An 86,230-nucleotide genomic window follows, 5' to 3' on the forward strand; every position below is an offset into this window, starting at 1 on the left:
CGTTGCTCATGCTCGCCTCGTTCACGATGAGCGCTTATTCTGCATCAAAAACCGTACTCGTGCTTGGTGACAGCCTGTCTGCAGAGTATGGTCTGGCGCGTGGCGAAGGCTGGGTCAGCCTTTTGCAGAAGAAACTGGAGGCAGAAAAAATCACGGCTCCTATCGTCAATGCCAGTATCAGCGGAGAAACTACCAGCGGTGGCGCAGCGCGCCTGCAAACCTTGCTCGACAAGCATCAGCCTGCAGTCGTCGTGATAGAACTCGGCGCGAATGACGCGCTGCGCGGCCTGTCCTTGATTGCTACCCAGCAGAACCTGCGCAATATGGTCGCCGCGGCAAAAAAAGCCAAAGCCAAAGTACTACTGATAGGTATGCAGATTCCACCCAATTACGGCACCGATTACACCCGTCAATTCGCTGACCTGTTTCCCAAGATTGCCAAAGAAAGCAAATCGGCACTGGTTCCGTTCATGCTGAAAGACGTCGCGGACAAAGCCAATCCCAGCCTGTTTCAGGCTGATCGCATCCACCCGGCAGCAATAGCGCATCCGATCATACTCAACAACATCTGGCCGCAACTCAAACCTTTGCTCCCCGGGTAAATATGAAAAAGTATCCTGCCCTGCTCCGCTTTGCCGATCTCCTGCCAGGGCTGGAGCAGTTCGATACGATCATCGATGTGCGCAGCCCTGCCGAATTTGCCCTTGATCATATTCCCGGCGCAATCAATTGTCCGGTGCTGGATGATAAAGAACGGCATCGCATCGGTACCTTGTACAAGCAAACCGGTGCGTTTGAAGCGAAGAAACTGGGCTCAGCGCTCGTCGCACGTAATATTGCACACCACATAGAAACCGCATTCATCGACAAACCTCAGGGCTGGAAGCCGCTGATTTATTGCTGGCGCGGTGGTAATCGCAGTGGTGCAATGACATTAATACTGGCACGCATAGGCTGGCCTGCCGTGCAACTGGACGGCGGTTACAAAGAGTACCGTCGTCATGTCAATGCAGACCTGACTGAACTACCCTCACACTTTCAATTCCATGTGATCTGCGGCCCTACCGGCAGCGGTAAAAGCCGTTTGCTGCAAACGCTGGCGACTGCAGGTGAGCAGGTACTTGATCTGGAAAAACTCGCGGCACACAGAGGCTCGGTGCTGGGACATCTGCCGACAGAACAGCAACCGTCGCAAAAGAAATTTGAGACCGACATCTGGCAAACACTGCGCCGCTTCGACCGGCAAAAAGTCATCTACATAGAATCGGAAAGCAAGAAAATTGGTAACTTGCGTGTACCCGACAGCTTGATAGAAAACATGCGTAAATCAGCATGCATCTCGCTGGAACTGAAGCATGACAAACGCATTCAGCTTCTCATGCAGGATTACCAGCATTTCCTGAATGATCCTGATCTGCTGAGTAGCCAGCTTAGCTGTCTATTGCAACTGCATGGCAGAGAAAAAATCGCGCGCTGGCACAAGCTTGCCGCGGATGGAGAAATGGAAGTGTTGGTCGGAGAGTTACTGGAAGAGCATTACGATCCGGCTTATGGCCGCTCGATAGAGCGTAACTTCAGGCGGGTCAAGGATGCGAGGATTGTACGCCTGGCGGATTTGTCGATGGAGGCGTTTCGGGCAGCTGCTGGAGATGTGGTTGGGTTTGTTCGGATTTAGGTGATGTAAGTCATTGGATTAAAAGGTCCGCTTATGTGGGCCTTTTTATTGTCTGTCTGGTTTCGTTTAGTGTTGTTGGCGCTGTTCTTTCTTCGATCAGCCTTGGCTTGCCGGGCCACTCCCGGCAAACCAACTCTCCACGGAGAACAAACAGCATCAGCACCACAAAACTGAAAACAAACCCACCAATAAAAAAGCCGCTAAAAGCGGCTTTTTTAAATACCAAATTCACCCAACAATTACTCGGCCCCATCAGCCTTGGCAACCGCCGGCTTCAATATCTTAACCTTGGCTTTCTCTTTCAACACATCCAGATAAGCCTGCATTTCTTCCTGTGCCAAAGCAGCAGTGATCTGTTGTTGCTCAGCCTGACGCTTGGCCTTGTCTACAGTAGTTGGCTGCACCACGCGTATCACACGCAATACGCCATAACCCTGACCCGGCACTTCAACACCGACATACGATGGCAGCTTGCTGGTATCTGCTTTCATCACTGCCAGGAACAGAGCTGGATTCACACCCTGGCTCTTCGCACGTGAAACAGTTTGCGTAGCCGAGAAGCCAGTCGCATCGTCTTTAGCTTTCAGAGCCGCCAGTTTTTCTTCACCCGCTTTTTTCGCCAGCGCCAGCGCTTCTACCTGTACTACGCGATCACGTACCTGTGCTTTAACTTCATCAAAAGGACGTTTGCTCGCTGGTTTGTAATCAACGACACGACCTGCGATCAGCGTATTCGGTGCAACTTCTACCGCTTCCGTATTACGTTTGTTTTTCAGCGAATCATCCGAGAACAAAGCGCTCAGGAATTTAGGGCTATTGAAAGGAGCCGTTGCTGCCACCGCCGGGTTAGGCTGACGCGACAGATTGTTGACCGTTTCAATTTTCAGTTTCAACTTGTCAGCAACCGATTTCAGACTGTCCGATTGCTCGTAGACTGTGTTGCTGAAGACGTCTGCTGTTTCTGCATACTTCTTGCTCACCAGTTGCTTACGGATGTCGTTCGCAATCTCGCCTTTGACTTGTTCCAAAGGTTTCAGTGTCGCTGGTTTAATGGCGGTCACTTTGATGATGTGGAAACCGAAATCCGATTCAACCAGATCGCTCAATTCGCCCTGCTTCAGTTTGAATGCAGCATCCTCGAAAGGTTTGACCATCATGCCTTTGCTGAAGAAGTCGAGATCACCACCACGTTCAGCTGAACCTGGATCGTTCGAATTTTCTTTCGCCAGCTTGGCAAAATCCTGTGGCGACTTGCGCAAGGTTTCCAGCAATTTTTCAGCCTTCGCTTTAGCTGCCGCTTTTTCTGCAGCAGGCGCATCTTTGTTGGCAGCGATCAGAATGTGGCTGGCACGACGTTGTTCATCCACGCCATACTGCTTCGCATTTTGCTCGTAATAGGATTTGACATCAGCATCGCTGACGCTGATTTGCGCCGTCAGCGCATCAGCGGTCAATACAACGTACTCCGCTTTTACCTGTTCCGGTACCGAGAACTCATTGCTCTTGTCGTAGTAAGCCTTGAGCATGTCATCCGTTACCTTGACTTGCGCTGCGTAATCCGCCGCCTTGAAAGTCAGGTACTGAACTTCGCGCTCTTGCTCGCCCAGCTCGGACAAACGTTTGGCCAGTGAATCAGGGGCAAATGCGGTCGACTGAATCGCGGCATTGACTTGCTGCACGACCAGGTCCTGACGCAGGCTGGCTTCGTACCCGGCAGGTGTCATGCCTTGCGCTGCCAGCAGCGATTTGTAACGCTCTACATCGAACTTGCCATCAGCAGTGGTCAGGCCTGCGATGCCCATGATGGTTTGTTGCAGGGTCTGGTCAGAGACCGATAATTTATTGCGTTTTGCTTCAGCTGCCAGTACACGCTCAGCGATCAGACCATCCAATACATCTTGCTTGGCTTCCGGCGTATCGAACATTTTCGGATCGAACTGACCGCCGAACATTTGACGGAAACGCTCCATCTGTTCGCGCTGTGCCGCATCCCATTCCGGTTGTGTAATCGCCTGGCCGTCTACCTTGGCCACGGTGGTCGACGAATCGCCCATGCTGGTATAGCTTTCCAGACCGAACAAGGCGAACGATGGGAAGATGACCAGCAGCAGCAGGAACTGCATCAGACGTTGGTGTGTGCGGATAAAATCAAACATGGCTAACCAATCACAGGCAAAACGCGATCAATACGTCGCATATATGAAAAAAGGCGAACTCTCGTTCGCCTTTTATTTTTTGGCGGAGTGGACGGGACTCGAACCCGCGACCCCCGGCGTGACAGGCCGGTATTCTAACCAGCTGAACTACCACTCCTAAACTACTTGATGATTATTTGCGAGTTTGACTGATGGTGGGTGCTGACGGGGTCGAACCGCCGACCTACGCCTTGTAAGGGCGCCGCTCTACCAACTGAGCTAAGCACCCTAATCTTGCTTAACCAGCCAAACATACAGCGTTGTCACCACGCCGCAAAAGAAAATATTTTACAGCATGTTGAATCAATTTGCTACTAGTTAACCGCGTCTTTCAATGCTTTGCCTGGTTTAAATTTAGGCACTTTAGCTGCTTTGATTTTGATCGCTTCACCGGTACGTGGGTTTCTGCCTGTGCGTGCTGCACGTTTTCCTACGGAAAATGTACCGAAACCAACCAGGGTTACGGAACCATTTTTCTTCAATGTGGTTTTGACTGCGCCAATCACTGAGTCGAGCGCGCGTGCTGCAGCTGCTTTGGAAATATCGGCGGAACCAGCAATGTGGTCAATCAATTCAGTTTTATTCACTTACGTCCCCTCACAAAGGTTGAATGCCGCATCTCGTGCTTTACGCAGTATTGCTAAAACGATGATGCGGACGCAGAAAAAATCTGCAGCAAGTATTAAACAAGCCGCAAAGCCTTGTGTCAAGCGCTTTGCAAGCTTTTCCCCTCTGAAAATTAACATTTTTTATGTTTAGGATTCCTCCTTCGCACTTCTAAGAATATTTTTTTTGATGCGCATGTGAAAAAAAAAGCGCTCCGAAGAGCGCTTTTTTAAACTGCAAAATTACTTCTGCGTTACATCTGCCAGTGCATCAAATCATCAATGCTTGACGACAGTCGGATCGTTCGACTCAGCAGGTTTCGCAACGGCAGTATCAACCACTGCGACCTCTTCATCCGTCAATGGTACTGGCGCGCGTTCCAATGCGATCTCAAGCACTTTATCGATCCAGCGCACTGGTACGATTTCAAGCTTGTTCTTCACATTGTCCGGAATCTCAGCCAGATCCTTCACGTTTTGTTCAGGTATCAAAACAGTTTTGATACCACCGCGATGCGCTGCCAGCAGTTTCTCTTTCAAGCCACCGATAGGCAACACTTCACCACGCAAAGTAATCTCACCAGTCATCGCCACATCAGCACGCACCGGAATACCGGTGAACACCGAGACCATCGCCAGCGTCATCGCTACACCAGCCGATGGACCATCCTTCGGTGTTGCGCCTTCAGGAACGTGAATATGAATATCGCTCTTCTCGAAAACATCGGCTTTGATACCGAGTTTCTTCGCGCGGCTGCGCACAACAGTGCGTGCAGCCTCGATCGATTCCTTCATCACATCGCCCAAGGTACCGGTACGGATGATGCCGCCCTTGCCTGGCACTGCAACCGATTCGATGGTGAGCAAATCGCCACCGACTTCGGTCCATGCCAGACCGACCACCTGACCAACCTGGTTTTCTTTTTCGGCTACACCGAAATCGAATTGACGTACGCCCAGGAATTTGTCGAGGTTCTTGGTCGAGACCGTGACTTTTCTGTCCTGCTTTTTCAGCAGCAGCATTTTTACGACCTTGCGGCAGATCTTCGAAATTTCCCGTTCCAGCGAACGCACACCGGCTTCACGCGTGTAGTAACGAATGATGTCGCGGATTGCGGATTCAGCCACGCTGATCTCGTCTTCCTTCAGACCATTGTTCTTGATCTGTTTCGGCAAGAGGTAACGTTGCGCAATGCTGGTTTTTTCATCTTCGGTATAACCCGACAGACGAATAACTTCCATACGATCGAGCAAGGCTGGCGGAATGTTGTACGAGTTTGAAGTCGCAACAAACATCACGTCAGACAAATCGAAATCAACTTCGACGTAGTGATCCGAGAACGTATGGTTTTGCTCAGGGTCCAGCACTTCGAGCAAAGCCGACGACGGATCGCCACGGAAGTCCATGCCGAGTTTGTCGATCTCATCCAGCAGGAACAATGGATTGCGCACACCGGTTTTTGCCAGGCTTTGCAAAATCTTGCCAGGCATGGAGCCGATGTATGTACGACGATGGCCACGGATCTCGGCTTCATCACGTACGCCGCCCAAAGCCATACGCACAAACTTGCGGTTCGTGGCGCGTGCGATCGACTGGCCGAGCGAGGTTTTACCCACGCCTGGAGGACCGACGAAGCACAGGATAGGCGCTTTCAGTTTGTCGACGCGCTGTTGCACGGCAAGATATTCCAGGATGCGTTCTTTAACCTTCTCAAGACCGTAGTGATCGTCTTCCAATACTTTTTCAGCATTGGACAGATCGTTGTTCACTTTCGATTTTTTCTTCCAAGGCAAACCGAGCAAGGTGTCGATGTAGTTACGCACGACAGTTGCTTCAGCCGACATCGGCGACATCAGTTTAAGTTTTTTCAACTCATTCTGAGCCTTGGCCAATGCTTCCTTAGGCATCTTGGCAGCAATGATTTTCTTCTCGAGGTCTTCGAGATCTGCGCCCTCTTCGCCTTCGCCCAATTCTTTTTGAATCGCTTTGACCTGCTCGTTCAAATAGTATTCGCGTTGCGATTTTTCCATCTGGCGTTTAACGCGACCACGGATGCGCTTCTCGACTTGCAGAATATCGAGTTCGCCTTCGAGCTGGCCGAGCAAATGCTCATAGCGTTTCGCTACGTTGAAAATTTCGAGGATAACTTGCTTCTGCTCAAGTTTGAGCGGCAAGTGCGCAGCGATGGTGTCAGCCAGGCGGCCGGCATCATCGATACCTGCCAGCGAAGTCAGGATCTCTGGCGGGATTTTTTTGTTCAGTTTTACGTATTGATCGAACTGTTGCACGATCGCGCGGCGCATTGCTTCCACTTCGGACTCGTCGCCCGCTTCAGATTCAATCGGCGTCAGATCCGCGACGAAATGCGTATCCAGCTCACTGATGTGATGGATACGTGCACGTTGTGCGCCTTCGACCAGTACTTTGACCGTACCGTCAGGCAGCTTCAACATTTGCAGGATGTTCGCGACACAGCCGATTTCGTAGATATCGTCAGCTGATGGTTCGTCTTTGGCGGCGGCCTTTTGCGCAGCAAGCATGATGCTCTTGCCTTGCTCCATCGCAGCTTCTAAGGCTTTGATTGATTTAGGACGACCGACGAACAGAGGGATCACCATATGCGGGAAGACAACAACATCACGCAACGGTAACAGCGGCAGTTGGGTTTGTTCAGTGGAAATAGTAGTCGTCATGGCGAGCCTTATCTATAAACGTGTTAATGATGTTGGCGCTAACGGCCAAAACACAAGCCCGGACAGCAACAAAAATCATCCAGAAAAATAAAAAAGCCACCCGCGAAGTTGTCTTCGAAGTGGCTCTACTATGGAAGCCTGAATGATCCCTGCTGGTTTTAATTGTACTGCGTTTTAAATGAAAAACGGGCTAAAAAAGCCCGTTTTTGATAATTTCCGCCTATTTTTACAAAACTTTACTGTTTTCCGGCGGCATCCCGATTATTTCGCACCGGAAACTTTAGGTTGCTCGTGATAGATCAGCAATGGTTTGGCGCCATGGTTAATGGTGCCTTCGTCAATGACGACTTTTTCCACGTTTTGCTCATTCGGCAATTCAAACATAACGTCCAGCAATGCATGCTCCAGAATCGAGCGTAAACCACGTGCACCAGTTTTGCGTGCAATCGCCTTTTTCGCAATCGCCTGCAAGGCAGCCGGACGAATTTCCAGTTCCGCGCCTTCCATTTGCAAGAGTTTCGAATATTGCTTGATCAGCGCATTCTTAGGCTCGAGCAAGATCTGGATCAGCGCTTCTTCATCCAGTTCACGCAAGGTTGCCACTACCGGCAAACGACCAACCAGTTCAGGAATCAGGCCGAACTTGATCAAATCTTCAGGCTCGGTGTCCATCATGACCTGACTCGCGGTACGTTCTTCGCGGCTCTTCACGCTGGCGGAGAAACCGATACCACTCTTCTCCGAACGCTCGGAAATAATCTTCGCCAGACCATCAAACGCACCACCGCAAATGAACATGATGTTGGTAGTATCGATTTGCACGAAATCCTGATTCGGATGCTTGCGGCCACCTTGTGGCGGCACCGATGCCATCGTGCCTTCGATCAGTTTCAGCAAAGCCTGTTGTACACCTTCACCCGATACGTCGCGGGTAATCGATGGATTGTCCGACTTGCGTGAAATCTTGTCGATTTCATCGATGTAAACAATACCTTTTTGCGCGCGCTCGACTTCGTAGTTACAGTTCTGCAAGAGCTTCTGGATGATGTTTTCCACATCCTCGCCCACATAACCGGCTTCGGTGAGCGTGGTTGCATCTGCAATCACGAACGGCACGTCCAGCGTGCGCGCCAGGGTTTGCGCCAGCAAGGTTTTACCGGAACCGGTAGGACCGACCAGCAGAATATTACTCTTGGCCAGCTCGACGTCGTCTTTCTTGCCGAGATGCTTGAGGCGTTTGTAGTGGTTGTAGACCGCGACCGACAAAATACGCTTGGCGGGATTTTGTCCGATCACATATTGATCCAGCAACTCGCACAATTCCTGCGGCGTAGGCAGATCGGTACGTGGACCGGCTACGGTTTCCACGCTCGATGCTTCATCGCGAATGATGTCATTGCACAGGTCTATACACTCATCGCAGATAAAGACGGATGGCCCAGCGATGAGCTTTTTTACCTCGTGTTGGCTCTTGCCGCAGAACGAGCAATAGAGCAGTTTTTCGCCGCTTGAGGATTTTTTCTCTGACATGGTGCGCGTTATCTATGGTTAGCTATGGATTGATATTACCTGCGAATTACAAATTCGTCACGCCGTTCAAAAAAACCGACTTGCACACACAGAGCCTATAAAGCAAAACGCCCGAACGTTGTTGCGCCCGGGCGTCCAATAATACCTACGAACTGGCTTAAGCGCGCGTTGCCAAAACTTTATCGATCATGCCGTATGTCACTGCAGCATCTGCTGACATAAAGTTATCACGATCAGTATCTTTAGCGATTTCTTCGACAGATTTGCCGGTTCTTTCAGCAAGAATGGCATTCAATCTTTCGCGCAAATACAGGATCTCGCGTGCCTGGATTTCGATATCCGAAGCCTGGCCCTGAGCACCACCCAATGGCTGGTGAATCATGATGCGGGAGTTAGGCAGGGAAAAACGTTTGCCCTTCTCGCCCGCTGCCAGCAGGAAAGCACCCATCGACGCCGCCAGGCCAGTACACAAAGTCGAAACATTCGGCTTGATGAACTGCATGGTGTCGTAAATCGCCATGCCAGCCGAAACCGAACCGCCAGGCGAATTAATGTAGAGGGAGATATCCTTGTCCGGGTTTTCGCTTTCCAGGAACAGCAATTGCGCAACGATCAGGTTGGCCATTTGGTCATTGACCGGACCAACCAGAAAAATAATGCGCTCTTTCAGCAAACGCGAATAAATATCATACGCGCGCTCACCGCGACCACTCTGTTCAATCACCATCGGAACCATACCGAGCATGTCGGTATCGAGAGCGGAAGTACGAGTCATGCTTGTGGTGATCATCTGCTTTCCTTATGGAGAGCGCACAAGTTATTACGCTTGTGCGTTATTGCTCATCAATTCATCGAACGCAACCGGTTTCTCGGTTACTTTGGCTTTGCCTAGCACGTAATTGACGACGTTTTCTTCCAATACAAGGGCTTCAACTTCAGCCAAACGGCTACGGTCGCTGAAATAATACTTCAGAACTTGTTGCGGGTCTTCGTAGCTCTGTGCGAACTCTTCAACTTGCGCTTTAACCTGTTCTGGTTTTGCTTGCAGATCGTTGGCTTTTACTACTTCAGCCAGGATCAGGCCGAGGCGTACGCGACGTTCAGCTTGCTCTGTGAACAATTCCGGTGGGAATGGCAGGTCGCTGACTTTCATGCCGCGCTGGGTCATATCCTGGCGGGTCATTTCCATCAGGCGTTCTACGTCCTGGTCAATCAGTGCTTTAGGCACGTCGAGGTCGCTGATTTTGATCAGTGCATCCATCACGCTGTCTTTGGTGCGTGCCTTGATGCGGCTGCTGACTTCACGTTGCAGGTTGACTTTGATGTCTTCGCGCATTTTTTGCAGGTCGCCGTCAGGGATACCCAGCGATTTTGCGAATTCAGTATCAACTTCCGGCAGGTGCGCCCATTCGATTTGCTTCAGGGTAATGGTGAACTCAGCAGTTTTGCCTGCGACGTCTTTACCGTGGTAATCAGCAGGGAAAGCCAATGGGAAAGTTTTGGACTCGCCTACTTTCAAGCCGATGGTACCGGCTTCGAATTCAGCCAGCATGCGGCCTTCGCCCAGTACGAAAGCGTAGTCTTCCGCTTTGCCGCCCTGGAATTCAACGCCGTCGATGGTGCCGACGAAGTCGATGGTAACGCGATCACCATTTTTAGCCGACAGATCAGAGCCGCCGTCGCCGTGCGCGCTTTGCTCGCCTTTGACGTGGTAGTGCACGCGTTGTTTGCGCAGGATATCGATAGTTTTATCGATTTCTGCATCGCTGACGTCAACCGTGGTTTTTTCCACGTCGGCTGCAGCCAGGTCACCCAATTTAACTTCCGGGTAAACTTCAAACGTTGCGTTGAAAACGATGGTGCCTTCAGCAGCAGCGTCATCAGTCTTCGGTTCGATTTTCGGGAAACCGGCAACGCGCAGATTGTTTTCTGTAGCCGCGTCGTTGAATGCACGACCGACTTTGTCGTTCAGTACTTCGTTTTCGACTTGATAGCCGTATTGTTGCGCGACCATCTTCATCGGCACTTTGCCAGTGCGGAAGCCAGGCGCCTTCACCGTACGAGCACGGACTTTCAGGCGTTTTTCAACTTCCGCTTGTACATCGGCGAGTGGCACCGTAATCGTGATACGGCGCTCAAGTTTGTCCAGAGTTTCGACTGCAGTTGCCATGTGAATCGTCCAAAAAATAAAAAATTCTGTGGTGCGAGGAGGGGGACTCGAACCCCCACACCATTGCTGGCGTCAGGACCTAAACCTGGTGCGTCTACCAATTTCGCCATCCTCGCGGGAATGAGTGCGCTAGCGAATACAAAAGCGCAAAAGCAAAGGGCGACCACGAAGTGAATATAGGGTCGCCCTGCACTGCCTTTTGTATCGGCTGTTCAACTTCAACCCGGGATTTTACTGGATTTTGCGCAAGCTGCGCTGATTTTTGACACTTTGCCTACTTGCACCCAATAAACGCCCGGCCACTAGCGGAATTTTCCGCAGTTTGCGGCCCTGGAACGAGGAAGACAGAACAATCAATTTGGCTGTCTTTTCGACATTTTCAATTACTATGCGGGCTGTATCCGATATTCGCGCAGGAAACTTTCATCACCAGCGATATTGTCCCTGCGCCATTGCCCTACCTTCACCCTAGCCTTCATGCCTGTAGAACATTACGAAAATTTCCCGGTTGCATCCATCCTCCTGCCGGCGCGCCTGCGCCCTGCGGTCGAAGTCATCTATGCGTTTGCGCGCAGTGCCGATGACCTGGCCGATGAAGGCGATGCCAGCGACGAAGAAAGACTGGCGGCACTGACAGAATATGAATACGGGCTGGATCAGATCGCGGCAGGCACATATCCGGACAGCGCGCTGTTCCAGAAGCTGGCTGTTGTCATCGCCGCCTATAAGCTGCCACTGCAACCCTTTCGCGACCTTTTGTCCGCCTTCAAACAGGATGTTGTCACCAAGCGTTATGCCAGCTTTACCGACTTGCTCGATTATTGCCGGCGCTCGGCCAATCCGGTAGGCACGCTGATGCTGCATCTGTATGGCGCAGCCGATGTCGATAATCTGCGTGCGTCCGATGACATTTGCTCAGCGCTGCAACTGATCAATTTCTGGCAAGACGTGGCGATAGACTGGCAAAAAGAACGCATTTACCTGCCGCTGGCCGATTTGCAGACGTTCAATATTGCGGAACAACAGATCGCCCGCCAGAAGGTCGATGCGGCCTGGCGCCTGCTCATGAAATTTGAAGTGGAACGTGCACGCGCCCTGTTGCTGGCCGGCGCACCCTTGGCCTTGCGCCTGCCTGGCCGTATAGGTTGGGAGCTTCGCCTGGTGGTGCAAGGCGGCTTGCGCATACTCGAGTGCATAGAAGCTTCCGGCTATGACATGTTCCGCCACCGGCCCAAGCTCGGCAAAAGCGACTGGCTGCTCCTGTTGCTGCGCGCACTCCGCATGAAAGCAAAATAAGTAGTCAAGCGCAATCTGCACCAAGAACTGCAGAAGGCATTTTGATACGACAGATTTATGCGTATCGATAAAGATACGCAGACATTATTTGTTCCTACAGCCTTAGTCGGCTAGCATAGCGGCTTAATTCAGCGTCCAGCGCCTTATTTTTATGTCCCCCGACGAATACTGCCAACAAAAAGCCGCACAAAGCGGCTCCAGCTTTTACTACAGCTTCCTGTTCCTGACACCGGATCGTCGCCGTGCGATTACTGCGCTCTACGCCTTTTGCCGTGAAGTCGACGACACCGTTGATGAATGCACCGACATCACCATAGCCCGTACCAAGCTGGTGTGGTGGCGTAAGGAAGTCGGCGCGATGATGTCAGGCGAGCCGACGCATCCTGTGACCAAGGCCTTGCAGCCGCATATGGCGATCTATGCACTCGACAGCGAACATCTGATGGCTATCATCGATGGCATGGAGATGGATCTCGACCAGAATCGCTATCTCGACTTTATTGGTTTGCAAAAGTATTGCTGGCATGTCGCCAGCGTGGTCGGCATTCTGTCGGCCAAAATCTTTGGCGCCAGCAGCCCGCAGACTTTGCAATACGCAGAAAAACTGGGACTTGCCTTCCAGCTCACTAACATCATTCGTGATGTCGGCGAAGACGCCCGTAAAGGCCGCATCTATCTGCCGGTGAATGAGTTACAGCAATTCAACGTCACCGCTGCAGATATCCTGAACGCGCGTCATGGCGAGAACTTTGAAAAGCTGATGCAATTCCAGGCAGCGCGTGCACAAAAATTGTACGACGAAGCGTTTGCCTTGCTGCCGAAAGAAGATCGCCGTGCGCAACGTCCCGGCCTGATCATGGCGGCTATCTATCGTGCGGTATTGAATGAAGTTGAGCGGGACGGCTTCCACGTGCTGAACCAGCGCATCTCGCTCACGCCTATACGCAAGCTTTGGCTGGCGTGGATTACCTACGTGCGCGGCTGACGAAGTCGCTTATGCACGTACTCATGTCAGACGCGAAAAAAATTGCCGTCGTCGGCGCCGGCTGGGCCGGATGCGCAACGGCAGTTGAACTGGCGAGCGCAGGACATGCAGTCACTCTCTTCGAATCATCCCGCACCTTAGGCGGCCGTGCGCGCGCCGTCGAGATACAGGGACAGGTGCTCGATAATGGTCAGCACATATTGCTCGGCGCCTACAGCGCGACTTTAAGCCTCTTGAAAACAATAGGCGTCGCGGCGGATCAGGCATTGCTGCGCCTGCCACTGCAAATGCGCTATCCGTCAGGCTGCGACGGTATGGATTTTATCGCCCCTCGCCTGCCTGCGCCGTTACACATGTTAACCGCACTGTTACGCGCGAGTGGATTGAGCGGCGCAGATAAAATGGCGCTGGCGCGTTTCTCCACTACGGCACGCTGGATGGAATGGCGCTTGCACACCGATTGCAGCGTCAGTGAACTGCTGGAGCGTTACGACCAGACTGAACGCCTGATTAAACTAATGTGGCAACCGTTGTGTATCGCCGCCCTCAATACGCCGCCAGAGCGTGCGTCGGCCCAGGTCTTCCTGAACGTATTGCGCGACAGCCTGGGAGCCAAGCGTGCGGCATCCGACATGCTGCTGCCGCGCACAGATCTGACCTCATTGCTACCGCAACAAGCCGCCGCTTTCGTCACAGCACGCAAAGGCAACGTGCGGACTGGCTGCACCGTACAAGCGATTACTGCAAGCGACCAGAAATGGGCACTCGGCTTAAGCAATGCGGAAGCGGCAGAAGAATTATTTGATGGCGTCGTCATCGCCACACCTGCGATCACAGCTGCTAACTTGTTGGCTGGTTCTGTAGCCGAAGCGCATATCCCTGCCTTCAACTACGAACCGATCACGACTTGCTATTTACAATATCCGGCAGGCACACGATTAAGCGCTCCGTTCTTTGCATTGACTGATGATGAAGATAAAGGACACTGGGGACAGTTTGTCTTTGATCGCGGCCAACTGGATAGCAGGCAGGATGGTTTGTTCGCTGTAGTGGTCAGCGTCTCGAGCGCCGCGACGGAGCTGGGACAGGAAGCCTTGTCTGCCGCAATTGCACAGCAGTTGGTGCAAGCGCTGCAGATGCCGCAACTGACAGCGCCGCTATGGAGCAAGGTCATCACAGACAAGCGCGCAACATTTTCCTGCACGCCCGGCCTGCAACGCCCGACCGAACAAACCGCATTGCCGCATCTGGTAATCGCCGGTGATTACGTTGCCAGCGATTACCCGGCGACGCTGGAATCAGCTGTGCGCAGCGGCGTTAAAGCTGCGGACTTGCTGAACCAGCATTTCCACGGCTAGCGCATTCGCGTACGGGCTTACTTACGCATTACTCACGCATCTACTCATGTTCGCGCACGCGATTCAACGCTTCATCTATCCGCTCTACGCCGATGATGGTCAGGCCTTCTATCTTTTGCTTGGGCGCATTCGATTTCGGAATCAACGCAAGTGAGAAGCCCAGCTTCGCAGCTTCACGCAAACGTTCCTGACCGCGTGGTGCAGGACGTATTTCACCCGCCAGCCCCACTTCACCAAACACGACCAGACCTCGCGGCAAAGGGCGGCTGCGCATGGAGGAATGTATCGCCAGCAGCACGGCCAGATCAGCCGCCGGCTCCGTGATCTTCACGCCACCTACTGCATTGATGAATACATCCTGATCGAAGGCTGCAATACCTGCGTGTCTATGTAGCACCGCCAGCAACATCGCCAGGCGATTTTGTTCCAGTCCGACTGAAAGGCGGCGTGCATTCGGCAAATGTGAAGTGTCGACCAAAGCCTGGATCTCGACCAGCAAGGGACGTGTGCCTTCCTGCGTCACCATCACGCAGGCTCCAGGCACGGGATTATCGTGTTGCGACAGGAATAGCGCGGAAGGATTCGATACGCCCTTCAAGCCTTTCTCCGTCATGGCAAACACACCCAGTTCATTGACTGCGCCGAAACGGTTCTTGATCGCCCGCACCAGACGGAAGCTGGAATGCGTATCGCCTTCGAAATAGAGCACGGTATCGACGATGTGTTCAAGTACACGCGGGCCGGCCAGTGCGCCTTCTTTGGTGACATGCCCAACCATGATGATGGTGATACCGGTTTGCTTGGCGATGCGCGTCAACTGCGCCGCGCATTCGCGCACCTGTGCAACCGAACCGGGGGCCGAACTCAATGCATCTGAATAGACGGTCTGGATGGAATCGATGACAGCAACATCAGGTTTGTGTTCAGCCAAAGTCGTCAGAATTTTTTCCAGCTGGATCTCGGCCTGCAGTTTCAAATCCTTGGCATCCACCGCCAGCCGCTTGGCCCGCAACGCGATTTGCGCGCCTGATTCTTCGCCACTGACATACAAAACTTTTTTGATACGCGAAAGATTCGCCAGCGCCTGCAACAACAGCGTTGATTTACCGATACCAGGATCACCACCGATCAGCACGACACCGCCGGCCACCAGGCCGCCGCCCAGCACGCGATCGAATTCCTCTATGCCGGTACCAAAGCGCGGCACATCAATCGCTTCAATATCAGCCAGGCTCAGTACGGGCGCAGTTTGCGCCAGCCCCTGATGTTGCACGGAAAAGCGGTTAGAGCCCGATTCGACGATGGTTTCGACCAGCGTATTCCAGGCGCCGCAGGCCGGGCATTGTCCGCCCCACTTACTGGTAATGCCGCCGCAGTCGCTACAGGTGTAATTGGTTTTGGCTTTTGCCATCTGGATAAATTTCGCTTTATTAGAACTCATTTCACAAATATCCGCGAGTGCGAACGCGGCTATTTGGGAGGTAGTGCAAGGCGTGTCGCGCGGCCAAGGGTGGTCCCCTTGGCAAGCGGCGCAACGCAGCAATACGCCCAAATAGCCCGTTCCCTTCGGGTTCTTACCAAAAGCGGCGCTGGCCGCGTTGTGCTCCTTGCGCATAGACCACTATGCGACGCGTCGCACGCCTTACCAGCACCGCTTTTGGTAAGAACGCATCTCACGGATATTTGTGAAATGAGTTCTAGTTAACTTCGACTACCTTCACGCGCGACGCCAGGCCGCACATCAACTCATAGCCTACGGTACCGGCTGCATTTGCCACTTCGTCTATCGGCAAGCCTGCGCCCCACAAGGTGACTTTGCTGCCTACACGCGGCTTCGCCACCGGCGTCAGATCTACCGTGATCATATCCATGGATACACGTCCAACCATACGCGTCTTCATACCATCGACAATCACTGGTGTGCCGCTAGGCGCATGACGGGGATAGCCATCAGCATAACCACATGCAACCACACCTATGGTCATAGGACCAGTCGCGACGAAAGCACTGCCATAACCGACCGCGTCGCCGGCTACGATATGCTGCACACCGATGATTTCGCTGCTCAGACTCATCGCTGGCCGCAAGCCGAACTGCTCTGCGCTTTGCCCGCCTGGTGTCGCGCCATACAGCATGATGCCGGGACGTATCCAGTCCGCCGCCGAACCTGGGTGTAATAAATCAGTCGCCGAATTGGCCATGCTTTGTTCGCCCGGCAAATCGCGGGTCGCTTCCCTGAAGCGGCGCAACTGCTCCTGCACCGGCAATACCGGGTTGTCCGGATCTTCCGCGTTGGCGAAGTGCGTGACAAAAGAAATATGGTCTACTGCCGGAATAGCGCGCAGGCGCTCGTAAGCCGCCCGATATTTCGCTGGCGTAAAGCCGAGTCTATTCATCCCGCTATTCAGTTTCAGATGAACGTCGATTTTCGTCTGTAAACGTGCCTGCTCCAGCATCGTCAACTGTTCTTCGCAGTGTATGACGGTATCCAGCTGATACTCAGCCAGCAGTTGCGGATCGGAAGCATCAAAGAATCCTTCCAGCAACAGGATGCGTTTGTTCCAGCCGAGTTCACGCAAGCGCGCCGCTGCATCCAGTTCTATCAATCCCAGTCCGTCCGCTGCGGCAAAGCCACGCATGCCGCGCTCCAGCCCGTGCCCGTAAGCATTAGCTTTCACTACCGCCCATGCCCTGGAATGTGGCGCACGTGCTTTGGCCAGCGCAAGATTACTGCGCAATGCGGCGATATCTATGGTAGCAATAAGGGGTCTGGGCATACGACAATGTAAAGAAAGTTAAATCGTGACATTCGATCAAGGCGATTTTTTGACGAATCTATTTGCGAATTTATTTATTTTACCGGACGCATTGCATTAACGATGCGCAAATCAATTGAAGCCGCCGAGATTCATGGTATAAAGTCAGCCAGAGACACACTGCAAAAATAGATTAATGCGAATGAATCGCGGTTTTTATACCATCATGGCGGCGCAGTTTTTTTCCTCGCTCGCCGACAACGCCCTCCTGATAGCGGCCATAGCCTTATTAACGGTAATGAAGTCACCCGAATGGATGACTCCATTGCTGAAGCTATTCTTTGTCCTGTCTTATGTATTACTCGCCGCTTTTGTCGGTGCTTTCGCGGATGCGCTGCCCAAGGGACGCGTCATGTTTATCACCAACCTGATCAAAATTTTCGGTTGCGGCATGATGTTCTTCGATGTCCATCCGCTGATTGCCTATGCCGTGGTCGGTTTTGGTGCAGCAGCTTATTCACCGGCCAAGTACGGCATCCTCACAGAATTACTACCGGCGGAGAAACTGGTCGCCGCCAATGGCTGGATAGAAGGCTTGACCGTTTCCTCCATTATCCTCGGCACCGTAATGGGAGGTGCACTCATCAATCCCAACGTTGCCGCCAAACTACTCGCCTTCGATTTCCCCATCATTAACTTTGGCATAGATACACCAGCCGAAGCAGCACTCTGCATTATCACCGTCTCTTACCTGCTCGCCGCACTCTTCAATCTCCGCATCCCTGACACCGGCGCCCGCTACCAGCATCAGGAACGCAACCCCATCAAACTCATCGGCGACTTTGCCAACTGTTTCACCACTTTGTGGCGTGATCGCCTCGGGCAGATCTCGCTGGCTGTGACCACGCTGTTCTGGGGTGCCGGTGCAACCTTACAGTTCATCGTTTTGAAATGGGCTGAGAAATCACTGAATATGCCGCTCGACAAGGCTGCGATCCTGCAAGGTATCGTGGCTGTCGGCGTCGCACTCGGTGCAGTTGCTGCCGCACGCTTTGTACCGTTGAAGAAATCGCTGACGGTGATGCCGCTCGGCGTCATCATGGGTGTGGTCGTCATCATCATGACCATGGTGCACACAGTGTGGCTGGCGTATCCGCTGCTGGTATTGGTGGGCGCCTTGTCAGGTTACTTCGTAGTGCCTATGAATGCACTGCTGCAGCATCGCGGCCACGTCCTGATGAGTGCGGGTCACTCGATTGCGGTGCAGAACTTCAATGAGAATTTGTCAGTACTGACCATGTTGCTGCTGTATGCGCTGATGGTCAAACTGGATCTGAACATCAATATCGTCATCATCATGTTTGGCCTGTCGGTCTCCGGCATCATGTACCTGATCATGCGCAAGCATGCCGCCAACCAGCGTGAACATGATTCGCTGTCACTGATAGGCGAACCGAAACACTAAGTTGAAACACGCAGTTACTGCGGCAGCGGGTGAACCAGCTTCACTCGCTGACCAGCCCGGGTGCGCCAGTCATCCGGCACGATAAAGCCCCGACTGCTTTCCAGCGCCACATCTCCCCTCACATCCAGCAAGACTACCAATACCGGCATCGTGTCATCCACGAAATGCGCCGCCAGCATTTCTTGTAATGCCTGCTTGTCCATGGTCTTTGATAAATCCAGCTTGGCCGGTGCCAGCCAGTGCAAACGCGGCACCACGGCATAACGTTCGGCCGTCATCTGCTCGGTCTCGGCCAATGCACACCAAAAGCCACGACAATGATCGACGGAAATACCGCATATCGCCGCATTTGCCCTATCGTCCTGGTGATAAAACAACCAACCCTTGACCAGCGCCTGTGCCTGCTTCACGGGTGCTGACAAATGCACCTGCGCCGCCGGATGCTGCGACAACATCAGTTGACGCTCAAGTATTTTGTGCATTTTTGCACCCAGCGTATCTGCCAGGTTAGGCCCGACAAAGTAATCAGCGTCTTCACCGGCACCGCTGGATTCCAGCAAATAAAACTTGGTGGCAAACTCCCAGTGCAACAAACCCTCACCATCACGCAGCAGGAAATCGAACTCGCCTATCGTGCTGTTCTTGCCCGCTCTTACCTGCACGCCATGCGCGGCAAGTAAGCCGCGTGCCTCGAAATAATAAGCCAGCAGCTTTTCCGCATAGCGTCCGAGGCGGGTAAACACTTGTACATTGAGGTAACGATGCAAGGCATCCGGATCCCTGTCCAGCGCTTGCAGCCAGTCATTGATATCGTGCGGCAGAGCCCCCTGCAGAGTGGCAATTTTTCCCTGCCATTGCGGCGCCTGCGGATCAAGCAGATCGGGAGCATCGAGCAGCCATGCCAGGGAACGGACATGGATATCGTTGAGATGCCCCCAACGCTGCTCGAATTGAGTTTGGAATGTATCTGTCAAATTGGCAGCCAAATTCGCGGCCTGGTTAACCGTTAGCCTTGTCGGCATAAGTTTGCATCGCCAGGCATAAATCCGCCCAGGCTTTGCTCTTGTCTTTCAGCGTGCGTAGCAAATACGCCGGGTGATAGGTAACGACGACCGGGATATCCGCGTAGCGATGTACGGTACCGCGTAATCTGGCGACAGGCGTGGCCGGATCCAGCTTCAGCAGAGATAGCGCGGCGGTCTTGCCCAATGCCACAATCACGGTCGGATTGATTAACTCTATCTGCCGTTGCAGGTAGGGCAGGCAGGCGTCACTCTCCGCCGCAACCGGTGCACGGTCACGTTTGTTTTCATCGGTAGGACGGCATTTGACGATATTCGCGATATAGGTATTCTCGCCGCGCTTCAGCCCCATCGCCACGAACATATTGTCGAGCAGCTTGCCAGCCGGCCCGACGAAAGGCTCGCCCTGGAAATCCTCATTGCGCCCCGGGCCTTCACCGACGAATAACCATTTGGCTTTTTGATCGCCAACGCCGAAAACAGTTTGCGTACGCCCCTTGCATAAACCACATTCGGTGCAACTGCTGACTACCGCCTTCAACTGGTCCCAGTTCATGCTGCCAATATTGGTAGCCGGCTGCACCAGCGCAGTAGGCGCTGCAGGAACAGCTGCCGGAGTAATGGCAACATCATCGTCGCCCCAGGCCGATGCGCTCTGCTCAGCAACTCGCAACGGCGTAGCAACTGCCACGCTGTCCTCAATAAATTCAGTTACTTCCTCCGGGGCAGCAGCCTCAGGCTCCAGGGTCTGCAGCACGGCTGTGCGTTGCGACCACACAGGTCCCAGCCCCATCTCCTGCAGGAATGCGATACGACGATCCTGATTACTCATAGCGCAAGCTTCATGACTAGCGCATCTTCACGCTGATTATTCGGTGCCGGATAGTAGCCTTTGCGCACGCCTATGCGACTAAAACCATAATGGCGATAAATTTTTTCTGCACGCGTGTTGGACGGACGCACTTCCAGCAAAATCGCTTCCAGTTTTCTTTCCTGCGCAATTGCTTTGGCTTTATTCAGCAACAGGATACCGATACCCTGCCCCTGCAAATCACGATGCACGGTGATGTTCAGCAAGTGCGCATCATCAACTGAGGGCATCAGCAGGAAATAACCGCTCAGGGCGCCGGAAGCGTCGCGCAGTATCCAGGTTTCGTAACCGCTATTAATGGAGTCGAGGAAATTTCCACGCGTCCAGGGGAAAGGATAAACATCATTTTCGATAGCCAGTACGTCGCTGATATCGGTCGGCTGCATCCGATAAAAATAAAACTTGTTCGCTGGCGGTGGCGGCGCCTTGAACTGCGGGATAGGACTGGGCACGGAACTCATGCGGCCTCCCTTGCAGCCTTTTCCAGACGTTCCATCGTTGTCAATGCCACCTTGTTACGCAAGTACAGGGGCTCGGCGGCACTCGCTACCACCGCCAGACCCTGCGCATAAGCGAGCGCGCCCAGCGTCGCAATCTGTTCCGCCTGCGGCAGCATATCTTTCAATGCATTTGCAAAAAACGGCTGTGCAGCAAAATCCGCCGCATACGCTTGCAAGCCATTCCCGCATGCGCTCACCTCGCCTTGCGGCTGAACCTCACGCGCAGATGACAAACTCGGTGCAATCACAGTCTGCCAGCCATCGGCGTAGCGATACTGCGCCCAATATACTTCGCCCATGCGTGCGTCGAGTACGGCCAGCACATCGGTCGCGCCGGTCTGTTCACGGCAAGCCTGTGCCAGTGCCAGCAAGGTTACGGTAGGCAATAAAAGTTTATCCGCGCCGTAGGCCAGGCCTTGTGCAATACCGCAAGCAGTACGTACACCGGTAAACGAACCAGGCCCGGCGCCGAAAGCAATCGCATCGCAATCGCGCAAGGCAATACCGGCATCCTGCAACAAAGCCTGCACCATGGGCAGGATGCTTTGCGAATGCGTGCTGATACCTGCCGCCTGGCGGCTGCTATGCACACCGTTGTGTAATAGCGCCGCGGAAGCCAGTTCAGAAGATGTTTCTATAGCGAGTATCGTAGACATGGGGCTATTTTACCGTGCGTATCGCCATCGGTGCTGGGAAGCGATGCATTTGTCGTTGCGGCGCATTTCCTGCGCGTGCAGGCGCTCCCGATGCGATAGAAAACGGTAGAATACCGCCATGGCAAGTATCACTCTAGAACCACATAATCAGCAGCAGCTCACGCAACGCATGCAAGACGACGTTTGGGTCGTGGCCTGTTTGTGCGCGGCCTGGTGCGACGTCTGCACCAATTACCGACCCGGCTTTGACGAGCTGGCGGCGCAGCATCCCGACAAACTATTTGTCTGGATAGATATAGAAGACCGGGCAGACCTGATCGGCGACTTCGATGTCGAGAACTTCCCTACCCTGCTCATCCAGCGCGGCGACGATGTGATGTTTTACGGCACCACCATGCCGGATCATCGCATCGCGCATCGCCTGCTCACTTCACACGAAGGAAAAAGCGCAGCCGAACTCAAGGCATATACACAAAGCAGCGCCGAGTACCGCGAGTGGCAGGATGAACGCAATCTGCGACAGGCGCTGACTCAAAACTGAACACCCCGTTCCTGCAGCGCTTCTGAAAGTGACAGGCGAAAAAAAATCCTCAGCATGCTGAGGATTTTTCTATTTCGTTTGATCCAGCTCTTAGATAGGCTGAATGTTCGAAGCTTGCTTGCCTTTAGGACCAGCTGTCACTTCAAAAGAAACGCGTTGGTTCTCTTGCAGCGATTTGAAGCCGCTCGACTGAATAGCCGAGAAGTGCGCGAACAAATCTTCGCCGCCTTCGTCAGGGGTAATAAAGCCGAAGCCTTTCGAGTCATTGAACCATTTTACGATACCAGTTGCCATTACAATTCCTAATTTCAGTTAAGTTGGGCAGTTGCCCGTTGGATCGTTTCAACCAAGACAGGAATGACAGACTAACTGCACCACTAACTCGAATCTCAACGATGGCTGATTATACCGGGATTAAAATAAAAAAAGTTAAATTTTAATAATCTCTCAATATTGTTTAGAGATAAGTCCAGCACTTTATCGAATAAGCGCACAACTCGTACGGTTAAGTTGCCAAATTCAACAGCAAACTGACCTTATATATCAGTTCACCCATGCCATCTGACCCGGCTTGACGGTTGAACAAGCTGCTGTTTTCAGTTGACGATTGCTTGCATGCATCAAGGCTTGGCCGCCGGCACATTCGCCTTTTCCGCTTTCTTTCTGGCAATCTCTTTTTGCTTTTCTTCGGCTGCACGCACTTTTTCCTCGTAGCGTTGCACGTTCTCTGCACGCTTTTGTGCATCTGCCGCTTCGTTCTCTTTCAGCAAGCGCTGTTTCTCGGCAAACTCTGCATTGCGTTTTGCATAGGCCTCAGCACGTGCCTTGCGCTGCGCTTCTTCTGTGGCGCCAGGACCATCCTTCGGCGTACGTTCGTCTGCAGGCTTGTCCGTGTTCGCAGCAGCTTTATCTGCGCTCTGCGCGTTCTTCTCTGCCAGGCGGCGATCACGCTCGTCAACTTTGGCATGGCGGATATACGAGTTGGCTTCGATTTCTATCGGCTTGATCGCAACCATATCCAGGCGTCGTTGTTCCTTGATCTTGTCGAGGCAGGAAGTGGTAAAGAACACTTTGTAGCAAGCCTTTTGTTCGTCAGCAAAGCGCTTCTCGATATCCGCCCGCGTCTTCGTCACTTCTGCCACTGCACGTTCGGCCACTTCGTTCGATTTGATCGTATCGGCCGGATAACGCTCCACCAGCTCCTTGGGTAAATACGCCCGAGCTGATGTGTCAGCCTCGACTGAAGCTGGCTGCGCCAACGCAACATTGCCGACCAACAAGAAGGCCGCGCTAAGGCAAGTAGAAAATATATATTTCATCTATCGTTAATTCAAATTAAGGCAAGTACTGCTCTGCAGCAGTGACTCATAAAATCGCGTTAGCCTGGAGTCGACGCTCTGCTTCCATGTATTCGCTCGATTGCATCTCGATCAAACGCGACACTGTACGTTGAAATTCAGCAATCTGCGCACCGTCAGTATACAACTCATCCATCGCCACCTCGGCCGAGATGACCAGTTTAATCTTGTGATCATACAAGACGTCTATCAGCCAGATGAAGCGTCGGACTGCGGAAGCCATACCGGCCGACATCACCGGCACATCCGATAAAAACACGGTATGAAAGCGGCTGGCCAGCTCCAGATAATCGTTTTGCGAGCGCGGGCCGCCACACAAGGTGGCAAAGTCGAACCAAATGACGCCACCAGCCCGACGCAATGCGCGCACATCACGCCCTTCAATTTTCAGGTTTGGATTTTCATCCGTGGTTTCAGCAATGCGTGCAAACGCCACCCGCATCGCTTCGCTGGCCTTTTCATTCAGCGGCCAGTAGTAAGCATCCACCTGCTCCAGTGCGCGCTTGCGATAATCGTTGCCACTATCGACATTCACGATATCCAGCTTCTCTTTCAACAAGGCGATGGTTGGCAACATGCGATCCCTGTGCAAACCATCCGGGTACAAGGTGTCTGGATGGAAGTTAGAGGTAATGATGAAAGACACGCCATTCTCAAACAATGCCTTGAACAAATTGTAGAGAATCATTGCATCGGCAATATCGATGACATGGAATTCATCAAAGCAAATCAGGCGATATTTCTTCGCAATACGCTTCGCCACTTCATCCAGCGGATTGACCACCATCTTCAACTCATCCAGCTCGCGATGTACGCTGCGCATGAATTCATGGAAGTGCACGCGCGTCTTGCGCACCAGCGGCACCACCGAATAAAAACTATCCATCAGGAATGATTTACCACGGCCTACCCCGCCCCACATGTAAATGCCACGCGGAATTTCAGGCGGCCGCAAGAAGCGCAGAAATGCATTGGCGCGCTGTGCTTTGTACTCTACCCATTCATCATAGGCTTGCTGCAAACGATTGACGGCATTGAGCTGCGATTCATCGGCAACGAATCCGCGTTGCGATAATGCATGCTCATAAAATTCACGTACATTCATGCGGCTAAGATCCAGTTTATAGTTTCGCTATCAAGCGGATATGTACTTTCAGAAAAAAATGGGCGAGTCATTGCTCGCCCATATGTGTCTGCACCATGCGACCTGCAGAATACTTTTTACTGCGGCGCCATATTGACCACGACGCGAGGAGGATAATAGCCACCGCCACCTGAGCTGATAGGCAAACTAAAGCCCAGCCCCATACCCACTGCGCCGCTGCCGCCACCCAGACCCAGGCCTACCCGCGAGCCAGATGAAGCTGGTGCGTACGGAGGCAAACGCAATTCCGTCGTGCGATAGCCCGCCTTATTGCAGATAATCCGCAACTCGCCGTTGGCACCGCCCAATTGCACGGTGGCGGGTGTCAACACACTCCAGCTGCCGGAATTGGTCGTCACCGAACAATTGGCACCGCCAAACTCCTGCCCGTTGGATGCCGTCGCAACGGACACGCGACCATCTCCATTACCGCTGGTTGCACAAGCGGTCAGTAGTAAAGGCAAAAGCAAGGCGGCATATCGCATTAAAAATTACTCCTAAAAGTTCAGGGCCCGGCCATCGACCGCCAGCGCTGCCTCTTTGACAGCTTCCGACAACGATGGATGTGCATGACAGATCCGCGCGATATCTTCAGAAGAGGCACGGAACTCCATTGCGACCACAGCTTCTGAAATCAATTCCGAAGCCATCGCACCAATGATGTGTACACCGAGGATTTCATCTGTCTTGGCATCCGCCAGGAATTTCACGAAGCCGGTGGTATCACCGAGGGCACGGGCACGACCATTGGCGAGGAAAGGGAAGGAGCCGGCTTTATAAGCGATTTTCTCTGCTTTTAGCTGTTGTTCGGTCTTGCCTACCCACGCAATCTCAGGTGAAGTATAAATCACCCACGGAATCGTGTTGAAATTGACATGACCGTGCTGACCCGCGATACGCTCAGCGACTGCCACGCCCTCTTCTTCCGATTTGTGCGCCAGCATAGGTCCGCGCACCACGTCACCAACCGCCCATACATTCGGCAAACTGGTTTTGCAATCTGCATCGACCGCGATAAAACCGCGCTCATCCAGCTTCAGGCCGACAGCTTCGGCATTCAAACCGATGGTATTAGGTACACGTCCGATCGATACGATCAGTTTGTCAAACACCGCTTTCTGCGCTGCGCCTTTGTCGTCCACGTAGTTGACGGTGACGTCATTTTTGCCCGCAGTAATGGCGCCGATCTGCACACCAAGACTGATCGCCAGGCCTTGCTTGGTGAATTGCTTGAACGCTTCTTTTGCCACCGCATCATCGACTGCGCCGAGGAAGGCCGGCAATGCTTCCAGCACCGTTACTTCGGAACCCAGGCGACGCCAGACGCTACCCATTTCAAGTCCGATGACGCCTGCGCCGATCACACCCAAACGCTTAGGCACATCGGTGATCGCCAGCGCACCGGTATTCGACAAGATCAGTTTTTCATCGAATGCAGCACCCGGCAACGCACGCGGATTGGAACCGGTTGCGATCACGACGTGCTTGGCGAAAATATTTTCTTCAGTCGCACCGGCGATCTTGATTTCATGAGCGCCATCAACGGCTTGCACGAAAGAACCACGACCGTGGAAAAAGGTGACTTTGTTTTTCTTGAACAGGTACAGGATACCGTCATTGTTTTGCTTAACAACGCTATCCTTGCGCGCCACCATCTTCTTGACGTTCAGCGACAAACCTTTGACTTCGATCCCGTGATCAGCAAACGCGTGACCGGCGTGATCGTAATTTTCCGACGATTGCAGCATCGCCTTCGATGGGATGCAACCTACATTGGTACAGGTGCCGCCGGGTGCCGGGCCGCCCTTTTCGTTTTTCCATTCATCGATACAGGCGACTGTGAAACCCAGCTGCGCTGCACGTATCGCAGCCACATAACCGCCAGGACCGGCGCCGATCACTACCACATCAAAATTCTTCGACATATCTTTACCCCGTTAAAGAAAAAGACACAAAGGCATCCATGTAATTGGGCCCTTGTGTCTTTTCATTTGGTCAAATATCAGAGGTCCAGCAGCAGGCGCGCAGGATCTTCCAATGCTTCCTTCATCGCTACCAGGCCCAGCACCGCTTCACGGCCATCGATGATGCGATGGTCGTAAGACATCGCCAGATAGTTCATCGGGCGTATCACGATCTGGCCGTTCTCGACCACTGCACGTTCTTTCGTTGCGTGGATGCCGAGGATCGCAGATTGCGGTGGGTTGATGATAGGAGTCGACAGCATGGAGCCGAAGATACCGCCGTTCGAAATCGAGAAAGTACCGCCGGTCAGGTCGTCCAGCGTCAGCTTGCCGTCCTTCGCCTTGTTACCAAATTCTCCGATTTTCTTTTCAATCTCAGCGATCGACATTTGATCTGCATCGCGCAGGATAGGCACTACCAGACCGCGTGGCGAACCGACCGCGATACCGATATCGAAATAGCCGTGATAGACGATGTCATTGCCATCGACCGACGCATTGATGATCGGATATTTTTTCAATGCCGCTACTGCAGCCTTGACGAAGAAAGACATGAAGCCGAGTTTGACGCCATGTTCTTTTTCGAACTTGTCTTTGTACTTGGTACGCAGATCGATCACTGGCTGCATATTGACTTCATTGAAAGTCGTCAAGATGGCATTGCTCGATTGCGATTGCAGCAGGCGCTCAGCGATACGTGCACGCAGGCGGCTCATAGGCACGCGTTCTTCCGGACGATTCGCCAGTGCTGCCGATGTTGCGGCAGGTGCAGCGACTTGTTGCAGAGCCGGTTTGGCCGCAACGGCCGGCGCGGCAGGTGCGGCTGCTGGCTTGGCGAGCTGATTGATCACATCACCCTTGGTGACACGACCATCCTTGCCGCTGCCTGCGACGTCACCAGCGGACAGATTGTTTTCTGCCAGCATCTTGGCAGCTGCCGGCATCGCAATACCGGCCGCGCTGCTGGACACGGCAGCAGGCGCACTCGCCGCCGGTGCCGGTGCGCTGGCTGGTGTGGTCGCTGCCAGTGGCGCGACTGCAGCAGGAATCGCCACTGCCGACAAATCGGTATCGATCAGCGCAATGACTTCACCCGCTACCACGGTACTGTTATCAGCACGCACGATTTGCGTGATCACGCCCGCTTCCGGCGCTGGCAGTTCCAGCACGACTTTATCGGTCTCGACGTCGATCAGGTTTTCGTCACGGGCGACAGTGTCACCCACCTTTTTATGCCATTGCAGCAGGGTAGCCTCTGCAACTGATTCCGACAATTGCGGAACTTTCACCTCAAGAATTGCCATTTAACTCTCCGTTTCGGGTTGTTCGTACGGCACCCCAGTATTTGGGATGCCGCAGGGTCTTTATTTCGTTTGTACGAAACCTTTTAATTTGGCAAAAGCCGCATCTATCAATGCTTTTTGCTGTGCATAGTGTTTGTCGTAGTAACCAACCGCAGGCGATGCGCTGGCTGGACGACCGGCATATGCCAGCTTCTGTCCGTCTGCCATGTTTTCCAGAATATTGTGTTGAATCTGGAACCATGCGCCCTGGTTCTGCGGTTCATCCTGCGTCCACACCAACTCTGTGAAATTCGGGAATTTCTTGAGTTCGGCCGCGAATGCCTTGTGCGGGAACGGATACAGTTGTTCGATACGAATAATCGCGACATCGCTCTGACCACGTTCTTTACGCGCTGCGACCAGGTCGTAGTACACACGGCCGGAGCAGGCAATCACGCGTTTCACTTTTTTCGCATCGATCTTGTCATCCACTTCACCGATCACGGTCTGGAACGAACCTTTTACCAGTTCAGTCAGCGGTGATCCGGCATCCTTGTTGCGCAACAACGATTTCGGCGTGAGGATGACCAACGGCTTGCGGAACAAGCGGATCATCTGACGACGCAAGAGATGGAAGATCTGCGCTGCGGTTGTCGGCTGCACCACTTGCATATTGTTGTCTGCGCACAGTTGCAGGAAGCGTTCAGGGCGTGCGGACGAGTGCTCCGGTCCCTGCCCTTCGTAACCGTGCGGCAGCATCATGACCAGGCCGGAAGCGCGGCCCCATTTCACTTCGCCGGAGCTGATGAATTGGTCGATCACGACTTGTGCGCCGTTGACGAAGTCACCGAATTGCGCTTCCCAGATCACCAGGGTATTCGGCTCTGCAGTCGAGTAACCGTATTCGTAGGCCAGTACCGCTTCTTCCGACAATACGGAGTCGATGACACGGAACCAGGCTTGCTGATCGGAGATGTTTTGCAGTGGTACATAAGTACCCGCATCCCAGCGTTCACGGTTTTGATCATGCAACACTGCGTGACGATGCACGAAGGTGCCGCGACCAGAATCCTGACCAGTCAGGCGCACCGCATAACCGGAGCTGACCAGCGATGCGTAAGCCAGATGTTCACCCATACCCCAGTCGAGATTCAGTTCGCCACGACCCATCGCTGCGCGGTCGTTGAGTACTTTTTCAACCAGTGGATGGACCTTGAAGTTTTCCGGCAGGGTCGTAATACGTTCAGCCAGACGCTTGAGTTCCGCCATCGGTACTGCGGTATCGGCAGCATCGGTCCATTTGCGGTTGAGGAAAGGCATCCAGTCAACTGCGTACTTGCTCTTGAAGTTGGAAATGACAGGATCGATGGTGTGTTTACCTGCATCCATCGCATCACGGTATTCCTTGACCATCGCATCGCCTTCGTCGGCACCGATAGTGCCCTGAGTCAGCAATTTGTCGGCGTACAGCTTGCGTGTGCCTGGATGAGCAGCAATCTTTTTGTACATCAAAGGTTGCGTCAATGCCGGCGTATCCTGTTCGTTGTGACCCAGTTTGCGGTAGCAGACGATATCAACCACGATGTCCTTGCGGAATTCGAGGCGGTAGTCGAGCGCCAGTTGCGCAGCAAATACGACTGCTTCCGGATCGTCGCCGTTGACGTGGATCACCGGTGCTTCAATCATTTTGGACACGTCTGTGCAATACAGCGTGGAACGCGAATCGCGCGGGTCCGAAGTGGTGAAGCCAATCTGGTTGTTAATGATGATGTGCACGGTACCGCCAGTACCGTAGCCACGGGTCTGCGCCAGATTCAGCGTTTCCATGATGACGCCCTGCCCGGCAAATGCGGCATCGCCGTGGATCAGAATAGGCAGTACTTGTTGCGACGGATCATTTTGGCCGCGACGTTCGATACGTGCGCGCACCGAACCCTCAACCACCGGATTAACGATTTCCAGATGTGACGGATTAAATGCCAGCGACAGGTGGATAGGACCGCCCGGTGTGCTGATATCGGAAGAGAAGCCCTGATGATATTTGACGTCGCCGGATGGCAAGTCATCGCCATGGCGACCTTCGAATTCAGCGAATAATTCCTGCGGCATTTTGCCGAGGGTGTTGACCAGGACGTTCAGACGGCCACGATGCGCCATGCCGATCACGATTTCCTGTACGCCTTTTTCGCCACCGCGCTGGATGACTTCATCCAGTGCTGCGATAAAGCTTTCGCTGCCTTCCAGCGAGAAGCGTTTCTGACCAACGTATTTGGTGTGCAGATAACGTTCCAGGCCTTCAGCTGCGGTCAGGCGCTCAAGGATGTGTTTTTTCTTTTCGCTGGAAAAAGTCGGGGTCGAACGTACCGTTTCAAAACGTTCCTGCAGCCACAGCTTTTGCACCGGGTCACTGATGTACATGAACTCAGGACCGATGGAACGGCAATAGGTGTCGCGCAAGGCATTGAGCAAATCGCGCAACGACGATGTTTCGCTACCGAAATGGGTATTGCTGATATTGAACACGATGTCCATATCCGCGTCGGTAAAGCCATAGAAGCTAGGCTCCAGTTGCGGGATAGGCGGACGTTCCTGGCGCTGCAGCGGATCCAGATTGGCCCAGTTATTACCGAGCACGCGATAAGCGGCAATCAGCTGTGTAACGGCGACGCGTTTGCGTCCCATTTCAACATCTTCGGAAGCGGTAACTGTGCGGATCGGGCCATGTTTGGCACGCTCCGCGAAAGAAGCGATGACGGACGCATGTGCGACGTCAGGTTTGGCTGAACCATCGACCGCAGGCACATGCTGCATGGCGTCGAAATACGCGCGCCAGTTATCTGGTACGGAGCCTGGATTGTCGAGGTAAGCCTCGTACAGTTCTTCAACGTACGGTGCGTTCCCTCCAAATAAATAAGAATTGGACTGGGACTGTTGCATCATCTTGCTCACCTTTCTTCGCGTTTCGCGAGATTAGCGGGTTAATTTAACCTTCCGCGACACGGCCTGACCGATTAGCGGATTGCACATCAAGTTGTGGGGAAGGACTCTTTAATCTATAGCTGTAACTTAACTCAATTATGTGACATCAGAATAACATAAAACAATTTGGCAAAAAGTGAATCTCCTGACTCACTTTTTGCCTTTTTCGATGATTATGGACGCTTTGCCAAGTCTGGCACGTCGCGTTGTTTTTCACCGATAAACAATTGGCGTGGACGGCCGATTTTTTGTTCCGGATCCGAGATCATTTCGTTCCACTGAGCAACCCAGCCGACGGTACGCGCCATCGCGAAGATACCGGTGAACAGCGAGACCGGAATACCCAGTGCGGATTGCACGATGCCCGAGTAGAAATCGACGTTCGGATACAGCTTGCGCGATACGAAGTATTCGTCTTCCAGCGCCACTTTTTCCAGAGCCATTGCCAGTTTGAACAATGGGTCGTCGTGCAGGCCCAATTCTTCCAGCACTTCGTGACAGGTTTCGCGCATCAGTTTGGCGCGTGGATCGAAGTTTTTGTAAACACGGTGACCAAAGCCCATCAGTTTGACGCCGGAATTCTTGTCTTTCACCTTGGCGATGAATTCAGGAATCTTGTCGACCGTACCAATTTCTTTCAGCATGTTCAATGCAGCTTCGTTCGCACCGCCGTGAGCAGGACCCCAAAGACATGCGATACCGGCAGCGATACAGGCAAACGGATTGGCGCCGCTGGAACCCGACAGACGCACGGTCGAAGTCGAAGCATTTTGCTCGTGATCGGCGTGCAGGATCAGGATACGATCCAGCGCGCGTACCAGTACGTCGCTGATTTTGTATTCTTCGCTAGGCGTCGAGAACATCATGTGCATGAAATTCGCGCTGTACGACAAATCATTGCGTGGATAGACGAAAGGCTGGCCTACCGAGTATTTGTACGACATCGCGACCAGCGTAGGCATCTTCGCGATCAGGCGGATCGCCGATACTTCACGGTGGTGCGCGTCAGAGATATCCAGCGAGTCATGGTAGAACGAAGCCAGCGCGCCGACCGTACCAACCAGTACCGACATCGGATGCGCGTCACGACGGAAGCCGCGGAAGAAGAATTGCATTTGTTCGTGCAACATCGTGTGTTTGGTCACGGTGCCGACGAAGGTTTTCTTTTGCTCTGCATTCGGCAATTCGCCTTTGAGCAACAGGTAGCAGGTTTCAAGGAAGTCGCACTTCACCGCCAACTGCTCAATCGGGTAACCGCGATACAGCAGTTCGCCTTTGTCGCCATCGATGTAAGTAATGGTCGAATCACACGCTGCGGTAGACATAAAGCCTGGATCGTAGGTGAATTTACCGCTGGCACCGTAGAGTTTACGGATGTCGATTACGTCAGGGCCTATGGAACCCTTGTAAATCGGCAACTCCACTGATGGCGAACCGTCAGAAAACGACAGTGTGGCTTTGGTGTCAGATTGGGAGTGGGGCATGGCTCTTCCTTCTAGTAACGAGGTGAGTCGATTTAAGAATAAATCGCAAAATTAAAAAACCGGTCATACAGCACGCTTTAAATCGCGCGCAATCTAGTCAGCAACGCATGGACATGGGGCACATCGGCCTCACCTTCCGGTTCATTGCGTGCCAATAGCAAATTCAGCAATTCATTGTCGGGCAATTCCAGCAATATCGAAAAAGCCTCGACTTCTTCATCCGTCAGCGTTTCTTCGTGTTGATCGAGGAAGCGCGTCAGCAACAAATCATTTTCCAGCAGACCGCGTCGACCGCGCCACCTGAGGCGCGCTCGTTTTACCGGATCAGCTTGATGGGTTATCGACATGGATACACATTTAACCTGTTCAATACTACTTCCACGTCAACTGCTGGCGTAAGAAACACAGCGACTAACGCGCTGCGTTTCGTCGAATTGCGCACTATACAGCCCTGCGCACCATCAGTTCCTTGATTTTGCCGATTGCGCGGGTCGGGTTCAAACCCTTGGGACAAACATCCACGCAATTCATAATTGTATGACATCTGAACAATCTGTATGGATCTTCCAGATTATCCAGGCGTGCACCAGTGGCCTCATCGCGGCTATCCGCTATGAAGCGGTAGGCCTGCAACAAGCCGGCCGGACCGACGAATTTATCAGGATTCCACCAGAATGACGGGCACGACGTCGAGCAACAGGCGCACAGGATACACTCATACAGGCCATCGAGCTCTTCGCGTTCAGCAGGAGTCTGCAAACGTTCTTTCTCAGGCGGGATTGTATCGTTAATCAGGAACGGTTTGATCGAATCGTACTGTTTAAAGAATTGCGTCATGTCCACAATCAGGTCGCGGATCACCGGCAAACCAGGTAAAGGACGCAATACGATAGGTTCGGTCAGCTCATTCAAATTGGTAGTGCAAGCCAGGCCGTTCTTGCCATTGATATTCATCGCGTCCGAGCCGCACACGCCTTCACGGCAGGAGCGACGCAAGGCCAGCGAATCATCGACGGTCGCCTTGATGCGCTGCAAGGCATCCAGCAGCATCTTGTCATGATCATGCAATTCTACCGTCACATCCTGCATGTACGGTTTTGCATCCTTGTCAGGATCATAGCGGTAAATCTGTAATCTGAGAGTCCGTGCCATGTTCTGACCTTTTAGAAAGTACGTGGTTTAGGCTTGAAGGTGTCTACCGTCAGCGGCTTGGTCACCACCGGCTTGTAGTCCAGTCGATTGCCTTCGGAATAAAACAGCGAGTGCTTCATCCAGTTTTCATCATCACGCTTCTCAAAATCACGATGCGCGTGCGCACCACGTGATTCCTTGCGCGCCGCTGCCGAGGTGATGGTCGCCTTGGCAGTTTCAATCAGGTTGTCCAGCTCCAGTGCTTCGATACGCGCGGTATTGAAGACACGTGACTTATCCTTGAACGAGACGTGCTTGCGACGCTCATCCAGTTCCATGATTTTCTTATAGCCGGTTTGCAGCAATTCGTCGGTACGGAACACGCCGCAATATTGCTGCATGGTCGAGCGGATATCGTTCGCCACGTCTTGTACACGCTCGCCGCCGGTGTTGTTCTCCAGGCGCGACAAACGCGACAGCGCCTGGTCAGCAGCATCAGCCGGCAACGGCTTGTGCGAACGGCTCTTCAAATTGCTCTGCACGATGTGGTTACCCGCAGCGCGACCGAATACCACCAGGTCGAGCAAGGAGTTGGTACCCAGGCGGTTCGCGCCGTGCACCGAGACGCAAGCACACTCACCGATCGCATACAGGCCATTGACCACGTGGTTAGGGTTGCCGTCTTTCGGCACCACGACCTGGCCATGAATATTGGTTGGAATACCGCCCATTTGATAATGGATGGTAGGCACCACAGGAATCGGCTCACGCGTCGCGTCAACGTTCGCAAACTTGTGCGCGATTTCCAGAATGGATGGCAGGCGTTTCTGAATGGTTTCGGCGCCGATGTGGCGCAAGTCCAGCATCACGTGATCCTTCAGCGGGCCACAGCCACGGCCTTCCTTGATTTCCTGATCCATAGAGCGCGACACGAAGTCACGTGGCGCCAGATCCTTCAGCGTAGGTGCGTAACGTTCCATGAAGCGCTCGCCCTGGCTATTCACCAGAATACCGCCTTCACCGCGCACGCCTTCGGTAATCAATACACCGGCACCAGCGACGCCGGTCGGGTGGAACTGCCAGAATTCCATATCTTCCAGCGGCAGGCCGGCGCGTGCTGCCATGCCCATGCCGTCGCCGGTATTGATGAAGGCATTGGTCGAAGCTGCCCAGATGCGCCCTGCACCACCGGTCGCAAACAAAGTTGTTTTGGCTTCCAGCATCATCACATCGCCGGTTTCCATTTCCAGCGCAACGACGCCGATCACATCACCGTCAGCGTCACGCATCAGGTCGATCGCCATCCACTCAACAAAGAAGTGGGTACGGGCGCGCACATTGCGCTGGTACAGCGTGTGCAGCAAGGCGTGACCTGTACGATCCGCCGCAGCACATGCACGTTGCACCGGCTTCTCGCCGAAATTTGCGGTGTGGCCGCCAAACGGACGCTGGTAAATCGTGCCGTCTGAATTGCGGTCGAACGGCATGCCGAAATGTTCCAGCTCGTAGACGACTTTCGGCGCTTCACGACACATGAATTCGATCGCATCCTGGTCGCCCAGATAATCCGAACCTTTGACGGTATCGAACATATGCCAGTACCAATTGTCTTCCGCCATATTGCCGAGCGAGGCGCCGATACCGCCTTGAGCGGCTACCGTATGCGAGCGGGTCGGGAATACCTTGGACAAGACCGCAACGTTCAGACCTGCTTCTGCAAGTTGCAACGATGCGCGCATGCCGGAACCGCCCGCACCAACGATGATGGCGTCAAAATGACGTGACGGAATGCTGGTTTTGATTGCTGCCACGTTACGCTCTCCAGAGAATTTGTGCCGTCCATCCGGCGCAAGCGACGAGCCACAAAATCGTGGCAACCTGCAATGCGAGGCGTATAGAAACCGGTTTGATGTAATCCATCCAGATGTTCCGCATGCCTACCCAGGCGTGATAGAACAAAGCCAGGAAGGTGACAAACGTAAACATCTTGACCCACTGCTGCGCGAACAAGCCCGCCCAGCCTTCATAGCTAAAATCCGATGCGGTCAGGAAGGTGACCAGCAGCACCAGTGTGTACAACACCATCACGATGGCCGTGATGCGCTGCGCCAGCCAGTCCCTTACGCCATAGTGCGCACCGACAACCAGGCGGTGCCGTCCGATATTATCGATAGGCATCAGAATGCTCCAAACAGTTTGAGGGCGACCAGTGCGGTCAAAGGCAGGCTGACGGCAAATACGATCAGGGCTGATTTCTTGCCGGTGACTTTATCCACGCCGACATGCACATCCATCAGCAAATGGCGGATGCCTGCGCAGAAATGATGCAGATAGGCCCAGACCAGCCCGAGGATAATCAGTTTGACGAACCAGTGCGATGCTATGCCCTTGAAATGCTCAAAAGAGATTTCGGACAGCAGGCTCTTGTCCAGCAGGAAGAGAATGAACGGCAACAGCAAAAAGATGATGGCACCACTACCACGGTGCAATATCGACTGAATCGCCGCGAGCGGAAAGCGATATCGGAGCAGATCAGTAACGTTGATATTACGGAACTCTCTCTTGCCGGTTTTGAGTGAATCAGACATGGCAGGACTTTCCAAAACGAGATAAACCACTAATTTTCACCGATATTGGTGCGCCACAGCAATACAAATTATTTTTCATCGCTTTTCTTCATCAACTGGCTTGCTTATTTAATAATACGGGCTTGCTGGTTTCTTGAATTTGCTGCAACTTTAGTTCAACTCGTTACGATAATGATGATTATTTGTCACGTAGTAAGAACGCCTTACTTCGACCGGTTTATCGCCATATGTAAAGGATACGCGGGTCACGCTCAACAGCGGCGTATTGAGTGGCAACTGCAATAAATCCGCCGTCACCTGATCCGCCACCACTGCCTTGATATTCTCGACCGCACGTATCATCTGGGTACCGAACTCAGTCTCCAGCAGCGCGTACATCGGACCTTTGTACTGCAGCACACGCTCTACCGACAAACCCTTAAAAATCGTGCCGGGCAACCACAATTCTTCCAGGATAGTCGGCGCGCCATCGAATGACTGCATGCGCTTGAGGAAGACCACGGAATCGCCGGTTTTAATATCCAGCTGACGTGCAATATCAGCCGGCGCACGCAGGCGCTTGGCATCAATAATGGTGTTATCAGGATAAAGCGGCTCGCCGACGTCCGGCTTCAGACGCAGAAAACGGAATTGCGCACGCGCCTCATGATGCGTCGCAACAAAAGTACCCTTCCCTTGACGCCGAACCACGAGATTTTCGGCGGAAAGCTCATCGATGGCCTTGCGCACCGTGCCCTGGCTCACCTTGAAGCGGTTCGCCAGCTCAACTTCACTCGGGATCAATTCGCCGGGACGCCATTCACCGGATTGCAGACTGCGGGTAATAAGAGCCTTGATTTGCTGATACAGCGGACTAAAGGTGGGCGAAGGTGTCGCACCACCGACAGTAGCGGCTGGATTATTGTTAGGCAAGGTAGTTGGCGCTGAACTCATAGGACGGATTTCACCATAAAGCAGCCCTGTCGTCCAGCAAAACTTGAAAATAACATGTCTTATATAAGACATAAGATATATATTGACAGCCAAACTTGCCGCGCCTAAACTCGTGGGCAATACAGCTAGGCGCAATTTTTGCCAACAGAAACTTAAGGTAAATATTGAGTTTAAGTTGAGCTTATGTTGATCATAAGCGCTTTGACCCCGCTGACTTATCGGGTATTCAACTGTATCATTGCGCCACGCGGAATAAATTCCCAATACCTGACCTCACTCATCACTACCTTGGAGATTCAACATGGCTAAAGCCCCAATGCGTGTCGCCGTTACCGGCGCTGCCGGCCAGATCGGCTATTCCCTTCTGTTCCGCATCGCTAACGGCGATTTGCTGGGTAAAGACCAGCCAGTTATTTTGCAATTGCTGGAAATCGCTGATGAAAAAGCACAAAAAGCGCTGAAAGGCGTGATCATGGAAATCGACGATTGCGCGTTTCCACTGTTGGCAGGTGTCACCGCACACAGCGACCCTATGACTGCATTCAAAGACGCTGATGTTGCGTTGCTGGTTGGTGCACGTCCACGCGGCCCGGGCATGGAGCGTAAAGACCTGCTGGAAGCCAATGCACAGATTTTCACGGTACAAGGCAAGGCGCTGGATGCAGTTGCTTCGCGCAACGTCAAAGTACTGGTCGTTGGCAATCCAGCCAACACCAATGCGTACATCGCAATGAAATCGGCACCTAACCTGCCAGCTAAAAACTTCACCGCCATGCTGCGCCTGGATCACAACCGTGCCCTGTCGCAAATCGCAGCGAAGATCAGCAAACCAGTTACCTCTATCGAAAAACTGACAGTCTGGGGCAATCACTCCCCTACCATGTACCCTGACTATCGTTTCGCCACAGCCGATGGCAAATCGGTTAAAGAAGCGATCAACGACGAAGTCTGGAACAAAGACGTCTTCCTGCCTACAGTCGGCAAACGCGGTGCAGCCATCATTGATGCACGCGGCGTATCGTCGGCGGCTTCGGCAGCCAACGCAGCGATCGATCACGTACGTGACTGGGTACTCGGCACCAACGGTAAATGGGTCACCATGGGCATTCCTTCGGATGGTTCGTACGGCATTCCGAAAGACACCATTTTCGGCTTCCCTGTCACCGTAGAAAACGGCGAATACAAAATCGTCCAGGGTCTGGAAATCGATGCATTCTCACAAGAACGCATCAACCTGACCCTGAAAGAATTGCTCGAAGAACGTGAAGGCGTGAAGCATCTCCTAGGCTAATGCGCGCATTGATGGGCAGGCTCGCCTGCCCATCTCCTTCGTAGCAAGTCCACCAAGCTCTACAATTACGCACCACACATGCATCCTTCAGAAGTCCTATTTCAAGGCAAATGCCCACCGGTTTCCATACCGGCATGCGATCACTATGCCGGTTCCGAGAAATTGATGCGTAAATCACTGGCGCTGCAGCAAGAGCTCGGCCCGGTTTTTGATATTACGTTTGACTGTGAAGATGGTGCCGCGCGTGGCAATGAAACCGCCCATGCGCACCTGCTCGGCACACTCGTCGCCGGCGAAGAAAATCTGTTTGCCCGCATTGGTGCCCGCGTGCACGATGTCAGCAGCGAATTCTTTGAACAGGATATAGAAATCATCCTGCAACACGCCGCGCAAAAGCTGGCTTACCTGGTCGTTCCCAAAGTGGAAAGCGTCGCCGATGTCGAGAGCGCCATCGCACTCATCAATCGTCACGCCCACCAGCAAGGCCGCGAACAATTGCCGGTACACGTATTAATAGAAACACATGGCGCGTTGAAGGACGCATTTGCCATCGCGGCCCTGCCCCAGGTCGAATGCCTGTCGTTCGGTGTGATGGATTTTGTTTCTGATCATTACGGCGCGATCCCCGGCAATGCCATGCGTTCCCCGGGACAATTCACGCATCCTTTGCTAGTGCGCGCCAAGCTGGAAATCGCAGCCGCCTGCCACGCCCACGGCAAGGTGCCTTCGCATAACGTCACGACTGAAATCAATGACACCTCAGTCGTCGCCAGCGATGCACATCGTGCTGCGGCGGAATTTGGTTATACACGGATGTGGAGTATCCATCCGAACCAGATCAAACCGATACTGAAATCATTTGCGCCACGTCTGTCCGAAGTCAATGAAGCGGCAGAAATTCTGGCGCAAGCCCATGCCATCCAATGGGGCCCGATACAACATAACGGCAAGTTGCATGATCGCGCCAGCTATCGCTATTACTGGACCATCTTGCAGCGCGCCCAGGCCAGCGGCTTAACGCTGCCGGCAGTCGCACATACCATTTTATGAATACCCGTTTGCCCATATCAAAACTGATGCGGGCGAGTTAAAAATTTTTGGAGATTATCGAATGAAAAAATTGCTCTGCGCATTCCTTCTGATCGGCATGTCTTCTGCAATCGCTCCGGCGTTTGCGCAATCGGCTGCCAGCAACAAGGAAGCGGCAAAAAAACCTGTCGCCAAAACAGTCAAGAAAGCACCAGCCAAAGCAGCGGCTGCGGCCACACCTGCAGCCGCCGCTGCAGCCGGTGAGGACGACCAGGAAGATCTGGGCGAAGCCAACATCGAAGGCTCGACCGTGACCCATTACAACTGTGAACTGGGCAACAAAATCACGACTTACAACAACGCCGGTGACGACAAGTACATGGCAATCCGCTGGCAAAACAAAGTGCATCGCCTGGGCCGCATCGGTACCAGCACCGGTGCCAACCGTTTTGAAAACCGTAAAGCCGGTCTGGTCTGGATCAACATCCCATCGAAAGCGATGTTGCTCGATTCCCGCAAAGGCCAACAGCTGGCAAATGAATGCCGTAATCCTGATCAAGCCAAGGCACTCGCTGCTAAAGGTTAAGGGACAAGAATTAAAGGAAGTAAAAACGATGCCGCAAGCCGCCGCCGAAATCTGACGGCATCGGGCAGTAAATATCGTATCGGTTATTTGTATTAAGGAGAAATCATGTCGCGTAATACATTGAATACGCTCAAGGAATTCAATATCACAGCTTCCAGGAAAGGCGAGTTCTATTCCTTGCCGGCCCTGGGCAAAAAACTCGGCGTGAACGTTTCCCGTTTGCCGGTTTCCATCCGTATCGTGCTGGAATCGGTGCTGCGCAATTGCGACGGCAAAAAAGTAACTGAAGAACACATTCGTCAACTGGCCAACTGGTCGCCGAACGCCAGCCGCACCGATGAAATTCCTTTCGTCGTGGCACGCGTTGTACTGCAAGACTTCACCGGCGTTCCTTTGCTGGCTGATCTGGCCGCCATGCGTGGCGTCGCTGAAAAAATGGGCAAAAACCCAAAGAACATCGAGCCGCTGGTCCCGGTTGATCTGGTCGTCGATCACTCGATCCAGATCGATCACTTCCGTCAAAAAAATGCGCTCGACCTCAACATGAAACTGGAATTCCAGCGCAACAACGAGCGCTATCAGTTCATGAAATGGGGCATGCAGGCATTCGACACCTTTGGCGTCGTGCCACCAGGCTTCGGTATCGTTCACCAGGTCAATCTGGAATACCTGGCACGTGGCGTACATCAAAAAGATTCGGTCTACTACCCTGACACTTTGGTCGGCACCGATTCGCACACCACCATGATTAACGGTATCGGCGTAGTCGGCTGGGGCGTCGGTGGTATTGAAGCGGAAGCCGGTATGCTGGGTCAGCCAGTCTACTTCCTGACACCAGACGTGGTCGGTGTAAACCTGACTGGTCAATTGCGTGAAGGCGTCACGGCTACCGATCTGGTACTGACCATCACCGAAATGCTGCGCAAGGAAAAAGTCGTCGGCAAGTTTGTCGAATTCTTCGGCGAAGGTACAGCCTCGCTGTCGCTGACCGATCGCGCGACCATCGCCAACATGGCACCGGAATACGGCGCGACCATGGGCTTCTTCCCGGTCGACGACGCAACCATCGATTACTTCAAAGGTACCGGCCGTACCAAGGCAGAAATCGATGCGTTCGAAAACTACTTCAAGGCACAAGGCCTGTACGGCATTCCTAAGTCCGGCGAAATCGACTACACCCACGTCGTCGCGCTGGATCTCGGTTCGGTTGCACCTTCGCTGGCGGGTCCTAAGCGTCCGCAAGACCGTATCGAAATCGGTAACGTCAAACACAACTTCGCAGAACTTTTTGCCAAGCCTGTTGCGGAAAACGGCTTCAACAAAAAGATCGAAGATCTGGATGCAACCTACACCAACAGCGACGGCGTCAAAGTCAAAAACGGCGACGTCCTGATCGCTGCGATTACTTCGTGCACCAACACTTCCAACCCTAGCGTCTTGCTGACCGCCGGCTTGCTGGCGAAGAAAGCGGTAGAAGCTGGTCTGAAAGTATCGCCACACATCAAAACTTCGCTGGCGCCAGGCTCGCGCGTTGTCACCGAATACCTGGAAGCAGCAGGCTTGCTGCCTTACCTGGAAAAACTCGGCTTTGGCGTCACTGCATACGGCTGCACCACCTGTATCGGCAATGCCGGCGACCTGACACCTGCGATGAATGAAGCGATCGTGCAGCACGATATCGTCGCCTCGGCCGTCCTGTCCGGCAACCGTAACTTTGAAGCGCGTATCCACCCGAACATTCGCTCCAACTTCCTCGCCTCGCCACCACTGGTCGTCGCTTACGCGATTGCCGGCAACATGACACGCGACCTGATGACCGAGCCAGTCGGCCGCGGCAAAGGCGCTGATGGCAAGACCCGCGACGTCTACCTGGGTGACATCTGGCCAAGCAGCCAGGAAGTTGCCAAGCTGATGAAGTTTGCGATGAATGCGAAGACCTTCAAGGACAACTACGCACAAGTCAAAACCGCACCAGGCAAGCTGTGGGAGCAAATCAAGGGCGTGGCTGAAGGCCAGGTCTACGATTGGCCAACCTCGACCTATATCGCTGAACCACCGTTCTTCAACGACTTCGCAATGGAGCCGAAAGCAGCCGCGACCGGCATCACCGCAGCACGTGCACTCGGCGTCTTTGGTGATTCGATCACGACCGATCACATCTCGCCTGCAGGCGCGATCAAGGACAGCAGCCCGGCTGGTAAATACCTGAGCGAAAAAGGCGTGATGAAAGCCGATTTCAACTCCTACGGTTCACGTCGCGGTAATCACGAAATCATGATGCGCGGCACCTTTGCCAACGTGCGCATCAAGAACCTGATGATCCCGGCCAAACCAGACGGTGCGCGCGTCGAAGGCGGCGTTACCCTGTTCCAGCCTAGCGGTGAACAAATGTCGATCTACGACGCAGCAATGCGCTACGTCGCGGAAGGCACACCAACCATGGTCTTCGCAGGTGAAGAGTACGGTACCGGTTCGTCGCGTGACTGGGCTGCCAAAGGTACGCAATTGCTGGGCGTCAAGGCAGTGATTGCACGTTCGTACGAACGTATCCACCGCTCCAACCTGGTCGGCATGGGCGTCTTGCCGCTGCAATTCCTCGGCGACGACAGCGTCACCACGCTCGGCATCACCGGCGATGAAACTTTCGACCTGAAAGGTCTGGAAGGCAATCTGCGTCCGCAACAGGAAGTGACCCTGGTCATCCACCGTGCAAATGGTGAAAGCCGTGACGTGAAAGTGCTGCTGCGTATCGATACGCCGATCGAAGTCGATTACTACAAGCATGGTGGCATCCTGCCATTCGTCTTGCGTCAATTGCTGGCAGCCTGATGACTGTCGTTTCTATCCAGTGATGGATGGAAACAAGCGCGTTATACAAAAAAGCCGCATGCTTGCATGCGGCTTTTTTTATGCTGTCTGGCGGTTCGAAGCCGCCAGGTACAGACTGCCAAATAAGAATCTGCATACTTTCCCGGGACAAACGTGCGGTGTCGGCGTAATCCACTACAATACATTCACTACCCTTCTTCAGATTGTCCTGACATGCGTCGTCCGAGTAAAAATACCAGCCTCAAACTATCCGCCGACAGCCAGCGCCTGGCGACGCTCGCCCAGGCGCTTATACAGGCTGCCAGCCGTCTGGAAGAACGCAACTGGGAGCGCCAGCTGGATGTACTGTTGCGCAAACTTTTGAAGAACGATCATCAGGACACCATCGATACGGCACTGGATCATTTATTCAAACAGGAATCGGATGCTTACGATGGCTTGATGGAGTGCGTCGAAGCCGCCAGCGAATCCTGCCAGATCGAGCATGAAGGCGTACTCTATGATGCCTTGCTGGTCGCAGTACCCATACTTGCATGGACGCGCTTCTCGATAGCGTCAGGAGCGATACCGGCCGACATGACGGCGACCCTGTCTGCACACTTCCAGGCGCATATCCTGGCCCCGGATACGAAGATGGTGATGGCATCGGCCCTGTTTTCAATAGATCAGCTGCCGCGCACGCATGCAGAAACCTTTGCCTTCACACATCGCATGGCGCAGTCCGCCTTGAAAGGCATCGCGCTCAAGCCGCCAGGCCAGGCGCCAGAGACCGCTCCTTTCCTCGCTGATACGCGTTATCTGCTGACCGTGGTAACCGCCGTCGCAGGCGAACCGCTGTTCCGCTGGCAGGTATCGGCCAGCCCGAATGAACGCGATAACGCATTGACGCAATGGAATGCACAGGCGCTGCCGAACATCGCACGCCTGCTGCCAGGTTGCGGCATCGAATTGCTGTTGCCGGAAGCCTACTTTGTCGCCTGCCGTGAAGGCGATAAACAAATCCGTCCGGCCTCGATACGAGCAGCCGTGCATTACCTGACACATACACTGGCTGTAGAACCCACTGAATTACAAGCCATCATCGGTAGCTTCGGCGAAGAGTCTACCGATGGCCGCGTCGATGAATATCGCATCAGCTTTACGCGCCTCAACGATACCGATGTAGTGTATGGCACTGTATGGCCGCTGTATGGGGAAGAAGATGATGCGGAGCTGCAATACCGCAGCGTCGAAGTACCGAGCGATCCTGTGATCTCTGCCGACGTCGAGCGCAAGTCACCGATAGAAGAAATCCTCGCCTTGCTGGAAGAATGCGGCATCGTGAATGTGAAACGCCATCTCGAATGCTTTCCTATGGAATTCTGCGATGACTGCGGCAGCCCACTGTATCCGGACATGAACGCCGAACTGGTCCATGCAGAAATGCCGGAAGACGCGCCGGTGGGATCGACCCACCTGCACTAACCTCTACCTCACCAGGCGGTAAAAGGATGACGTAGCAAATTGGCGTTGAAGTAACGCGCATCATCTGTCACTTCGACGCCGACCCAATCCGGTTTGGCAAAAACCTGGTTTTCGCTTTCCAGTTCGATCTCTGCCACCACCAGGCCCTGATTCTCGCCAAAGAACTCATCCACCTCCCACACCATGCCTTCATGCACGATGCGGGTACGGTTTTTTTCTATCAATGGTCGTTCACACAAACCATTCAATAATTCATCCGCTTCAGCCAGCGGAATTTCATATTCCCACTCACCGCGCGTAATGCCGGTCACACGCCCCTTGATGGTCAGCGTCGCCGTCTGATCTTCTATCCGCACGCGCACTACCCGATCACGCTGCGATGACAGATAACCCTGGCGTATCGCCTGCGCTTGTCCGAGCTTCTTCCACGCGTCACCCAGCACCAGGAATTTACGTTCTATCTCCAGACTCATCGTGCGCTCCGCTCCAGGTGATGCAAAATCGGCTGCAGCATCTCCTGCCCCAGCTTTGCACTACGGGCGCCATTCCAGCCCAGCTTGGGTTCAGGGCTATGCGCGTTATCCTTGAACGGCATTTCCAGTGTCAGCGATACGCATTTGAAAGTGTGGCCGATGTACTTCGATGCCAGCTTCAGCATATCGGCACGATACTTCCCGGCGCTATAACCGAACTCAGTCTGGAAGTCCTCGCTGGCACGCAGGAACTGTTCGATGAAACGTTGCTGTTCATCTGCCTGTTGCTGAGAGAATCCTTCCAGCATTTCGCTACCTGCAACGAAGACATAGGGTAGCCCTTCATCGCCATGTATATCGAGGAAGAGATCGCAACCGGTCTCGTGTATCTTGTTTTTGACGTGCCAGACTTCGGGGCTGCTTTCCGGCGACGGTGTCATCCATTCACGATTCAGGTTCGCACCTGCTGCATTGGTGCGCAAATTGCCCAGGTAAGCACCATCCGGATTCATATTCGGTACGATGTAAAAGACTGCATGCCTGAGCAACTTCTGCACTAAAGGATTTGTTGGCTCCAGCAAGGCATCTATCATGCCTTCGGCGAACCATTCCGCCATGCTCTCGCCGGGATGCTGGCGCGCAATCACCCATACTTTTTTCTGCGCCGCCGGATCGCCGATGACTACAACATTCAAATCGCGCCCTTGTACGGTATTACCCAGGTCCTGCACATGCGCGTAGTCAGACATTTGTGCACGCGCCAGCAGATCCAGATGACGTTCCCACGAGTAAGGTTCAAAGTATGCGTAATACACACTGTCATACTGGGGCGTATGCGCTATCGTCATCACCTTGCCATCATACGAAGTCGGTACGCGAAACCAGTGTTTTCTGTCGTAACTGGCGACCGCCTGATAGTTTTGCCAGCCGTCCGGATAGGTTGCATCTGATGCATTCAGGATGCGCATGCTGCAGCGCTCGCCGCGGACGCCTTGCAACCGGAAATAAAACCATTGCGCGATGTCGGCATGGCTATCCTTGCGCAAGTTCAGTTCTATCGCCGATGCATGGTCCGCACGGACTACCTCTATCGCACCGGCATCGAAGTTGGTACTAATTTTGATCGTCATCACACTATCCTATTTCATGACTACTGATGCCAACTCACACCAGGCCGAATTCCTTCAGTGCCGGCAGCAAATTGGCATTCTTATGTCCCGAGCGCGTCAACTTAGTCAAGGCAAAGCGCTGTAAATTATTTAAACCTATCCATTGCGCATGCGTAGGAGCAGGCAATGCCAGTTCAGCCAATCCCTGCGCCACTACATCCGGGACTGCGCGCAGATCAGCCCATGCGGGTGACGGATCTATTTCGACTATTTCGATGGTCGCATCGGGATTATCGGCATGCGGCGCCAGCAAGGCAGCCAGGCGTTCGCGATAAACCTGCTGCTCTGCATCCGAAACACATGGCAAAGCCACCAGTTCTTCGCGCTCATCGCGGCTGAGTGTAATCCACGCGGTAAGGGAAATTCTGATACCGCAGGTATCCAGATTAAAACGCATGACCATAGGAATGCGACGCAAAGGATAACGCCCATCCTGCTCAAATTCGAAAAGCCCCTGCATGATTAAACGACGTCATTCATAACAAATTTATCTGCCCGCTACCGAGCGGGTCGTATCCTGCATATTCCATTATCTGGCGCACTGCCGTCCGCATGAGCCGAAACCATGCTTCTTCAGTATCGCTTGCCCCGCTGCCGCCAGTACAAATTGCACCAAGCGCTGACCGTGCTCTGATTGCCTGCCTGCCGCTATGCCATACGCACTGCGTACATTCAGCTCATCCGGAATAGCGATCACCTGCAACTGCGGCAACACTTTCCGTGTCGATATCGCATTCGTGCAGTACATGATATATGCATCTGCCCTATCTTCTTCAAATGCGGTGATATAAGGCAGACGCTCATCTGCTGCCGGTATATGCGCACCTGACAGCCTGATGGCCTTCGCATTCATCACATCATAAATACCCGGCTGCCGTTTGTCGGCATTGCGAAAAAACTGCCAGGTATAGTCGCCCATAGGATCGCTCACCGGCGTTGAAGTCGCGACACGCACCGCCGGATCAGCCAATAGCGCCAGCAAATCGTCACCATGCAAATCCAGATCCGGCCGTGCCAGCACGCACAAATCATTATGCGTGAACAAAACGGATGGCCCGAGCAGCTTCTGCTGCGCCAGTGCTTCCGTATGCCCGACCGAAGCCGAAGCAAACACGTCTACTTGCACGCCTGCCTCTATCTCCTGCCTGAGCTTGCCCGATGGTCCGTACTGCGCATGAAATGTCACGCCCCCCTGCTGCTGGTAAGCCGCCATGATTTCATCCATCGCACTGCGCAGGCTGCCGGCCGCCAATAATTGCGGTACCTGGGTCGCAGCAGAAAGAAGTCGGGTCGCCGGAAAAGTCATGATTTACGGGCAATCACAGAAAGACAGACATAGTACGCAGCATTGCCGACATTACCAATATGAGCGCTGCTGCATATACCTGCAGCGCGACTGCCCTGCTCACATCCCCTTGTAATTAACGCGTGTGTACTTCCCGCTAGACGGGCGCCTGCTTTCAATTTAGTCATATGGATACCATCCAGTGTGTAGTCATGTTTCCATTTTCACATCAAGCGAGAAATTGAATTGTGACTTTTCGTGTCTTCTGCGGATTCTGGTTCCCGCATAAGCTGCGCGTAAGCAAGCGTGAGTAAGATCAAATCACACAAATAAAACACTACGCATGCTCCGCCCACCCGGCGGTAGCATAGCGATGTCAACACTTGTTGTTTTCTTATGTTCTGTCTGCACGTGCCACCTTCAAATAAATCAAGGCACGGCGGATTATCTGCGTGGAGACCGCGATATGTTCAGGAACAAAAGTTTTCCCCTATGGTTGCGACGTAGTGCCCTGTTATTGATCGCCATTGCGTTTGGCAGCGGATTGGCATATCTCACTGCACAGCTGGCAAGTGATACCTTGCCCCTGCCCTGGCTACTCCTGATTGCAACGCTATTGAGCACCATCATGCTGGAGCTCACACGTCAACGGGGTGGTGGCAAGCACGTCGATTTTGGCAACAAGGTCGGCGGTGAAATCGATCACATCATGATAGGTGCAGCCGAAACTTCGTTCTTCGTCGACTCCATCAAAAATAAAATCGCGCAAGACGTACAGACAGCGAACGGCATCGTTGCGGGTTCTGAGCAAAACGCCAGCACCACCGAGCAAATCGCAGCGAATGCCGAACGCGCATCCAGCATCGCAGCTGAAGTACGTACTGAGAGCGTAGCCGGACGCAAGGAAGTCAATCAGGGCCTGGAGCAAATCAGCAAGGCCCGTGACGATGCGCAGACTGCTTCAGAAATGATGCGCGTACTGCAGGAAAAATCACGTCGTATCCATGGCATCACCGAAGTCATCAGCGAAATCGCTGCCCGCACCAACCTGCTCGCATTGAATGCCGCTATCGAAGCTGCACGTGCCGGCGAACATGGTCGCGGCTTTGCGGTAGTTGCAGGTGAAGTCCGACAACTGGCGCAGCGCACCAAAGAAGCCACCGATGATATCGGCTCGATGGTGACAGCCATTAACGTGGAGGCAGAGCGTGCCGCCGGCGGCATGCTGGCACTCAGCACCAAAGTCATGGATGCATCGAAAAACGTAGAACGTGTGCATGAATTCCTGAGCAATATAGAACGCGCCGCCAGCACCTCGGAAGAAGAGATACAGCAAATCGCGCACGCCTCACGCGAACATGTAGAGACCACACACAAGATCGCCGCTGCCATACTCAAGATACGTGACGGCATGCTGGAAACGGATACCGAGCTGCCACGCGTTGCTGCTTCGGCGATGGCTTTATCGGAACGCGCTGAAATCGTCTACGATGCGATCGCCGAAAACGGTGCCGCCACCCAGCACGACCAGATCCGCATCGTCGCCAGCAACGCGGCACAGCAGATAGGCAAACTCTTCGAACAGGCAATCGCAAACGGCCGCATCACCGAAGCCGCCCTGTTTGACCGTCAGTACCGCCCCTTACCGAATACATCACCGCCCAAACACAGCACGCAATTCGACGCCTTCACTGATCGTGTGTTACCTGAGATACAGGAGCCGATACTGGATGCGATGCCGCAACTGGCGTATGCCGGTGCAGTCGATGACAATGGTTACTTCCCTACTCATAACAAGAAATTCTCCAGGCCTCTGACCGGCGACTACGATACCGACCTGGTGAATAACCGCACCAAACGCATCTTCACAGATCGCACCGGCAAACGCTGCGGCTCGAATACCAAACCATTCTTATTGCAGACCTATAAGCGCGATACCGGCGAAGTCATGCACGATTTGTCCGTACCGATTTACGTACACGGCAAACATTGGGGCGGCTTCCGTATAGGCTACCGATCAAGCTCGGCACAGGTGGCTCCGGCCGCACAAACACGTGCGCCATTGGCGGTCAGCCAGGCAGCATCACGAACGACTAACCTGACCGCAGGTACGCCTGCAACAATGACGCGTGTATCGACAAAATTATCCTGAGCACCGATTTGCAGTGCATGAACTTTCAGATGCATAGATGGCGAAAACACATCACGGCTCTGGTATAATTTTTCGCTCGTCGGGGCGTAGCGCAGCCTGGTAGCGTACTTGCATGGGGTGCAAGGGGTCGTGTGTTCGAATCACACCGTCCCGACCAATAGAATCAATAACTTACGTCACGTCCTGTGCGTATGTACAGCGCTGGATATTAGACAAAATATAATATCGAGGTCCAGCGAATGCCCTTCAAGCCACCTCTCACACTTGAACAAATTCGGGACATTCAGGATCGCAATCGCGATAACCCTGATGTCTTGGCACTGCTGTGGGAGATTCGGCGGCTATTCTCCATCGTTGCCCGCGCTGATCAACTTGCCGAGTCATTGTCACCCCAAGGTGGAATTATTGACATGATCATAGACGCTTTGAAGGAACAGATTGCGAACGAACCTAGCCTGGAAAACCGTAGGAAGCTGACTGCAGACATTGATGCCGACCGCAAAGGCAGCGGCTACAAGCATCCCAGCGAAAAGGAGTAGCTATGTGCGTCACATACACGCCGTCACGCCGCGAAGAACTAGCCGAGATATTCCGGTCGCCAGCACCAACAGATGCAACCTGGCCAGATCAAACCTGGCAGGACTATGACGCGCCGATTATTCGCTTTGATGAGCGTGGCGACCGCGAAACGATCATCGCGTCATACGGCATGATTCCGCAGAACCAGATTCACGGTACCGGCAAGAAATTCAGCACGATGAATGCCAGGTCGGAAACCATAGGCGAAAGGCGTAGTTACGCAAAGCCGTGGCGCGAAGGTCAACTGTGCCTGGTACCGATGACAGTGTTCTACGAACCTAATTGGGAATCCGGCAAGCACGTGCGCTGGGGTATCGGGATGGCCGACGCGTCACCGTTTGCGGTCGCCGGATTATGGAGAGAATCGAAATCGCCTGAAGGCGAAACAGTGCATTCCTTCACGCAGTTGACCATCAATGCTGATGACCATCCGCTGATGAATCACTTTCACAAGCCAGGCGAGGAAAAGCGGTCACTCGTAATTGTGCCAGCGACTGATTGGGATGATTGGCTGTCATGCAGAAATCCGGAAATAGCGCGAACTTTCTTACGCCCGTTTCCTGCAAAAGCTATGACGGCGGCACCGGTGCCGGATAAAACCCGTTCTCAATAGCCCAGTTCTGCAACCCGCGACAAATGGCCGTCACTCCGTCGGCTTCTTTGCGACGCTCCCGAAGTCTTCTTTCAATGTCTTCTGGAAGTGCAATGGTTCCGGCAACGGCACCATCAGATCTGCCGGTACCTGCGGCTTCGGCTTTTCCGGCAGCTTGGTTGCAGATTGCGGCAGGGAGTAGCACCCGGCCAGCAGGCTGATAAGCGCGAATAGCGCGCAATTCTTTTTGATAGTCATTGGACACCTTCAGGTTAGCCGCTTGCTGGCGGTCGAGTTCGATTGCAATGTCGGCTGCGCTGTCCTGCCAAGCCTTTAGGTCGGATGCCTGCCGCTCCACCAGGACGGCATTGGAGCCGTTGCGGTTACCAGCGTTATAAACGTACCAGTGCGAGCTGACCAACAGCAATACAAACACCAGTGCGGCGGTGAGTTTTCCAGATAGCGTCATATAGAATCCAAGCACATGACGCGTTCAGCCTTGCGGCGATTGAATAAACCGTTAACGAACTGGCCACCTGCATTACTCCAATTCGGCTGACCGTTAGGCTTGTACGCCAGAAGGTTGCAGCCTGCCGTTACTTGCCCGGCATTGATCGATCTAACCGCAGCTGACCCGCAAGCGCCCTCTTTCCCCACGTTGATAGCAAACATGGTGAGGCCGACTAAGCGTGTGGGCGTCAGATACTTCCATTCTGTGCAAGCAAGCACTGCATAGCCGTAGTCGAGAATGGTGGTTTTGTTGACCTCTTTGCACTGGTCACTGGTAAGCTTCGTTCCGACGACCGCTTTTCTGTCGGTAGCACCGGCGCAGTATGTCGGTAGGCCACCAGCAAGATTGTCCGCGTAGACTGCAAGGACGTTTCCCTCAAAGCGTTCAAGAGTCGCTATAGCAAATGGACCGGTAAGTGCGGCAATGAAAGCTGCAGGAATGGCACCCTTGCGCAACAGGCCAACAGGAACACGAACGTTATTCATCTTCTGTGTCGTCCCGTCTGCGCAGCTTCGGCTTTACCCAACCCCAGCGCACGAATAAGTCTCGCCAGAATCGCTTATAAAACCATTCGCCTATCAGCAAGATGGAATAGAAGGCTGCCGCGATAGCAGCTACATCGCTCCATGATGTAACGCCAAAGGCAATCCAGACCGATACGACTTTGGACACAGGGGCAGATACACTGCTGCTCAATGGCTCGTTCATCATTCGACAGTCTGTTCTATGGGAAAGGTAGGCAGTTCGGATTCGACTTCTGTCCAGGTTGGCTCTGGACGCTCACCAGCAAGGAATGCGTCGCGGATTTGTTCGGCTTTCTGCCACGTGCGCGCAGACCACAGGTGCAGCGCTGCACCGTCTGCCTGCCGGTACTCACCTGCGGGAAGGCTGGCCGCAGCGATCGCACTAGCAATGTTGTCGAAGCGCATTTCCCCGGCTTTTGTGTTCAGACGCACTTTTATGGCGTCGTCCATCACTTTGATCTTCGCTGCAATGACTTCTTCTGCGGAAGGTAACGGAGGCGAAATGCCGAGATTTGGTGCAGGCTGGCCGATTTCTACAATTTCAATCGCTTCGCCGGTAGTCTGGTCGTAGAAAATATGACCACGGAAGTCTGCAATAATTGACCAAGCTGTGTTTTCAACGTTTCGCTGTGCAGCTTCGTTTTCCTGCGTTGCTGGCGGCTGATCTGGACACGAATTTACCGGTTCGATAAAAAAGCCCGCTTCTTCGGGCGATTCTTGAGCCTCGTAGGGATGCGTAAAAACTCTATCGACATCATCAAAGAGATAAACAATCTTGGTTTCCATTGCTCTGCCTTATAGGTACTGAATACATTTTGTTACGCGCATGCCAGCCGCTAAGTTGGCTGGCCCACCTGTACTGCCAGTAACGCTAATTAGGGAACCTCGACCGGTACCATCCTGATCTGGAGAACTACCACCACGGATTTGTGCCGGATGGGTATGGGCGATGACCTCACCCACAGTTGCAGTACCAAGATTTGCAGACGCCTGCACAAACGTGTATCCGACAGGGCAATAGGGCATCCCAAATGTGGACACCCCATCACCAACACCCCAAGGAGCAATAACTATCGCCACACCAGCAGCCGTCGCATTTGCATTAAGCGATAGAGTGATGGTATTAGCGGTCTTACCAGTAACCGTGGTGCCAGCCTGAATGCCTGGACCACTAATTGGGTAGCCAATCTCTACACCTACAGTCGAGCCAACAGCTGTTAAGGTGTTATTTGCATTTGTCGTTGACCCGGTAGTCTGAATCGTTATCGCGTTGAACAATGTGGGGTAAGCAGACCGAGATATATTGGAAGCAGAAACTGGCACGATTAGCGATCCTGTAGGGGCGCGGGGGCTAGCCGTATCAAACAAATCGCCCGGCTTTCTTCCAGAAAGTGCAATCGCGCGTTGTACAAACTTTGCGTTCGCGGCTTTTGTCGTTGCATCGCCGTCAGCTAGATCAGGAACAATAGGCGACGCCGTATGCGTTTTAACACCCTGAATCGTTTCATCGCCCGACTTGTGAACTAAATCGGCCGGGTCTATCGACGCGGCCGCTGCGACTGCAGCTTGAGCAGCCTGCTCTGCGGCCAACCGATCTGTGTTAGCTTGTCCCGCGCTGGATGCTGATGCATTCTGTGAATCTAAAGCTGCTTGGGCACTGGCAGCTGCGGCGGCAGCAATTTCATCTGGATCTAGGTCGCTGTAAATTAATGCTGTTCCGGTTGCGTTCCATTTCACAGCACGACCAGCAACAGGTGTAGGCAGGGTTACATCTATACCGCTAACCGATAATGGCAGTTGAAACGAGCGCACAACCTTCGTTTGCAGTTCCTGCGCCGCCATCCATAGCCGTTCGATATCGCGATTCACGACCACCGACGGCAACGCACCTTGATACTGGTACTCAATCGACCTGGAAAAGGCGACAGCACGGTAAAGCAGGATTGCTGTGCCAGTGGCTGGAGCAACGGTAAAAATCACGTCGCCGGTGTCATTCCCAATTCCAGTAATGCTGTAGTCGACATTCAAGGTTTTGACCACGCCATCCACCTCGACCACCAAGTCAGACGCAAGAAATATCTTGAAATCGTATAGGAACGAAGTCGTCACACCGTTGCCGGTATGCTGGGAAATCGGGACGTTATTGTTTAGCGACATGGCGGCATCTCAACTGTGTTCGACGATTACGTCGTGTACGCCGGAATTTGGCCTCCAATTGTCACGCCTTTGATCTGTCGGAATCCCGACGAAATTGCCTATCCGAACCGGTGTTTGTTTGATGGCGCGTGCTGTAACGTCAATAAAATCGTCTGGCTGATCTTTTTTAACTGGGTTGAAATCACGCATTTGCGCATAGGCTGGACTATCGAAGACACTCACGTGTGCCCATAAAAAGCGATTCGATAGTGGTGCATCAAAGCCATCCAAGATGTCGGTATTCTTGTTTGTGCTGACGTGATCCTCAATAACACTGCAGCCTAAGCCAGCGAGGTGCTTGCGCAGGATAGGCGGGACAAAGCCGCCTGGTCCGTTGGTTTCAACTGTGACGCTAGGTATGTGGTAGTCAAGAACCAACTTCCTAACCTGCTTGCATTGATCATCCAGTTCACCGGTAAGGCCAATCGCAAATTGCCAATACAAGCGGCCACGGTGATCGGTAAGGATTAATGTGAACGCTGAAGCGTCAGATTTGGCCTTCCCAAGCGCACAATCCCACCGACATACTGATCCAACAATTTGAACCTGACCGAGCAGCATGACTACCTGTCGATTTACCGCTTTGACAATTGGCTTCAGGCCATAGGCGATCATGCGCTCAGGATCCAGACGCACGTCGGTGATTGGCTTGGCTTCAAGCTGATATTGAGAGTCCCAGGCATTCAAGGTGAGTGTCTCCTTCCGTCGCTGCGCGATGTCCGCGCGCGTGAATCGTTCAGGCCAGGCACAGCCACTACAGATATCTAACGTCATGCCTGGGGGTGACGCAAAAACGATCTCGTTACCTTCTATCTGGTAATCGCCACCTTCCTCAAGAAGTCGAGCAGGCGCATTGATTCCAAGCAGCACATAGATTCCGTCTTCCGTCGGCTTGAAATTAAAGCGATACCGTGTGTGTTTTGTCGTTTCTTTGTAACGAACGACGTATTCGAAAAGCGGGATTTTCAGCACATCAGCGCCGGCCGCAATGCGTTCCGGATAAATTGATTCGTGGTGGTGAGGAGTACCGATGTATGTCTTTTGAGAACCAGGAACGGCCAAGTGAGTCGATTCAGAAATGCGATCACGCAGCTTTTTCCGCGCTTCAATCGTTTCAATGTTGCCAGGCACTTCCACGTCATCGAAATCAACGCTATCGGCACGTGCAGCTGTAACGTTCGATTCCACCCCAGTTGCACGCATACTGGCGTTACGTGCATCGCGCGCGCCCGTCACCCAGAATCGCTTGCGCCCTGGCTTAGTCGGCAGCATGCCGCCGCACAAAGGATGATTCCGCAATACATTGATGACGTCTGCTGTAAGCATTTCAGCCGTGGGGCCGTCAGCAGACCAAACCAAGGACCTTAGCTGCCGGTTGGAATAAAGACGCCATGCCTTGTACACCGCGTAGATCGTCGATTTTGCTGCTCCCCGGAATACCAAAAGAACGCGCTCGGGAGAAAGACAGGACTCCATCCAGACACATATCCGCACATGCAGCAGGGGGACTTCCCAGCCTTGGTACTTGGCCCACATCAGAAAGAAGGCCAGAAAGGAGATTTTGCGATCGCTCATATCTAGGTTTTAGCCGCGCCCTTTTTGTTCAGTCTTGCCATCAGCTTCTTCGCTTCCTTCTCGGCAGCGGCTATATCGTCATCCAGGGAATCTTCGTTCTCGTCCAGTTCCTGCCCTTCCACGGCGCCCGTCAAAGGTGGCGCCCCATCAGCGGTCCGGCGTTGAATGACGCCAATCAATGATGTTGTGCGGATCAGGACCGTCAAGGTAGCGGCCGCGTTCTTCTTGTCGTAGTAGCGGTCACCGCGCGTTGTTTTATCCATCTTCGACGGTTCAATTCCAGTGCCAGACCATTTGTCAGGGTCGGCTTCCGCAAGGAAAACATCGGTCAGCTTTTCAGTAAGTTCCTGAAGTTTTTCGTATTGGTCTTGTCTCATGATCCGAACATCCTTTCAAAGTCGGGCGCGCGATCAGGAGTAAGCTGATTCGGCTGCCAGTAGTAATCCTGCTCGTTGTCCTTGATGGCGCGTTGCTTCATGCGGTTGACGTAACCAGGTGAGAGGTATTCCTGCAGGTCCATCAAAATGGCGTGGTCAAGTACCGATTGCGCATACCAGATATTTACCCCTGGCGTCATGGAACGTACCATCCGATAGAGTTGGTCACCGGCGTTTTTGATCTGATCGTCACCCTTGACGTCCATGCCTTTGGCCTTCTCTGACACGCCATCGATCAGGAAGCCAGCGGCATCAAAACCACGCTCGAGCTGGCCAAGAGTCGGGCCCAGCAAAGAACCTAGCATCGAATTGCCGGCACGGTTCTTCCCGGTCAGGCCTTGATAGAGAAAGTCTCCGGCGATACCCATACCGCCGCCCTGCGTCGCTGCAGCTGCCCAAAACTTCGCGTCATCCATCTTTCTGGGATCCTTACCGGATTGAATGTCTTTGAGCTGCAGCACAGCGGCCCCGACCGCTGTACCGCCGCCGATCAGTAGTGCCATGTATGTCGCGCGGTCTACGAGAGCGTCCTGTGAGAGTCCGCGTTCAAAGTGCCTTGTGACCATCGCAATTGGTGTTCCCTTGAAGAGCATCAAGTGTCGGCGAAACTCACCGCCTACCGTACCCTTCTCGCTTTTACCGGTAACGATCGAGCGCGCATATAGATCGGGTGCGATCGACGCGTATTCGGATTCATCAGTGATCAGGCCCAGCACCTTGGCCACAACCCTGTTTTTATCCGCGTCATCTACACCGGCAATCCCACGAATCGAGTCAGGTGTGAGCATTTGAGAGCCGCGCCAGTCTTCTGGTTTGGCTTGGGTGACTATCTTCCAGTCAGCCTCATCGATGCCCTGCTTTACCAAACGTGCGCGGTCGTCAGCGGCCAGCATTGCCCAGTCCGTACGGGACAGTTTCCCCAGGGCGCCCATGTAGGTCATGGAAAACGATCTGCGCACAGCATCAGTCAGGCCGGTCAAGAGTGTCGCTTTCATGGTTGCCGATGCGATGTTGCCAGACCAACCGTGCAGCACGTTGTCGGCTGCCAGCGTTTGCACATCAGCGACAAAACCCTCCTGAATCAAACCGGCTTTGTTTGCAAAATCTTTCGCATCTTTACCTTGAGCGCGAACGATGTTGATCAGCGAATCAGTAAATGGGAGTTTGTTAAATCTGGTGGTGAGGAAATATGAATTGAAGTCGCCCAATGCAGAGAAGACAGCCCGACCAAGCATGCCGGCAACAGCGAGGTTACGCGCGCCCTGGTTGACTGCTGCGAAGTTCGCATATTCCGGCTTGACGATGTTAGCCTTGCCGGACAGGTTGTGCCACATTGAGTCCGTCGAGGCGAAGAACACGCCACCCACTTTGACCATATCCGACGTCTTCTGCCCCTTGGTTGCCGCATCTTGATAGGCCGTCTGACGCAATGTCTCATAGGTCTGTGCGGGGTTAGGCCCGTAACGTTCAAGCAAACCAATATCATTCGCCACCCGGTGCACGTGTCCCTGCATAGAGCTGAAGAGCTGGCCACGCCCGTAATCTCCCATGTATTCGATCCACGAATCCGCATCTTTGAAATGGATCTCGCGTGACTTGTTGCCACGGTTCGCCAGCATTGAGGACCCTTTTGCCGCGCCACCTGGCTGTATCTTGTTTGCCCCGTTGGTCGATATCGATGTCCAGACGTCAGCTAACATGTCGTTCAGCTGGCTTTGGCTGTACTGCGTGCCGTCTTCATTGAGATACCGGCGTTGATCCAGCTTCGGCAATACTGAATCAATCCATGCCTGCCTTGCCTCAGCGGAGCCGTTCCCGCGTACTTTGCCGCTATCGTGTGGCTGTGGCAGGTATCCGTAGTCAATCTTGCCGATATCTCCACCGGCGCTGTTGAATCGTTGACGCAGCAGTTCAGCTTGTGCAGTCCATGCTTTCGCACCCTTGGCCGCAATCTGGTTTCCTGTGGTACCAGGTGCAAACACCTCGCGCACGAAATCACGGACTGCCACAGCGTTTTCCATGATGCCAAGGAACCGAGGCTCGGCAGCGTTGATCGCGTCCAGCATGCCTGTCCAGGCTTCGCGCTGAACGCCTTTTATGTACACCTCAGACTTTCGCATATCGTCAGCCAGACCGACGAACATACGCTCTCCGTTCGCCGCGGCTTTATCCAGCGATTCACGGCCACGCGTCAAAGCATTGATTGCCTGCTGCGTGCGCTGAACCTTCAGTGCTGCTTCGCCGATTACCTGCTTGCCGGCAGCTTCTGCCGCCGCACGAAGGCGATCATTTAGCGATTTGCTTGCCCAATCTGGATCGGTTCGCGCGAGGTTGCGCATGTTGTCGCGGATACGATCCTCGATGCCCTGAGCTTCAGCCCGGGTAATGTCCCGGCCAATGGCCTTGGATACAGCCAATTTGCATTTATCTCTCATACCATGTCACCCGATGAAATGAAGCATTCGATTGCAGCGAGGAACGACTTGGAATCGTTGTCTGCTTGAATTTGTTGATTGCGCACGTCTTCCAGCAATTCTCGGCCAGTTGTAGTGATGGGCGTGCCGTCGTCGGCTTTGGCGATCACGATGGGCTGATCGAGATAGGCGTCTTCAACATCCAGTTGATTTGCCCGAGGCGACTGTTCCACTGAAACCGTTGCCGCGCCTTTCTCCAGCGTTTGAGGTACGTCAAGCGACCGGTTTTCCCCAGTGTATGTACCAACATCTTTCAGTGCCTGACGTACCGCTATTGCACCTGCTTTCGGTGTAGGTGCAGCAATTCCGGCGCGTTCATCACGAATTCGTGCGATGCGTTCGTCTATGTCCGCGAGACGTTTTGCGGCCTCCGCTGCGATTCGATTTGTTTCCAGTTGATCTTCCAACGCGGATATACGGCGGTCTATTTCCGTGCTACGAACCTCAGTTTCTTTCTTTGCCTTCGACAAAGCAGATTTATAACTGACCTGTTCGTCTGCTTGAATTTGTTTTGCCAGAGTCTTCAATGCATCGTCAGTGAACGATGCGCGCATCTGGTGCAGAGCGGCTACCTCCTCGCGAATACCAACGATCGCACCAGGCTCTCCGATATTGCCGACATCAGGCAGTAGTTCTGCACGCTCTCGTTCTAGTCTGGCACCGCTTTCATCCAGCAGTCTTGCGTTAGCTAGGGATTCGATCGGAATAGCGTCGGCATCAGAAGCTGATCGAAGGACAGAACGCACGTCAATTGGCGTTCCATCGTTGAACTGGCGTGCGGCGTAGTCCATTGCGCTTTGATGGTCAATTTGGCCGACAAGATCATGCAGCGGAGTCAGCGCCTTACGTTGAAGCAGTGTGTCTACTTGCATTACGCGCGCTGCTGCTTCCTGATCGGCCTCTGCAGTGATACCGGCCACGTCGTTCTGGACGTTCACTTCTTCTTTTGCGACTGCGTCTGAGGCTTCACGTGCTTGCACTTCCGCCGACTTTGCCTTCGACCTGCCGCGCAAGTGAATACCGCCGATAACTACACCTGGTACGCTTGAAATCAACAGATTGGTCAAATCGTAGGGGTCGTATTCCTTTGCTTTGTCGGCATAGTTGGCGCTTTCCAGAATGTGTTTTATTGCGGCCTGATCAGCCATGAAAGCCACTGGCCCAGCTGTCGCAATCAGACCTACGGTTTTCGCAAGTGTAGGACCAGCTCCCGGTAGCGCTACTGAAACCGCAGTAGTGGCAGCACGCACCACACCAGCTTGATTCGCTGTGACCTGGTCTACACCCGAGTCCTGCAGGCGCAACGATTCGTTTATCCCTTCGTCGGTACTGAGACCGACAGCTATACCAGGTAGGCCGCCAGCTAGCGAATACCCGACAGCCTTGCCGACTGTTTTACCAAGACCGTGAATGATCTGCGCTGCGGTGCCTGATGACTGCGCATCCGGCGTCATGGACTTAACGAAGCGCCCAAGCGAACTGCCCACTTGGTCATGCTCTTGGATGGCTTCCGCACGTCTTGCCGCCTCGTATTCTGCGAAATCCGCACCAAACTTTTCAGCTAGGCGTGATTTCTTTTCCTCGGTCATGGCTGCCGGCGTCGCCATTTGATTGAATGCCCTGATAGTTTCGCCGGCGGCGGCAGGGATAATCTTTGCCACGGCAGCCCATGAACCTTGAAACAGGGTCGGCACTTTGGGCTGCATGGGCTGATTTAACTGCGCCTGGGCTGTCAGGGCTTGAATGGCGCCATCATCATCGAACATTGCCGCCCCCAAGATTAAGTATCAGTGGGGTGCCGTCTTCGCGTAGTACGGGGATGCCGCCTACTCGCACCGCATATGTCCCGTTTCCGACCGTCTGCAGGGGAAGCTGCGGCAGTTGCTTAGAAAGTTGCTCGGGTGTGATTGCACCGGTTCCAACTCTGAACACGCTACCCTGAGTCTTCAGGGCTGCAGGAGTCACCGCTTTGACAGCATCCTGCAAATCCATCTCCGTCTTGCCGTATGGAAGCGCTACCTTCGCGCCGTTGTACTCAATCAGGCCACCAGTCCCGAGCTTGATTGCCGCGCTGAGGTTGTCAGTCCCAGACGCCTTCTTGCTGGCGTACACGTTGTAGATGACTTCAGCGGCCTGATCTGTCGCTTTCTGAGTCGGATACACGCCTTGCAGTGCAGAATAAATCTGCGCCTTGGTGCCGGTTTCTTTGGCTGCATCCATCTTTGCGCGCCCATCTTTAAGAACCTGCTTGCCATCCAGGTAGATCGCGGCAACGTTGCGGCCTTCCGAAGTATTGAGCGAAGTCAACCCTGCTGCGATCGCGAGAGATCCGTTCTTGTCTCCCATCAAGGTGGCAAGTGCTTGAGTTGCACGCGGGCCGATAGCACCGACGACACCCTTTAGCACCGTCGCTGTTTCTCTTGGCCCAAGCGGCTCCAACATAGTGACAAGTTGCTCTGCTTCGCCTTTGGTCACCGGTGCAACCGGTTTGCCGGTCCAGGCAGATGCGGTGTCTGCTGCCTCTTTGCGTTTGGCCAACTGCTGCGGCAAGGTATTTATATCAAATGTGATCGGCTCTAATGTCTGATTTACATTGCGATCAACCGAGGCTGTTAAAGGATCTTCCTTGATGTCTGCCAGCGTCGCATTATGAATAGCCTGTAGCTTCTGAAAGCGCTTATTTGCAGCAGGGTCACTGCCGGACTTGTTCAACTTTGATGACTCTGACAAAAGAATCTCGCGCTGTTTTGTCACGGATGCCGACGAGAACCCCGCCAATTCACTTCCATCTTTGAGCAGCGACATAACCGCACCCTCGTAAGCGGTACCCTTGAATTGAGTCGCCACCTGCACTGCGTATTCCGGGGTCGGTGGTCTGCCGGATTCTATGAATGTGCTGAAGGATGCAAATGCAGCGGCTGCTTTCCGATCCCGTGCCTCGGCTTGTGCCGCATTCCGCTGTATTAGCGTACTCATGCGGGTATTGATGCTGGCATCCAGCGCGGCTCGTTTCTGTGGATCGATGTCGATGTACTCGTCCGAATTCAAACGTTTCCGCAAACCTTCCAGTGCACCGACATTGTCACGCGCACCTGTTATCAGGCTATACGCTTCGGTGTACTTCACCTTCTCGCTGAAGGTCTGCTTTAGCTTTTGCTTTTCTTCCGGATTGGCAAACGGATCCTGATCGATGAATTGGTGATATTGCTTGATTGCCAAAGGTGCATCGGTACGGGCAAAGCGCTCCATCTGTTCACCGTAAGCTAATCGGTCAGCAGCTGCTACCTTGCTATCATTGGCCCGGAATACGTCGGTCAACTTGTTAGTAAGGCGCCCCGACAAACCAGCCATTTCGGCTTGTACCAACGGTTGCACGTAGGCAGGTAGGTTCTTACTGTTGTCATCGATGATCTTTTGCTGCGTGTCCTTCCATTCGGCCATCGCGCCCAACTGATCGATATCGCCCTTATTCACGCGATCTGCAATGCTGTCCAGGGTATCAGCAAGGCCATTTTGAATATTGGCATGCGCAGTGACAGTGGCTATCTTTTCGTCGCGTTCCTGTATGCGTCGCTGTTCTTCAGCCGCTTGAGCGCCAAACTGGTTAGCAGCACGCTGCGCAGTATCTGCAAGGTTTGCTTGCGCTGCGCCTAGGCCGCCATCAGTGTTGACAGTCTGGGTTCGTGTTGCACTTGGCAAAACAGAGCTGAGATTACCGGACGGGATTTTCATCAGCCCCTCCCACCACTTGTTGATTTAGTCTTCCAGCCGTAGAACGAACTGACGCCTGAAAGTGCCGAATTAGCAGCATTCATATATCCGGCTGACTGGGCATTTTTGCCGGCGATTGTGAAGCCCTGCGCCTGCGCTTTGAGCTTGTTTCTCGCTGTCGATCCGTTGTAAATCGTGGTCAGCGCATCCTTCTCGCCTTCCTGCTCGATATCTGACTGAATTAGCTCACCAGTTCCCACATCAACATTGACACCGGACTCTGACAGAGCAGCGCGTGCGGACGCTCTTTGCCGTTGAACAGCCTTCCGAATTTGTGCTGCTTCAACTTGCGATTGAGAAGCTGCAGCATCGGCATCAGCCTGCGCCTGCTCGGCCTGGTAATTCATCTGATTTTTCTGTTGCGCACCGTTTTCCAATGCTGTGTAGGCCCCGAGTGCAGCACTTGCGGCTGCTGCATACATAGCAACCGTGGTCGCTGATATTCCTCCAGACATGGCTACTCTCCGGTAATGATGATGGTGTTCAGTTTTGGATCCCGGCGCGACATAAGCATGTCGTGCTGGTCTGTAAATTCGGCTTCGGCTTCCTCAATCGACCTCGCGTCGGTCCGGAATGTCATCGTGATCGTGGTCTCTGCGTACGTGCGAAACGCCTGTTTGCGTCCTGCACTGGCAGGCAATACGACGTGACCGGAAACGCGCATGCTTTCCGCCTCACCAATCAGCACTTCCACATCGCCACAGATCGTCAACAAGGTGGCGACCTTAACCAGCGCGCCAGTGAGCAAAATTCCAGCAGGCATCACGATGGTTCGGGAGTACATGCCGCCATGCAGTACATGCAGTGTTTTCATCTGCACTTGCGGACATGTCAGGATCCGCTTTTCCAATTCGAACACATTGGAGATTGCCTGCCGCGTCATGGCATGAATGGCTGGTGGTTTGTTGGTTATGAGGTTTGTCATTGAAGAGCCTTAAAGAAAATACGCGCGGTATCGCGATATCCCACTCCTGGTAGCACTTGCTCAAGAACCCCGCCAATTGGTGCGCTGAACATGATTCCGACAGCACCAAGACCGCTTGCAATGTCTTCTGCCGCTTTCCGTAACTTGGTTGCAGCACCAGTCTTTCGATATCCCGAAGCCACGAAGTAGGATTCAGCGATAGCCACCATTTCACCGTAGTGAGGCAGCACAGGAACAATCAGGAACAGAAACCCGATGAGGCGACCATCCAGCTGAGCAGAGAATGCGTAAAAAACTCCCGCCGTTTCCATTGCTCGGTACGTCGGCAACTGTGGTGACACTGGTCCGATCTCATTATTTGCAGACTCAGCGGCATATTCAGCAAGCAATGCCGGTAGATCGGGGGAAGTCTCGATCAAAATCAAAGGACAACGTTTAACTTCTACTTTCATGATTACAACTCCATCCTGAATAATGTCCCGTCCTGCTCAAATCCAGCATAGCGGTACAGCTCTGACATGCGTTCTTCGTTGATTCCCGTAGTGATCCCCATCTTTAATACCTTTGCACCCTTGGCTTTGCACCAGATCTTGAATGCGGCTATCAGGCGTAAAGCGGTTATTCCATTTGACGAGGTTGGTTCGATCAAAAACGAATAGTCAAAGCCGAGCTGCTCGTCTGAAAACCAAAACTCTGTAACCCCACCGGCCAGCCCACCCACCACCACACCACCTCGCTCTGCGACAAAGACAACACCGGCGCCATTGATCAGGTTCACCAGCAATCGCGCTACCTTTGCCGCGTTGTAGGAGATCGGTGCATAGTCAGAGACGGCGTGCATGGCCTGGCCGAGCATCACCAATCGATCAACATCTGCAGCGGTAGCAGCTCTAATCATTGACAGTCAGCTTTCTAATAACGTTGAGCACATGAAACGGCGCCGGAAATGGGCATTCGATAATCTGGTGGGTCAAATAGATTGAATCGGATAGCGTGAACGTGCGGATATCGCCTTCTACCGTAGGCGGCGGCAAGTCCAGTACCGGAATGTCGAACTGACGGAACTCAGCCTCCTGCCCGTTGACGATCAGCGCCTGTGTATCCAAGACGCGGACAATAACGTTGGCCGTAGTAATCGGATTGCCCTGAGATGTCGAACCCTGCCCACCTAATTCCGGCTGCAGCAGTTCAATCAGTGGGTTGAACTTCAGCCCAATCTGAACAGACGACGCCGGCAGATCCAGTTCGATCTGACCACCTGTTACGGTGTACTCGCCGCTGTAAGCGTCGTCTGCGCGCACCTGGACAACTTTTCCTTCCAGGTGGGAAAGCCCAGTCCATACAGTTTTTGGAGTTGGGTCGCTGGCTACAACAGCGCAATCCACAAGGACATTGCGATCTAACACTTCGATATAGCGTTTCAGCACGCCGTTTATCACGCGGCTCACAATGACGTATGTGTCTTCGCCTATTGCCGTCGGGATTACGGCGATCGATTCAAACTTGCCATCGGTTATCCAGCGTCCCCAGCCTACGACCTCTTGTTCGATGTCGTATGCACAAACAGCCATCACGCCGTCATTACGTGGGGCGTAAAGAGTGGCATCTTGCTTCTCAAAGGCCAATTCCCGGATCCCGGATTTGGTAATGTGTTCAGCGAACACTGTGCGATCGGGCGATGAGAATCCATCGATGTCATAGCGGTACCCGAGCGACCTAACCTTCAACCCATCAGGACTGACATAAATCAACTCATTCCCTACCTTGATGGGCTTCACATCGTTTGCGCCAGAGCTGGATTCGTCATTCTTGTCGATGTTCGTCGGGGTAATTGGCTTCTCTTGCCCGCCGGTCAGGCTCATCTCGTCAGATTCAGTCAAGACTGCCATCTTACGCAGCGGGGACAAGTGCATGATCGGGCTGTTATTGGCTCCGTCCAACTCAAACGCAAAGGCTTCATCGTCTGCGATACCGATGCGGTAGCTTAGATATCCACGAATCTCGCTACCCCATATCGTTTGCGGATACTTGACAGTATTGGCCAGATACAAACGCTGCTTATTTATCGTTACCGAACGCGGATAACCACGCACCGCATTCCACGAATTGGCTTGTAATGTCCATGCAGTTGGCGGCGCGGCTACAGCACTTGTGACTTCGGTGAGTACGATTCCGGTTACAGACGTTGCACTACCAAATGCCGTGATCTTGACCAGACCTGCATTTACAGAAACGTATTTACCGACATCATCAGCACGCCATCCAGCGGCACTGAGCGTCAGTGTAATAACGGCGTCCACCACACCCGCAGCCGATGGCGTAAGCGTCGTATTTGGTGAGCCTTCGATCGTCCAGGTGCTTGGCGCAAGTGCGGTTGACGAAAACGGACTGGTGATATTCACTGTGGCTGAGGTTCCGCTGGCCACAGCTGTGATAGTGCCGACACCAGCACCAGAATCGATCTGGCGTCCAACGTCTGCGGCAAGGAAAATGGATGATGCCGCTGTCGCCGTCGTGCTACCGACGGCTGCAGAGCCGAGCGTTAATGCCACTGCAGGCGTAGTCCCGACTTCTGAGAACGGTTCAGTAACGAATGGTGTGTTTTCGATCTTCCATGACGTATCGCCGAATCGTTGCAGACGCTGAGGATAAACAGCTGCATGCGCCAGAAACGCAGTGTCTGCTTTCTGAACGAAAGTGATGCTAGGTAACTGGTCTGCAGTATAAGGCGTGGCAATCTCATATGCTCCGATACGCGCACGATTGCGGTAAAACCGCATGTAACCGATACCCATCTCCAACACATAAGCCTGGCTGCGGTTATAGATAAAACTGATTAGGCGAGCGACGTTTGATCCTTTCACCTCACCAATGAACCGTGTGCCCGGACGTCGCAACGCCCCGCCCTGCACCGTCAAAATGACGTTCTCCGCTCGTTTCAGCCCGTTCTGATATTTGGACACATCCATACGGCCATACGCAATACGAGGCGTCAGCTCGCCGGAAGTGAAGTTTGTCTGAATGATTGATGCGCGTGCCATCAGAACCGTCCAGTAATCAAGGCGAAGTCGTCGCTCAACTCCTCCGATGGATTCTCTTGCGCGTCGATACTACGTGCCACTTGAGCCATCTTTTTGTATTCATCTGCCAGTGAATCCCGAAGTGAGGTGGACTGCGTGAGCGGATATGCCATCTTCCAAACCATGCGAGCGATCATCAATTCGACAACCTTTGAATCCCAGTCAGACTCGTCAGACCTGAAAACATACTCGATTGGCAGCATCGTTCCCGATGCCAGGATCTTCTTGCGCTCAACTTTAAATTTCATGCAATTCGGGCTGCCTATGTCCTGGTCGCCAACTGACTTCAGACGCAAGAAATTGGATGGGAGTGCAAACTGTGCTGAAAAGCCAAAGGCCGGTACGGCTGCCATGGGAGCAAGCACAGCACGATCACTTGAGCAGTTCCAAGGATGCTCACGAAGGAGCGAATCTTTTTCAATGGAGTAGATGTTCTTGCAGAGTTTGGCGCGATCGTTCGGCTCGTCAAAGGAGGAAATGCCATCCTTGCCAAGCTGAAGAAATGCGGCACTGCAGATCGAAATATCGGTAGCGATGATCAACTCCCTTAAGGAAAAAGGGGCGACCGAAGCCGCCCCAAGACACCAACAGCAGCAGAGAGATAAAACTTACGGCGCGATGAATGGAATCTCAGCGCGGATTGCAGCGTTTGCCGTACCTGCAGCACCTGCCAAGGTGCCGTAGATTTCAACGTCTGCCGGCATTTCGTAGAACTGACCGCCGGTTACCTTTGTGCCGGTATTCAATTGAGCCGTGGCTGCAGTGGTGATTGCAGTTGCAGCACAAATTGCGGTGGCATCAATCGCAACCTTGGTGATCGCGTCACGGATGCCTAGCGACAATGTCAGCGAAGCAGCATTCGCAGCATTCGACAAGGTCATTGGGCACAGCAGACGAGAGCCTTTCGGCAGGATGATTCCGGTACCGAAGGTGCTGCCGTCTGCAGGCGACGCGTAAGTCGCCGGGGTGTCAATAATTGCTACGCGGTTACGGTTCTGGGTGGTTGCGGTTGCCTTGCGACCAGCAACTTGAGCCACCTTCGAACGCGTGAGAGTGTCAAGATCAGCCATGATTCATTCCTTTAAACGGTTGCGGCGCCAGGGTTCTGGCACCGCATGGTTTGCTTACTGGTAGGAGACTTGGACGACCTTCTTCTCGTCCTGACGGCCTGCGCCGTAGCTTCCTTCGATACTTACCTGCCAGGCGTTGCGCTTGTCCGGACGTTTATCAACGTCACCACGCTCGTCGCCGTAACCGAAGTGGATCGCGTCCTTGCTGTACGCAGCTGTGGTGCGAACACCGCCGACATTCAGCACGCGTTCGAATGGGATCCAGTTGAAGCCCATCCACTTTTCAGTCAGCGAGCCGGTTTGCAACATCTTCACCGCCATAAAGTCGGCCGATGTCAGCGTGGTATCGGACATGATTTGCGTCATGGCCAGCGAGTCGTACAGGAAGAACAGTTCTTGTTCGTCGTCGGTTTCGTTTTGACGGAAGATCGACTTGGTTTGAATGATCTTGGCCTTCGTCAAACCGGTGCCGCCGGCCGCGATGATTTGCGACGCTGGCAATGTGAAAGTCGCAGTACCATCCAGCGCGACAATCGGGTTCAACGCAGCCTGGAAGATCACGTCGTCGATCTTGCGGTTACGAGCCGCAACCAATTGCTGCATGTACTGGCCGCCGGTGACCGGATTGACCTTCATCTTCGGAATATCCATGCGGTCCAGCGGGATAGCCTTGAAGAAGTCACGCAGCGGCACGTTACGTGCGGTGTGATCTGGATCTGCCCAGAGGGTATCGCCCAGGCGAACGAGGGCTTCGTCCATCTCGACGGTGCCGAGGTTGTTGATAGTGAAGGATGCACCTTCGATCTGACCGCGGTCATAGATCGTTTTACGCAGGCGCGAGTCTTTTTGTTGAGCGAGCGTACGCAGCGAGTTATCAAACTGCGTCACAAACTGCTTGGTAATTGAATCAGGCATAGTGCCACCCCCATAAGGAATAAGAAAAAAGGTTTGTCGCGCCTTTTCAGGGGTGTCCGTTTCCGGGCCTTGTCTGGCAACACATCTGGTTTCCATTGCTGGGCAGATGCAGCAGATCATATTTTTTTTGCTTGTCGGAATCCCGACAAAATAAAAGCCACCGCAGTGGGTGGCTTTGTTATCGATCGGTAGTCACCTACTCTTTCGGCGTGTTCTTTGCGTAATACGCCGATACCTGAGCGGATACTTTCTTGTGATCAGGATGCTTTGCATCCATGTAGGCGGGGCTGGCCAAGGCGGCAGAGATGTCAAAGCCTGGCGGGATCGATCCATTTGCTGAGCCTGGCGTTTTGTCTTCGCTCATTTCCTTGCCGACCGCTGCGAGGATGCGGATTGCCATTGGGTTGTTTCCAAGGGCTTCGTTTACTTCTTTGTAGCTCAAACCAATCGATTCGGCGATTGTATTGGCAGCGCGATACGCGGCTTTAAAATTACCTTCCGAAGAATCTTTCCAGAGAGCTTCTAACTCTTTGGTTACCTCATCGGAGTTTGCCTTTTGTTGATCACCAACCATCTGTGGCAAAAGATCGTAATACTCGCCCATCACTTCTTCGTACTGCTTCTGTGATAGTCCCATTTCGTGGGCTTTTTTTGCAAAACGCTCTGTGTCCAGCTTCACATCCTTCAGAATTTCAGGAAGCGCAGGAGCCTTGTATTCGCTGTGTTCTTTGGGGCGCATATCGCCGGACCCCATTTTCTTTTCCAACGCAGCACGTGCTGTCTCTACCTTTTCCAGTGTCTTGTCCAGGTCGAGTGTGCCGTCTTCCTTCTTGACGTGATACTTTTCAGCCACGGATTCCGGCTTCCAGGCGGCTTCACCGCCGCCAGCGCCGTCTAACGCACTTCCATCCTGGCCACCTTGGTCACCACCTTCTCCGGCAGCTCCAGCAGCTCCGCCGGCCGCAGGATCTGGCAAAGTAGCGCCGTCGCCACCACCGCCGTTATCGCCGCCATCACCTGCAGCTTGTTCACGCATTACCCATTTATTGTTCTTGATTTTCATCATCTGCTCCTACGTTGTTGGCAAGGTTGATTTGTCGCACGATGTGCTGCACGACGTTGTGTTCCCCTGAGTTGAGGAATGTCTTCAGGATGGCGTCAACGCCGCCCGTGGTGGTTGCTGGTTTGCTGAACAGTAGGCAAAGGTGCTCGAGAATCAGCGCACCACGTGCGTCTGCTTCGAATATCTGGCGGTACATTTCCGGGGTAATCCGGTCAGGAATTGAGCGTTTGCTGTCCATGTTATTGCGCCATAGATGCTTCGATAGCCTTCTCGCCTGCTACCTGCTGAAGTTGCTGCTGCTGGGCCTGCTGTTGTGCTTGCTCGGCCGCTGCAATATCCGTCTTGCGCTTCTCGGTAAGCTGCTCCGGACCGCGCAGCAGGTTTGCCGGAACACCGAGCGCCAGGCCTTTTTCGTAGTTCGCGGCGTCCATGTCGATGACATCGAGCAATGCAGGGTTCTGTGCAGCGCTTGCGGTCTGGATGAGGCCGGCGATCAATGCATCGATTGCGTTGACCTGCTCCATTTTCTGGGCGCGTGCCAGTGGGTTGAGGTATTTAACGATGAAATCCCGGCCCTTCAATGTCTCCGGTATCGGGCCGAGTTCAGCTTCCAGAACCCCAGATCGGTACGCAATGGCAAAACAGCGCTCAACCATGACCTGCAAGTATTCACCCTGCAGCCTGGCGAACATTGGGCCCAGCTGTGCGCGGATTTTGTTGATTCGGGCTTGAACCTCGGTAGCGGACAGCACGCCGCCGGTCAGTGGTGTCAAGCTATCCGACATCAGAGACTTGCTGATTGACTGGCGCAGCTGGTCTGCTTTGGAAAATGAGACGTTGAAGTCGGCGCCGGTCTTCAACGGCGTCAGACTCTCCGGACTTGCCATCATGATGATCTTGCGCGCTCCCACTCGGGCGGTGCGCGGATTGAACACACCATCGTCCACCCCCTTCCACATGCCATAAATGGCAATATCCAGGCTTTCCATCTCCATGCGCAGGATATCGTTCAGCGTTTTGACATTCGGCAGGACATTGGAGCCGATCCCAGTGGCGTACGGCGTGCCGGGAATCAGGCGCCAGCGAGGTACCGCACATGGGAACTCATGGTAGCCAGACTCCCGCAACAGGGTCTTGGCATTGCATTCGATGTGAATTGAGCGAAACGGCAAGTTGTTCTTCAGGAAGCCTTTGCGGTCCTTGGCATTTGGCTCGATCATCCAGACGCACTCGACTGTTTCTGTCAGCTTGCCTTCCTCATACTTGCGGCGGCTGCTCTCGGAAACATTGTCCAGTCCATATTCGGTGACCAGCTGCTCGATTGTCGGCTGCCATACGCGGCAGATCGTATCGACACGGCCATTTGCCTTTGATGCGCCCACGTAGCACTGATACAGCGGCCACGATTCGAAGTTAAAGCCGCCAATCTCGTTGCCATCTGAGTCGCGGCGCTGGTCGATGTACATCACAAACCAACCGGCCGGCACCAGATCCGACAGGTTTTCGTACCCTACTGCATCGAATCCGGAATTGTGGATGTTCTCGAAAATGAACTGGCTTGCACCGTCCATCCAGCGAGTTTCATCCTCACGCGTCTGGCCAGCATCGATATCGAGCCAGCGTGAGTTTGCAGGGTGAACACCGGAAGCCAGCGAGGATTTAAGCACCTCGGCATCGTCCATTGCGGTGTTGTCGTAGAGTCGCGCACGTTGCGACTGAGCCGTATTGGCACCGGCCTCAATGAAGCCGTACCAGGCGGTCGCACGCTCAGGCGCAAGGTATTCGAATACCTCTTTCCATACCTGGTCGTATGGCTGGCGCTGGGCGACCATCTGTCCCTTGCGCCGCAGTACCTGATCTACGATTGATTCGCTCATTGTCCGAGTGTGGTTTTGCCATAACTGAGTGCGGTACCTGCGCCGGTTGACAGCGCAGATGCTTGTTGCACGCGCTTGCGTGCAGCTGTTGATTGGTTCGCTTTCTGGGCTGCTTCGGCGGCTGCTGCATCAGCTTCCGCCTTTGGATCCGTGCGAACCACTTCCGGTTGTTTACCGCCGCCACACATGACTTACGCCCGAGTCGCGAGAGTTGTTGCAGGGACAAACCAGCCTTCTTCGGTCAGGACCGGTACTTCTGGCTTGTTCTTCAAGACTTCGGACATGCTCGGCAGCTTTGCCGATGTCGGCATACTCGATGGCGCACGCTGCGCGGACAGCACCTTGACCATTGCGGCCAGCTCGGCAACTTGCTGCTGCAATGCGGCTGTGTCGCTGGCTGGTGGCAATGCTTCGTCTGGTGCTTTGGTGCCAGCGTCGTCACCAGTTACGGCTCCCGAGGCGGTGAAGGCATCGCCGGTGGCGCCTTGCGATCCGTCGCTGGCTGCGCCAGTTGTTGCGCCTTCTTGGTTCAATGCTGGGTCGGTGCCTGGTGTCTGCACGACGCGAGTGGTTTTTGCTGTGTTGCCGGTGGCTTTTGACATGTCGGTATCTCCGAGGAATTAGCGGGATGGAACAGCGCCGACTTTATCGGGAATCTTTGTCGGAATCCCGACAATCAGACCTTGAGCGCGGTGGCCTTTGGGAGCGTTTCGCGGGTGTTGCCGGTGACCGAGCACCACAACGCGATGAGTTTTTCGCCATCGATGTGGCGAGGGTTGGCATGTAGATCGCGCCAGCCGAGGATTGTGGTGCGCGGCACATCGATCGCCATGCCAATGGTCGCAGGCGTGTAGCCCTTCCGCTGGATGTCCAGCAAAACGTAGAACCAGTCAATCAGCAGTGGTTCGACGGGCTTCAGCATAGTTAGACCCCATCCTTCGGTGGCGTCCAGCCCAGCTTGATCAAGGCTTCGCGAGTCTGCGCGTCACCTGTTTGGATGATGTAACGGTACACGGCCTGATCCGTGCCATCCGTCCTTGACCGCACTGTCTGAATGATGTCCAGTCCATCGATTTGCGTATCCACGCTGTAATTGATAATGGTCATACGAGCGTAACTCCTACGATGTCTTCAGGATATGGAACCGGCTTCTCATCAAACATCGAAACCTGTGGCTGCTCGACGGCCAGCGCCGTGATTGTCACGACGACCCGGGCGCCGTGTTCGTCCGGCTCCATGCGTTCGGATGTCAACCGGCGAATCCATTTGTCATCCTCGATCACCAGGTCTTTCATCGAATCAAGCAGTACCTTGTTGGCATTGTCGATATCGAGACACATAACGCTGTCATCCCATGCCGCGCCGTCTTTCTTGACACGCTTCTGCCAATCCAGTGGACGCTTCGGATACAGCTTGATGTCGACGTGAACGCGGCCCGTGATCTTTGCCGTCACGCCCTGCGAACGACACGACGCTGCGGTTAAGGCGCGATACTCGCGGCCTTCCTTGGTCGGCAGAATCGCAAGATGGTTTTTCATCTTTACCGGCATCCAGTAGCGATTGACGCTGATCGGGTAAGGCAGCGTCAGGGTGATTGTCGTCATGGCTTCGTCATCCCCACCGAAAAAGCCGCCACACCGATGATCGCCAGCACAATGGCTGTACCGAACACCCAGGCCATGACCTCGCTGAACTGATCCTGCGTGTCGAAGGATTCCTGGTCGTCATCGTCCGGCAGCGCACGGTCAATCGCGCCCAGGTAGTCGCGGCGGCGCTGGATCTCGTCGCACATTGAGGTTTGGAATTTGGCTTTCATTGCGATTTGCCTACGAAAATGATCCGGAAAGTCCGATATTTCGAGCGGTGGTCCTGCTCGCAATAACGACGGAACGCATCTTCGTGCAGCTCACCTGGCAGCATGTCAATGCCGTGGCCAAGCGTGCCGCCCTTCCATGATCCCTTTTCTGGCCCTACCTGCTCGCTGAATTCGATGTCAAGGCTGCGCCGGATCTTCGGCTGACGGAACAGGCTCAAGAATTTGCACCATTTGTCACCGAAAAGCCATTCCCGCTCCTCAATGCGAGTCGTGGCTTGAATCAGTTTTCCGTCGTAGTCGTAGAAGTCAAACTTCGCGGTCGGAACGACATCCTTCACCGCACGCGCCACCTCCCAGCGTTCGCGCTTGCCTTCGGTCCAGAAATGCTTACCAGCGAGGTCATAGAAGCTGTGACGCACAAAACGCCATTCACGCCACGGCAGGAAAATGCATTTAGATTTTGATGTGCTGCTGTCCCATGTCTGAGGACCATAGTGCAAGTGCAGCGCGCCTTCGCTGAACGTGAAACCGAATTCACGGCGGAAAGTCTCGAAATAGTAATTCCGACCTTGACGCGCAATGGTGGCGGCGTCCCATGAATCGGCTATGTGCTTGATGCGAAAGTCATCGATCAGCTTTGGCAATTCCACGATAAGTGTGCGTCCGAAGGCGTGAAGCTTCAGATTGCATCCTGCGCTGCGGCAATCTGGATCGCCACCAGAGTCCAGCACAATGCCGAGCGGACGCCAGCCTTTCGTGCTGTGCTTGCTGTAGGTGAACGGCCAAAAGTGCTTGTCGTTGTCACTGTATCGACGCTTGAATTTCATCCTTACTCTCCCAGGTTGGTCTGCAAATGCGCGCACGCGCGCGTATATGTGGCTGCGTTACGCATGCTCTGGCACCGGGAAACTTGCTCGTTTCCAACTATCCGATGCGCCTGGATCAACCACCGGTGCGGATTGCGGCAGCAGGCTAAGTGCCGGCTGTGTGCCTTTGCAAACCTTTTCCAGTTCCGAATCCAGACGTGCATACCAACCCGATACGCTCTCACCAGACTGCAGCAGCAGATCGCTGCGCTGGTTCAATCGCAGATCGTTCTGAATCTCGCGGTAGACCTTTTCCCACTCGTAGCGGCTGCGGTAGCGGTTGATCTTTTCCATCGACAGGACGATGAACGAAAGGCGGTTCAGTTCGTTGCTGATGCGTGCCCACGAAATGGCGTCAGTGCCGGCGTGATAGCCGCAAAACCATTTGTCGGTACCGCCGGTGCTGTTGCTGGTGGTGCCCAGACATGGACAGCCATACGCCGCACAGCGGCTGGGGTCTACGGTGTGATCGTTCATGCTGGCGCTCCTTCACGTTTTCGTTTCTGGATTTCCTTGGTGATACGGTCTGCAAAGGCTGGGTAATCCTCGTTGCGATTGGCGAATAGCCCGAGTTCACGGCCCTTGCGTTCGATTCCTTCGTGTGTACGCTTCCAGGTGTTGTCGTCGCGCTTTGGCAGCAGCAGTTCGGCGACGATCGGTGCCAGGTAGTTCGGGTGGATATCGCCCTCGGTTTTGTACTGGCGCGCAGTCTCGACGGCGGCGGTCAACAACTGGTCGGTGATCTTTGGGTTACCTGCCCACTCGATGCAGTTGGGATGCATCGATGTCATAGGCTTGACGCCAAGGTTTCGGAGAAAGATCGCGACTTCGACGTGTCGTGATCGTGGTTCTCTCAGATTTTTATCGTCGTCAGTTTTTTCTGTCGCACTCGCGCCTACTGAGGTTGAAGTATCAGACGACCTGTTTTCTCCATTCCCTTCTACATCCCTTCCATTCCCTATCCCTTCCATTCCCTTCCCTTCCGGGGGTGAGGACTCGCCGAGTGTTCGACGAGGTGGTTTCGATAGATCGTCGGAATACTGCGGATATTTGAATGTTGGACGGTCAATCTTTTGATGGTGCCAGCCGTTGACGTGCCAATAATCCTTATTTTCTGAGGTGTACAGCGTGATTAAGTTATTCGACGACAATTCGTCGATTAGTCGCTGAACGTCCGACGAGGTAAAATCGTCAGACGGGAATATTTCGGCTTTCAGGGTTCGTGCGCTGGCCGGGTGATTTCCACCGTCGTCGCAGAAATTCCACATGCCGATGAAAAGTAGACGAGCGATCGGCGAACACTCCATGATCTGTTCGCTGGTCCAGAATTCTGGTTTGGTTGTGCGTATGCGTGCCATTTATGCCACCGATTGTTTTGGGTACATCAAGAAGCCACGATCAGATAGGCGCTGCAGAGCAGTGACGGATTCCTTACCCCACGCAAAGAAGACGTTTGCAGCACCAGATCGAGATTTTTTATGTTTGTTCTCATGGCCAGGTACAAAATCAATGCGACCAGCGACGAACAGCACTGCGTCAGCCGTCGATATCGATTCCTGGAACCATGCAGCGTCAGTACGGGAGAAAACCAGGGCAATGCCATTGCCATGCGCGCACATCCGGCGCATCCATTGCGGAGTCCATCTTGAGTATGGTGGGTTCAGCCATATGCGGCCCTCCCAAGGTTTCGATAGACCATCATCAAAGACGGTGTAACGATTCTTTACAGGGATCCAGTCCAGTACATAGTCGTGCGGCGACGATGGATCCAGATCGAACGTAATCCCAAGGCGTTCAAATACCCACGGCGGTGTATACCACTCGACGGATTTGGCTTTCGTGGATTCGTGAACGAAACCGAGCATGCCTAACCCCGCAGCCTTTGCAACTCGCCTTCAAGATCAGCGCGCAACCAGTTAAAGGCCATACGCTTCAAGGCGCGCTGGTCTTCCTTATCTACGACCACGGCATCGGCTGGGGCGACTTGAAGTCCGATCGCAGCGAGTAAATGCGATACGTCTTCAATCTTTTCTGCCATTCGACTAACAGTGCTGGCAGATACCCCCATGCAACCCGCTGCATGGACCTGCGTCACGTCTGCAAGGCGTCGCAAAATCTCGCCCTGTATCGTTGCAGCATCTTTGCGTGTGCTTTCAACCTTGTCCGGCGAAACTGTTTCTGTGCTCATGACGCGGCCTGTTCTACATCGGTGGCGGGCGTACGCAAATACGCCCAGTCGACCTCTGTGTTCAGTTCCTCGCATTTCACCTGTCCACCGGTAAGGCGTTCAATCTGTGGGCAGTGTTCAGCCGGGACTTGTCGCCCCTCGCCTTTCCACTGATTTACAGCGGATTTCGAGACGCCGAGAGCCTTTGCCAGATCAACCTGCGACCCGAGAATTCGAGCCGCTTCATCAATTGCATGGGATGTCATGTCTAACTTTCAGGGTTCATTTAGAACGGAGTATAGGAATTCTATACAACATAGTCAAGAAAATATAGACCCGTCGCGTTTAGCTAGACTTTACGATGCGGAAATGAAACTAAGTGAGTGGATCCTTCGAAGCCGTCAGGTTGCCAATCTGACGCAGACTCAATTAGGCGATGCCTTGGGCGTCACTAAAGGGAACGTGTCGGCATGGGAGAACGACCGGCATGAGCCGAGCTGGTCACAAATGATCAAAATCAGCGAATTGACCGGCACCCCACTACCGCTACCCAAGAGTCTGGATAGCACCGTAACCGACTGGCCTTTCCGTTTATCTCGTGCCGACTTTGACAAGTTGCCACCCGACGAAATAGAAAGGGTCAATGGCTTTATTGAATTCACATACGCCAACTGGCAACACGCTCATCAAACGAAAAGTAAAAAAACAGCTTGAGCTGCAGCTACGGCCGACAGCTGTGATTTTCAATTTTCCCTTGCGGAGAGTCGCCCTTGAATGAATTTTCCTGGCTGAAGACATTGTCGGATACGGAGATCGACAGGCTAGCTGACGACATTATGCTTAAAACAGCGTTTTCCTCCATCCCCAAATGGCAATGCTGGGCCATTGGTATATTCATCTTCTTTGGCTTAGGAATCGGTCTAAATTTTATCAATACAGTTATCGACAGAACTGGGTATGTAGACTGGCTTCAGTTTGCAATAGGATGCTTAACCGTATTCGCTTTCGTCCGAATATGTCAGCGTGAATCGAGTCACAGAAAACTACAAAACGCCTTACGTGAAGAAATAGAAAAACGTTCAAACTAGGGGAAGATATGCATAAGAAAATAGTCGCAGCTGCAGCATTAACACTTGCGGCATCTAGCGCGATGTCAATGGACGGCAACGATCTGTACAAAATGTGCGCTACCTCAGAGAAAGACCCGACCAGGGGAATCTGTATCGGCTATGTGCGGGGTTTCATTGAAGGCTTGCAGGGGCAAGCATGGATGACCAAAACCGATATGGTCTTCTGCGCACCTAAGAATATGCAGTTCGGACAAGCAGTCGATATTTTCACCAACTATTTGCGGGACAGACCTGAAGACAGACACAGTGATGCTGGAATTCTTTTGGTCGCTTCAATGGCTCGAGCGTATCCATGCCCTGGAAATCGGAAACCGCAATAATAAACCCTACAAATAACCGCCTTCGGGCGGTTTTTTTACGCCTGTAGAAACCACAAAGTAAAGAATTTATGCACTGGAGTAAATATTTTCTTGACCTTAATGTATAGTTTTCCTATACTCGCTTCAACGGTTCAGCAAATGAGCCATCCACTTGGAGCGAAATATGAACGCCTTAGCCACCGAACAACGCAAGTACGACCGCCAAGAACCTGGCGACACCGCGATCTACTTCCGTAAAGACGGAGTCGAGTTCAACGCAGATATCCACACCAGCCGCTTCCCAACCACCTACGCAGCTGATCAGCAGGTCGAGTGCTTCATCGCTGAACTGGTAGCGGCTCCAAACAAAGACATCTTCCTTGAAAACAATCTGGGCGCCCTGCCCCGATCGGCGTCGTCCGAATACGCCCTGCACGTTGCCGTGGCACAGCAATGGGTAAAGGACAACGCAGCGGTAGGCGACACCATCGGCCCTGTGTTCTGGCAGTGGGCGAAGAACGCGACTTATACGGCTATGCGCTACGGCTGGTATCCGGCGCAGGCGTAAGTGGCAGCAAGGTGAGCTGCCACCACCCGCAGCCGACTGACGTGTCCGATAAATCGTCCTGGTTCCCGCGCCAGCTTTTAAGGCGGGAAATACAAACAACAGCGAGAACGACATGACTACAGCACATACAGCAACGCCAGATATTCGCCAAACTATGTCCGGATGCACTGAAATCTGGACTTCGCCGAAAAACGGCGTTCGCGTCGCTGCGTTCACCACAAAAAAGCAAGCGGAGACTTTTGCAAAAGCACTGCAAACAAGCGTGATAACGGCTATCCATGCTCACGATGATCTGGTTGAGTATTTCAACGCATCCGAATCGCTGCAACTCACCATTGGCCACGAAAACGCATCAGCTGATGACGAAGCGAAGGCCGAAGATCGCTTCCAGGTGGCGCGCAAAGCCGTTCGTTCCGCACTCGCCAAAGCAGGTGCAGCATGAGCGCCGTCACCAACATCCTGACTTCGTTCAAGCACGGCGCTATCACCCAGGCGCAGGCCGCTGCCGAGATAGAGGAGCTGATCGAGTTGGAGCGCTTGCAGCTGCGGGATGAGTTTGCCGGGAAAGCATTGATTACTTGCGCAGCCTACGCAACGGCCGACATTGAGACATGGAATGCGGATGACTTTGCCAAGCATGCGTATCTGGTTGCCGACGCAATGCTCAAAGCCCGCGCCGCAACTTGCGCAAAATCGCAAACACTCGCCCATTACGGTGAACAGGCGCGGCTGGCTGCGCGGGAAGGCGGTGCCAAATGACCGCCCTGCTCGATCGCCACCAGTGGATTCCCCTCACCGGCCTGCTGGTGCTGCTGCTCATCTCTTCTACGTTCTGAGGCCAGCATGAAAACCACACGAACCATGTCCGAGATTGGCCGCAATCAATTCGGTTTCCCGCCGCTGAGTCCGCTTGAGCGTGCGCGCCAGACCGCATCCGCTGCCCGTCTGCGTATAGAGCAAACGTGCAACTGCAAACACTGCCAGCAGCAGGAAAAGCTGGCTTCCGTTCAAAACATCGTCAACAACTGGAGCAAAAAGCAATGAGTCAACTTACTACTACCACGCAAGAAAACCCAATTGCCGTTGCTTCTGCGGCAATGATGATGAATCCAGAGCATATGCGCGCGCTGGTTTCGTTCTCCGAAATGATGGCCAAATCAGCCGTCACTGTTCCTAAGCATCTGCAAGGCAAACCAGCCGACTGCTTGGCAATCTCGATGCAGGCCGCGCAATGGGGCATGAATCCCTTCGCCGTCGCACAGAAAACGCACCTGGTAAACGGCGTATTGGGCTACGAAGCGCAACTGGTTAATGCCGTCATTCAATCCTCCGGCGCGATCAAAGGTGCCTTTCAGTACGAATACAAAGGCGAAGCCAACAATCTGGAATGCCGCGTCGGTGCCGTCCTTCACGGCAACACCGATGTCACTTGGGGCGAATGGCTGAAGAAAATCGACGTCACAACCCAAAACTCGCCACTGTGGAAGACAAATCCTAAGCAGCAAATGGGCTATCTGCAGGTCAAGAACTGGGCGCGCCTGTACTGCCCTGGTGCAATTCTTGGTGTCTACACGGATGATGAACTGGTCGACGCCGGTCCGGTCACTCGCGAAATGGGCAACGCTCAGGAAGTGAGTACATCCCGCACTGAGCGGCCGGCGTATGCAGACGAACAGTTTGCAAAAAATCTCCCTGCCTGGACGAAGCTGATCACCGACGGCAAGAAAACACCTGACCAGATCATTGCCACCGTCCAGAGCAAAGCGACTCTGTCGGACGTGCAAAGGCAACAGATTCTCAACATAAAGCAAGCCACGGTCATCGAGAACGAAGGCCATGACGCAACAGAAAAGCATCCACTCGAAATCCAGATGGACAAAGCAGAGAGCGAGGATGACTTGCACGCGTTGGCTGATCAGATCCGCGACATGAAAGACCCGGACGACGTTCAATTTTTGACCGAAGTCTATCAAGCAAACCTCGAACGACTCACGAAAGGCTAATCGAATGAAGACTCACGACCTCGTACAAGGATCCCCAGAGTGGGACGAATTCCGACTGAATCACTTTGGCGCAAGCGAAGCCGCTGCCATGCTCGGGCTGTCGCCAAAGGTGAAACGTTCGGAACTGCTGCACATGAAGTGGACAGGCAACGCTAAAGAATTCAGCAAATTTGTTCAGGAAAGAATTTTGGACAAAGGCCACGAAGTCGAAGCGCTGGCGCGTCCGCTTGTCGAAGAAGAAATAGGCGAAGACCTTTTCCCTGTCACCTGTTCGGAAGGCTTGCTGTCTGCATCCTGCGACGGCCTGACTATGGGCGAAGACATCGCCTTCGAACACAAGCTGTGGAACGAGGAACTTGCAGCAGCTGTAAAAAACTGTGAATTGCCTGACGAATACATGCCGCAATGTCAGCAGATCATGATGGTCACTGGCTGTAAGAAGGTTTTCTTCACGGTGTCCGATGGCACAGCGGACAAGATGGTCTGTATGGCCGTGCCACCAAGTCAGCAATGGTTCGAACGGATCCGCGCAGGCTGGGAGCAATTCGAAAAAGATCTCGAAACATACACGCCGCCGGATGTAAAAGCCGAATCAGTTGGCCGCACGCCTGAATCGCTGCCATCACTGCGAATTGAAGTCACCGGCATGGTCACAGCCAGCAACCTGGTTCAGTTCAAGGAACACGCGCTGGAAGTATTCGCCGGCATCAATCGTGACCTGAAAACAGATCAAGACTTTGCCGATGCCGAGAAAACCGTGAAATGGTGCGGCGATGTTGAAGACCGCCTGAAGGCTGCCAAGGCGCACGCCCTGAGCCAAACCGAATCGATTGACGTGCTGTTTAAGGCCATAGATGACATCACGGCTGAAGCGCGTAATACCCGTCTGGAACTAGACAAGCTGGTCAAGGCGCGTAAAGAGCAAGTACGCACCGACATCTATAACGAAGGTGTGAACGCCCTGCGCGACCATATTGCACACCTGAATGCGCGGCTCGGCAAGCCCTACATGCCAAACATTACGGCTGACTTCGCTGGCGCAATGCGCGGTAAGAAAACTGTGGCCAGCCTGCGTGATGCCGTCAGCACCACGCTAGCCACGGCCAAGATCGAAGCCAACGCCATTGCGGACAAGATCGAAATCAATCTGAAGGCATTGCGCGAACAGGCAATGGATTACGCATTCCTGTTTTCCGATACCTCATTGCTGGTCATGAAAGCCGCAGATGATCTGCAAGCCGTCATCACTGCCCGTATCAGCGAACACAAGGAACGCGTAGCAGAAGACGAACGCAAAAAAGAAGCCGCGAAAGCCGAAGTACCCGAAGCTGAATCTGCGCCGGTACCGGTTGCAGCGGCGGTCAAGTCTGAACCGGTGAAGCAGCCTGCCCATGTACCTACCGTGGCCACGCCACCGACTCTGCGCCTCGGTCAGATCTGTGAGCGTTTGGGCTTCACCGTAAATGCTGAGTTCCTTGCTGGTCTTGGCTTCACTGCCACGATCGAGAAAGGCGCAAAGCTGTACCACGAAGAAGACTTCGGCGGCATCTGCCTGGCAATCAGCAATCACATTGCAGTGGTTGCCCGCGAGTACCGTTTCGAGATCGCTGCCTAATGAAACGCATAAGCACATGGCTAGCCCTGCGTTGCAAGGAAGCTGTATTCCAGCAGTTTCTGGGGGTGTCTGACGAGCGCACAGCAGTACGCGCCGTTAGAGCCATGTGCGACGTGAAATCCCGTCGGGAAATCGACACCAGCAAAGTAGCGCAGCACCTGTTCCACCAAATGATTCGCCTGCCGTATTCCACATACCTGACCGAAAAGGAAAATCAAGATGCAACCTTTTAAAATCAATCAGCAAGTCAAACTCGCGTCGGTTAATCCGCGCGCAGAAATTCACGGCGAAGAACGTAAAGCCGCGTATGACCTCAAATTCGAAGCGCAATGCCCTGCTTCCGTGCTGAGTCACTTCGATCCAGAACTGGCCGCCCTGCTCTACAAGAAACCAGACGACCCTGATCTGGCAGAGCAAGCGGATCCGGACGCAGCCACGTCGCCACGCTTCCCGAAAATGTCCGGCTTCAAATGGGACTACGAAACCACCGGTAACAAGCTGGTCATTGATTACGGCCTTGGCGGTGACAGCAACATCACTTTATCCGATACCAAACTGGATAAATTCAGCTTCATGCCGCAGAACGGCGGCACGGTCCTGGTCATGTTTCGCGCAATTGTCCATCCAGAAACCGCGCATGTCGGCCTGTTGTGCGATCGCATTCAGCAAAACATCGACCTGGTGATTGAACCGCTGAAGCCGCAGGAAGAAGGCGACCTGTTGAAAGGTGCGCGCACCAGCAAGAAAACCACCAAGGCTGAGGCCGAAGCGCAGTTCAGCGGCCAGCCTGCACCAGTCGAGTAATCGTATTCCCCACTGGACCGGGGTCTCTTCATATTCCGTGGCCGGGCGGTGATCCAGACGGCAAATAGCAGCACCAAGAAAGCAAGGGCGGCGTGGAAGGTAGTTACGCAGAGCACGCAAAACTGGAAATATGCCGGGACTATAAACCGGGGAAGAAAATTGTCACCCGCTACCAGCTTTGTGCGGGCGTGATATGCGAGAGACGTCAGACAGTCTCATGCTGGGTTGGTGTCCAGCCCCTTGCTTTGTTGGTGAATGCGCAGGCTGATGCGCTCAAGTGCGGGAAAAAACCCCTGATGTAGTTCAGGGACCGGAGGTGAAAGCCTAGTTCGCTGGAGACGGCGGTACGGTCAGACCCGTTTGATGCTGGTGAATCGACACCCGAAGGCAGAACATCGCACCGTCGTGAAACTTAGGCTGGTTGGAGTCCAGTCAGGCCGGAAGAAATCAGTACCGGCCACCAACACGCGGGGAAGCATGGAGCAACACAGTTCCGCGTAAAAGCAAAGCCATGCATTGGAGTGCAACACGGCGGTGAAAGCCCGCGCCGGAGACGTAACCGGCACCCTACAACAGCAACTTGAAACCATGACAACCGAAGCCAAGAAAATTCGCCAGGCGTATGAGGAAGGTAAAGCCTTTAGGCAGCCAGAGATTGATCAGCTGAAGGCCGAGATTGTGGAATTAAAACGCCAATTGAGTGAACAACAGCAGAAGGAACCAGCATGAAGGATCGTTGCATCCACTTCACCGGCATTCAGCACGATGCATGTCTTAAACATGTGAACTATATCGATCTTGCCGGTGAATCTGAATTTGGAAGTGCACTTCGGATCCCGTGTACTGGTCGTACCGGCGCCGGTGTCCAGCAATGCCCACATTACCAAGTTCCAACAGCCGAAGAAGTCGCCGCATATGAAGCCGAATGCGATGCATACATGGAAAAAGTGAAGACAGTTTTAAAGGTGGTGGATGTGTGGCGCAAAAAGCTTCCCATCGGTAAAGAGGAAGTCATCGAATGTCCTGCATGCAATGGACAGCTGCACCTCTCGCAGTCGAATTGGAACGGTCACATACGTGCAGCTTGTGAAACAGCCGGTTGCGTTAAATGGATGGAATAAATATGACAATCAAAAACCTAGACGGCGACAAGGAAGCAGTGTCGGCAAAGGCAATACGGAAAGTTGGCTATCCGGAATGCAGCGGCGATCCTTCTTCGTGCCCTGAGAACGAAGGTCACGGTTGCTGCAAGCCTAACGCCGCCCCTCAACAGCCGGTAGCCGCCAGTAGTGTGCCGACATCCAGCCTGCCAGAGCGCGACCCATCGAAGCCAGCAGAGGCACAAGGCTTGTTCCGCAAGTTCGACGTGAGCCGCGTAGATGGTAGCGATGCGCCGGGCGGAAAGCACTATGGCTGCGAATACTTCGTTCTGGACGTTGATCACGATCCGCATGCCCCTGCCGCCCTTCGCGCCTATGGCGAGGCTTGCAGGGACACGCACCCGCAGTTGTCGGCTGAATTAATGGCGCGGCACTCCACCAATCAGCCAGTACAAGCCAAGGCGCTGACGGATGAGCGCGCAGCCTTTGAACAATGGTGCGTTCGTAAAGGCTACAACACCAATAAATGGCATGGCGATGGCTCTGTATATGTTGATGGCTACACTTTGAGCTGCTGGGAGGCGTGGCAAGCCCGCGCCCTGCTCGCCTCGCAACCGTCGGTAACAGGCGCATATGTAGGGGATCGTTCGGAACTGCCATTGCATGAGTACAACGCAGATGAAATAGAAAACGGTGAGCGCTGGTTAAAAGGCGAAACACTAGCATCGGCACCGGCTGATGTGGCGGCAGTGCGTGATGACGATGCCAAGGTTCTGAAGTGGCTTTTTGAAGATGCTGATTGGACAATCCGCCACGTTCGTGCGGATGGCAACCTGATGCATGCAAACGAGGTAGCCGCACTTAGAAACGATGGCGTTACCGATGGATTGACATCGATGTGGACTCTCACTTTCTACAACGACTACGGCCTGACAGAAGACGAAGACGATGCGGAAACTGGCGTTCGCAAAGCGGTCGATGAATTCAATCGTTTGTATGCCGCCCCTACCGCGCAACCGCAAGCCGATGGGGTGAAGCCGTGAGCCAATCAAAACGAGGATCCTTGATCGAAGCCATCATCAACGTGCTGATCGGGTTCGCAATCAACTTTTCAGCGAACGCCCTGATTTTTCCGCTGTTCGGATGGCATCTGTCCGCAGCCACAAACCTGAAACTTGGACTGATTTACACGGCAATATCCATTGCACGTTCTTACTGTATTCGCCGCTGGTTCAACAGCATGATCAAGAAGGCAGCGCAGAAAATTGAAGCATCGACGGAGGCATAGCCATGACAGACCTCGCACTTTCAGACATCGAGATCCACGAAATCACCGGTTACGCACGCCCGACCAAGCAGATGGAAGTGCTCAAGAGTCTGGGCATTCCGGCACGCCGTCGGCCGGATAACAGCGTCCTGGTGCTGCGTATGCATATGGTGCACCCTGCTACAGTAGCGCCTACCGATGAGCCAAAACTGAAACCTATCCGCAAATGAACCGAGCCAGAAAGACCGGGAAAGGACTGCCGCGCCGCGTGTACTTGAAGAACGGCGCGTACCGCTTTTACTCTGCCGAACTGATCACCGACCCCAAAGACGGTAAGCAAAAGCGCTGGATTACTCTGGCGCCGGAAGCTGCTGGCGAGTCGGCCATGCTCTTGGCACTGGGTGCACTGCTGCAGGATAAGAAGTCACTCACCGGCAGCATGCCTTATGTCTGCGATCAGTTCCGACTGCACAAGCTAGGTCGCTACTCCGTCGAGACACAGGCCACCTATAAGCAGTATCTGGAAACCATTGCCACCGCCTTTGAGGATTTCGCCGCGGCGCAGGTAACTACAAAATCCTGCGCAGACTTTATTCGCACCAACTTTGCCGACAAACCTAACACCGCACAGAAATACGTCGCCCTTATGCGCCGCCTGTTCAAGTACGTAATTTCCGAACTCGGCCTGCGCCACGATAACCCGCTAGACCAGATCGACCTATCCAACTATGAGACCGTGCGCCGCGAGGTGCTGCCGACGCATGACCAGGTGCAGGCAATCAGAACAGCCGGTATGACAAGCACGCCACGTAAAAGCACTGGCGCTACATATCCGACAGCCAGCGGACCGATGTTCTGCTGCCTGATCGACATCGCCTATCTGCTTTGGCAGCGCGCAATCGATGTCCGGACACTCAAAGAATCCCAGATCGTCGACGGATATATTCGCTTCAAGCCAAGCAAGACCGCCAAGTCGAGCGGTAAGACCGTCGACATAGTTATCACCCCTCAAATTCAGGAAGTTCTGGACCGGGCACGTGCGATCAAAAAGGGATACAAGGTCAATGGCCAGCCCCTGATTACCCCGTACCTGTTCCCAACTATGAAGGGTGAGCCATACAGTAAAAGTGGTTTATTCTCAATGTGGGACCGCGCCCGTGATCGGCTCGGAATCGGCAAGGATTCACCGCCACACGAACGTATTCAGTTCCGCGACTTACGCGCGCTGGGTGCCACCGATGCCGCTAAATCAGGCGAACAGCGGCAAGCGATCCAGACAAGACTGGCACATACGTCAGGCAAAACGTCTGATATTTACATCAAGGAATCGGTACCAGAACGGTCGTCGATTGAGCAAAAACTGCCGTGGAAATCTGTCTAATATCGAAAGTAGCAACCACGCTACATAAGGCATTCAAGCAGCTTTGACTACCACTGTATATTAGACAAACTATTTCAAGACCCGCATTGTGCAACGCTTTGCACGGTTCGCATTCCTGCATGGGGTGCAAGGGGTCGTGTGTTCGAATCACACCGTCCCGACCA

93 protein-coding genes and 4 tRNA genes are annotated in these 86,230 nt (G+C 53.6%); 32 read left to right on the plus strand and 65 right to left on the minus strand.

Annotation, left to right across the window (positions count from 1 at the left end; translation table 11 throughout):
- Positions 1-8 precede the first annotated feature (8 nt).
- Positions 9-602, plus strand: coding sequence for an arylesterase (locus DBR37_RS01285; protein ID WP_370454216.1), 594 nt, complete (start codon positions 9-11; stop codon positions 600-602).
- A 2-nt stretch (positions 603-604) separates the two neighbouring features.
- Positions 605-1,675, plus strand: coding sequence for a tRNA 2-selenouridine(34) synthase MnmH (gene mnmH, locus DBR37_RS01290; RefSeq protein WP_124572494.1), 1,071 nt, complete (start codon positions 605-607; stop codon positions 1,673-1,675).
- A 239-nt stretch (positions 1,676-1,914) separates the two neighbouring features.
- Here mnmH and DBR37_RS01295 read toward each other — a convergent pair whose 3' ends face one another.
- The 9 genes from DBR37_RS01295 to DBR37_RS01335 all read right to left on the minus strand — a co-directional run bounded on the left by DBR37_RS01295 (position 1,915) and on the right by DBR37_RS01335 (position 10,985).
- Positions 1,915-3,831 (minus strand): SurA N-terminal domain-containing protein, encoded by a 1,917-nt coding sequence (locus DBR37_RS01295; RefSeq protein WP_124572495.1) that lies wholly within the window; start codon positions 3,829-3,831, stop codon positions 1,915-1,917.
- Positions 3,832-3,911: 80 nt separating this feature from the next.
- A tRNA-Asp gene (locus tag DBR37_RS01300) sits at positions 3,912-3,988 on the minus strand.
- Between the two features lie 35 nt (positions 3,989-4,023).
- Positions 4,024-4,099, minus strand: a tRNA-Val gene (locus tag DBR37_RS01305).
- 85 nt (positions 4,100-4,184) lie between these two features.
- Complete coding sequence (locus DBR37_RS01310; protein WP_012079389.1) at positions 4,185-4,457, minus strand: HU family DNA-binding protein; 273 nt, start codon at positions 4,455-4,457, stop codon at positions 4,185-4,187.
- Positions 4,458-4,754: 297 nt separating this feature from the next.
- A complete protein-coding gene (gene lon, locus DBR37_RS01315; RefSeq protein ID WP_124572496.1) occupies positions 4,755-7,169 on the minus strand; it encodes an endopeptidase La in 2,415 nt (804 codons plus the stop codon).
- Positions 7,170-7,430: 261 nt separating this feature from the next.
- Positions 7,431-8,699 (minus strand): ATP-dependent Clp protease ATP-binding subunit ClpX, encoded by a 1,269-nt coding sequence (gene clpX / locus DBR37_RS01320; protein WP_124572497.1) that lies wholly within the window; start codon positions 8,697-8,699, stop codon positions 7,431-7,433.
- A gap of 157 nt (positions 8,700-8,856) precedes the next feature.
- A complete protein-coding gene (clpP, locus tag DBR37_RS01325; protein WP_012079386.1) occupies positions 8,857-9,489 on the minus strand; it encodes an ATP-dependent Clp endopeptidase proteolytic subunit ClpP in 633 nt (210 codons plus the stop codon).
- 30 nt (positions 9,490-9,519) lie between these two features.
- Positions 9,520-10,869, minus strand: coding sequence for a trigger factor (gene tig / locus DBR37_RS01330; RefSeq protein WP_124572498.1), 1,350 nt, complete (start codon positions 10,867-10,869; stop codon positions 9,520-9,522).
- A gap of 29 nt (positions 10,870-10,898) precedes the next feature.
- A tRNA-Leu gene (locus DBR37_RS01335) sits at positions 10,899-10,985 on the minus strand.
- Between the two features lie 361 nt (positions 10,986-11,346).
- Between DBR37_RS01335 and hpnC the strand changes: the two genes are divergently transcribed.
- From hpnC to hpnE, 3 genes are all read left to right on the plus strand, one after another.
- Positions 11,347-12,165: a squalene synthase HpnC gene (hpnC, locus tag DBR37_RS01340; RefSeq protein ID WP_124572499.1), complete on the plus strand. Its 819-nt coding sequence runs from the start codon at positions 11,347-11,349 to the stop codon at positions 12,163-12,165.
- A gap of 151 nt (positions 12,166-12,316) precedes the next feature.
- Complete coding sequence (gene hpnD, locus DBR37_RS01345) at positions 12,317-13,150, plus strand: presqualene diphosphate synthase HpnD (RefSeq protein ID WP_124572500.1); 834 nt, start codon at positions 12,317-12,319, stop codon at positions 13,148-13,150.
- A gap of 23 nt (positions 13,151-13,173) precedes the next feature.
- Complete coding sequence (hpnE, locus tag DBR37_RS01350; RefSeq protein ID WP_124572501.1) at positions 13,174-14,508, plus strand: hydroxysqualene dehydroxylase HpnE; 1,335 nt, start codon at positions 13,174-13,176, stop codon at positions 14,506-14,508.
- 40 nt (positions 14,509-14,548) lie between these two features.
- On the opposite strand, the gene radA is transcribed toward hpnE, so the two are convergent.
- Both radA and alr read right to left on the minus strand, forming a co-directional pair.
- Positions 14,549-15,919, minus strand: a complete 1,371-nt coding sequence (radA, locus tag DBR37_RS01355) for a DNA repair protein RadA (protein ID WP_124572583.1) — start codon at positions 15,917-15,919, stop codon at positions 14,549-14,551.
- Positions 15,920-16,205: 286 nt separating this feature from the next.
- A complete protein-coding gene (gene alr / locus DBR37_RS01360) occupies positions 16,206-17,285 on the minus strand; it encodes an alanine racemase (protein ID WP_124572502.1) in 1,080 nt (359 codons plus the stop codon).
- A gap of 181 nt (positions 17,286-17,466) precedes the next feature.
- Between alr and lplT the strand changes: the two genes are divergently transcribed.
- The gene (lplT, locus tag DBR37_RS01365; protein WP_124572503.1) at positions 17,467-18,729 is read left to right on the plus strand and encodes a lysophospholipid transporter LplT; all 1,263 of its coding nucleotides are present in this window, start codon (positions 17,467-17,469) and stop codon (positions 18,727-18,729) included.
- 14 nt (positions 18,730-18,743) lie between these two features.
- On the opposite strand, the gene DBR37_RS01370 is transcribed toward lplT, so the two are convergent.
- Genes DBR37_RS01370 through tsaB form a run of 4 tightly spaced genes read right to left on the minus strand, consistent with a single transcriptional unit; the run spans position 18,744 to position 21,778 of the window.
- Positions 18,744-19,751: a DUF1853 family protein gene (locus tag DBR37_RS01370; protein WP_124572504.1), complete on the minus strand. Its 1,008-nt coding sequence runs from the start codon at positions 19,749-19,751 to the stop codon at positions 18,744-18,746.
- Entirely contained in the window at positions 19,729-20,583 is an 855-nt protein-coding gene (locus DBR37_RS01375; protein WP_124572505.1) for a uracil-DNA glycosylase family protein, read from the minus strand. Before DBR37_RS01375 ends, DBR37_RS01370 begins: the two co-directional genes overlap by 23 nt.
- Positions 20,580-21,083 (minus strand): ribosomal protein S18-alanine N-acetyltransferase, encoded by a 504-nt coding sequence (rimI, locus tag DBR37_RS01380; RefSeq protein WP_124572506.1) that lies wholly within the window; start codon positions 21,081-21,083, stop codon positions 20,580-20,582. The genes DBR37_RS01375 and rimI overlap by 4 nt, the downstream gene beginning before the upstream one ends.
- Positions 21,080-21,778, minus strand: coding sequence for a tRNA (adenosine(37)-N6)-threonylcarbamoyltransferase complex dimerization subunit type 1 TsaB (tsaB, locus tag DBR37_RS01385; RefSeq protein ID WP_124572507.1), 699 nt, complete (start codon positions 21,776-21,778; stop codon positions 21,080-21,082). The genes rimI and tsaB overlap by 4 nt, the downstream gene beginning before the upstream one ends.
- A gap of 118 nt (positions 21,779-21,896) precedes the next feature.
- Between tsaB and DBR37_RS01390 the strand changes: the two genes are divergently transcribed.
- A complete protein-coding gene (locus tag DBR37_RS01390; RefSeq protein WP_124572508.1) occupies positions 21,897-22,319 on the plus strand; it encodes a thioredoxin family protein in 423 nt (140 codons plus the stop codon).
- 90 nt (positions 22,320-22,409) lie between these two features.
- On the opposite strand, the gene DBR37_RS01395 is transcribed toward DBR37_RS01390, so the two are convergent.
- The 14 genes from DBR37_RS01395 to DBR37_RS01460 form a co-directional block, all read right to left on the minus strand.
- Positions 22,410-22,613 carry a cold-shock protein gene (locus DBR37_RS01395; protein WP_009665193.1) on the minus strand — a complete coding sequence of 68 codons (204 nt, stop codon included), beginning with the start codon at positions 22,611-22,613 and terminating at the stop codon, positions 22,410-22,412.
- Between the two features lie 326 nt (positions 22,614-22,939).
- Positions 22,940-23,638 (minus strand): hypothetical protein, encoded by a 699-nt coding sequence (locus DBR37_RS01400; RefSeq protein WP_124572509.1) that lies wholly within the window; start codon positions 23,636-23,638, stop codon positions 22,940-22,942.
- A 46-nt stretch (positions 23,639-23,684) separates the two neighbouring features.
- Positions 23,685-24,782, minus strand: a complete 1,098-nt coding sequence (gene zapE / locus DBR37_RS01405; RefSeq protein WP_124572510.1) for a cell division protein ZapE — start codon at positions 24,780-24,782, stop codon at positions 23,685-23,687.
- Between the two features lie 116 nt (positions 24,783-24,898).
- Positions 24,899-25,306 carry a hypothetical protein gene (locus DBR37_RS01410; protein WP_124572511.1) on the minus strand — a complete coding sequence of 136 codons (408 nt, stop codon included), beginning with the start codon at positions 25,304-25,306 and terminating at the stop codon, positions 24,899-24,901.
- Positions 25,307-25,318: 12 nt separating this feature from the next.
- Entirely contained in the window at positions 25,319-26,746 is a 1,428-nt protein-coding gene (gene lpdA / locus DBR37_RS01415; protein ID WP_124572512.1) for a dihydrolipoyl dehydrogenase, read from the minus strand.
- A gap of 77 nt (positions 26,747-26,823) precedes the next feature.
- The gene (odhB, locus tag DBR37_RS01420) at positions 26,824-28,089 is read right to left on the minus strand and encodes a 2-oxoglutarate dehydrogenase complex dihydrolipoyllysine-residue succinyltransferase (protein ID WP_124572513.1); all 1,266 of its coding nucleotides are present in this window, start codon (positions 28,087-28,089) and stop codon (positions 26,824-26,826) included.
- A gap of 60 nt (positions 28,090-28,149) precedes the next feature.
- Positions 28,150-31,008 (minus strand): 2-oxoglutarate dehydrogenase E1 component, encoded by a 2,859-nt coding sequence (locus tag DBR37_RS01425; RefSeq protein WP_124572514.1) that lies wholly within the window; start codon positions 31,006-31,008, stop codon positions 28,150-28,152.
- 212 nt (positions 31,009-31,220) lie between these two features.
- Positions 31,221-32,531, minus strand: a complete 1,311-nt coding sequence (gene gltA / locus DBR37_RS01430) for a citrate synthase (protein ID WP_124572515.1) — start codon at positions 32,529-32,531, stop codon at positions 31,221-31,223.
- 77 nt (positions 32,532-32,608) lie between these two features.
- Positions 32,609-32,878: a succinate dehydrogenase assembly factor 2 gene (locus tag DBR37_RS01435; RefSeq protein WP_124572516.1), complete on the minus strand. Its 270-nt coding sequence runs from the start codon at positions 32,876-32,878 to the stop codon at positions 32,609-32,611.
- Between the two features lie 94 nt (positions 32,879-32,972).
- Positions 32,973-33,683, minus strand: coding sequence for a succinate dehydrogenase iron-sulfur subunit (locus DBR37_RS01440; protein ID WP_124572517.1), 711 nt, complete (start codon positions 33,681-33,683; stop codon positions 32,973-32,975).
- An 11-nt stretch (positions 33,684-33,694) separates the two neighbouring features.
- Positions 33,695-35,473 carry a succinate dehydrogenase flavoprotein subunit gene (gene sdhA / locus DBR37_RS01445; protein WP_124572518.1) on the minus strand — a complete coding sequence of 593 codons (1,779 nt, stop codon included), beginning with the start codon at positions 35,471-35,473 and terminating at the stop codon, positions 33,695-33,697.
- A 1-nt stretch (position 35,474) separates the two neighbouring features.
- The gene (gene sdhD, locus DBR37_RS01450; RefSeq protein WP_124572519.1) at positions 35,475-35,840 is read right to left on the minus strand and encodes a succinate dehydrogenase, hydrophobic membrane anchor protein; all 366 of its coding nucleotides are present in this window, start codon (positions 35,838-35,840) and stop codon (positions 35,475-35,477) included.
- Positions 35,840-36,250 carry a succinate dehydrogenase, cytochrome b556 subunit gene (sdhC, locus tag DBR37_RS01455; protein WP_124572520.1) on the minus strand — a complete coding sequence of 137 codons (411 nt, stop codon included), beginning with the start codon at positions 36,248-36,250 and terminating at the stop codon, positions 35,840-35,842. Before sdhC ends, sdhD begins: the two co-directional genes overlap by 1 nt.
- Before the next feature lie 150 nt (positions 36,251-36,400).
- Entirely contained in the window at positions 36,401-37,183 is a 783-nt protein-coding gene (locus DBR37_RS01460; RefSeq protein ID WP_233588242.1) for a GntR family transcriptional regulator, read from the minus strand.
- 301 nt (positions 37,184-37,484) lie between these two features.
- Between DBR37_RS01460 and DBR37_RS01465 the strand changes: the two genes are divergently transcribed.
- From DBR37_RS01465 to DBR37_RS01485, 5 genes are all read left to right on the plus strand, one after another.
- Positions 37,485-38,474, plus strand: a complete 990-nt coding sequence (locus tag DBR37_RS01465) for a malate dehydrogenase (protein WP_012079360.1) — start codon at positions 37,485-37,487, stop codon at positions 38,472-38,474.
- Positions 38,475-38,552: 78 nt separating this feature from the next.
- Complete coding sequence (locus DBR37_RS01470) at positions 38,553-39,524, plus strand: CoA ester lyase (RefSeq protein ID WP_124572522.1); 972 nt, start codon at positions 38,553-38,555, stop codon at positions 39,522-39,524.
- A gap of 61 nt (positions 39,525-39,585) precedes the next feature.
- Entirely contained in the window at positions 39,586-40,089 is a 504-nt protein-coding gene (locus tag DBR37_RS01475; protein ID WP_124572523.1) for a hypothetical protein, read from the plus strand.
- A 105-nt stretch (positions 40,090-40,194) separates the two neighbouring features.
- Complete coding sequence (gene acnA / locus DBR37_RS01480; RefSeq protein ID WP_124572524.1) at positions 40,195-42,918, plus strand: aconitate hydratase AcnA; 2,724 nt, start codon at positions 40,195-40,197, stop codon at positions 42,916-42,918.
- Between the two features lie 213 nt (positions 42,919-43,131).
- A complete protein-coding gene (locus DBR37_RS01485; protein WP_124572525.1) occupies positions 43,132-44,382 on the plus strand; it encodes a DUF2863 family protein in 1,251 nt (416 codons plus the stop codon).
- An 8-nt stretch (positions 44,383-44,390) separates the two neighbouring features.
- Here DBR37_RS01485 and DBR37_RS01490 read toward each other — a convergent pair whose 3' ends face one another.
- The 4 genes from DBR37_RS01490 to modA all read right to left on the minus strand — a co-directional run bounded on the left by DBR37_RS01490 (position 44,391) and on the right by modA (position 47,330).
- Positions 44,391-44,855 (minus strand): CYTH domain-containing protein, encoded by a 465-nt coding sequence (locus DBR37_RS01490; RefSeq protein ID WP_124572526.1) that lies wholly within the window; start codon positions 44,853-44,855, stop codon positions 44,391-44,393.
- On the minus strand, positions 44,852-45,985 hold the full coding sequence (locus DBR37_RS01495) for a M14-type cytosolic carboxypeptidase (protein ID WP_124572527.1): 1,134 nt from the start codon (positions 45,983-45,985) through the stop codon (positions 44,852-44,854). Before DBR37_RS01495 ends, DBR37_RS01490 begins: the two co-directional genes overlap by 4 nt.
- Before the next feature lie 34 nt (positions 45,986-46,019).
- Positions 46,020-46,484, minus strand: a complete 465-nt coding sequence (locus tag DBR37_RS01500) for a nitrate reductase associated protein (protein ID WP_124572528.1) — start codon at positions 46,482-46,484, stop codon at positions 46,020-46,022.
- Between the two features lie 69 nt (positions 46,485-46,553).
- Positions 46,554-47,330 (minus strand): molybdate ABC transporter substrate-binding protein, encoded by a 777-nt coding sequence (modA, locus tag DBR37_RS01505; RefSeq protein WP_124572529.1) that lies wholly within the window; start codon positions 47,328-47,330, stop codon positions 46,554-46,556.
- Between the two features lie 445 nt (positions 47,331-47,775).
- Here modA and DBR37_RS01510 point away from each other — a divergent pair, with 445 nt between their 5' ends.
- The 4 genes from DBR37_RS01510 to DBR37_RS01525 all read left to right on the plus strand — a co-directional run bounded on the left by DBR37_RS01510 (position 47,776) and on the right by DBR37_RS01525 (position 50,653).
- Entirely contained in the window at positions 47,776-49,461 is a 1,686-nt protein-coding gene (locus DBR37_RS01510; RefSeq protein ID WP_199739005.1) for a methyl-accepting chemotaxis protein, read from the plus strand.
- Between the two features lie 80 nt (positions 49,462-49,541).
- Positions 49,542-49,618: transfer RNA gene (locus DBR37_RS01515), tRNA-Pro, on the plus strand.
- An 82-nt stretch (positions 49,619-49,700) separates the two neighbouring features.
- Positions 49,701-50,000, plus strand: a complete 300-nt coding sequence (locus DBR37_RS01520) for a hypothetical protein (protein WP_124572530.1) — start codon at positions 49,701-49,703, stop codon at positions 49,998-50,000.
- Between the two features lie 2 nt (positions 50,001-50,002).
- Positions 50,003-50,653, plus strand: a complete 651-nt coding sequence (locus DBR37_RS01525; protein WP_124572531.1) for an SOS response-associated peptidase — start codon at positions 50,003-50,005, stop codon at positions 50,651-50,653.
- Here the strand turns inward: DBR37_RS01525 and DBR37_RS01530 are convergent.
- The 32 genes from DBR37_RS01530 to DBR37_RS01690 all read right to left on the minus strand — a co-directional run bounded on the left by DBR37_RS01530 (position 50,610) and on the right by DBR37_RS01690 (position 76,165).
- On the minus strand, positions 50,610-51,101 hold the full coding sequence (locus DBR37_RS01530) for a hypothetical protein (RefSeq protein ID WP_124572532.1): 492 nt from the start codon (positions 51,099-51,101) through the stop codon (positions 50,610-50,612). The genes DBR37_RS01525 and DBR37_RS01530 overlap by 44 nt on opposite strands.
- Positions 51,098-51,628, minus strand: a complete 531-nt coding sequence (locus DBR37_RS01535; protein ID WP_124572533.1) for a lysozyme — start codon at positions 51,626-51,628, stop codon at positions 51,098-51,100. Before DBR37_RS01535 ends, DBR37_RS01530 begins: the two co-directional genes overlap by 4 nt.
- 222 nt (positions 51,629-51,850) lie before the next feature.
- Complete coding sequence (locus DBR37_RS01545; RefSeq protein WP_124572535.1) at positions 51,851-52,453, minus strand: hypothetical protein; 603 nt, start codon at positions 52,451-52,453, stop codon at positions 51,851-51,853.
- Between the two features lie 9 nt (positions 52,454-52,462).
- Entirely contained in the window at positions 52,463-53,824 is a 1,362-nt protein-coding gene (locus DBR37_RS01550) for a hypothetical protein (protein WP_124572536.1), read from the minus strand.
- Between the two features lie 9 nt (positions 53,825-53,833).
- The gene (gene terL / locus DBR37_RS01555; protein ID WP_124572537.1) at positions 53,834-55,438 is read right to left on the minus strand and encodes a phage terminase large subunit; all 1,605 of its coding nucleotides are present in this window, start codon (positions 55,436-55,438) and stop codon (positions 53,834-53,836) included.
- Positions 55,439-55,440: 2 nt separating this feature from the next.
- Positions 55,441-55,815: a hypothetical protein gene (locus DBR37_RS01560; RefSeq protein WP_124572538.1), complete on the minus strand. Its 375-nt coding sequence runs from the start codon at positions 55,813-55,815 to the stop codon at positions 55,441-55,443.
- Positions 55,812-58,310: a hypothetical protein gene (locus tag DBR37_RS01565; protein WP_124572539.1), complete on the minus strand. Its 2,499-nt coding sequence runs from the start codon at positions 58,308-58,310 to the stop codon at positions 55,812-55,814. Before DBR37_RS01565 ends, DBR37_RS01560 begins: the two co-directional genes overlap by 4 nt.
- Entirely contained in the window at positions 58,307-60,115 is a 1,809-nt protein-coding gene (locus DBR37_RS01570) for a hypothetical protein (protein WP_124572540.1), read from the minus strand. Before DBR37_RS01570 ends, DBR37_RS01565 begins: the two co-directional genes overlap by 4 nt.
- A complete protein-coding gene (locus DBR37_RS01575) occupies positions 60,105-62,081 on the minus strand; it encodes a hypothetical protein (RefSeq protein ID WP_124572541.1) in 1,977 nt (658 codons plus the stop codon). The genes DBR37_RS01570 and DBR37_RS01575 overlap by 11 nt, the downstream gene beginning before the upstream one ends.
- Complete coding sequence (locus DBR37_RS01580) at positions 62,081-62,575, minus strand: hypothetical protein (protein WP_124572542.1); 495 nt, start codon at positions 62,573-62,575, stop codon at positions 62,081-62,083. Before DBR37_RS01580 ends, DBR37_RS01575 begins: the two co-directional genes overlap by 1 nt.
- A 2-nt stretch (positions 62,576-62,577) precedes the next feature.
- Positions 62,578-63,045 carry a hypothetical protein gene (locus DBR37_RS01585; RefSeq protein ID WP_233588243.1) on the minus strand — a complete coding sequence of 156 codons (468 nt, stop codon included), beginning with the start codon at positions 63,043-63,045 and terminating at the stop codon, positions 62,578-62,580.
- Positions 63,042-63,497, minus strand: coding sequence for a GNAT family N-acetyltransferase (locus tag DBR37_RS01590; protein WP_124572543.1), 456 nt, complete (start codon positions 63,495-63,497; stop codon positions 63,042-63,044). Before DBR37_RS01590 ends, DBR37_RS01585 begins: the two co-directional genes overlap by 4 nt.
- A 2-nt stretch (positions 63,498-63,499) precedes the next feature.
- Complete coding sequence (locus tag DBR37_RS01595; RefSeq protein ID WP_124572544.1) at positions 63,500-63,943, minus strand: GNAT family N-acetyltransferase; 444 nt, start codon at positions 63,941-63,943, stop codon at positions 63,500-63,502.
- On the minus strand, positions 63,936-66,086 hold the full coding sequence (locus tag DBR37_RS01600; RefSeq protein WP_124572545.1) for a hypothetical protein: 2,151 nt from the start codon (positions 66,084-66,086) through the stop codon (positions 63,936-63,938). Before DBR37_RS01600 ends, DBR37_RS01595 begins: the two co-directional genes overlap by 8 nt.
- Positions 66,086-66,667 (minus strand): hypothetical protein, encoded by a 582-nt coding sequence (locus DBR37_RS01605; protein WP_233588244.1) that lies wholly within the window; start codon positions 66,665-66,667, stop codon positions 66,086-66,088. Before DBR37_RS01605 ends, DBR37_RS01600 begins: the two co-directional genes overlap by 1 nt.
- 66 nt (positions 66,668-66,733) lie before the next feature.
- Positions 66,734-67,195 carry a hypothetical protein gene (locus tag DBR37_RS01610; protein WP_124572546.1) on the minus strand — a complete coding sequence of 154 codons (462 nt, stop codon included), beginning with the start codon at positions 67,193-67,195 and terminating at the stop codon, positions 66,734-66,736.
- Positions 67,196-67,249: 54 nt separating this feature from the next.
- Positions 67,250-68,110, minus strand: coding sequence for a phage capsid protein (locus DBR37_RS01615; RefSeq protein WP_124572547.1), 861 nt, complete (start codon positions 68,108-68,110; stop codon positions 67,250-67,252).
- A gap of 196 nt (positions 68,111-68,306) precedes the next feature.
- Positions 68,307-69,176: a hypothetical protein gene (locus DBR37_RS01620; RefSeq protein WP_233588245.1), complete on the minus strand. Its 870-nt coding sequence runs from the start codon at positions 69,174-69,176 to the stop codon at positions 68,307-68,309.
- The gene (locus DBR37_RS01625; protein ID WP_124572549.1) at positions 69,154-69,411 is read right to left on the minus strand and encodes a hypothetical protein; all 258 of its coding nucleotides are present in this window, start codon (positions 69,409-69,411) and stop codon (positions 69,154-69,156) included. Before DBR37_RS01625 ends, DBR37_RS01620 begins: the two co-directional genes overlap by 23 nt.
- A 1-nt stretch (position 69,412) precedes the next feature.
- Entirely contained in the window at positions 69,413-71,050 is a 1,638-nt protein-coding gene (locus tag DBR37_RS01630) for a portal protein (RefSeq protein ID WP_124572550.1), read from the minus strand.
- Positions 71,047-71,238: a hypothetical protein gene (locus DBR37_RS01635; protein ID WP_124572551.1), complete on the minus strand. Its 192-nt coding sequence runs from the start codon at positions 71,236-71,238 to the stop codon at positions 71,047-71,049. Before DBR37_RS01635 ends, DBR37_RS01630 begins: the two co-directional genes overlap by 4 nt.
- Before the next feature lie 3 nt (positions 71,239-71,241).
- Complete coding sequence (locus DBR37_RS01640) at positions 71,242-71,652, minus strand: hypothetical protein (protein ID WP_124572552.1); 411 nt, start codon at positions 71,650-71,652, stop codon at positions 71,242-71,244.
- 74 nt (positions 71,653-71,726) lie between these two features.
- Positions 71,727-71,972 (minus strand): hypothetical protein, encoded by a 246-nt coding sequence (locus DBR37_RS01645; RefSeq protein ID WP_124572553.1) that lies wholly within the window; start codon positions 71,970-71,972, stop codon positions 71,727-71,729.
- Between the two features lie 2 nt (positions 71,973-71,974).
- Positions 71,975-72,157: a hypothetical protein gene (locus DBR37_RS01650; protein ID WP_124572554.1), complete on the minus strand. Its 183-nt coding sequence runs from the start codon at positions 72,155-72,157 to the stop codon at positions 71,975-71,977.
- A complete protein-coding gene (locus tag DBR37_RS01655) occupies positions 72,154-72,654 on the minus strand; it encodes a RusA family crossover junction endodeoxyribonuclease (protein WP_124572555.1) in 501 nt (166 codons plus the stop codon). The genes DBR37_RS01650 and DBR37_RS01655 overlap by 4 nt, the downstream gene beginning before the upstream one ends.
- Positions 72,651-72,866, minus strand: coding sequence for a hypothetical protein (locus tag DBR37_RS01660; RefSeq protein ID WP_124572556.1), 216 nt, complete (start codon positions 72,864-72,866; stop codon positions 72,651-72,653). The genes DBR37_RS01655 and DBR37_RS01660 overlap by 4 nt, the downstream gene beginning before the upstream one ends.
- On the minus strand, positions 72,863-73,693 hold the full coding sequence (locus tag DBR37_RS01665; RefSeq protein WP_124572557.1) for a hypothetical protein: 831 nt from the start codon (positions 73,691-73,693) through the stop codon (positions 72,863-72,865). Before DBR37_RS01665 ends, DBR37_RS01660 begins: the two co-directional genes overlap by 4 nt.
- Positions 73,694-73,750: 57 nt before the next feature.
- Complete coding sequence (locus DBR37_RS01670) at positions 73,751-74,209, minus strand: hypothetical protein (RefSeq protein ID WP_124572558.1); 459 nt, start codon at positions 74,207-74,209, stop codon at positions 73,751-73,753.
- Complete coding sequence (locus DBR37_RS17185; RefSeq protein WP_199739006.1) at positions 74,206-75,090, minus strand: hypothetical protein; 885 nt, start codon at positions 75,088-75,090, stop codon at positions 74,206-74,208. Before DBR37_RS17185 ends, DBR37_RS01670 begins: the two co-directional genes overlap by 4 nt.
- A complete protein-coding gene (locus DBR37_RS01680; protein WP_124572559.1) occupies positions 75,091-75,597 on the minus strand; it encodes a DNA N-6-adenine-methyltransferase in 507 nt (168 codons plus the stop codon).
- Between the two features lie 2 nt (positions 75,598-75,599).
- Positions 75,600-75,920: a CII family transcriptional regulator gene (locus DBR37_RS01685; protein WP_124572560.1), complete on the minus strand. Its 321-nt coding sequence runs from the start codon at positions 75,918-75,920 to the stop codon at positions 75,600-75,602.
- Positions 75,917-76,165 carry a helix-turn-helix domain-containing protein gene (locus DBR37_RS01690; RefSeq protein ID WP_124572561.1) on the minus strand — a complete coding sequence of 83 codons (249 nt, stop codon included), beginning with the start codon at positions 76,163-76,165 and terminating at the stop codon, positions 75,917-75,919. The genes DBR37_RS01685 and DBR37_RS01690 overlap by 4 nt, the downstream gene beginning before the upstream one ends.
- 103 nt (positions 76,166-76,268) lie before the next feature.
- Here DBR37_RS01690 and DBR37_RS01695 point away from each other — a divergent pair, with 103 nt between their 5' ends.
- The 16 genes from DBR37_RS01695 (at position 76,269) to DBR37_RS01770 (ending at position 86,066) form a co-directional block, all read left to right on the plus strand.
- Complete coding sequence (locus tag DBR37_RS01695) at positions 76,269-76,613, plus strand: helix-turn-helix transcriptional regulator (RefSeq protein ID WP_124572562.1); 345 nt, start codon at positions 76,269-76,271, stop codon at positions 76,611-76,613.
- Positions 76,614-76,995: 382 nt separating this feature from the next.
- Positions 76,996-77,349, plus strand: a complete 354-nt coding sequence (locus DBR37_RS01700; RefSeq protein WP_124572563.1) for a Rap1a/Tai family immunity protein — start codon at positions 76,996-76,998, stop codon at positions 77,347-77,349.
- A gap of 163 nt (positions 77,350-77,512) precedes the next feature.
- The gene (locus tag DBR37_RS01705; protein ID WP_124572564.1) at positions 77,513-77,896 is read left to right on the plus strand and encodes a hypothetical protein; all 384 of its coding nucleotides are present in this window, start codon (positions 77,513-77,515) and stop codon (positions 77,894-77,896) included.
- Between the two features lie 154 nt (positions 77,897-78,050).
- Positions 78,051-78,338: a hypothetical protein gene (locus tag DBR37_RS01710; RefSeq protein ID WP_124572565.1), complete on the plus strand. Its 288-nt coding sequence runs from the start codon at positions 78,051-78,053 to the stop codon at positions 78,336-78,338.
- A complete protein-coding gene (locus DBR37_RS01715) occupies positions 78,335-78,655 on the plus strand; it encodes a hypothetical protein (protein WP_124572566.1) in 321 nt (106 codons plus the stop codon). The genes DBR37_RS01710 and DBR37_RS01715 overlap by 4 nt, the downstream gene beginning before the upstream one ends.
- 84 nt (positions 78,656-78,739) lie before the next feature.
- Positions 78,740-78,940 carry a hypothetical protein gene (locus DBR37_RS01720; RefSeq protein WP_124572567.1) on the plus strand — a complete coding sequence of 67 codons (201 nt, stop codon included), beginning with the start codon at positions 78,740-78,742 and terminating at the stop codon, positions 78,938-78,940.
- Positions 78,937-79,899 (plus strand): RecT family recombinase, encoded by a 963-nt coding sequence (locus DBR37_RS01725; RefSeq protein WP_124572568.1) that lies wholly within the window; start codon positions 78,937-78,939, stop codon positions 79,897-79,899. Before DBR37_RS01720 ends, DBR37_RS01725 begins: the two co-directional genes overlap by 4 nt.
- A gap of 4 nt (positions 79,900-79,903) precedes the next feature.
- Positions 79,904-81,514, plus strand: coding sequence for a YqaJ viral recombinase family protein (locus DBR37_RS01730; RefSeq protein ID WP_124572569.1), 1,611 nt, complete (start codon positions 79,904-79,906; stop codon positions 81,512-81,514).
- Positions 81,514-81,747, plus strand: a complete 234-nt coding sequence (locus tag DBR37_RS01735) for a hypothetical protein (protein ID WP_124572570.1) — start codon at positions 81,514-81,516, stop codon at positions 81,745-81,747. Before DBR37_RS01730 ends, DBR37_RS01735 begins: the two co-directional genes overlap by 1 nt.
- Positions 81,734-82,318 carry a hypothetical protein gene (locus DBR37_RS01740; protein ID WP_124572571.1) on the plus strand — a complete coding sequence of 195 codons (585 nt, stop codon included), beginning with the start codon at positions 81,734-81,736 and terminating at the stop codon, positions 82,316-82,318. The genes DBR37_RS01735 and DBR37_RS01740 overlap by 14 nt, the downstream gene beginning before the upstream one ends.
- Before the next feature lie 534 nt (positions 82,319-82,852).
- A complete protein-coding gene (locus DBR37_RS01745) occupies positions 82,853-83,047 on the plus strand; it encodes a hypothetical protein (RefSeq protein ID WP_124572572.1) in 195 nt (64 codons plus the stop codon).
- Entirely contained in the window at positions 83,044-83,439 is a 396-nt protein-coding gene (locus DBR37_RS01750; protein WP_124572573.1) for a hypothetical protein, read from the plus strand. Before DBR37_RS01745 ends, DBR37_RS01750 begins: the two co-directional genes overlap by 4 nt.
- Before the next feature lie 2 nt (positions 83,440-83,441).
- Positions 83,442-84,461 carry a hypothetical protein gene (locus DBR37_RS01755; protein WP_124572574.1) on the plus strand — a complete coding sequence of 340 codons (1,020 nt, stop codon included), beginning with the start codon at positions 83,442-83,444 and terminating at the stop codon, positions 84,459-84,461.
- Between the two features lie 20 nt (positions 84,462-84,481).
- Positions 84,482-84,706 carry a hypothetical protein gene (locus DBR37_RS01760; protein ID WP_233588246.1) on the plus strand — a complete coding sequence of 75 codons (225 nt, stop codon included), beginning with the start codon at positions 84,482-84,484 and terminating at the stop codon, positions 84,704-84,706.
- 2 nt (positions 84,707-84,708) lie between these two features.
- Positions 84,709-84,915 carry a DUF4224 domain-containing protein gene (locus tag DBR37_RS01765; protein ID WP_124572576.1) on the plus strand — a complete coding sequence of 69 codons (207 nt, stop codon included), beginning with the start codon at positions 84,709-84,711 and terminating at the stop codon, positions 84,913-84,915.
- A 38-nt stretch (positions 84,916-84,953) separates the two neighbouring features.
- Positions 84,954-86,066: a tyrosine-type recombinase/integrase gene (locus DBR37_RS01770; protein WP_158610215.1), complete on the plus strand. Its 1,113-nt coding sequence runs from the start codon at positions 84,954-84,956 to the stop codon at positions 86,064-86,066.
- Positions 86,067-86,230: the final 164 nt, after the last annotated feature.

Source organism: Herminiimonas sp. KBW02 (assembly GCF_003852535.1).
In the GTDB taxonomy this organism is placed as follows: Bacteria; Pseudomonadota; Gammaproteobacteria; order Burkholderiales; family Burkholderiaceae_D; genus Oxalicibacterium.

What these genes read in the sequence shown, in the direction of transcription:
- DBR37_RS01285 (WP_370454216.1), top strand. Translation starts at nt 9, where the DNA reads ATGCTCGCCTCGTTCACGATGAGCGCTTATTCTGCATCAAAAACCGTA.
- mnmH (WP_124572494.1), top strand. Translation starts at nt 605, where the DNA reads ATGAAAAAGTATCCTGCCCTGCTCCGCTTTGCCGATCTCCTGCCAGGG.
- DBR37_RS01295 (WP_124572495.1), bottom strand. Translation starts at nt 3,831, where the DNA reads ATGTTTGATTTTATCCGCACACACCAACGTCTGATGCAGTTCCTGCTG.
- lon (WP_124572496.1), bottom strand. Translation starts at nt 7,169, where the DNA reads ATGACGACTACTATTTCCACTGAACAAACCCAACTGCCGCTGTTACCG.
- clpX (WP_124572497.1), bottom strand. Translation starts at nt 8,699, where the DNA reads ATGTCAGAGAAAAAATCCTCAAGCGGCGAAAAACTGCTCTATTGCTCG.
- clpP (WP_012079386.1), bottom strand. Translation starts at nt 9,489, where the DNA reads ATGATCACCACAAGCATGACTCGTACTTCCGCTCTCGATACCGACATG.
- tig (WP_124572498.1), bottom strand. Translation starts at nt 10,869, where the DNA reads ATGGCAACTGCAGTCGAAACTCTGGACAAACTTGAGCGCCGTATCACG.
- hpnC (WP_124572499.1), top strand. Translation starts at nt 11,347, where the DNA reads ATGCCTGTAGAACATTACGAAAATTTCCCGGTTGCATCCATCCTCCTG.
- hpnD (WP_124572500.1), top strand. Translation starts at nt 12,317, where the DNA reads ATGTCCCCCGACGAATACTGCCAACAAAAAGCCGCACAAAGCGGCTCC.
- hpnE (WP_124572501.1), top strand. Translation starts at nt 13,174, where the DNA reads ATGTCAGACGCGAAAAAAATTGCCGTCGTCGGCGCCGGCTGGGCCGGA.
- radA (WP_124572583.1), bottom strand. Translation starts at nt 15,919, where the DNA reads ATGGCAAAAGCCAAAACCAATTACACCTGTAGCGACTGCGGCGGCATT.
- alr (WP_124572502.1), bottom strand. Translation starts at nt 17,285, where the DNA reads ATGCCCAGACCCCTTATTGCTACCATAGATATCGCCGCATTGCGCAGT.
- lplT (WP_124572503.1), top strand. Translation starts at nt 17,467, where the DNA reads ATGAATCGCGGTTTTTATACCATCATGGCGGCGCAGTTTTTTTCCTCG.
- DBR37_RS01370 (WP_124572504.1), bottom strand. Translation starts at nt 19,751, where the DNA reads ATGCCGACAAGGCTAACGGTTAACCAGGCCGCGAATTTGGCTGCCAAT.
- DBR37_RS01375 (WP_124572505.1), bottom strand. Translation starts at nt 20,583, where the DNA reads ATGAGTAATCAGGATCGTCGTATCGCATTCCTGCAGGAGATGGGGCTG.
- rimI (WP_124572506.1), bottom strand. Translation starts at nt 21,083, where the DNA reads ATGAGTTCCGTGCCCAGTCCTATCCCGCAGTTCAAGGCGCCGCCACCG.
- tsaB (WP_124572507.1), bottom strand. Translation starts at nt 21,778, where the DNA reads ATGTCTACGATACTCGCTATAGAAACATCTTCTGAACTGGCTTCCGCG.
- DBR37_RS01390 (WP_124572508.1), top strand. Translation starts at nt 21,897, where the DNA reads ATGGCAAGTATCACTCTAGAACCACATAATCAGCAGCAGCTCACGCAA.
- DBR37_RS01395 (WP_009665193.1), bottom strand. Translation starts at nt 22,613, where the DNA reads ATGGCAACTGGTATCGTAAAATGGTTCAATGACTCGAAAGGCTTCGGC.
- DBR37_RS01400 (WP_124572509.1), bottom strand. Translation starts at nt 23,638, where the DNA reads ATGAAATATATATTTTCTACTTGCCTTAGCGCGGCCTTCTTGTTGGTC.
- zapE (WP_124572510.1), bottom strand. Translation starts at nt 24,782, where the DNA reads ATGAATGTACGTGAATTTTATGAGCATGCATTATCGCAACGCGGATTC.
- DBR37_RS01410 (WP_124572511.1), bottom strand. Translation starts at nt 25,306, where the DNA reads ATGCGATATGCCGCCTTGCTTTTGCCTTTACTACTGACCGCTTGTGCA.
- lpdA (WP_124572512.1), bottom strand. Translation starts at nt 26,746, where the DNA reads ATGTCGAAGAATTTTGATGTGGTAGTGATCGGCGCCGGTCCTGGCGGT.
- odhB (WP_124572513.1), bottom strand. Translation starts at nt 28,089, where the DNA reads ATGGCAATTCTTGAGGTGAAAGTTCCGCAATTGTCGGAATCAGTTGCA.
- DBR37_RS01425 (WP_124572514.1), bottom strand. Translation starts at nt 31,008, where the DNA reads ATGATGCAACAGTCCCAGTCCAATTCTTATTTATTTGGAGGGAACGCA.
- gltA (WP_124572515.1), bottom strand. Translation starts at nt 32,531, where the DNA reads ATGCCCCACTCCCAATCTGACACCAAAGCCACACTGTCGTTTTCTGAC.
- DBR37_RS01435 (WP_124572516.1), bottom strand. Translation starts at nt 32,878, where the DNA reads ATGTCGATAACCCATCAAGCTGATCCGGTAAAACGAGCGCGCCTCAGG.
- DBR37_RS01440 (WP_124572517.1), bottom strand. Translation starts at nt 33,683, where the DNA reads ATGGCACGGACTCTCAGATTACAGATTTACCGCTATGATCCTGACAAG.
- sdhD (WP_124572519.1), bottom strand. Translation starts at nt 35,840, where the DNA reads ATGCCTATCGATAATATCGGACGGCACCGCCTGGTTGTCGGTGCGCAC.
- sdhC (WP_124572520.1), bottom strand. Translation starts at nt 36,250, where the DNA reads ATGTCTGATTCACTCAAAACCGGCAAGAGAGAGTTCCGTAATATCAAC.
- DBR37_RS01460 (WP_233588242.1), bottom strand. Translation starts at nt 37,183, where the DNA reads ATGAGTTCAGCGCCAACTACCTTGCCTAACAATAATCCAGCCGCTACT.
- DBR37_RS01465 (WP_012079360.1), top strand. Translation starts at nt 37,485, where the DNA reads ATGGCTAAAGCCCCAATGCGTGTCGCCGTTACCGGCGCTGCCGGCCAG.
- DBR37_RS01470 (WP_124572522.1), top strand. Translation starts at nt 38,553, where the DNA reads ATGCATCCTTCAGAAGTCCTATTTCAAGGCAAATGCCCACCGGTTTCC.
- DBR37_RS01475 (WP_124572523.1), top strand. Translation starts at nt 39,586, where the DNA reads ATGAAAAAATTGCTCTGCGCATTCCTTCTGATCGGCATGTCTTCTGCA.
- acnA (WP_124572524.1), top strand. Translation starts at nt 40,195, where the DNA reads ATGTCGCGTAATACATTGAATACGCTCAAGGAATTCAATATCACAGCT.
- DBR37_RS01485 (WP_124572525.1), top strand. Translation starts at nt 43,132, where the DNA reads ATGCGTCGTCCGAGTAAAAATACCAGCCTCAAACTATCCGCCGACAGC.
- DBR37_RS01490 (WP_124572526.1), bottom strand. Translation starts at nt 44,855, where the DNA reads ATGAGTCTGGAGATAGAACGTAAATTCCTGGTGCTGGGTGACGCGTGG.
- DBR37_RS01495 (WP_124572527.1), bottom strand. Translation starts at nt 45,985, where the DNA reads ATGACGATCAAAATTAGTACCAACTTCGATGCCGGTGCGATAGAGGTA.
- DBR37_RS01500 (WP_124572528.1), bottom strand. Translation starts at nt 46,484, where the DNA reads ATGCAGGGGCTTTTCGAATTTGAGCAGGATGGGCGTTATCCTTTGCGT.
- modA (WP_124572529.1), bottom strand. Translation starts at nt 47,330, where the DNA reads ATGACTTTTCCGGCGACCCGACTTCTTTCTGCTGCGACCCAGGTACCG.
- DBR37_RS01510 (WP_199739005.1), top strand. Translation starts at nt 47,776, where the DNA reads ATGTTCAGGAACAAAAGTTTTCCCCTATGGTTGCGACGTAGTGCCCTG.
- DBR37_RS01520 (WP_124572530.1), top strand. Translation starts at nt 49,701, where the DNA reads ATGCCCTTCAAGCCACCTCTCACACTTGAACAAATTCGGGACATTCAG.
- DBR37_RS01525 (WP_124572531.1), top strand. Translation starts at nt 50,003, where the DNA reads ATGTGCGTCACATACACGCCGTCACGCCGCGAAGAACTAGCCGAGATA.
- DBR37_RS01530 (WP_124572532.1), bottom strand. Translation starts at nt 51,101, where the DNA reads ATGACGCTATCTGGAAAACTCACCGCCGCACTGGTGTTTGTATTGCTG.
- DBR37_RS01535 (WP_124572533.1), bottom strand. Translation starts at nt 51,628, where the DNA reads ATGAATAACGTTCGTGTTCCTGTTGGCCTGTTGCGCAAGGGTGCCATT.
- DBR37_RS01545 (WP_124572535.1), bottom strand. Translation starts at nt 52,453, where the DNA reads ATGGAAACCAAGATTGTTTATCTCTTTGATGATGTCGATAGAGTTTTT.
- DBR37_RS01550 (WP_124572536.1), bottom strand. Translation starts at nt 53,824, where the DNA reads ATGTCGCTAAACAATAACGTCCCGATTTCCCAGCATACCGGCAACGGT.
- terL (WP_124572537.1), bottom strand. Translation starts at nt 55,438, where the DNA reads ATGAGCGATCGCAAAATCTCCTTTCTGGCCTTCTTTCTGATGTGGGCC.
- DBR37_RS01560 (WP_124572538.1), bottom strand. Translation starts at nt 55,815, where the DNA reads ATGAGACAAGACCAATACGAAAAACTTCAGGAACTTACTGAAAAGCTG.
- DBR37_RS01565 (WP_124572539.1), bottom strand. Translation starts at nt 58,310, where the DNA reads ATGAGAGATAAATGCAAATTGGCTGTATCCAAGGCCATTGGCCGGGAC.
- DBR37_RS01570 (WP_124572540.1), bottom strand. Translation starts at nt 60,115, where the DNA reads ATGTTCGATGATGATGGCGCCATTCAAGCCCTGACAGCCCAGGCGCAG.
- DBR37_RS01575 (WP_124572541.1), bottom strand. Translation starts at nt 62,081, where the DNA reads ATGAAAATCCCGTCCGGTAATCTCAGCTCTGTTTTGCCAAGTGCAACA.
- DBR37_RS01580 (WP_124572542.1), bottom strand. Translation starts at nt 62,575, where the DNA reads ATGTCTGGAGGAATATCAGCGACCACGGTTGCTATGTATGCAGCAGCC.
- DBR37_RS01585 (WP_233588243.1), bottom strand. Translation starts at nt 63,045, where the DNA reads ATGACAAACCTCATAACCAACAAACCACCAGCCATTCATGCCATGACG.
- DBR37_RS01590 (WP_124572543.1), bottom strand. Translation starts at nt 63,497, where the DNA reads ATGAAAGTAGAAGTTAAACGTTGTCCTTTGATTTTGATCGAGACTTCC.
- DBR37_RS01595 (WP_124572544.1), bottom strand. Translation starts at nt 63,943, where the DNA reads ATGATTAGAGCTGCTACCGCTGCAGATGTTGATCGATTGGTGATGCTC.
- DBR37_RS01600 (WP_124572545.1), bottom strand. Translation starts at nt 66,086, where the DNA reads ATGGCACGCGCATCAATCATTCAGACAAACTTCACTTCCGGCGAGCTG.
- DBR37_RS01610 (WP_124572546.1), bottom strand. Translation starts at nt 67,195, where the DNA reads ATGGCTGATCTTGACACTCTCACGCGTTCGAAGGTGGCTCAAGTTGCT.
- DBR37_RS01615 (WP_124572547.1), bottom strand. Translation starts at nt 68,110, where the DNA reads ATGCCTGATTCAATTACCAAGCAGTTTGTGACGCAGTTTGATAACTCG.
- DBR37_RS01620 (WP_233588245.1), bottom strand. Translation starts at nt 69,176, where the DNA reads ATGATGAAAATCAAGAACAATAAATGGGTAATGCGTGAACAAGCTGCA.
- DBR37_RS01625 (WP_124572549.1), bottom strand. Translation starts at nt 69,411, where the DNA reads ATGGACAGCAAACGCTCAATTCCTGACCGGATTACCCCGGAAATGTAC.
- DBR37_RS01630 (WP_124572550.1), bottom strand. Translation starts at nt 71,050, where the DNA reads ATGAGCGAATCAATCGTAGATCAGGTACTGCGGCGCAAGGGACAGATG.
- DBR37_RS01635 (WP_124572551.1), bottom strand. Translation starts at nt 71,238, where the DNA reads ATGTGTGGCGGCGGTAAACAACCGGAAGTGGTTCGCACGGATCCAAAG.
- DBR37_RS01640 (WP_124572552.1), bottom strand. Translation starts at nt 71,652, where the DNA reads ATGTCAAAAGCCACCGGCAACACAGCAAAAACCACTCGCGTCGTGCAG.
- DBR37_RS01645 (WP_124572553.1), bottom strand. Translation starts at nt 71,972, where the DNA reads ATGCTGAAGCCCGTCGAACCACTGCTGATTGACTGGTTCTACGTTTTG.
- DBR37_RS01650 (WP_124572554.1), bottom strand. Translation starts at nt 72,157, where the DNA reads ATGACCATTATCAATTACAGCGTGGATACGCAAATCGATGGACTGGAC.
- DBR37_RS01655 (WP_124572555.1), bottom strand. Translation starts at nt 72,654, where the DNA reads ATGACGACAATCACCCTGACGCTGCCTTACCCGATCAGCGTCAATCGC.
- DBR37_RS01660 (WP_124572556.1), bottom strand. Translation starts at nt 72,866, where the DNA reads ATGAAAGCCAAATTCCAAACCTCAATGTGCGACGAGATCCAGCGCCGC.
- DBR37_RS01665 (WP_124572557.1), bottom strand. Translation starts at nt 73,693, where the DNA reads ATGAAATTCAAGCGTCGATACAGTGACAACGACAAGCACTTTTGGCCG.
- DBR37_RS01670 (WP_124572558.1), bottom strand. Translation starts at nt 74,209, where the DNA reads ATGAACGATCACACCGTAGACCCCAGCCGCTGTGCGGCGTATGGCTGT.
- DBR37_RS17185 (WP_199739006.1), bottom strand. Translation starts at nt 75,090, where the DNA reads ATGGCACGCATACGCACAACCAAACCAGAATTCTGGACCAGCGAACAG.
- DBR37_RS01680 (WP_124572559.1), bottom strand. Translation starts at nt 75,597, where the DNA reads ATGCTCGGTTTCGTTCACGAATCCACGAAAGCCAAATCCGTCGAGTGG.
- DBR37_RS01685 (WP_124572560.1), bottom strand. Translation starts at nt 75,920, where the DNA reads ATGAGCACAGAAACAGTTTCGCCGGACAAGGTTGAAAGCACACGCAAA.
- DBR37_RS01690 (WP_124572561.1), bottom strand. Translation starts at nt 76,165, where the DNA reads ATGACATCCCATGCAATTGATGAAGCGGCTCGAATTCTCGGGTCGCAG.
- DBR37_RS01695 (WP_124572562.1), top strand. Translation starts at nt 76,269, where the DNA reads ATGAAACTAAGTGAGTGGATCCTTCGAAGCCGTCAGGTTGCCAATCTG.
- DBR37_RS01700 (WP_124572563.1), top strand. Translation starts at nt 76,996, where the DNA reads ATGCATAAGAAAATAGTCGCAGCTGCAGCATTAACACTTGCGGCATCT.
- DBR37_RS01705 (WP_124572564.1), top strand. Translation starts at nt 77,513, where the DNA reads ATGAACGCCTTAGCCACCGAACAACGCAAGTACGACCGCCAAGAACCT.
- DBR37_RS01710 (WP_124572565.1), top strand. Translation starts at nt 78,051, where the DNA reads ATGTCCGGATGCACTGAAATCTGGACTTCGCCGAAAAACGGCGTTCGC.
- DBR37_RS01715 (WP_124572566.1), top strand. Translation starts at nt 78,335, where the DNA reads ATGAGCGCCGTCACCAACATCCTGACTTCGTTCAAGCACGGCGCTATC.
- DBR37_RS01720 (WP_124572567.1), top strand. Translation starts at nt 78,740, where the DNA reads ATGAAAACCACACGAACCATGTCCGAGATTGGCCGCAATCAATTCGGT.
- DBR37_RS01725 (WP_124572568.1), top strand. Translation starts at nt 78,937, where the DNA reads ATGAGTCAACTTACTACTACCACGCAAGAAAACCCAATTGCCGTTGCT.
- DBR37_RS01730 (WP_124572569.1), top strand. Translation starts at nt 79,904, where the DNA reads ATGAAGACTCACGACCTCGTACAAGGATCCCCAGAGTGGGACGAATTC.
- DBR37_RS01735 (WP_124572570.1), top strand. Translation starts at nt 81,514, where the DNA reads ATGAAACGCATAAGCACATGGCTAGCCCTGCGTTGCAAGGAAGCTGTA.
- DBR37_RS01740 (WP_124572571.1), top strand. Translation starts at nt 81,734, where the DNA reads ATGCAACCTTTTAAAATCAATCAGCAAGTCAAACTCGCGTCGGTTAAT.
- DBR37_RS01750 (WP_124572573.1), top strand. Translation starts at nt 83,044, where the DNA reads ATGAAGGATCGTTGCATCCACTTCACCGGCATTCAGCACGATGCATGT.
- DBR37_RS01755 (WP_124572574.1), top strand. Translation starts at nt 83,442, where the DNA reads ATGACAATCAAAAACCTAGACGGCGACAAGGAAGCAGTGTCGGCAAAG.
- DBR37_RS01765 (WP_124572576.1), top strand. Translation starts at nt 84,709, where the DNA reads ATGACAGACCTCGCACTTTCAGACATCGAGATCCACGAAATCACCGGT.